The sequence below is a fragment of the Massilia sp. CCM 8734 genome (assembly GCF_011682155.1).
Classification (GTDB): domain Bacteria; phylum Pseudomonadota; class Gammaproteobacteria; order Burkholderiales; family Burkholderiaceae_D; genus Telluria_A; species Telluria_A rubra.
Map to the genome: position 1 here is coordinate 57211 of NZ_WHJI01000001.1, position 115343 is coordinate 172553.

Below are 115343 nucleotides of genomic sequence, written 5' to 3' on the forward strand. Positions count from 1 at the left end.
CGCGCCATGGACGCCGCGCCGGCCGGCGAGTCCAAGCCATCCAAGGCCGCCAGGGGCGCCAGGGGCGCGGCCAGGACGGCCGGGCGCTTCGACAGTGTCGTCAACGTCGAGCAAAAGCCGATCGGCCGCTCCACCCGCAGCACCATCGCGACCTATATCGGCATCAGCGACGATATCCGCGACCTGTTCGCCGCCCATCCGCAAGCGGCGGCAGCCGACCTCGGGCGCGCGCACTTCAGCACCAATGTCGCGGGCGGGCGCTGCGAAACCTGCAAAGGCCAGGGCGAGGTGGAAGTCGATATGCACTTCCTCAAGAGCGACTATGTGGAATGCCCGGAATGCAATGGCATGCAATTTCATGAGGACGTGCTGGCGATCCGTTGGGAAGGCAAGAATATCCATGAACTGCTGGCCCTGTCGGCCAACGAGGCGCTCGGCTTTTTCGCTGGGCACGACCAGCCCCAGTGCGAGCGCATCGGCAAGGCGCTCGGCCTGTTGAAGCAATTCGGCATCGCCTACCTGACGCTGGGGCAGTCGACCACGAGCTTGTCCGGCGGCGAGGCGCAGCGCATCAACCTGGTCGCCGAACTGGCCGCCAAGAAGGCCGGGCACACGCTGTACATCTTCGACGAACCGACGCGCGGCCTGCACATGGCCGACCTGGCGCACCTGACGCGCATGGTCGATAGCTTGCTGGCCCAGGGACATACGGTACTGATGATCGAACACAATATGGACATGATCTGGCTGGCCGATCACGTCATCGATGTCGGTCCCGAGGGCGGGGAGCAGGGCGGCAACGTGCTCTACAGCGGCAGCATCGATGGCTTGCTCGAATGCGCGGCCAGCTATACGGGACGCTACCTGGCCCAGTACCGGGACCAGCGCAGCGGCGCGGCGTCGGCGCCGACGGCGGCGTCTTCGGCAGCGCGCGACGGCTTGCCGGCCCGCACCAGCGCCACGCTGGCCCAGGCCGGTGCGCTGCATTTCCCCGCGCCGGACCAATTCCAGCACACCTGGGATGCGGTCACGAACCTGGCCGATTCGGTGCGCGACAGCGACAGCGCCGCGCTGCTGACCGAGTTCCTGGGCGAAGCTGCCGGCAGCGAGCAACTCAGCGGCCTGGACCAGGTACACCACGCGGCCATCTATCTCGGCGATTACGAGAACGACCAGGATGTGTTCGCCTGGTTCGCCTTCCTCGACCAGTTGGCCCGCGCCGGCCTGGTGCGCGGCGTCGAGCACGGCCCGTCCTATATCGCGCCCAAGCAATACGGCACCCCGGGCTGGTGGGCATCGCTGGAACGGGCGGACGGCTTCGTGATCGAGATGTTCTGCTGCCGTGCCTTCGGCCCATGGCTGGAACGCACCCCCGTCCAGCGCGCCCGCCTGATGTCGCACGCCGCGCTGGCCGTCAGCGAACGCGAGCAAGTGCTGCCGACCCTGCAAGCGCTGGCGCGCTCCCAGCCGCAGGTGGAACTGATCGCCTTCACCGAAGGCGATGAGCTCGGTCACTGCTATGGACACTTACGCAACAACCACAACAATTTTGTCATTGAGCTGGTCCATAGCCATGGGGCGGCACGGGAGAATATTCATGTCTGAAGTTAAGTTCAAGCCCTTCTCGGGCGTGCATTGCGAATCGACCATGCTGGTCAACCTGCTGGGGCAGCAAGGCATCGCCCTGTCCGAAGACATGGTGTTCGGGCTTGGCATGGGCCTGTCCTACATCCACTGGCAATCGAGCGGCATGCCCTATCCCTTCATCGGGGGGCGGGTCAAGCCCGACCTGCTGGCGGAAAACCTGTCCGCCGTGCTGGGCGTGAAGTTCGATGTGCGCGAGTCGTCCTCGGACTCGCGCGCCATGAACAATGCGCTCGGCGCACTCGAAGAAGGCAAGCTGGTCGGACTCAAGCTCGATCACTACTATCTGGAGTATTTCCAGGAAAAGGCGGTGCATTTCCACGCCCACTACGCCACCATGTACAAGGCCGACGAGCAGGGCGCCTGGCTGGTCGACACCGAGGATGCCAAAGGCGGCGGCTATACCAGTTTCGACAGCCTGACCGAAGCGCGCTCCGCCAAGGGACCGATGAGCTCGAAAAGCCTGTCGGTGACGGTGGCTGACGGCCCGTGGCTGCCCGAACTGCGCGAGCACCTGGCGGCCAGGCTGCCGACCGCCTTCTTCATCGCGCTGGCCGCCAACGCGCATACCTACCTCAATCCACCCATCAAGAACATGGGGTACAAGGGCATCCTGACGACCAGCGAAAAGATCACGAGCTGGCTCGACGAGATCGACAACCCGGGCGAATCGCTGCCGATCATCGCCATGCTGATGGAGCGCGCCGGTACCGGCGGGGGCATGTTCCGGAAAATCTACGCGCGCTTCCTCCAGCAGGGCTGCAAACTGACCGGCGTCAAGGCGCTGGCCCCCGCAGCCAAGGAGTTCGACGCCATCGCCGCCCTGTGGACCGAGGTGGCGCAATTGATCGAGCGCGCAGGCAAGAGCGGCAGCAAGGACGCCCTGGCCAGCGCCAGCAAGCTGCTGGCCGAGATTTCCGCGCGCGAGCAGGCCCAGTTCACGGTGCTCGAAGCGCTGGCGCGCGAGGCCATCGACAAGGCGCCGTCGACTGAAGGAGCGCGGCAATGAACAAGCCGGTCAACAGCACGCCGGCCGATGGCGCGGCCCGCATCCTGGACACGCTGCGCATGCGCGAGCGCATCGCGGCCCAGGTCGATGCGCTATTCACGATGCAGAGCGCGCCCTTTCGCCAGTGGCAGGGCGAGGCCCTGCATGCCGCCGTCGCCCACGCGGCCGACGCCTCGCCGTTCTACCGCAGCCATCTGGCGAGCGGCGCGCCCGCTTTCTTGCGCTCCGGCGAGGTCAAGGACTTCACCGCCTTGCCTTTCACGACCCGCCAGCATTTGCATGAAGCGTATCCCTTCGGCATGCTGGCAGTGAGCCAGGATGCGCTGGTGCGCTTCGGCGAAAGTTCGGGCACCAGCAGCGGCACCTCGATCGCGGCCTTCTTCACCGCCGAGGATTGGTTCACCAACAACTGCACGGTGGCGCACATGCTGCAGCAGGTATTGACGCCGCACGACGTGGTGGCGGTCGCCGTGCCCTATGAACTGGCCGGCGTCGGCCAGGACCTGGACCGCGCCCTGGAACTGATCGGCTGCACCGTGGTGGCGCTGGGCGCGTCGCCCCAGTTCTGCCCGCCCGAGCGCATGGTGCGCATCCTGCGCGACGCCGGCGTGACGGCGCTGATCTGTTCCGGCACGCGCGCGCTGCACCTGTCCGAAGTGGCGCAGCAACTGGGCATCGACCCGCGCCGGGACCTGAAAGTGAGCAAGCTCTTGTGCGCGGGCGAGGGCTCCTCGCCAGCCAAGCAAGTCATCCTGCGCGAAACCTGGGGAGCGGAAACCTTCGCCATGTTCGGCATGACCGAGACCAATACCCTCGGCATGTTTTGCAGCGCCAATCAACTGCACCTGATCGAAAACCGCTCCTACTTCGAACTGGTCGATCCCGCCAGCGGCGTGCCGTGCGCGCCCGGCGTGGCCGGCGAGCTGGTGGTGACGACACTCAGTTCGCGCGCCTTGCCCCTGATCCGCTACCGTACCGGCGACCTGGTGCATATCGAGCAGGCGCCGTGCACCTGCGGCTCGCCCTTCCACACCATGCGCCACATGGGCCGGGTGGCCGACCACATCGTGGTGCAGGGCCGCAGCATGAGCATGCTCGCGCTGGAACAGGATGTGCTGAGCGAGCTGGCCAGCGCCCCGTATCACTTCGGGGTCAAGGTGGTTGACGAGAAACTTCATATTGGCTTGACCGAGAACAATTACGGAGAAGAGGTGCGCGCGCGCGTCGCGGCCCGCTTCGTCGCCCAGCACGGCCTGGAAGTCAATTTCTTGCTGATGGACAAGGACAAAGTCGACAAGGCGGTGCGCAACGCCGTCAAGCCGACGATGCAGAGTATCTATCTCAACTGACGTGACACCCCGATGGAGAGAGCGACATGGCCACGATTGAACTACGTACCGCAATGAACGCCCCCGGCAAATTCTATGTCGACGATTCCTGTATCGACTGCATGGTTTGCAAGGACATGGCGCCGAACAACTTCGCTCTCGACACTGCCAGCGAGACGTATTACGTCTCGCGCCAGCCGGAAACGGAGCAGGAGCTCGACGATGTGACCGACGCCATGGATTCCTGTCCGTGCGCCGCGATCGGGGACGATGGCCCGGCGCCGGCCTGATGGCCGGCGCGGGCAGGGACACGGGTAGCGATGAAGTGGCGCCAGGCGGGCGCGATTGATGTGAAACCGGGAGAGTAGCGATGATGGAAACGAATACCAGCTTTGCCAACGGCGCCGCGCAGGCGAATGCACTCGGGGCGATCGCCGAGAGCTACGATGTGCTGCATAATCTTGCCACCCTGTCACAGGCGCGCCACGTCAGCGACGTCGTGGCCGGTACGCGCAACTCCGCGCTGCATGCGGTGTTCCAGGCGGCCGAGATCGCGCTGCTGAACCTGGTGCGCCTGACCCGGCGCGCCACCAGGGCCTTGCAGGAGGATGATTTACAGCGCGCTACCGAAGTGATGCGCTGGGTGCATGGCTTTCACCTGGTCATGCGCCGCCTGGGCGACGTGCCCAAGCAGATCCATCTGATGTGCCGCGATCCGGCGGCGACGCGCAAGATCGGTATCGCCGAGTCGCCCGCCATGGCCGAGTTCCTGGCGGCGTCCGAAGCGCTGGAGCTGGAAGTGAACCGCTTTTTCGACGAGCGCGGCGCCGCACCGGGCGCACGCGGCATGACGCAAACGGTGGGCCTCGGCCGCCATACCGATCTCGACTATGCTTTGCTGAACCTGGCGCGCTCCTCGGCCCACGAGATGGTGTACTGGGAAGCGAACCTGAACGAGGTCGTGGTCGAGCTCGACGATCGCGACTTCGACCAGTTCGTGGCGTCAGGCTTGCTGGGCAAGGCGGTCATGGAGTCGCAACTGCAGGCCGAAACCTGCTATACCGAGTTCGTCGCCCTGCACCAGGTGCCCGAAATCCTCAGTTGCGAGGCCAACGACCATATCGACCATGCGGTGCGCGACATCCGCGCCGGACGCTATTCGCAGGCGACCGAACGGCTGCAGGTGGCCAGCACGCTGTTGCCGGCCATGGTGCAGGCGCAGCAAGTGATGGGCGATTGCCTGTCGGCCAACGACTACCATATCTTCCGCGACAACCTGGGGCCGGCCAGCGGCATGCATTCGCTGTCGATCCGCTATCACATGCTGCGCGACCTGTTCACCTCGCTCTGGGGCGAGCTGGAAACCCACTTCAGCGGTTCCGGCTTCGCCTCGCTCGAGGCGGCCGTCGAGCATGTGGACCTGGGGCGCCACGAGAATGCCCACAATTGGCAGTTGCACAACCTGCTCAACGCGGCGTTTCGCCTGTACGACCTGATCGAGGCCTGGCGCCATGAGCACCTGCACATGCCGCGCAACTGTCTGGGCGGGGGCGGCACCAAGTCCATGATCGGGGTGCCGGACGGCCTGTTGACGGTCAAGCGCATGCGCGAGGGCGCCAATGCCCTGGCCTCGCTCAACCGCCTGCACCGCGCGCGCGGCGTGGTGGCCGGACCCGGTGCGGGCGGCGTGCTGTCCAGGCATGTCGGCCGCGCCGATTCGCTCGACCAGCGCCTGCTGCGCGCGACCGGGGCCTTTACGCGCGACCAGTTTCCTCATGTACAAGAAAAGGAAACCTGCCCGTTCAGCCGCAAGGACCCCGCGCGCCGTCCTTAGGCCAGGCCAGGCCAGGCCAGGCCAGGAGTCCAAGGCCGCAGTTTCGATGTCAAACAACGCGATCAGCAAAGACAACATGACAGCCAACTTATCGGATTACCGCGTCGGTTACCGCGCCGGCGGCAGCAATATGGAGTACCGGCACAATCTGCACATGCACAAGGCTGCGGGCGTGCACAGCGGCGCGTCCTTCCTTGCCAGCCTGGGCGACGAGCGCGAGGTCTGGTACGACGGCAAACGGGTCGATGTGCGCACCCACCCGGCCTTTGCCGGCGTGTTGCGCGAGCTGGGGCGCCTGTACGACCTGCAGCACAGCGACGCCCATCACAAGGATATGACCTGGACTTCACCCCAGACTGGTCATCCGGTCAGCCTGTCCTACCTGGCGCCGAGCACAGCTGCCCAGTTTGCGGCGAAAACCCGCAACAGCCATCTGTGGATGGAGCACAGCCACGGCCAGTTGCCGCGCATTCCAGACTTCGTCGCCAATGTCGTGGTCGGCTTGTACGATTACCGCCACGAGCTGGGCAAGGTCGATCCGCAATTCGCGCGCAACGCCGAAAACTACTATCTGTACTGCCGCGAGCACGATATCGCGCTCACCCATGCCATTGGCGATCCGCAGATCGACCGTTCGGCCTCGCTGGCCGACCATCCGGACAATGCCTTGCGCATCGTCGAACGGCGCGCCGACGGGGTGGTGGTGCGCGGCGCCAAGCAGCTGGCCACGCTGGCGCCGTACTGCCATGAAGTGATGGTCTACCTGTCGCCCGCCTTCTTCATGCGCAGCGCGCCCGAGTATGTGATCTGGTTCGCGCTGCCGATCGCCACGCCGAACCTGCGCCTGATGTGCCGCGAATCGCAAACCGAGCACCGCAACAGCTTCCGCCACGACCTGTCGTCGCGCTACGACGAGCAGGACGCCATGCTGTTCTTCGACGATGTGTTCATCCCCAACCACCGCATCTTCCTGCTCGACGATTGCCAGGCGGCGGCGGCCGGCTTTGCGCGCATCAGCGCCTGGGCCTTGTACGTGGGGCAGATCCGCTTCTACCATCGGCTGCGCACCTTCCTCGGCGTGGCCGCGCTGGCTGCCAAAGCCATCGGGGTCAAGGATTTCCGCGAGATCGGCGACCAGCTGGGCGAACTGACTTCGTACGTGGAAATGGTCCGGCTGGCCATCGTCGGCCTGCAAAACGAGCTCAGGCCGACCAGTGGCGGCCACCTGGCGCCCGGCGTCACCCTGGCGCTGGACGCCTTTGCCGCCCAGGTGTCGGCGCGCGTGGCCCAGATCGTGCGCGTGGTATGCGGTTCCGGCCTGGTGATGCAGCCGAGCGAGGCCGACCTCGCCAATCCGGTGCTGCGCCCGCTGCTCGAACGCTATATGGGCGGCAAGGATGTCGACGTCGTCTTCAAGTCGCGCCTGTTCCGCCTGGCCACCGAACTGGTGAGCGACCGCTATGGAATGCGCCAGGAATTGTACGAGATGTGGAACCGCGGCGACATCGTGCGCAACCGGATTGCCCTGTTCGAGAGCTATCCCGGGCGCGCCGGCATCGAAGCGAACATCGTCGCGCTGCTCGACGGCGCCAGCGCCGCCCTGCAAGCGGCCAACCCTGTCCCGGAGTCCCCATGACTATTCTCAACGTGCGCGATGTCAGCAAGTGCTACCGTCTCGGCCGGGTGCCGGTGCCAGCGGTGCGCAACGTCAGCTTCAGTATTGCCGACGCCAGCTTCAGCGTGCTGACCGGACCTTCCGGCTCCGGCAAGACCAGCTTGCTCAACCTGATCGGCTGCCTGGACCGGCCCGACAGCGGCAGCATCGAGATTGCCGGCACGCAGGTCGGCAAGCTGGCCGAAAAGGCGCTGACCACTTTCCGGCGCCAGCATCTTGGCTTCGTGTTCCAGAACTTCAACCTGCTGGCGGCCCTGACGGTGGCGGAGAACATCGCCTATCCGCTGCAACTGGCGAAACAGGACGCCGCCGCGCGCAAGGAGCGGGTCGCCTTCCTGCTCGACGCGGTGGGCCTGGCCGGCAAGGAGGGGCGCCGGCCGCACGAACTGTCGGGCGGCGAACGCCAGCGCGTGGCGATCGCGCGCGCCCTGGCGGCGCGCCCGCGCCTGGTGCTGGCGGACGAACCCACCGCCAGCCTGGACCGCGCTACCGGCGCCCAGATCGTCGCGCTCATGCGCAGGCTGCAGCGCGAGCAAGGCGTGTCGTTCCTGTTCGCCTCGCACGACACCTCGCTCATCGCCGGGGCCGATACGGTGATCCATCTGCGCGACGGCGTCTTGCAGACGCGCGCCAGCGGCATCGACCAACTGGTGGAAGCATGAGCGCGCTGGCTTTGGCGGCGCGCAATGTCTGGCGCAACGGGCGGCGCTCGCTGTCGACCTTCCTCACCATGACGGTCGGGGTCTGTGCGCTGCTGTTGCTGGGCGCCTATGTGCAAACGGTGGACCAGGGTTTGCAGACGAACTTCGTGCGCCACGGCGGCCACCTGGAAATCCAGCACCGCGACTTCCTGCTGTACGGCGACGGCAACCCGGCCGCCTATGGACTGGCCGATTACCAGCGCATCATCGATGCGGTGCGGCGCGACCCCCAGTTGCGCGCCCAGGTGCTCGTGATTACGCCATCGCTCAAGCTGGGCGGCATTGCCGGCAATGCCAGCGCCAACGTGTCGCGCACGGTGTTCGGGCGCGGCACCCTGGTGGACGACCAGAACCGCATGCGCGCCTGGAATGCCTACGGCTTGCCGATCAAGCCGGGCAACCTGGCCCTGCAAGGATCGCCGCCGAACGCCGCCGTGATCGGCACCGGCGTGGCGCGCGTGCTGCGCCTGTGCGGACCACTGGCGGTGCCGGACTGTCCGCCCCCGGTCGAGGCGGGCGCGGCCGGCGGCGCGGCGCAGCCGGCCGGGCTGGCCGCACTGAGCGAACTGAGCCAGCCGGCCAAGCGCGCGGCGCTTGATTCCGCAGCTCCCGTCATCCAGTTGCTGACGGCGGGCGAGACGGGCGCGCCGAATGTGGCCGACCTGAACGTGGTCAAGGCGCAGAGCCAGGGCGTCAAGGAGCTCGACGACGGCTGGATCGAACTGCACCTGGCGCGCGCCCAGCGCCTGGTGTACGGCGAGGCCGCGCCACGGGCCACCTCGCTGGTGGTGCAGCTCGACACGACCGCCAACCTGGCAGCGGCGCGCGAACGGATCGCCGCCATCCTCGCACGCGACTTCAAGGGCGAGCAGCTCACCGTGCTTGGCTTCGACACGATCAACCCCTCGTACGGGCAAATACTGGGCATGTTCGGGGCGCTGTTCGGTTTCGTCGCCTTGCTGTTCAGTTGCGTCGTGCTGTTCTCGGTCGCCAATTCGGTCAACATGGCGGTGGCCGAACGCACGGTCGAAATCGGCACCTTGCGCGCCATCGGCATGCAGCGCGGCGCGATTGCCGCCGTCTTCGTGTGGGAGGCACTGCTGTTGGGCCTGGCCTGCGCGGTGGCCGGGCTGCTGCTCGCGCTGGGGATCGCCTATGCGGTCAATCATGCGGGCATGAGCTGGCTGCCGCCGGGCACGGTCGAGCCGCAAGTGATCTCGGTCGGCTTGTGGGGCCAGTACAAGATCATCGCCAACGCGGTACTGACCTTGCTGATCGTGTCGCTGCTGGCCGCGTGGTGGCCCGCGCGCCGTGCCGGGCGCCTGCCCATCGTCGATTCGCTGCGCCATGTGTGAACGACGCACGGTGCTGGCCTGGGCGTTGCTGGCCGCGTGCGCACCGGCGCGGGCGGGCGCGCCGGACGCCAACCTCCTGCTGGCCCAGAGCGACGCGATCCGCAATCCGGTCCAGCCGTTTGCCGTCGATGTGCGCCTGACCGAGTACCGCGCGGGCAAGCAGACCGATGAAAGCAGCCTGAACATCTACGCCAAGATCGATGGCGCAAGCGGCCAGTACCGCAACCTGGTGCGCTTCGCGCGCCCGCTGCGCGACGCCAACAAGCTGATGCTGGTCAATGGCAGCGACATGTGGTTTTTCGACCCGTCGAGCCGGGCCGCGGTGCGCATCTCGCCGCAGCAACGCTTGCTTGGCAGGGCGTCCAGCGGCGATGTGGTCACGGCCAACCTGGCGCGCGACTACCGTGCGGAGCTCGTTGGCGACGAGCAGATCCAGGACGGCGATGTGCAGGCGCGCCAGTGCACCTTGCTGAACCTGGCCGCGCATACCAAACAGGCCAACTATCACCGGGTGCGGCTATGGCTCGACAGTGCCAGCCGCCATCCGGTCAAGGCCGAGTACTACAGCGGCAGCGGGCATTTGCTCAAGACCGTGTTCTACCGGCGTGCGCAGCGCGTGCTCGGCGAGCTGCGCCCGACCGAAGCGGTGATCATCGATGGAACGGATGCCAGCTGGATCACGGTGATGGATTTTTCCGGGTATGTGGGGCGCGAGATTCCCGATTCCTGGTTCCAGCGCGACTACCTGCCGCGTTTCAGGCTGGAGCGCGACACGTGATGCGCCGCGCTTGCGCCCTGGCGAGCGCCATGCTGGCGTGCTGCGCCGCATCGCACGCGGGCCAGGCCGGTGCGCCATGGGCCGCGTCGCTCGAACTCGAAGCGGGCTTGCGCGCGCCGCAGCCCGGCGCCCGGCGCCCTACGCGCCTGTCGGTCGACGTGGGCTGGGAGCACCAGGCCAGCGCCGACTGGCGCTTCAAGCTGGCCGACCGCTTCGAGCACTTTGGGGGCACGCAGCGCCGCACGATCAATACGCTCAAGGATGCCTACCTGAGCTGGAACGCGAGCGCCGAAAGCGCCATCGATCTCGGACGCGTCAACCTGCGCCAGGGTGTCGCCGCCGGCTACAACCCGAGCGACTACTTTCGCGCGCGGGCGGTGCGCTCGGTGGTCTCGGTCGACCCGGAGACGCTGCGCCGCAGCCGCAGCGGCACCTATCTGGTGCAGGGGCAGCGCGTGTGGGATGGCGGCTCGGTGAGCGCGGTGCTGGCGCCGCGCATCGGCGGCGACGACGGCGGCAACACCAACGCCCGTGCGCGCGCGATGCTCGTTGGCAGCGTGCGGCTGGCGCCCGATTTCCAGCCGCAGGCGCTGCTGTTGCTGGAAGAGGGCGAAGCGCCGCAGCTTGGCCTGAATCTGTCGACCCTGCTCGGTGACGCCCTGAGCGCGCACGCGGAGTGGTCGGGCGGGCGGCAGCGCGACTTGTTGTCGCGCGCGCTGGGCTGGCAGGATGGGCGGGGTGGGCGGGCCTGGCGCAACCGCCTGGCGGCGGGCGCTACCTATACCGCCGGCAACCGGATGTCGTTCACGGCCGAGGTCCACTGGTGCGGGGCCGCGCTCGACAAGGAGCAGTGGGCCGGCCTGGCGCGCCAGAGCGCACAGTATTGGGCGTATCGCGATTTCGTGCGGCGCGAGCAGGAGCCGCCGACCCGCAAGGGCCTGTTCGCCATGCTGGTCTGGCCCGATGCCCTGCGCCCGAGGCTGGACCTGAGCGCGGTGGCGAAACACGACTTGCAGGATCGCAGTTCGCTGCTGTGGTCGGAAGCACGCTGGCGGCTCGATGAAGTCGACGTCGCCTTGCAATGGACGCATGTGCGCGGCGGCGCCTGGGACCAGTTTGCGGCCCACGGCGAACGCAATAGCTGGCGCCTGCTGGCGCAATGGTATTTATAGCTGACAAGGGGAAGGTGATGAGCGTAAAACAGTGCCTGGAATACCGGTTGACCGAGGAGCAGCTACCTGCGCAGTGGTACAACTTTCTGTTGGACTTGCCCAAGGCCTTGCCGCCGGTCGAGGATGTGCACGTGCCGCCCTCGGCCGAGATCATGGCCAGGATCCGGCCGGCGGAACTGTTGCGCCAGAATGCGCCAAGCGAGCAGTGGGTGGATATTCCGGCGCCGGTGCGCCAGCGCCTGCTGCAAGTGGGCCGTCCCACGCCGCTGCGGCGCGCCCTGGCCCTGGAAGCGGCCCTGCAGACGCGCGCGCGCATCTACATCAAGCGTGAAGACACCCTGGTGACGGGCAGCTTCAAGGTCGGCACGGCGCTGGCCCAGGCTTACTATGCCAGGGAAGAAGGGCGCGATTGCCTGATCTCGGAGACCGGGGCCGGACAGTGGGGCATGAGCCTGGCCCTGGCAAGCCAGATGTTCGGCCTGAAGTGCAAGATCTTCATGGCGCGTTGTTCGATGGAGCAAAAGCGCTATCGCGAACACTATATGCGCCTGCTGGGAACGGAAGTGGCGCCGTCGCCGTCGCGCGCCACGGCCATCGGCCGGCGCTTGCTGGAACAGCGCGCCGACCACCCGGGCACGATGGGTACCGCGATCAGCGAAGCGATCGAAGCGGCCCTGGCCACCCCCGGTTCGGCCTATCTGTCGGGCAGCAATGTCAATCATGTGCACCTGCACCAGACACTGCTGGGACAGGAAACGCGGGCCCAGCTCGCGCTGGCGGGCGAGCAGGGACCCGATCAAATGATCGCATGCGTCAGCGGCGGCAGCAATCTGTGCGGCTTCATGCTGCCCTTCCTGCGCGACAAGAAAGCGGGGCGCACGATTTCCTTCCTCGGCGCCGAATCCACGGCCGCCCCGCGCCTGACCCAGGGCACCTACGAATACTGTTCGTCCGACCCGGCCGGCTACACGCCACGGGTGCTGGCCTATTCGATGGGGCCGGACTTCATCCCGCTGCCGGTGCATGCGGGTGGTTTGCGTCAGCACAACAGTTCGCCACTGGTCAGCCTGCTGAAAAAGGAAGGCGTTCTCGATGCCGTCGCGATCGAAGAGCATGAAGCGTTCGAAGCGGGGCGCTTGCTGCTGCGCACCGAGGGCTTCCTGGTGGCGCCGGAGTCGGCCCATGCGATGGCGGCGGCGATCCGCGCCGCCGGGCGCGCGCGCGAGGAGGACCGCGAGCCGTGCATTGTGGTGCTGGGCAGCGGCAGCGGCATGCTGGACCTGGAAGGCTATCGCCAGGTGCTGCTATGAGCGCGCTGGCGAACGCGGGCGCCAGCGTGGCCCACGACTTGCTGGTCTTGCAGGATTTTCAAGCCCGGCCGGGCGTGCACTGCGAGTCGGGCACCTTGCGCATGATGCTGGCGCACGCGGGCATCCTGCACAGCGAAGCGATGGTGTTCGGGCTCGGGCAGGGCCTCGACTTCGTGGCCTGGCCGGTGGCCGATGCGCGCCACGAGATGCCGATGCTGTCGGGGCGCGGGGACTCGGGTGAACTGCTGCGCCACTATGCGGCCAACACCGGGGTTGCTTTGCGCATCGAGCAGTCGGCCGACGGGGCGCAGGCGCTCGAGCAGGCGCGCGCCATCCTGGAAGCGGGGCGGGTGGCGGGCTTGAAGCTCGACATCTTCTATTTGCCGTATTTCTCGGCCAAGCGCCATTTCTGCGCCCATTTCGTGGCGCTGCACGCCATCGATGGCCAGCATGCGTGGGTGGTCGACACCGCCCAGCAAGGCGGCAGCCACCGGATCGCGTTGGCCGACCTGGCGCAAGCGCGCGCTTCCCGGCAAGGCCAGCAATCGTCCGACAGCCTGTCGGTGAGCGTCGTCTCGACCGAGGGGATGCGCGATCTGCGGACCGCGCTGGCCGCCGCTATTGGCCGCTGCGCCTGCAATTACCTGGAACCGGCCGACCCTGCGCGCGGCCACCTGGGTTTGCGCACCCTGGCGCGCGAGATGCCGGAGTGGTGGTCGCGCTTCGCCGATCCGGCGGCCATCATGACGGGCATTGCCAACTTCTGGGAATTTGCCGGTACCGGTGGCGCCAATTTCCGCGCGCTGTACCGCCAGTTCCTGCGCGAAAGCCAGGAGCTGCTCGGCCTGGACGGCCTGGCGCCCTTGCTGCCCGATGCGCACGCGGTGGAGCTGGGCTGGGCCGATTGCATCGAAGGCTTGCGCGCGAGCGCCGACACGGGTTCGCAAACGCACTTGCGCGAGGTGGCCGCGCGCTTTGCCGCCACGGTCGAACGCGAGCATGCGCTGATGGCGGCGCTGGCGCGGCTGTTCAAGGACGAGCGCGCATGATCATCGAGCATCCCGATGGCGTGGGCGGCCAGTGCACCGAGCAGCGCAGCGTATGCCGCATGTGCCATGGCGGCTGTGGGGTCATCGTGCAGATGCGCGATGGCATGGTCAGCGAACTTAAAGGCGATCCGGCCAGTCCCGCCAGCGAAGGCTTCTTTTGTACCAAGGGTAAGGCATCGCTCGAACTGTTGACCCATCCGGCGCGCCTGACCGAGCCGCTGCTGCGCCGGGGCGACAAGCACATCGCCATGCCCTGGGACGAGGCGCTGGACATGGCGGCGCACAGGATCGGCGAGCAGATCGCCCGCCATGGCGCCGAATCGGTGGTGCTCAGCCAGGGCACGGACCGCAACTACCAGGAGTGGGTGTTCCGCTTTGCCAATACCCTGGGAACGCCGAACGTGCTGGGACCGGCCCATGTGTGTTTCTATCCGCGCGTGATGGCCTCCATCCTCACCTGCGGCGGCTTCACCTTTTGCGACTACGAGGGCGAGCCGGAGGTGATCATCCTGTGGGGCAGCAACAAGCTGCACACGCATTCCGACGGCTTGATCGGCGTCAAGCTGGCCAAGGCATTGCAGCGCGGTGCGCGCCTGGTGGTGATCGATCCACGCGCCAACGACCAGACCCGGCGCGCCGATCTGTGGCTGCAGATCCGGCCCGGCAGCGATGGCGCCCTGGCGCTCGGCATGCTGCACGTGATGATCAAGGAGGGTTGGTACGACGCGGATTTCGTGGCCGGGCATACCGACGGCTTCGCCGAACTTGCCGAACACGTGCGCGGCTACGATCCGCAACGCGTTGCCGGACTGACCGGCCTGGACGCCGGGCAAGTGGTGGCCCTGGCCAGCGCATACGGGCAGGCCGGGCGCGCCTGCATCGAGGCTGGCACGGGCTTGTCGCAGAACGAGAACGCGTTTTCCACGCTGCGCAGCATCTGCATACTCAGCGCCCTGAGCGGCAACCTGGATGCGCCGGGCGGCGACGTGCTGTGGGATCTGCTGCCGGTTGACGGGCGCCGCAGCTTCCCGCTGGCGGAGCAGCTGGCCCCGGAACAGCAAGCCAAGCGCCTGGGCGGGGGCGCCTATCCGGTGCTGTCGATGGCGGGCTGGGCGCATCCGGACGCGGTCTGGGATGCGATGCTCGACGCCCAGCCGTACGCGGTCAAGACCCTGCTCAATTTCGGCAGCAACTTGCCGATGGTGTATGCCGACGCACAGCGCGTGCACCGCGCCCTGCGCGGGCTCGAGTTCCACATGACGTGCGACCTGTTCATGACGCCGACCGCGCAATTGGCCGACCTGGTGCTGCCGGTGGGGAGCTGGCTGGAACGCGACCAGATCGTCGAGTTCAATGCTTACCTGGCGCCGCGCCGCAAGCTGGCCCAGGTAGGCCAATGCCGCAGCGATGAAGAAATCATCCTGGGGCTGGCCCAGCGCCTCGGACTGGGACAGCACTTCTGGCCCAACCTGGAGGCGGCGCTCGATCACAAACTGGCCGGAATTGGACATACCTGGACCAGTTTCAAGCAGCACGGACCGATCGCCAACACGCCGCACTATCGTAAATATGCTACCGAAGGCTTCCGCACCCGCAGCGGGCGGGTCAACCTGTTGCATCCCGGCCTGCCCAGGATGGGCGGAGATGCCTTGCCGCAGTACCGGCCGGGGGAGGCGTTGCCGGACGGTCACTTCCGCATGTCCAGCGCGCATTCCAAAAATTTCTACAACTCGGAATACCGGCAACTGGACAGCCTGCGCAAGCGCGAGCCGCTGCCGTGCGTGCAAATCCACCCGCAAGCGGCGGCGGCGCTGGGCATCGCCGCTGGCGATTGGGTGCTGGTGCGCAGCGCTAGCGGCAGCGCCCGTTTTTGCGCGGAGCTGTGCGACGGCGTCGCGCCCGACGTGGTGTATGTCGCGCCCTCGTGGTGGTATCCGGAAGAGGGGGGCGCCGACAACTGGCAGCGCTCGAACGCGAACATGCTCACCGGCCGCGCCGCGCGCGCCAGCGAGATGGGGACGTCGAATTTTCGCAATGTCGCTGTTCAACTTGAAAAAATTGAAAAGGATGATTCCCATGCTCAATGAACGTGTTCCAGAAACCGAAGATGGCTTGCAGGGCGCCTATATCGCGACCGTGTACGACGAGATGCAGCGCCATATCCGCGACAGCGGCTGGCTGAGCGAGAAGATCGAGCTCTTGCTCGAATGCGAGGTGCGCAGCGGCAGCGCGCTCGAGATCGGGCCGGGGCCGGGTTACTTCGGCCTGGAGTGGCTCAAGGCGGTGGCGGTGGCCGACCCCGGCGCGCGCCTGACCGCGCTGGATATTTCGCCCGACATGCTGGAGATGGCGCGCAGCAACGCGGCCGCCTACGGTTTGTCGGAGCGCAGCGAGTACCTGCTCGGCGATTGCCAGCGCATGCCCTTTCCCGACAATCACTTCGATGTCTTGATTACCCACAGTTCCCTGCACGAATGGGTCGACCCGGTCGCCGTCCTGCGCGAAACGCACCGCGTGCTCAAGCCGGGCGGGCGCTTCTGCATCATCGACTTGCGGCGCGACCTGAGCAAGGAAGCCATCGCTTTCATGCGCGGCAATATCAACGTCAACATGCGCAAGGGCTTTGCCAATTCGGTGAAGGCAGCCTACACCTCGGCCGAATTGCGGCGCCTGCTGGAGGCCACGCCGCTGGCCGGCGCGAAAGTCGAGGATATCGAGTTGGGCCTGTTCCTGACCGGCGTCAAAGCCGCCCCTGTGCAGTCAATTAACTGATGCCATCCCATGCGCGATCTCTATAACGGGGCAACTAGCCCACAGCAGTTGCTCGCGGCCTTGCTGGAGCCGCAAGCGCCGGGCGAGCGCCTGGCGCGGCTGAACGCGTCCGTGGCCCACGCGGCGGGGGCCAGTCCCTTCTACCGGCGCTGGCCAACCCTGCACGCGCTCGATTCGCTCGAAGACCTGGCCTCGCTTGGCTTCACCCGCAAGGAAGACTTGCGGGCCGAATATCCCTACGGCCTGCTGGCGGTCGCCCCCGAAACCCTGACCCGCTATGCCGAAAGCACGGGCACCACGGGCGGCGTGAATGCCGGCTTCGTGACGGCGCGCGACTGGAAGACCAACAATTTTTGCGTCGCCCTGGCCTGGGCCGGGCTGCTCGGCGAGCACGACATCGTGGCCGTGGCCGTGCCTTACGAACTGTCGTACGTGGGGGCGGACATCGACCGGGTGGCCGAACTGCTCGGCGTGAGCGTGCTGGCGGTGGGCACCAACAACAAGCTGTGCCCGTGGACCCGGCTGCTGGCCTTGCTGCGCTCGCACAAGGTCACGACCCTGGTGTGCGCGCCGATCCGCGCCTTGCGCCTGGCCGCGATGGCGGCCGAGCAGGGCATCGATTTGCAGCGCGACCTGGCGGTGCGGCGCATCGTGTGCATGGGCGAAGCGCTCTCGCCCGCCCGCAAGGCCCGCATCGAGCGCTTGTGGGGGGCCAGCGTGTACAACCACTACGGCATGACCGAAGCCATGTCGGTCGCCCTGCCGTGCCCCCAGGGACAGCTGCACCTGGCCGAACAGCGCTTCGTGTTCGAGGTGATCGACCCCGACAGCGCAGCCGTCCTGGCGCCCGGCTCGACCGGTGAACTGGTGCTGACCACGCTGGCGCAGGAAGCGATGCCGCTGGTGCGCTACCGCAGCGGCGACCTGGTCAAGACCGACACCAGCCCCTGCGCCTGCGGCAACCCACATACCCGTATCGTCCATCTGGGCCGGGTGCAAGACCTGATCGGCGCGCCGGCGCGGCGTTTTCACATCAGCGAACTGGACGACATCCTGCTGGCTGAACCGGGCATCGAGCCCATCTATTCGGTGCAGGGCGACGCCAGCCACGTCGCCATCCACCTGATCCCGGCCGAGGGCGGGCACTGGCACGACACCCGCGCCCGCCTGACCGCCGCGCTGGAGCGCTACTGCGGGATACCGGTGGAACTGGTGCCGATCGACCGCCAGGAGTGGTACCAGCGCATCGACAACCGTTCCAAGCCGGGCACCGTGCCCGCGCCGGCATCACCGCTTTCAACCAAGGAGACTATGCAATGAAGATCGCCCTCGTCCAAAGCGTCTGGCAGCCCGATCCGCGCGACAACCTGCAACACGTGTTGGGCATGATCGACCAGGCTTGCCAGCAGCGCAGCCTCGATTTCGTGTGCCTGGCCGAATTTTTCCTGGGGCCGGCCTGGTACATGCCGGGCCAGGCGCATTTGCGCGGCGTCACAGACACCACCTTGACCAGCGCCGTGTTCGAGCAACTGTCGGCCATGGCCAGGAAGCACCGGGTGCACCTGGTGTGCGGTTCGGTGGTCGAGCAGATGCCGGACGGACGCTATTGCAATACCTCGGTCTTGCTGGACCGCGACGGCAACAACATCGGGCAGGCCAACAAGATCCATCCCTTCGCCAACGAAGCGGTGTCATGCGTGGCGGGCGATACCCTGGCCGTGCACGACACCGAATTCGGCCCGATCGGCATCGCCGTGTGTTCCGATTTCTGGATCCCGGAAACCATCCGCATCCTCGCGCTGAAAGGCGCCACCACCATCTTCCTGCCGGGCGGCTCGCTGCGCCAGAACCTGCCGGCCATGATCAACGCCTTCCGCGCCACCGCCTACCTGAGCGCCGTCAACATGGTGTATTGCGGACCGGTTGGCAAGATCACTGGCGTGCGTGGCAACACCTCGATCACGGTGGAGTTCGCAGGCACCAGCCTGATCGCCACGCCGCAAGGCTTGCTGGCGCAAGCGCCGCCGGATGCCGCCGCCGTGCTCGAAGCGACCCTGTCGGGCGAAGCGATCCTGGCGCTGCGCCAAGCGAACGCGGTGGACGATACCTGGATGGGACTGGGCTTGCGCCAGCCGCAAGCCTATGGCGCCCTGGAACAGGACTACGTTGGCCTGAACCGCGACCTGGGGGCGGAAATCAGCCTGCGCATGCGCCAGATCACCCCCGGCGCCAGCGCGCCCTGAACCGTCAAGGAGAACGAGCATGAAGATTTCCATCATCGCCGGCATCATCGCGTCCAGCCCCGACAGCGCGTGGGCGCACATGCGGCAAGCCGTGGCCGACAGCCCCGCCGCCGATTTCCTGGTATTGCCGGCCCGCTTCCTGGGCGAGGCCGGCGCGCCCGGCGCTGCGCTGCGCGCCGACGTGCAACAGGGCCTGGCGCAACTGGCGCGCGAAAAGCACTGCTACATCGTGGGCGGATCGCTGCTCTCCGAGGATGGCGGGCACGAAGTCACCTGGCTGTTCGACCGCAACGGCGCGCTGGTCCATACCCACTGCACGCCGCTGGACCAGGGGCAGGAGCGCGACGATGCGCTATTCCCCGTCATCGAGACCGACGCCGGCCGCATCGGCATGTTGAACGGCGACGATATCTGGGTGCTCGAATCGACCCGCATCCTGAGCCTGCAGGGGGCCGAGGTGGTGTTCGTGCCGGCCCGCCTGTCGAGCCGGAACGCCGACGCCAAGATCGCCTCGCTGTGGGGCCTGGCGACACTGAACTGCGTCGCGATCGCGTTTGCCAGCGGGCCGCATGCGGGCGGACTGGCCCATGCCTCGGTGATCCTGCCAAGCGGCGTGCTGGCGGCATCAAGCCAGGCGGACGGCGCGCCCCTGCTGGCCGAGATCGCACCCGGGCAGATGGGCAAGCTGCGCGACGCCGACCTGACCTTCGCCAACACGCTGTGGTTCGGCCTGTGGTCGCGCCGCAAGCAGCTGTACGGCCCGCTCCTGGAAACCAGGACGCCGGCGGCGGAGCGTGCGCATGCGTAAGCAGGGGCGTGCGCAATCCGAGGTGCTGGCCGAGCTCGACAATCTGCGCACGCGCGACGTGCCGTGGAACCGGGTGCTCAATTCCATCTGCACCGTGCCGCACGAAGCCGCATTGCGGGCGGGGCAGGCGGCCCTGGACAGCAATCTGGGCGATCTGCGCATCTTCCGCGGCTGCCGCGAGGTAGAGCAGAAAGCGCTGGCGCTGATGGGCGAATTGCTCGGCAAGGCCGACTGCGCGGGCAGCCTGGTGTCGGGCGGAACGGAAGCGAATCTGCTGGCGATGTATGTTGCGCGCAAGCGCAGGCCGGACATCGCGCAGCCCGAGATCGTGGCGGGCGAAACGGTGCACTACTCGTTCGGCAAAGTGTGCGACATGCTCGGCATCACGCTGCGCGTGGTGGCGCTGGACGAGCGCTTCCGGATGCGCCCGGACGCCGCGCTCGAGGCGATCAATGGCAACACGATCGCCCTGGTCGGCACGGCCGGCAGCAGCGAGTTCGGGGCGGTCGACCCGATCGAGGAACTGGCGGCCATCGCGCACAGTCGCGAACTGTACTTCCACGTCGACGCCGCCACCGGCGGCTTCATCATCCCGTTTGCGCGCGCACTCGGGCGCGACTTGCCGCAGTTCGACTTCAGCCTGGCGGGGGTCAGTTCGATCGCGATGGATCCGCATAAATACGGGATGTCGATCATTCCGGCCGGCGCGGTCTTCTTTCGCGACCAGGCCCTGCGCGACAGCATCAAGCTGGAATCGTTCTTCAACGCCACCCCGACCCACCACAGCCTGATCGGCACCCGCAGCGGGGCGGCGGCGGCGGCCACCTACGCGGTGCTGGAAACGCTGGGCTTCGATGGCTATCTCGACGTCACCAGAAAAAACTATCGCGTGATGGATTACCTGATCGGGCAGCTCGTGCAACACGGTTACCGGCTGGTCGCGCGCCCTCAGCTCAATATTGTCAACGTCGACTTGCCGGACGCGGTCGAGGTCATGCGCGCGCTGGAGGAATGCGGCTGGATCATCTCGGTGTCGAAGCGCTTTCGGCATTGTCTGCGGCTGGTTGTCACGCACCACGTCGACGAAGTCATGGTCGACGAATTTGTCGAGCGACTGCGATCCATCGCCACGCCACCGGCACTCTAGGACCAGGGAGACGCAAACCTCCCGGACACCATTTGAAGCGAACTGAAGGAGCATCATGGAAAAGATTCTTGGCTTGCTGTTTCCGCTGACGTACATCGTTTTTCTGATCCTGGAACGCATTTTTCCCGCGCGCGCACTGGTTCCCGTGCCGCACTGGCGCTTGAAGGGCTTCGCCTTCTTCCTCGTGGGCGGGGCCATCGTCAATACCTTGCCGCTGCTGTGGCGCGACTGGGTGAGCGCGCACCGCTTGATCGACCTGGACAGCTGGGGCACGGCGGGCGGCGCCGTGGCCGCCATCGTGTTCAGCAACCTGCTCGACTGGTGCCGCCACCGCTTGCAGCATGCGCTGCCCGTGCTGTGGCGCTTCCACCAGATGCACCACAGTTCCGAGCGCCTGGAGGTGGCAACCGCGTTCTACTTTCATCCGATCGACACGATCGGCTATACGGTGGTGTCGACTTTCCTCGCCGCCTTCGTGGTCGGGGTCAACATGGAGGCGGCGATTTTGAGCGGCTACTTCCTGTTTGCCTCGACCATCTTCACCCATGCGAACATCCGTTCGCCGCACTGGCTCGGCTACATCATCTCGCGCCCCGAAGCGCATGCCGTGCACCACCAGGCCGGCGTGCACCGTTACAACTACGGCAGTTTGCCGCTGTGGGACATGCTGTTCGGTACCTTCCGCAATCCGCGCGAGTGGAATGCGCAGTCCGGGTTCTGGCACGGCGCGTCCAGCCGGCTCGGTGACCTCCTGCTGGGCAAGAATGTCGTGACCCGGTCCGCGCCACAGGCCGGACACGCCAGCGGCGCGCCGCACCAGCCCGAGCACGCGGCCGGCCCGCTTCAGCAGGCCGAGTGACGCGGGCGCCAGCGCACTTTGATGCAGTCCAATGCAGTCCGATTCTTCACTTACGAAAGATGCTATGGCACACGACTATCTCTTTACTTCCGAATCCGTGTCGGAAGGGCACCCCGACAAAGTGGCCGACCAGATTTCCGACGCCATCCTCGATGCCATCCTGGCGCAGGACCCCAAGGCACGGGTCGCGGCGGAAACGCTGTGCAACACCGGCCTGGTGGTGCTGGCCGGCGAAATCACCACGCACGCCAACGTGGACTATATCCAGGTGGCGCGCCAGACGCTCAAGCAGATCGGCTATGACAATACCGACTTCGGCATCGATTATCGGGGCTGCGCGGTCATGGTTTGCTACGACAAGCAGTCGCCCGACATCGCCCAGGGCGTGGACGAGGGCGCCGGGCTCGATCTCGACCAGGGCGCCGGCGACCAGGGGTTGATGTTCGGCTATGCCTGCGACGAAACGCCGGAGCTGATGCCGGCGGCGATCCACTATGCGCACCGGCTGGTGGAATGCCAGTCGCGGCTGCGCAGGGATGGCACCTTGCCCTGGCTGCGTCCCGACGCCAAGTCCCAGGTCACCTTGCGCTACGAGAACGGGCAGCCGGTCGGTGTCGATACGGTGGTCCTGTCGACCCAGCACGCGCCGGACGTGTCGCACCGGCATATCCAGGAAGCGGTCATCGAAGAGATTATCAAGCGCGTGCTGCCGCGCGCCTGGCTGGCCGGGACGCGCTACCTGGTCAACCCGACCGGGCGCTTCGTGATCGGCGGGCCGCAGGGCGACTGCGGCTTAACGGGTCGCAAGATTATCGTGGACACCTATGGGGGCGCGAGCCCGCACGGCGGCGGGGCGTTCTCGGGCAAGGACCCGTCCAAGGTGGATCGTTCGGCAGCCTACGCGGCGCGCTATGTCGCCAAGAATATCGTCGCGGCCGGCATTGCGCGCCAGTGCCAGATCCAGATCAGTTACGCCATCGGCGTCGCCAAACCGATCAATATCACCGTGTACACCGAAGGCACGGGTCTGATTTCGGACCACAAGATCGTCGAACTGGTACGCGAAAATTTCGACCTGCGGCCCAAGGGCATCGTCAAGATGCTCGATCTGTTGCGCCCGATCTACACCAAGACCGCCGCCTACGGTCACTTCGGGCGCACCGAGCCGGACTTTACCTGGGAGCGCACGGACAAGGCGGCGACACTGCACGATCAGGCGGGCCTGGACCGTCGTTGATCAGATGCGATGGGCAATGGCCGGCTGCCAGGGAGCGGGAGCTTTCCGGCATGGACTTGGCCGGCGTACCGGCAGCCATGCCGGTACGCCGGCCAGCGTGCGCCTTCAACCCTATCTGATCCTGCTTGCGAGCCATGTTTTATAGGCATCGACCCTGGTTTCGACCCCGGTTGTGCAATCGGACGATCCGGACGAGGTGATCGCTACCTGGATGATTTTTCCGTTTTCGATCAGGAACGCCGGTCCGCCCGAGTCCCCCTTGCAGGTATTCTTGCCCGGTACGCCGAAGCGCACCCGCCGGTTTTCTACGTGGTTGACATACCATGAACCCTCGCGCTTGACCCCGGAGCCCACCGGCTGGCTGTCGACGACGTCGTAGCCGTAGCCCACAAACGTGAGGCTGGTCTGCTTGTCGACCAAGTCCTTCCAGTTCGGATTGCCGTCGTGCAGCGGCAAAGCGGCGATATCGGCGGGCTGCGCAAGATACACAAGCCCGATGTCGTCCTCCAGGGTTTTGGCGTTGTACTCGAACCCGGAGGCGCTGTCTTTCGGGAAAGCAAGTTCCGAAACGGCTACCGGGCCGAACGTGGGCTGTTGGAGGTTTGCACCGATCAGGAAGGTCATTGCGGCGAGTTGCTTTTCGTATCCATGCAGGCAATGCGCGGCGGTGAGCACGGTACTCTTGCCGATGAGCGTACCGGTGCAATGAAGCTCTCCCTTGAGCAGGAGCGCGCCGACACTCTTGTACGAACTGGTCTGCTTGCCGCCGCCGATGTAGGGTTCCAGTTCCCTTTGAGAGGCCAGTAGTGGCGCCTTCCTCAGGTTCACGTCCAGCCGCGCGGAATTGCCTGACTGGTCGCTGCAGCATGCCCCGGTGTTGGCGGCGTTGCTCGCGAGCGCAGCGGACAGATAAAAAATGGCGCCCGGGCGCGCCTGGATCTTGAACGAGCTGGCGTCCGCCGCCGTGGGGGCAAGCGCTTTCCCGGCCTGGTCCGTCATTTTGACGGCCGGCGCGGCTCCCTGCGCGGCGACGCCCACGTCGACGATATAGAAAGCGTCGGCCGCGTCGGCTGGGAAGGTGATCTCAATGTCGGCCGTCGATTGGGCCACCGAATTGGCGCGCGTGTCGTGGCCGAACACGACGACGCATTTATCGCTGGCGCACATGCCGCAGGTGCGGTAGTGGCCGCCGATCGCGGTGGCGCTGGCCGCCATCTGGATGCTCATGCCGTCCTCGCGCTGGCCGAGCAGCACCACATCGGCGGCGCCGGACGCCGTACTGCGCCGACCATAGACCTCGCACTGGCTTTCTTCTTTGCCCAGCAGCAGTGCGGCGAGCTTCGCGCTGCCGTGGCTGATTTCCGGCTTGGCGCCGAAGGCGGTCAGGGTCAGTTCATTGCGCTGGCTCAAACTGAGCGAATATGGCTCGGCCGCCACGGCATGATGGACCAAGCTGAACAGGAACAGCAGGCCGATGCAGCCATCGATGGCGCAGGTGTGCACGGCCTGGAAGCGGGGAGCGCTGATCATGTCACTTCTCGCTTTCTTTGGCCGCCGCAATCGCTTCCTTGATCGCAGTGGCTTGGGTCAAAAGCGCTTCGGCAATGTCGAGCCCCGACTTGGTGCCCGGGTCCTTGTCCGTGGTCACCGATACGCCGCATTCCGAATGCGCGTTGATCTTGCCTTTGACGGGGAAGTTTACCAGCTGGAAATAGCGAGGATCCGATATCTTGACCGTTTTCGTAAAGTGACCGGCGTCGCCCAGCGACACGTGCACCGTTGCGCTGCGGCAGGCCGCATACACGAAGGCGCTCACCTTGCCCGACAGTGGCAGTGCCGAGATCGCTTGTGCATCCCTGGGCAGTGCGCCGAAGTCGATCGTGGCCCCGGGCACCGCCACGCCTGACCTGGCGTCGCGTTCGATCCGCTCGGCGACCATGATGGGCAGCGGCCTGACGATCATGGGCAAGTTCGACAGCCCGAGCCCTTTTGCATCGAAGCCGGCCGCTTTGACCGGGATGCCACCGACCTTGGTGATCAGCTCGACCCGGTTGTCGACAACTTCCGTTCCCGCTTCCTGCACCATGTCGGTGTTGTCGAACTTCTTCAGGTTCAGGTTGGTACGCACGCCCCACGCGTCGGCATGCTCGACGCCGAGCTTGAATTCTTCGTACTCGACGGGGATCGATGTCATTGTCAGGCTGGCGGGATCGAGCTTGCCCGATTTGCCTTTCTGGCCGCCGTCGATCCTGATATGCGATTGCTGCAGGGCGAACGAATCGAACATCGTCGCGTGCACATCGCCCGGCGAGGCAATTTTTCGGTACTGGACGCTGGGCGCGACCGCGCATCCGCCCAGCATGAGCGCGCACGCCGCCACGGCTGTTCGGCGCACGGTGTTCAATTGCAGACGGGAAATGGGACGTTGGGACATGATCTTCTCCATGATGAGCTTGGCTGATTGAGGCGAATTCCCTTTGGTGCCTAGCAAGCATAGGAGGCCGCGCCCGTGCTTTCCATCCGGCTGATGGCCTAGCCGAAGTCGGGAACGGTCGCTATGTGTTGTGCTAACATGGACACAAGGCTAAGCCATCTGGACTTGGCGCGGAAATATCAGGTCGGGGGAACGCCGTGCGTGTTTTGCTTATCGATGATCATCATCTTTTCCGCCAAGGGTTGAAATTCCTGCTCGCCGACCTGGAAGCGGGTATCGCGTTTGCCGAAGCGGCCACCTTGCCGTGCGCGCTCGCGCATGCCGGGGAGCATGCGCCCGAATTGGTGCTGGTCGACCTGCATATGCCAGGCGAAGATTCGATGGGCGTGCTCACCGCCATCCGCGCCGCCTTCGATGCGTCGATGGTCGTGGTGCTGTCGAGCGAGGACGATCCCGACGTTATCCTGCGCGCCATCGAGGCCGGTGCTTCCGGCTATGTGCCGAAATCGTCAACGCCCCAGATCCTGATCGCGGCCTTGCGCCTGGTCATGGCTGGCGGCATCTATATACCGCCGCCCGCCTTGCGCGCGTTTGCCGCCCCGGCTGCCCCGCGCCCGCCAAGCTCGCGCGAATGCGAGAGCTTGTCCGGACGGCAGATGGAAGTATTGCTCAAGGCCGTGCAGGGCAAGGCCAACAAGGTCATTGCCCGCGAAATGCAGCTCTCGGAAGGAACGGTGAAGGCCCATCTGTCGGCGGCGTTCAGGACGCTTGGGGTGCAGAACCGGACGGAGGCGGTGTTTGCCGCCGCGCGTATGGGCTTGCAGGCGGACGTGCGCCCGTCTTAGGTGGCGCCCGGTCGAAGTTCAGGTCGAGTTGCCCGTCCGGTCCCACGGTTACCAGCGTAAATCCGGCGTCTTCCTTGTACTCGGTGTAGGCCACGCAGTGGATCAGCCGACAACTGCCCGTCACGTCGTCCACATGCTCGAAGCAGGAGTAGTCGGGGCTTGCGGCAAATTCGTCCTCGCGCGCGTTGGCGAACGGGTAGGGCGCATACAGCGGCGAGGCATGCACCGAGCGCACCTGCACCAGGCGTTCCCCGCACCAGAGCGTGAGCCTGGTGTCGCACGACAGGTGTTCGTCGCCTGACAAGAACACCACATGATCGATCTTGTTCATGACGATATGCGCCAGCAGCTCCGCCATGGAAGCGGGATAGCCTTCCCAGCCGTCGCAGCGCAGGCGGGCCACCTCGCCCGCCCCCAGCAGGGCACGCCGGCGCAGTCCCAGCATGGAGGAGGTGACCACGAATCTGGGACCCTCGTGCGCTTCGAGCAGCCACAGTTTCAGCGCGTCCATCTGCGCCTTGCCCATGATCCGCGCCGCTCGCAGGTTGCGCAGCGAGCGCGCCTCGCGTTCGCTGCGCGTGTCGGCCATGAAGAAGCGCTGGCCCGCGTTCTCGAAGGGGTACCACATCGCGTTGTCCTGCACGTCGTAGGCGCGCTGGTATTTGCGGTAGCCCTCGCAGCCGGCGATTTTCGCGGCGCGCGCCGCGCCGTCGGCGTGCGGAGCCCAGTTGTCGCCGATCTCATGGTCATCGAGCATCATGTAGGCGGGCCGCTGGCGCATCACCTCGCGCACGTGACGATTCGAGAACAGTTTTTCGTAGGGCCGCTTGTAACGGTCGTCGAGCGCGGTAGGGTCGAACAGCCCGGCGCTGGCGTCGCTGTAGATCTGGTCGCCCGCCAGGACCAGGAATGCGGGCGCGTCCGCGGCCTCGGCGCGCAAGCGCGCCGCCAGGCGCGCGTAGGATTGGTAGGCCGGTTCGCTGTCGAGCAGGCCGGCCGGATACTGGCAACTGCCCACGGCGAACGTGATGCGCGGGCCGCTATCGGTTTGCGGCGGGGCCAGCACGCCCGCCTCGAGCTGGGCGGCAGGCGTGTTCTCAAGCAGGCGCTGCAGCTCCTGGCGCAGCGCGTCGGGCAGCTCGCTCCATTCCGAGGGTTCCGCCTGGGCCGGACGCGGCCACCTGCGCCGCTTTTGCAGCCGGCTGCGCGGATCGAGCGAACCGGAGAACCTGGACATCGCGGCGCCGGGCGGGCCGGCCACGACCAGCGCTTCGTCGTACACGATCAGCACCAGCGTTCCATCCGGGCCGGCCAGGCCGGGATCGCGCGCGATGCGCAGCCAGCCGTCATCGTCGGCGTGCGGATCCCATGCGCGGCAGGCGGGCACGAAACCGTCGGCATTGACGAAGTGTTCGTCCATGCGCATCACAGGCACGCACAGCACCTTGGTGGGATTGGGCAGCACCGGGCTGCACATCAGGCTGAACTGGTCGCTCCCCGCAGCGCCGACCGGGTTGCCCTGGCTGGCCGATCCTATCCATACCGGCCCGGCAGCCGGCACCAGCAGCAGGGGAAGCCGCGGGGCCGCCTGCGCCGGCGCCTGGCCGATGCTGTCGTCGCCGGCCAGGAAGGCCGCCACCGGCGCAAACACCTTCACCGCGCGCCTGCCGAGCCAGCTGTCCTGGTGGCCGAAGCCGGGGATTGGCAGCGTCCGGACGGTGCAGTGCGCGTCGCCCAGCACCGCCGCCATGCGCGCCAGGGTCGCCACGCTCGACAAGCCGTTGTGCGTCCCGTGGATGCACAGGGTGGGGAAGCGCCAGCGCGCCAGGCGCGCGCGCGCGACGTACACGTTGCGGCCGGCGCGGTTGGTGATGGTCTTGCGCCGCGCAAAGTGGATCGACTGCGACACCGTCACCAGATTGAGCGGGCCAAAGAAGTCGTCCAGGTTGTCGAGGATGTTGCGGCCGACATTGGCCAATTCGAAATCGCGCCCGTACAGCGCATCCATGCGGTGGCGGGTCCCGGTAAAGCTGGTGTCGGCGAAAGGCCACCACGGGTTCTCGATCGCCAGTTCGTGGCGCGGGTAGGGCATGGACGAGAGCAGGCGGTCCAGCAGTTCGTCGCCCAGCGTGGGCTCGCCCTCGACCCGGAAGGTGTAGGCGATGCGCGGCAGGATACTGCTCACGTAGTGCATCAGGTAAGCCCGGAACACATTGGCCTGGGTAAACACCACCAGCGGCCCGACCTGCGACAGCACCAGGCGCCGGATACGCGAGGGCAGCAATGCGCGCTCACGGTAAAAACGCTCTCCCGTTTTCAGCTCGGCCAGGACGGCCATGCCGGTCATCGCGCCGCCCATGCAGTGGGCCATCAAGTCGACCTGCGCCTGGCCGCTGGCGCGGCACACCAGGTCGATGGCGGCCGGGATGTCGGCCAGCGCCACCTGTTCGAAGCTCCACGGCAGGCGTGCGAACGGCAGGCCGCTGCTGGTGCGCAAGTCCAGCACCCACACATCGCGCCCCGCGTTCCACAGATAGCCGGCCAGGTTGGGATTGACCTTCGGGTGCGAAAAGGCCGTGCCGCTGGTGCTGTAGCCGTGCACCAGCACCACCGGCGGCTGGACCGTATCGGCGCGCTGGTAGCGCGTCAGGCGCGCGCACACCCGGGCGCCGTCGGGCAACTGGTCGACCGGCACGTCCGAGACCTGCGGCGCGGGCAGGCCGGACACGATGCCCGGCATGCGCTGCGGCGTACGGGCGCGCGGCGCGTCCGGCTTGCGGAAGGTCCACATGTGCACATTGAGCACCACGCGCGCCAGCAGTCCCGCCAGGCCGATGAGATCGAGCAGGGCCGAGGGCTGGTCCTGCTGCGTGATGATGCGCAGCAGCGGCGCGTTTTCCTCCACCAGGAAATCGGTATCGAGCGTGAGCCGGGCGCTGCCGGCGAGCCCGGGGAACTCGGTCAGCTCCAGTTCGGTCAGCTGGGTCCAGGGGTTGGACAGGCAGGCGTAGGTCAGGCGCTTGTGCCCGGCGATGCGACCGTGCAGCCGCGGCCCTTGCGCCGCGCCGCCCAAGGACGGCGCGGCAATGTCGAGCTGGTAGTCGAAGCGGCGCACTTCGCCTGCGCGCGAGGCGAGCATGGCCAGGCTGCGCAGCCATTGCCCGAGCCCGTTGCGTGGCGGTTCGCCGGCTTGGCGGCGCCGCAGCAGCGCCCGTGTGCGCCAATCGTTGCGCAGCAGTTGCCAGGTGTCGCGCGCGCCGCGGTTGCGCAGCCAGGCGGCGGCCCCGCGCAGGATGCGGCGCCATGGGCCGCTTGGCTCGCGCTGCATGAAGTCGAGCTTGCCGGCCAGCGGCGCCAAGGCCAGCGCGCCGGGCCGCCTGGCGGCGCCGCCCTCGCGCTGGGTGACCCATTGCTCCCAATCGTTCAAGTCGAATACCGCCACCTCGCTGTGTGCCTGATCCACCAGCAGCGTGCGGCGCAACTGCACCCCGGCGCCGTCTTGCGGCAGGGAGAGCTTGGCCACGTCGCAGCGCGCATAGCGCAGGGTCAGCTGGACCATGTACTGGCGGCGACTGCCATCTTGCGCGCGCAGCCAGGCCGGGCCGCTGAGGCGTTCGACCACGTCCACCTCGGTCGGCGCCGGGCTGGCCGCCGCGCAAGCGGCGCGCATGCGCGGACTGGGCGAGAGCGCCGGCGGCGCGCGGTCGCGCCCGGTCCCGGCTGCTTCATAGTCCCACTCTGTCAGCAGCGCCCGCGTGGCGCGCAAGGCGAGCGCGGCGATGGTCAATGCGGGATTGACGCCGAGCGCGCCCGGCACGATGGCGCCGTCAAGCACCACCAGGGTGCCCGCCCCGGCGTGGGTCGGCCCCAGGTGGACCTGCCCGATCTGGTTGACCACATAGCCCTGGTGCTCGGGACCGATCGCGCACCCGCCCAGCGGATGGGCGGTAGTCAGGGGGCCGCGTTTGGCCACGATCATGTTTTCCATCTCGGCGGGGAGCAGCCGCCATACTGGATTGGGCAGCACGGTCTCGCGCACGGACGGGGCCGACTTGCCGCGCGGCTGGGCGGCGACCGGGATGGCCTCGACCTGTTCGGCGAACAGCGCATGGTCGCGCAGGGCCGGCCAGCGCACCCGGATCGCGCCGTCGCCGCATGCCTGGCCACCCTGGTCCGTCAGTTCCAGTTCGCCGTCGGCGCCGTCGTCGCCCATGATGGCCAGGATGGTGCTGTGAGCAATGGCCTGCGCATTGACGGCGCAGGGATCGACGCCGTCCGCCGCATGCACCGACCAGTCGATGCGCCCGAGGTGGTGCAGGGCGGCGGCGGTGGTACTCATTTCTTCGAAGACGCGGCGTAGCGCGGCCGGCACGGCCAGTTCCTCGAAGCACAGGCGCGAACCCTGCGCGCCGGTGGTCTCGATGCGGGCGGTGATGGTGGGGCCGATCCGGCGCTGGTCCGGCGCGATGCGGCCGTCGGCCACGGCGTTGGCCGGCGCCGGGTAGTCGTAGGCAACGGCGATCATGTCGCCGTTGCTGGAAAAGCCCTGGCCCAGGCGCGGCGGCAAGGGCAGCTCGCCGCTGCGCGAGCGCAACAGGATCTCGGTCGAGCCGAACGTGCCGGCCGCCAGGATGACTTTGCGGGCGCGCACCTTGAATGCTGAAGGATGGCGTCGCCGCAGCGTGGCGTCGGTGTAGACCACGTGCAGGCACCAGGCGCCATCGACCGCTTCGATGTTGAGCACCGTGGCGCCGGTGTAGATGCTGGCGCCGTTGGCCCTGGCCCTGACCAGCAGGTTGGTGTCGAGCGAGAGCTTGGCGTTGTGGTTGCAGCCCGTGGCGCAGTCGCCGCACTGGATGCACGCGTCCATGTGCACCCCTGCCGAGTTCGCGCCGCTGACCATGGCCACCGAAATCGGCACCGCTTCGAAGCGGCTGTCCTTGCCCATCCGCTCGTGCAGGACCTTGAGCGCCTCGAACTTGAGCGGCCGGCTGGCGCCGCCCGCATAGTCCGCATGGCGCAAGATGGTATTGCCGGCCGGGGTGTCGAGCAGGGCGCGGGCCTCGGCGAAGCATTCGGCAAGGCCCGGCAGGGCGATGCCGAGCGCCTCCAGCGTGCGCTCGTCCGGTTCCAGCATGACGCCGGCGTTGATCAGCGAGCCGCCGCCCAAGCCGTTGGCCACGAGCGCATTGAGGTCGGGGCCGAGGCGCATGTCGAACAGGCCTTCCGGCTTGCCTTGCGGCCCGGGCGTGGCGGGCGTGGACCAGCGCAGGTGGCCCGGGATGTCGGCGGCGCCGGCCGGGAATGCGCCGGGAAGGTATTCGCGCCCGCGTTCAAGCACGCACACTGTCACCGGCTGGCCGTCGGCACGCCGGGTTCCGGCCAGCGTGGCGGCGGCGATCGACCCGCCGTAGCCGCTGCCGACGACGACCACATCGAAAGCCGGCGCGGGCGCACTGCCCGAGGGCGGGTGCAGGGAGGCGAGCAGCTCTTCCACGCCGCGCGAGAGCCACTGCGTGCCTTGTTCATTGCCGGTCTCAGTCATGTGAAGGTCCTGGTTCGGGGGAGGTGGCCGGTATCGCGGAGAGCGCGTGGCGCAGCTGGTCCAGGACGACGGGCTTGTGCAGCAGGGGGATATTGGCGGCCTGCGCTTCGCGCAGGCGCTCGGGCGAGGTGTCGCCACTGATGAGCAGGGCGGCGATGTCGGGGGCGAAGGCGCGCACCTTGGCGATGAGGGCGATGCCGGACTGCGCGCCGCGCAGGCGCAGGTCCGACAGGATGAAGTCTGGCCTGCCGGCGTGCACCGCCGCCAGCGCGTCGGCTTCGCCTTCGGCCAGCGTCACGCGCGCGCCCAGGCCTTCGAGCAGCAGGCGCATGCCCTGGCGTACCCCTTCCTCGTCGTCCACCACCAATACATGTCGTCCGGCAAGGTCGGCATGCGCGTGCGCGTGCGCCGGCGCGGCAAGGGCTGCCGGTTCCTCCGGCGCGAGCGCCAGCACCAGGTAAAAGGCGGTGCCGATGCCCGGGCGCGACACCATTTCCATGCGCACCCCCAGCAGCTCGGCCGTGCGGCCCACGATCGACAGGCCCAGTCCCAGGCCCTTGCCGCGGTCGCGCTCGGGGTTGCCGACCTGGTAGAACTCTTCGAACACGCGCGCCTGTTCGTCGTCGGCGATGCCGACCCCGCTGTCCTCGATCGCCAGCACCGCCACGCCGCCCTGGGCACTGACCGACAGCGCGATATCGCCCTGCAGCGTGTACTTGATGGCGTTGTCGACCAGGTTGCCCACCACCCGCGCCAGCAACACCGGGTCGGTGGTGACTGCCGCCTGGCTGGCCTGGCAGCTCACGCGCAAGCCCTTCGCCAGCGCGATGGGCTCGTATTGCTGGCAAATGCGTTCGATCAGCCCGGCCAGCTCCACCCGGCACGGCTGGACCGCCACCACGCCGGCGTCGAGCTTGGAAATGTCGAGCAGGGCGTCGAGCTGGGTGCCCAGGCTCTCCAGGGCCAGGTCGATATGGCGCGAGATGTCGCGGCTGACCGGGTCAAGCGGGCGCATGGCCAGCGACGCGGCAAACAGCGACAGTGTATGGATCGGCTGGCGCAGGTCGTGGCTGGCGGACGCCAGGAAACGTGTCTTGGCCCGGCTGGCTGCCTCCGCGCGCTCGAGAGCGGCGCGTAGTTCGCGGTTCAGGCTGGCCTGCTGCAGCCGGATGGCGAAGGACTCGCAAAACAGGCGGTAGGCGTCGTCGGCCAGCGACAGAAGCACGGCGCCGAACAGGGCCAGGATGAGGGCGATGGCCAGCGCGAACGGCTGCGGCCCCGGCGCTTGCGCCGTCGCCAGCCAGCGCGCGACCAGCGCCCCCATGACCGGCAGCGCATACGCGAGGAACAGCGCCCGGTTGCCGGCCGTGGTCGCCACCGCGCCGGCGCACAGGCCCACCAGCAGCAGGCTGGCAATGGCCAGTGGTAGCATCGCCTCTTGCGGGAAGAACAGCAGGCCGGCGCCATGGGACAGGCCATTCATGGCATTGAGCGCGACGGCGACCCGCATGCGCAGGCGCAGCGGCACGGCGTGCATCGCGGGCAGCCGTCCCAGCAGCGAACGCCGCGCCATGAGCATCGTGCCCAACACGGCGACCCAGGACAGCAGTAAGGGCGACGGCCATCCGGGATACGAGGCCAGCCATGCCATGAGCGCCGCCGCGAGGAAAATCGGCAGCGGCAAACGCCGGCTCTGCTTGGCCAGCAGGCGCAGCAGTTCTTCGTCAAGCAGGTCTTCCGCGCCTTCGGGCTGGGCAGGTCTTGGCATCGAACATCCTCCTGGCGGTGGGCGACGGTAGGGTCAGGTGACGAAAATACACCATTTACACGCCAAAACCAATTGGCCGGATGGCTATCCCGTCCGGATGGCCTACCCATGCGGACGGCGCCGCACTGGGCGCGGGACTAGCCAGTGGGCGAATGGCGCCGTGCGGCCTTCCTTCCTATACTTTCCGTGTCGATTGGAGCGGCGAACGAGGGGACGTCAATGACATACCACATGAACAGGAAACGCATCGGGCGCAGCGCCGTCGTGGCCGTTGCGCTGATGGGCGCGAGCAGCGTGGCGCCGGCTGCGCAGGCCAAGGGCACATGGGGCCGGACGATCGGCACGCTGTGCTTCGAGGGCATACCCGACACGGCCCGCAGGAGCACCGCGACATCCAACGACAATGGCGTGGAGGTGGCCCATTTCAAGGTCGACTATGTCCACAAGGACAACGAGCCGTGGCCGCTCGTGCGGGTGTTCAGGGATCTTCCCGGCGTTCCCCACCCGCTTGCGAGCTGCCGCGAATTGACCGGGCAAGTCGTTTTTGAAGGCAGCGTCAAGCGCATGGCGGTCGACGCGGGGCGCGAAACGGCGGCGGGCGAAGCGAAGGCGGTCTTCTACTTGCCCGAAGGCAGCCTGCGTATCGAACTGGTGCGGGCCAAGGCTGTCATGACATTGTACGGCGGCAGCATGCAGTTGGGGCGGAGCGCGGACAAGGTTACCAGCGGCAGGGCCTGGATCAGCAATGCCGGGCCGATCGTTGCGCAAGCCGGCCAGCCGGCGCAGGGTGGCATTGCGCTCGCATCCTGGGGGCGCGAACTGGCAGGCGCCAGGATCGTCATGCCCGGTACGGAGACGGCGCAAACGCTCGACCTCACGGCGGGAAACAGCAACACCACGGTCTTGCTACCGCTCGCGGGCGGCGCCGCCAGTTTCCTTGACGGCGTATTCAGCGCGAGCAATGTACCGTTCACGGCGGCCAACGTCGCGTTTCCGGGAGTACAGTTCGGCACATTCAAGGGAGCGGCAAACGCGGTGGCGTTGTCGGCAAGCAAGGGCAAGGTCCGGTTCGAGGCAAGGAAACTGGCCTACAGCGCGGCAAGCGCGCGCTTTGCGGCCCCCCATTCGAGCGTGGCGACCGGCGCTGCCAAAGGCGCTATCGCCAGCCTGACGGCCAGCGCCGGCAATGGCGGCGACCACATCGCGCTGGACGATGTCGCCATCGCCGGGCTGCACACCGATGCCGGCGACTGCGATTACCGCTACGATGGCGCGCCCTTGGCCGCCGCCGCCGCGTGCAAGCTGGCCGTGGCGAGCGCCGCAGCCGGCGCGCAGGGCTGGCGCTTCGAGGCGGGCAAGCCGTCCGCGGCGTTCGCGCCCGCCGTCGTACGCTCGGCGGGCGCTGTGGTGTTGACCAGCATGGTCGATGGCGGCGCCGAAACCTTCGACGGTGTGGTCAAGGATGCCTCGGTGCGCCTGGGCGCGCTGGAACTTGACAAGCAACAGGTTTCGCTCGGCAACCCGGCGCAACACGACAAGCGGCTGCGTATGCCGTTCTCGTTCTCCGCCGCGCCCGCGACGGGGGCATGGTCGCTGGTGCTTGCCGACGGCAAGCTATCGGTCGAAGGTACTTTGGAGCAAGCCAGCGCGCGCGGCGCGCTCACGCTCGATCCGGCCGATGCCGGGGCGTGGGCGGTCGATGTCGACAAGGACGGGCTGGCCTTCAGCGGCAAGGCCAGCGTGACGCACCAGCCCTGGCTGTACGGCGCCAGGCCCGCCTTCGGCGCGCTCGGCCTGGCGTTCCGGGCCGCGAGCGGCTTGCATGTGAGCAAGGATGGCGCAAGGGGAACCCTGTACGCCCGCGCCGGCGCGCTGGTGCTGGCCGATCCCGTCCTCACCCTGGGCGAACAGCAGGGCGGCATGGTGCTCACCGGGCCGCACAAGTTCGACGGCGCTGTGGGCCTGCATGTCGACCTGGCCAGCGGCAAGGGCAGTATCCACGACGGCTTGCTGCATGTGAGCCAAGTCAGCCTGGCCACCAGGCCGGGCCTGGCGGGCGACCTCGGCGCCATCCGGATCCATCAAGGGGAAGCGTCGGTCGGCGAACTGAGGGCCAATTTCGACGGCGGCAAAGGCGCCTTGTCGATCAAGGACGTCGCGCTCAAGGCCGAGCGGCTCGAATCGAAACCACTGGCGCCGGACGCCGGCGCCGGCAACCAGCTGGCCTGGTCGGGGGTGCTGCAAGACGGGACCGGCATCGAATCGATCACCGGCGACATTGCCCGGCGCGGCGACGATGGCGCGCTTACGGTCGAGAACGTGGTCATTTCCAACGCCAGGCTCGCGCTGGCCGACATCCGCATGGGGCAGGGCGGCGCGCTGCGGTTTACCGGCGGCAAACTGGCGCTCACGCTCGAGCGCCTGGCCGACAAGGAGCTGCGCGCCAGCTTGCTGCTGACCGACAGTCGCCTGTCGAGCAGTACGCCCAGCGAGCATGGCAAATTTGACGCCAACGTCGGCATCAAGTCGTTCTCCGCGCAGGTGACTGGCGGTACGCCGGCCGCGCCCACCGGCCAGGGCCGGCTCCTGACGACGGCATTGCAGCTGCAAACCGATACCAGCATCGAGATCAGGGAAAGCTGCGACGGCAAGCCCGATTTCCAGGGGGTGCCGGCGCGCGCCGCGATTGCCACCGGTCCTATCGCGCTCGACCTTGTCATCGACGGCGGCGCGCTCAAGGGCCAGGGCGCGGCGCTGGTAACGCTCGCCTCGCTGCGCAGTACCGCAAGTTACGAATGCCGGGCCAAGCTGGTCAACTGGGTCATTTCGAAGGAACGCCGCGCGTATTACGACTACCCCTGCCCCACATGGCGCAAGCCCTTGCGCATGTGCGATGGCTGGACCATGATCGCGCCGGAGATCAGCGTCGGTTTTTCGCGGGTGATCAAGATCCGCTCGCTCGATGTGGCGGGCATGTTCAGCGTGATGTCGCTCAAACTCGACGGAACGGGCCAGATCAAGGCCTGCGGCAAGGCCGGTGCGATCGTCCCCCTGGCCGACATTTCCTACTATATCAAGCCCGACAGCAGCCTGCCCCTCGCGGACAAGGTTATCGACGCCGTGACCGATTTCACCGCGCGTCCGTTTTCGTCGGCGCTGGTGTCCGGGATCGGCGTGTTGGCCGGCGCTATCCTGCCCAACACATCTGATGGCTTGTGCCTGTAGGAGACCTGATGAACACAGTAACGATGATCGCCGGTTTCACGCTCATTGCCAGCCTGGCATGCGGCGTCGGTGACGCCCACGCCGGCGCCGAGCTGGCGGCGGCCAAGGGGACGTTTCCGCAAGTGAAGCTCGCATGCCTTCCTTTCCTGTTGCCGCCCGATGCATCGGATGCCGCCCGCGTGGTCGACCTGGCGCAGGAAAAGTGGTATCGCACGGCCCGCGCCGGCAAGCTCGAGCGTGTGGGCGCGCTCTTTGTCAGCGCCCCCATTTCCCCGCCCGGGCCTGGCGCGGCGGCCCCCGACGGCGCGCCTCTCAATGCCGCCATGTGCGGCGTGATCGACCAGGCGGTCATGTCGGCCCCCGGCTTGACGGTCCAGGTATTGGACGCGGCCGACGGCTTTGCCGGCACCTGCATCAACCGCAAGGTGGACGCCTGCCTGCAAAAGGCGTTTACCGATTCCGGCTTCAGCGACGCCAAACCATGGCCGCGCCTGCCCATCTATGCGCGCCTGCCGGACGCGGCCCCGGTACCGTCCGACGTTGCCGGCGTGCTTGTCCACTTGTCGGCCGCGTCGAGGAGCATTGCTCCCGATATGCGCGGCGAAGGCAGCACGTTCGAGCGCAGCACGGACGGCCTCAAGCCGCTCGTTCCCTGCGCCCCGGAGGGTTGCCCTCGGCAAACCGCCAGTCCGCTGGAACAGCCGCAAGGCATTGCATGGTTCATCCAGGCTTTGCCTCAGCCCCCCAGCGCCAGGCCGGCCGGCGGCGGCAAGCCCGGTCAGTGAACCGTGCCGGCTTTCGGCGCGCGCGGCGAGCGCGTCGGGCGCATGCCGATGCACGTGCTACTTCACCTGCGCTACACGGCGCGCGAAGCGGGCAACCTGGCCGCACCTGCGGCTGCGCATGTCAAGGAAGTGCTGCAAGCGCCCGACGCGCTGTTCCAGCTGTTCTCGCTGAACTCGGACTTCGGCAATGCCTGGTTCATGTTCCGCAATGCCGCAACGGACGCGACCCGCCGGATCGATATCGCCGTCAACAGCGACCAGTTCCCCTACTGGGTGAAGCGGCTCGGCATGGACGATACGATACGCGCCAGGTTCGCGGTGATCGACTGGTCGAAGGACAAGCTCACCCTGGCGCCGACCCCCGTCGACTTCGCCGGCGACGCCGCTGGCGGGTGGACGCTGTCGATCGACCAGGCTTCGCCGGTGTTCGCGTTCGTGAAGACGAACCAGGCGAGGAAGGTGTACATGGCGGTGTCGTATGCGGCGCCGGCATAGGGCAATGCTGCCGTTTCAGCGGCGGGTCGCCGAAGACCCCCGTGCCCGGCGACGCCACCGCACAGGTGCGCGAGATGAAGGCCGGCGCGCGTTAAGGCGCATCCCGCGCCGCACGCAGCTTGCGCCCCAGCCTGCGCCAGCCGATCACCACGCCGGTCACGCTCAGGACGGCCCCGCCCAGGCTGAACGCCAGCATGAGCACGTCCCACAAGGGCCGGCGCTCCAGCAGCGGCAGCCAATCCCAGCTGTGCAGCATGGCGAACAGCCAGCGGCTCTGGCGTTTGTGGCGGTCGCTGCGGCCGACCAGCGCGCCCGTGTGCGGATCGACATACACCCAGCTCTGGTGCGCATCGGCGAAGGCGATGCGCCACACCGGCAGCGGCTTGCCGGCGCCGCCGGTCATGCTGTGGACGTCGCGGCTGTAATAGTACAGATCGTACGAGTCCAGGCGTTCGACCTTGGCCACCGGATGGGGCAGCAGCGCGCGCGCGGCGTCGAGCAGCGCGCCGCCGTCGACCGCCGCCGGGCGGCCGGACTGGCTGTCGAGCACCAGCGGCGCACCGGCGGCGCTCTGGGCCAGCACCACGGTGTCGCCCAGCACCCGTGTCCACTTGAGCTCGCGTATTCCCGGACCTGCGGCGGCCAGCAGCGCCGCCGGCGCGGCATCGCGCGCGGACGGCAGCAGCGCCGTGCCTTCGAGCGCCTGCATGCGCAGCGGCGCCGCGCCGCCGTCGAAGATGCGCCACGGGTTCATCGACATCAGGCCGCTGAAGATCCAGCTTGCCGTCACCACCCCGAACAGCAGGCCGCCGATATGGTGCCAGCGCATCAGCGCGCCCGGATAGGGCGAGCGCGAACCGCTGCGGTACGGCGCCCGCAAGCGCCAGCGCAGGATGCCGACGCTCGCCCCGCCCAGTACCATGAGGGTGCCGGCGATCGCGAGCCAGTTGACGATATCGGCCCAGTAAGGTTCGAACACGGTGCCGCGCAAAGGGTACAGCCAGTGGATCCACGCGCCGGCGTAGTTCCACAGCCGTTCGCTGCGCGGCGCATCGCGCACCACTTCGCCGGTCCGGCCCGACACGTACAGCAGCGTGTGCTCCGGGTCGGCCAATTGCACGCGGTGTAAGGGGCGGTGGCCATCGAGCCCGCGCGAGTGGGTGAACGCATCTTCGTCCACCGGGCCAAGGTAGTGCGCGCCGACACCCGGGCCGGCGAAGGCGGCGGCGCTGGCCATGGCGCGCGCCTGGTCGGTGAGCGCTAACCGGGCGCCGCTGCGCGCATCGACAGCGATGGCCGCCGTGCCCCTGGCGCCGGCGGGCTGGGCCAGATACACCGGCTCGCCGCCGCTGGCGGCCGCCAGCCTGAGCTCCTTGAGCGGCCCTTCGATGCCGGCCATGGCCAGCGCCTGTTGCGGCCCAAGCAGCGGCGCGTCGGGCTGCAAGGCCGGCGAATGCCCCAGGCGCTCGGCCTCGGTCAGTTTCGGATAGCCGACGTACATCATCACCACGCCGGAGACGAACCACATCGCAAAAAAGGCGCACAGGACGATGCCCAGCCAGCGGTGCCCCAGGAACAGCAGGCGTTTGAACGAGATCCCCATCGCCGCCCTCAAAACGCCACGCGCAGCGCAAGGTCGGCCGTGCGCGGCGCGCCCAGATACGCCATGCTGGCCCCCAGATTGACGGCGTGCACCCGGTCCCCCGCGTTGCGCACCCGTCCGACCACGGTCACATCGCGGCTGATCTGGTAACTGAGGCCCAGGTCGAGCAGGGTGTAGGCCGGCCAGTCGATGGTATTGGCTGCGTCCGCATACACGCCGCCCACGTGGCGCAGCCCCATGCTGGCCTTGATGCCAGGGGTGAGGGCGTAGCCCAGCCACAGGTTGGCGACGGTGCGCGGCGTGTTCGTCGGCGTCTTGCCGGCGAGCGAGACGCCACCCTGGCGATATTGCTCGTATTGCGCATCGACCCGGGTCAGATTGCCCTGGATCGACCACTGGCGCGTAGGCTGCAGGCCCAGCGACAGCTCGACGCCCCTGGCCGACTGCTCCCCGACCAGGACGGTCAGGGTGCTGTTGTCCGGGTCCTGGGTGGCGATGTTCTTGCGTTCGATGCGGTACGCCGCCACTGCGGCCGTGCCTTTGCCTTGCCAGAAGTCCAGCTTGGCGCCGACCTCGCGCTGGCGGCCGGTGGTCAGCTCGCTGTTATTGCGCACGTCGGCAAACGAGGCGGTGGACAAGACGCCCGACGGCGGGTCGGCGGCGGTCGCGTACTGGACGTAGGCGGAGGCGCCCGGCGCCAGGTTCCACACCAGGCCGGCGCGGCCGGTAGTCGGGCGGTAGCTGCGCGTAAAGCTGGCCGGGTTGGCGGCGCTGATCTCGCGCCGGTTCACCAGGCCGAGCGCGATGCGCTCGTGGCGCAGCGCGCTGACCACGTTGAGCGACGGCGCGATGGCGGTCCGGTTTTCGAGGTAGATGGCGCGCGTGGTGACCTTGTTGTCGCGGTCCGGCCGCAGCGCCGGGCTCATGCCGGCAATGTCGAAGAAGCGCTCGGTCGTAAAATCGTAGGGATCGACCTCGCCGAGCGAAGCCGGCAGGCTGTTCGGAAAGCGGGTCTGCTTGTTGACGCTGACATCGATGCCGAGCGCCCAGTCGCTGCGCCGGCCCGCGAGCTCGCCCTTGTACGTGGCGTCGAGGCGGTCGCCGAGCATGCGCTGTTCGTGGTGCTGCAACAGGATGCCGGAGCGCGCCACTGCCGTGTTGGACTGGTTGAAGCGGTAGCTCTCGACGTTGCGGTAGTCGCGCAGCGCATCGTAAAGGTAGACCGTATTGGTGAGCGCGACCTGTTGCGTGGGGCGCCATTCGGCGAGCGAACGCAGCCAGTGGACGCGCTGGGCGTAGATGCCGTCGGCGCTGTTGTAGTTCTTCGAGCGCGTGGCCGGGTCGATGCGCGCGCGCCCGGCCACGGGATTGATCAGCGGCGTGCCCCAGTAGGGCCGCGCCACGTCTTCTTGCTGGAACTCGTAGGCCAGGGTATGGCGCAAGCGTTCGCCGAGGTCGGAACGCAGCGACGCGGCCAGCTGGGTCGAGCGGGCTCCGCTGGCGTCGATCCAGCTGCCAGCATCGCGATGGTTGAGGTCGATGCGCAGGTAATGCCCGTCGCCGGCCGCGCCACCGATGCGCCGGTTCAGGCCGATGGACGCTTCTTTCAAGCCGTTCGTGCCCAGGCGCACTTGCGCCGCGCCGGCGTCGCCCGGTTCCGCCACCCTGGTGATGTAATTGATGGAACCGCCGACCGCTCCCGAGCCGAACAGGAAGCTCGACGGGCCGCCGATGGCCTCGACCCGGTCGATGATCCAGCTGTCGACCGGGCGCGCCGCGATCGCGTACTGGACGTTGATGCCGTTAAAGAGCTGGCTGATCGAACCGCTGCCGAAGCCGCGGTAGCTCACGCCGATATTGCCCGGCGCATTGTGGGCGGTGACGCCGGCGATGGCGCGCAGGATCTCCTGAGTGTCCTGGGCGCCCCGTGCGTCGATCATGGCGCGGTCGACCAGGGTGACGGTGGCCGGCGTTTCGCGTGGCGTGAGGCCGAGCCGGCTGCCGGTGGCGGAGGGCGTGTCGAGGTTCAGTTTGCCGTTGGCGCGCGGCGCCGTGCCTGTGATCTCCACCGTGGGCAGAGGCTCGTCGGCCCGCGCCTGGGTGGCCATGGCGCCGCAGGCCAGGGCGATGGCGAAGGGGAGGGCGGCGCGGGAATGCGCCAGCGGCAGCGTAGCCGCGTGGAATGGGTGTGCAGTCATGTTGTGCTCTTGTTCGGTTGCCTGGTGCAGGCGATTGGAAATTGGCGCGGCACGGATCGGATGCGGCAAAGCCGCAGGCGCTGCCGCCTGTTCCTCTGCACTGAGCGATGCGTGCGCGATGTTCTACCGGATCAAGACCACGGCGGGCCGCGCGCGTGCGCCGCCGTCCATGCGAAGCGGGGTTTCGGCGCGTCGGGGAGCGGCGCCGTGGGTGGCGCGTCGGCGATGGCCAGCGCCAGCGGGTGGGGCGCGGGCGGCAACAGCAGCACGCCGTTGCCGTGGTGGCAGTACGGGCAGTGCTGGCGTTTTTCTTCGTGCGACGGCGGCGCAGGCGCGCCGCCGGCTAGCGCTTCGCCGGCGGCCGCCACGCTGCCGGCCCGGCAGATGTCGCCCGGCAGAAAACGCGCCGCGGGGTCGCCGCCGAAGGCGTGCGAGAGCGCCGGCGCGAGGACGGCCATGAGCACGGCCAGCATGGCCATCCAGGCTGCCAGGGCAAACGCCCTGCGGCTCATGCGCATCGCCGGCGCGCCGCGTGTTGCATGGTCGCGCTCAGAAGCGCCACGCCAGGCCGGCGCGCAGGGTGCGCATTTCGCCTGGATGGGTATGGATGTCGGCCACCGGCGCCGCTTCGCCCGGCAACTGCGATTCGTAGTAGTAATCGATGTCGCTGGCGCGGCGGTCCAGCAGGTTGAGCACTTCGAGGGTGAGCTTGAGGCGCGGCGCGATCCGGTAGCCGAGCTTCATGTTGAGCAAGGTGGACGACGGCGAACGCACGGAGTCGTCTTCCAGCAATGCACGCGGGCCGAAATAGCGCAGGCGCACGCCGCCCGACCACGCGCCGGCCACGCCCGAGACACCGAGCGAGGCGGTGCGGCTGATCGAACCGGGAATGAAGGCGCCGGCCGGATCGTGGTCGCGAAAGCGCGCGTGCGACCACGCCAGGTTGGCGTCGATGATCCAGTCCCTGGCGGGCGTGTAGAAATTGGCCAGTTCGATGCCGTGCCGCCGGCTCGGGCGGCCCGCTTCGGTGGTGCCAGCGTCGCCGATGAAGATCAGTTCGGAATCGAGGTCGAGCCGCCAGGCGGCGATGGTGGTCTGCATGCCCGGCACCAGCCCGGCCAGCCGCAAGCCGGCCTCTTTGCCGGTGCCGCGCACCAGCGGCGTGGCGCGCTCGATCGCGGCGCCGTCGGCGTCGACCGCCAGTCCGGTCTTGGGATCGACGGCGCCGGTGACGCCGCGCGCGTCGTTGCTGTGGAAGCCACGTCCCCAGTTCAGGTAGATCTCCGCATGTTTGCCCGCCGTGAAAATGGCGGTGAATTTTGGACTGGTGATACGCGCATCGACCTTGCCGGAGTTGGCGGGCGTGTCGCTGTCCACATCGAACGCGTAACGGTCGGCGCGCAAGCCGGCCACAGTACGCAGCCAGGGCGCCCAGACGGTGCTGTTGGAGAGATACAGCGCGCCGCTGCGCTCCTTGACGTCGTCTTCGCGCACCGTCGACATGCGCTGGCGCGCCTGGCTCAGATACAGGCCGACCGGCGCAAGGTGATCGGCGCGCAGCTGAACGCCGAGCGCGGTCTCGGAAGCGAAAGGCCCCAGCGCATGGCGCCATGTGCGCGCCGCGTTCAAGCCGAGAATGCGGCGCCTTTCGGACTGGTGGAACTGGTCGCCGTGCTCGGGGTCGCCGAGCATATAGGTAAAATCGCTGAACAGGTCGAGCCGCGATGCGATGACGTAGGCATTGACCTTGCTGGCGCCGTCGCCGTACTGGCGGCTCCACTCGCCGGACACGCTGTAGCGCGCGGTCTCGCCGCCGTCGGTCGGGGCCAGGGTGCCGTAGCGGCCGATCAAACCGGCCGCGAGCGCGCGCTGCGGCACCTGGTCGGTCGAGGTCCAGGACGAACGCATCGCCATCGCCGTCACCCGGATCTCGTCATCGCCGGTCGCGCGGTGGTACGACAGCACGCCGTTGATGCGCTTGTAGTGTTCCGGCGTTTCCCAGGGACCATCCTGGCCCGCGCGTTCGAGGGCGTACAGCAGCGTGCCGCCGGCCAGCGCGCTCGAGTTGGCCACCAGCGCGCGCTGGAAGCGATGCTGGCCCGCCTCCACGCTCAGCAAGCCTTGTTCCATCTGCCGCACGTAGTCGAACGCGGCTGCGCCGGCGGCCGAAAAGTCGCCTTCCTCGGCATAGTAAGTGCCTTTTTTGTACTGAATGGTGCTGACCAGCTCCGGAATCAGGAAATTCAGGTCCGAATAGCCCTGGCCGTGCGCGTTGGTCGGCAGGTTGACCGGCATCCCCATCACGCTGGTGCGGAAATCGGTGCCGTGATCGAGATTGAATCCGCGCGCAAAATATTGGTTGGCCTTGCCGTCGCCGGCGTGCTGGGTCACGATCAGGCCGGGCACCGCTTCGAGCAGCTCGCCGGTGCGCAGCAAGGGACGGTTTTCGAGCTGCCTGGCGGTCACCGTGCCCTGGTTGGCCGAATCGGCGACACCGAGCGGGATCAGGCTGGCGGACACGCGCACTTGCTGGACGGGAGCAGGCGCATCGTCATCGACGGCGGCGTTGGCGAAGGCGGGCAAGGCCGCCAGCAGCAGCGGCGACAGCAGGCGCAGCCCGCGTTGCGACGGGGCAGGGGTGGTGTTTTTCACGGGTACTCTCTGTAAAGACCGGACCGGCCGGCCTGTTTTTTGTACGGCGCACATCCCCGTGCACCGAGAAAAAAGAAGCGGCGGCCGACGCAGGCGTGAGAGTCGATGGCGAGGCGGGAGCGACGCCACTGCGCGCGCTCCCGGGCGATCCACAAACACGGCAATTCCCGGCCGCTTGCTTCCATGCGTCCTGGCCGGTATCCGGGCTGACAGGTCAGATTGCCTCGCCTTCCCATGCCGGCGGCACAGTGGACCATGGAGACAACCGGCCGCGCATCGTTGGACGACATGCGGCGCCTGCTTTACCGTTGCGGGGACAGCACACGTTTGCCGCTGATATCAGCGCGTGTTTCCCGTTTAACTGCCGCCTTCAGAGCAAGGCCGCGAGCACCAAAACGTGGCAATCATACGGACTGCTGAGACGTTTGGCAATATTTCCATGTGCTACGGTCCGGGTCGCCAAATGGCATGGCGCGCTCCCTTACGGCTGAATCTGACGAACAAGCAGATAGACGACCTGTGGCTGGCGATGCATTGGCGAGGGTAAGCGCACGCGCAAGGACTTGCGCCGCCGGGCGGGGGTTCAAAAGTAGCATATCGGCAAAATTTCATTGTTTCCGGCGCGCATAATCATTTATCATTCCACTATTGAGAATACGTCTCATTCACGAGGTGGTAAATGATCTGGATGTCCATCGGCGCGGCCTTGTTGGCCGCGCTTGCATTTTACCTGGCCTCGCCGCATCAGTCCCTGTGGGCGGCGGCCCCGCGGCGTCCGCTGCGCTGGCTGGCGCTGCCCTTGTGCGCGGCGTCGGTGCTGGCCGCCAGCCATGGCTACGGCTTCTGGTGCGGCGTCTTTATTGCGCTGTCCGCCCTGATGCTGGCGCTGGTGGCGCTGCCTTACGTGAATGCCTGGAGCCGGGGGCGCCATGTGGGGTAAATCGTTGGCCGCCGTATTCCTCGCGCCACCGCTCGGCGTGGCGCTGGTGGGCTTGCTGGCCCTGCTGAGTGGCAACCAGCAGCGCGACACCTTGCCGATCCTGCTGATGTTCTTCCCGACGTGGGTGGGGGCGATGGCGCTGGCCTATCATTTCAAGACCGCCCTGCGCGCCTGGCTGTGGATGGGTGGCGCCACCCTGGCCGGGTTCGGCTTGATCCATGGACTGAAGGCTGCCGGCCTGCTGAGGATTGCGGCATGAAGTCGTCCACGCTGAAAACCTACATCGCGCTGCATACCTGGGTTGGCCTGGTGGCCGGCTTTGCCCTGTTCATTGCCTTTTACGCCGGTGCGATCACCGTCTTCACCAAGCAATTGCATACCTGGGAGACGCCGTCGTCGGCGCGCGCGCCGATCGCCTCCGAGGCCGGCGCGCAAGCGCTGATCGACGCCGTGCTGCACCGGCACCCGTCGGCAGAAGCATCGTTCACGCTGCTTCTGCCCAGCGTGAATGAACCGCATTTGACGCTCGACTGGGACGAGCGCGACGCGAATGGCGGCCAGACCGAGCACCAGTTCCGCCTGGCGCCCGACGGCGCGCTGCTGGACGTCAAGCCGCAATCGGAATTGTCGCATTTCCTGTATCGCCTGCACTACACGGCCGGGCTGCCGGCAAGCTGGGGCATTTATGTGCTGGGCCTGGTCTGCATCCTGTACGGCCTGGCGCTGGCCAGCGGCGTGGTGGCGTACGCGCCGCTGTTCCTCAAGGATTTGTTCGCACTGCGCATCGGCAAAAACCTCAAGCGCATGTGGCAGGATGCGCATAATGTGATCGGCATCCTGTCGCTGCCGTTCCATATCGTGTTCGCCTGGAGCGGCGCGGTGCTGGCGCTGGGCGTGCTGCTGCTGGCCCCATTCCAGTTCCTGGTTTTCGACGGCAAGCTGCTGCAATTGATCGAGCCCGATATTGCGGCCACGGCGCCGCTAAAGGCGGCCGGCGTGGCGGGTCCGCTGCTGCCCGCGGACCAGTTGCTGGCACGCGTACGCCAGGCGGCGCCGGGCATGCTGGTGACGCACGTGTACTATCAGCACGCGGGCGACGCCAATGCCCATGTCATCGCGTACGGCGATATCGGACAGCGCACGCTGACCAGTTCCGCCGCCGTGGTGCTCAAGGCGGGCAGCGGCGCCGTGGTGCGCGTGATGACGCCGCAGCAATATAGCCCTGGGACGACCTTCCTGCGCGGCCTGCAAACGCTGCATTATGGGAATTTTGGTCATGTGGCGGTGCAGTGGATGTATTTCGTGCTTGGACTGGCGGGCGCCTTCCTGTTCTACAGCGGAAACTTGCTGTGGATCGAAGCGCGCCGCAAGCGCCAGGCGCAGCGCCAGCCGCTAAGCGGGCGGCTGATGGCCCAGGCCACCTTGGGCGTGTGCCTGGGCTGCGTGGCGGGGGTGTCGGCGGTCTTCCTGGTCAATAAATTGTTCCCCGCCGCGCCGGGCGAGCTGCCGCTGTGGGAAGAGCGCGGCTATTACGCGGTGTTCCTGGCGTCCCTCGCATGGGCCTTCATCCGGCCGCCGGCGCGCGCCGCATGGGAACTGCTGGCCTTGTGCGCCACGCTGACCCTGGCCATTCCGCTGGCACAGTGGGCGGCGAGCGGCGTCCATCCGCTGTTGTCGTTGTGGCGCGGGCAATGGGTGGTGGCGGGCGTGAACGCGGTGGCGCTGGTCGCCGGCTGCGCATTCTGGAAAATGGGGCGCGCGGCCCTCAGGCGCGGCCGCGATGGCGACCTGCACAGCGTGTGGTCGCTGCGCGCCGTCGATGCGCCTGGCGCCGCCTGACGGTGTTTCTATCATGTCGGACGTGTCCCGCATCGTTAACGAGACCGGCGCGCGCGGCGTGGTCGGCGGGGTCGGCAACGGGCCGGCGGCATTGCTGGGGGTTTAGCTGGCCGACGGCAAGGCGCTGCTGGCGGGGCGCCGCATGGCCGCTTTCACCAACGAAGAAGAGCTCTTCCTGGTGAAGGATGCGCGCACGCGCTTTGGCTTCCTGCTCGAAGAGCGCGCCACGGCTGAAGGGGCGCGCTTTGTGGCCGGCTCCAAGTACCTCGACAACACCATCGTCGACGGCCGCCTGGTCATGGGGCAGAACGCCTGGCCGCTGTCGAACTGAATAAGTTCGGTGGCCAGGTCCAGCGCGAAGTCGCCGATGAATTGGGTGTATCGGCCACCTTGGTGAACTGCATGATGCGCGATGCCACGCTGCCCTGCGGCGCAGCGGGAATCGAACCCTTCACTTTTTGCATGTTTTCATAGCAGAGAGTGTTGATTAAGAATCCCCGCGTGTCGTCCGCGTATCGTTCGTTTTCGGCGTGTCGTTCCAGTCGTACACGGGTTTGTACTGGCCCGGCTCCTTGTTCGGCATCCATTTCCCGTAATGGCGGAACACCATCTCAACGTCGACGTGGCCCACCCGCTTTGTAGCCCATCACGGATTCTCGCCAGCGAACAGCATGCGTGAGGCATAGGTGTGCCGGTTCTGGTGTTCGTGCAGCATTGAAACGGAATTGCCTACGTTCGGCGGGGGGCGACATGATCGAGACCGCAGACTCCACAGCAAGCGGAACGGACGAGGAGTTTTGACTGTGGCGATTCAGGCACCGTGCGATCGCCCAGCTGCAGGAAGTCACAGCCGGCCGGCGCTTCGACGTGGCGCTGGCTAATGTCGCCGGCGCGTGCGCAACGACCTGCGACGAGGCCATGCCGACCGTGAACGTTATCCTGGAGTCGATCCGATGAGATACCTGCTGCCGATCCTGCTGACCCTGGTGCTGCTCACCGCCTGCGCCGCCGCGCCGCCGGCCGTGCAAGAGGTCAAGGTGCCAGTCTGCTGTCCATGCGTCACGTCGGCGCCGGCCCGGCCCGCCTTCGCCAGGCGCACCCTGGCGTCGGATATCAGTGACGGCGAGAAGGTGCTGGCCCTGGCGCGCGACCTGCCGGTGCATATCAAGTACGAGGCGCTGCTGGAAGCCGTGATCGCGGGGTGTTTGTGAGCGATGCCGGGATTCCGGCATCGCCAGTTCGATATCGCGATAACGATAACGATGTCGGGCCGCTGATCCTGGAGATGCACCGGATCGATAGCCCGGACAAGTCGCCCATGCAGATGATCAGTGCGGGCCTCCTGGCGCACTACCGGCGCCAAGTAGCCGGCCGGGTAAGAGTGATCTGGAACTGGTCGGTGCGGTTAATCGTTTGCGACAAGGCAATGTTCGAATTATTGAAATGGATATTCTTGATTTTCCTGATGGCAATTGCCGCCGGCATTTTCTCGTAGAGGACAGGAAAACCATGATCATGCCGAGTGCACGCCTGTTTCCATCGCTTACTCATCTTGCACGTTCCGCGTTGATATTGCTACCGCTGGTTCACGGAACTGCCCGTGCAGAGAGTGCCCTGCCAGAGGGAACGCTGGGTTGGACGTATTACGTCAGTCTCTATAAGGAAGCTGTTGCTGCGGACCCGGTTACTGCGTGCCAAAAGACAGCGATAAATCACATGGGACACCCCTTGGTTGCCGTGCGGCCCTATGAAGGCCGTCGCGACTTTTTTAAATGCTACTATCCACATTTTTTGCAGGTCGGCGGAGTCAAGTGGTTTGGAGATTCTCTCCTGCAGTGTAAGCCGGGATACGACGCTTACCCGTCCGGCGTTTGTCGCAAAACCAAGCCGGAAATTCCGGTACCCACAAAATGCGGGGAGGCAGCGGGAAACCCGGTTCAATTCGCCAGCGGCGCCAAAGTCCAGCACGAAGTCGACCTAACGGGAGGCATTAATGACGCATTGTCCGTTCGGCGAGTCTACCGAAGTGTTCGCGAAAACGGGCTTGCGCAATCAGCGGGCATGGGCTGGTCGTTTTCGTTCGAGCGCGCATTGTTTGCGCCATTTTTATGGGGCACTAGAGCCAAAATCGTTGGCACCCTCAGCGACGGCAGCCATTTCCAGTTCCTGCAACAGGCCGACCGCACATACAAGTCTACTTACGACAAGGGCTTGACCTTGGAAGTGCAAGGCCCCAATGAAAGTGTCTGGCTTCTGACAACGCCAGACGGCACGGTCGACCGTTTTCTCCGGGATGGCGACAGCTTCAAACTTAGCAGTGTTCATACGCGCACCGGCATAGCCACGCATTACACGTACGATGCAAAAAAGCAGCTCAGCAAAATTGTCGGCACCAGCGGTCGCAGCCTAGCGATCGCATGGGAGGGCGATGTCATCGCGTCGATCTCCAATGCTACCGGCAGCGTGCGCTACGAGTATGAACATGCTGCGATACCCGGTGGTGGGCCCATTGAAGGCATGGACCGCCTGATTGGTGTGCACTACCTCGACCGTTCCGGTGCCGAGCTGTCATCGCGCGCGTACCACTACGAAGACCCCTACGATCGCTTCCTTCTCACCGGAATTACCGATGAACACGGGAAACGCTTTGCCACGTATGCATATAACGGCGACGGGCAAGCCGTGCTGTCGGAGCACGCCGGCGGTGCGCAGCGCTTCACATTTGCTTATCCCAGTCGGACCAGCCGGATCGTCACAGATCCGCTCGGCAGCAGCCGCACCATCGCCATTGCGTACAGCTCCAATAATCTGAGCCAGATTACTGCCGAAAGCCAGCCTGCCGGCGCTGGCTGCGCCGCCAGTGCCAAGGCAACCACCTACACTAAAAAAGGCGACGTGGAGAGTCGCACCGACTTCAACGGAAACAAGACCTGCTTCATCAGTGACCCCATCCGTGGAACCGAACTGGCGCGCACGACCGGATTGGCCAAAGATGCTACCTGCCCTGCGAGCATCAATGGCGCAATTCCGGCCGGCGCACGCAAGACCAGCACGCGCTGGCATCCGGACTGGCCTTTAGCCATGATGATCGCCACGCCAGGGCGCATGGACACGAAGATCTATAACGGCCAGCGCGATGCTGCGGGCAAGTTGGTGGAGTGCGCTGGCGGCGCAGTGCTGCCCAATGGAAAACCTATAGCCGTCGTTTGTCGTGCGAGCGTCCAGGCGACCAATGACAACAATGGCGCACTTGGATTCGCGGCGGTGGGAACTGGCCCGGTTCAGGAATGGCGCTACACCTACAATCCCAACGGGCAGCTGCTGACGAGTACCGGACCGGCCGGTGCGAATGGCAAGGCCGAATCGACCAGCATGACTTACTACGCGGACACCACCGCAAGTCACTCCCCTGGGGACCTTGCTAGTGTGCGCAACAGCGTCGGCGAGGTCACCAGTTACCTCGAATACAGCGAGGACGGCTTACCGACCAAAATTCAGCGTCCCAATGGACAGGTGGTCGGATTCGAATATGATTCACGCCAGCGCTTGATGTCCAGCACCGTCCGCGCGACAAGTGGGCAAGCTGAAACCACGCGTTATGAATACGATATTGCGGGACAACTGATCCGTACGACAGCACCCGACGGCTCCTCGCTGAGCTACACGTACGACGACGCGCACCGCATGACCGGCATACGCGACCGTGCCGGCAACAGCATCAGCTTCACCCTCGATGCGATGGGCAATACTGTACGCCAGGAGGTGAAAGACCCGAACGGCAAACTGGTGGCGCAAACCACGCGCGCCTTCGACGCACTCAGCCGCCTGCAGCGGGAGCAGCGCAGTGCCAAAGAGCCGGGCGCGCGTTTTGAATACGATGCGGCCGGCAACCTGACGTCGAGCACCGATCCCCTGGCGCGCGTCAGCAAGGGAACTTACGACACGTTTAATCGTCTGATCCAACAGACGCTTCCTGCTGCCGATGCCACCGGCAAGCCGGCGACGATTGACTACGCCTACACGCCGCAGGATCAGCTTGCGTCCGTGCTCGATCCGCGCCGCTTGCAGACGCGCTACGTCTTCAACGGACTGGGGCAGCAAACGGCGTTGATCAGCCCCGATACCGGCACCACGAGTACCCAGTCCGACGGGGCAGGGAACACGATATCGAGCCTGGACGCGGCTGGACGAAAAACTGCCTATCGATACGACGCGGCGGGTCGCGTGACCGGTATCGGCGCCAGCACGTTTGAGTACGGCGCGATTGGCACGCCCGCAGCAGGCCGTGTCACGGCGATGACGGATGAGGCTGGAAAAACAGTGTATGTCTACGACAGTATGGGAAGGCTGTTGAGGAAGGAACAAACGAACGGAGCAGCTTCCCGGCGCTTTGCGACTGCCTACACCTATGGCAGCACGGGCAGCGCCGTGGGCCACGTGACCTCGATGACCTACCCCAGCGGCAATCGGATCGATATCACCTACGACAGCAATGGGAAACCGTCGGCCCTGCGCCTGACGCGCCCAAATGCTGCGCGCACGACGATTCTGAGCGACATCACGTACCAGCCCTTCGGCGCTGCGCGCTCCTGGTTGTGGGGTAATCACAGCGCGGGCAGTCCCAACAAATACGAGCGCCAGTTCGACATTGAGAACCGGCTGGTCAGTTATCCGCTGGGACACCCGGCTGCTGGCGGTGCGCTACGCACGCTTAATTACGATGCCGCCGGGCGCATCGTTTCCAGCACACACAAAGGTGGCGCCACGCCGGGCAAGCTGGACCAGCGCTATTACTACGATGGACGTGATCGCCTGGTCGGTTTTGATAGCGCCATCGGGGGCCAGAGTTTCGAATACGATGCCAGTGGTAACCGCACCAGATTGAAAGTCGGTCCCAACAGCTACCTCAACACGATCTATCCGGGCAGCAACCGGCTGGCCGCGACCTCCGGACCGTTGCCAGCGAAACGCAATACATACGACGCAACGGGCAACCTCATCAGTGATGGGACGATACGCTATGTCTACGGCAACAACGGGCGCCTGAGCAGCACTACAGGCATCAATGGCGCGTCCACGCAATACCGCTACAACGGGCTTGGACAGCGGGCTATCAAGTCTGATGCGACCGGTGCATCGACTTACTTTGTCTACAACCAGGCGGGACAGGTGGTGGGCGAGTACGACAGTGCCGGGACGCCGATACAGGAAACCATCTACCTGGAGGGGATGCCGGTCACCGTAGTCAAACTGCGCACAAGTGGGGCGCAAGAAAATACATACTACGTCTATGCCGACCATCTGGCGACACCACGGGTCATTTCGCGCGCCAGCGACAACAAGATGGTGTGGCGCTGGGATGGGGCAAATCCGTTCGGCGAGGACCAGCCCGACGAAAATCCGAACCGCATGGGAAACTTCGCCTACAACCTGCGCTTCCCAGGACAATATTATGATCGGGAGACGAATCTCTACTACAACTACTATCGCGATTACGATCCGCAGACCGGAAGGTATGTGCAGAGCGATCCAATTGGGCTCGACGGCGGCATCAACACTTACGGATACGTAAGCGGAAATCCGTTGCTGTACAGCGATCCTTTTGGACTTTTCGAATGGCCATCACTTTCTCAGGGTGTCGTAGATTTCTCGGCCGGGATGGGGGATGTCATTCTTTTTGGACAGGGGCAGCACTTGCGTGATTTCTTTGATGTCAGCGGAGCGATCAATATGTGTTCGCCAGCATATAGTAATGGTGAATGGGCCGGAATGGCCGTCAGTGCGTCGACTGGCCTCGCTGGCGGCGTTAAAGCGGCCGGAACTGCGGGAGTCGGCAAGGAGTTTTCGCACTGGATAGCTGCTCGTATGGGCGGCCCAAGAACAATTTTCAACGGAAATTACGTTTCTATTGCAACGCATGCGCGGTCTGATCCTTACCGACGTCAGTTTATGCCTGCGGCATGGAAGATGGCAAATGACCCGATGGGAACGGTTATGGCGCAATGGACTCGTTTTCCAAATGTATATAAAGGCGCGGCAGCAGGCGCAGGAGTTGGCGCAATGGGAGCGGGACTGGCGGGGTGCGAATGTCCTCGCTAATTGGATTGCTGAAAGAGCTATTTCGTACCAAGGCAGTTTTTTCACAAGTGGAGACTGCAATTTTCGATGCGATACGATTGCAGCTTTCCCCCAACGATACCGAACGCTGGACGAAGCAGCTCCAAGCAGTTAATAAGATTTACCGCAGCCCTGACGGTCGGGAAGTGAACTTGTTTGTAAAGCGTAACGGCAAAGTAGATTGGCCGCGCGAATTATGCTTTGCAAAAAACGGTGAGTTTAAGATTGCGGTGGTTGATCTAATACCAAGGCAAGGTGCAAAAAAATTGCGAGCCCGTGTGTGGTGTGTAGGTGGTCACGTGTTCTTAATCGCATATACGATGTCGCCGAAAATGTTCGAGAACGCTGCGCAAGGCAAATGGCGAACGGAATGCAAAATTCTGAATTCGCCATCGTGATCAAGAGTGGATAATAGCACCACGGCTTCGGGCGTACTATAGGTAAGCGGAAATCCGTTGCTGTAAAAGGATAAGAAGTGTAAAGCGGACTGGGAGGAGGAGTATCGTGCTTGCGATTAATATTGGCACTTGGGGGCGATGCCGTACGTGCGTGCAGAGCGCGCGCTAACGACAGACTTACTGTTTGCATGAAGAGCCAAGCAGGTGGCACGCCGGTTTGGGCGCCAAACAAAAAGGTGATTAGCGCTGATCTTCAGCTAACCGAGACCACGCTTCGGTTCGGTTGCCCGTGGCGACAGCAGCGTACAAGAGGCGCGTCAAGATGGTCGACAAATCGAAGCGCCGGTTAAATCGATACTGAGCCTCGGCCAAATAGAGAAAACCTTATTTATCGAAATCGAAAGCATGGTAGGTTCCGCCGGTGGCGGTTTTCAGGTTACTCAGAACGGTATTTATCCATCTGAAACACGGCATTGCGCTGCTCTTGCGGGCCGTGCCCACGACCGATGGCTCATGCTTTGCACCGGCCGCCTGCACTGCGGTGAAGCAGTTCAAACCATCGGAGACGACGATACTCGCTGCTGCCAGATGTTTCAATGCCCATTGCGCCACATCGGCTTTTCCGAACGTTTTCACCCTGGAGAATATGGCATATACCGGATGGCCTTCCGGCGAGATTTGCACCGCCGCGATGAATGGCACCTTGTTCTCCGACCCGCGCCCCCGTTTTCCACCGGGGTGTGCACCGCCAAAGCAGGCGTCATCGGCCTCTACATGGCCTACCAGCTGGCGTTCGGACTCGCGCTCGGCCATCACCTCCAGTATCTTGTGAGCCTCTTGCAAAACGTCGTGAGGCGACGCTAACGAGCCGAAACGGGCGCCTTGATGAGCACTTTTTTCAAAGATTCGGGCCAGCCTGACGGCCTCGGCAAAGGCTATTCCTTCATTTAAAATCAGCGTCTTGCGTTGTCTTTTGCCGTCTATCTATCAACTACTAAATGTGTAGTAGATGCGGCGGGAATCGAACCCGCCGACGTGCTTCGATCCGATGACTGCCTCCCAGGGGCTGTTTCACGCTGTGGCGACGGCCGACTGTGGCGCCCATGTGGTTGGCCGATACCTCGACGGGGCCAAGGATGCGCGCGCTGCTGGAGAGCTATCGCCAGCGTCCGGGCCAGACCTATGCGGCAGTGAGCGCTTCTGGCTGCGCCGGGTCCCGGGCGGCGGACTTGTCTCCTGATAAGTTGTGGCTGAGCCGCTTGTGGACGGATGGCGGTCAGCTTGAGGTTCGAAGTAGCAAATGGGGCCGGCGGCCCTCGGGCGCGGCCGTCATGGCGATCCGCGCGGCGTGTGCTCGCTGCGTGCCGTCGATGCACCTGCCGCCGCTTGACGGGTTTCTGTCTTGTTGAGGCAGCCTCACAAGGGCGCCCGGGCTGCTGGCGGCGCAGGCGCTGGCTCGGTCTCAGCTGGTCGCCGCATGCGTACCGGGCAAGCCATTCACATCCGGTTCACATGGCGCGCGCTATCGTGCAAGCCATTCGATAACGGAGCTGGCAATGATCAAGACAATCTTACGCGGCGGGGCATGGCTGGCCGCCACCCTGGTGTTACTCGCCGCTGCCGGTTATGTTTACTACCGCAGCCTGGCGCTGGACGAGCTGCCCAAGGCCAATCCGCAGGCCAGCGCGGCCGACCTGGCTTACCTGAAGCAGGCGGTGGCGCAGAAACGCGGGCGCATCCTGGCCGTGGTCAGCAGCGCCGAGCGCGGCGGCCCCGCCATGAAGCGGGCCGGCTACGAGCTGACCGAACTGGCGCGCGCCTACTATGTGTTCCAGGTCAATGGCTACGAGGTCGATATCGCTTCGCCCCAAGGCGGCAAGCCGCCCGAAAGAATCGACCCCGACGACATGGGCGAGACCGACTACGCCTTTCTCAACGACCCAGTCGCGCAGGCCAAAGTCGTCAATTCGATGGCGCTGGCGGACGTCGATGCGCGCCGCTATGCGGCCGTGTACTTCGTCGGCGGCAAGGGCGCGATGCACGACTTGCCCGACAATCCGGACGTGGCCCGCATCGTCAACGAAGTCGCCGCGCGCGGGGTGGTCGGCGCGGTCTGCCACGGGCCGGCGGCATTGTTGGGCGTTAAGCTGACCGACGGCAAGGCGCTGCTGGCGGGGCGCCGCATGACCGCTTTCAGCAACGAGGAAGAACTGTTCCTGATGAAGGATGCGCGTACGCGCTTTGGCTTCCTGCTCGAAGAGCGCGCCACGGCGGAAGGGGCGCGCTTCGTGGCCGGCCCCAAGTACCTCGACAACACCATCGTGGACGGCCGCCTGGTCACGGGGCAGAACGCCTGGTCCACCTGGTCGGTGGCCGAAGCGATGGTCGCCGCGCTGGGGTATCGCCCGGTGCCGCGCGCACGCACCGCCGAGGAGATCAGCGTGCGCCTGCTGGCCACGTACTACCGCGCCGGCCTGGACGCGGCGCGCGCCGAACAGGCCGCGCTGCCGCGCTTTGATAAGATGCTGGTGCTGATGCATTCGGTGGTCGCCGCCATGCAGTGGCGCGCGGCCGATGCCGTCAACCTGCAACGCCTCGCCAACGGATAAGGACCCGCATGCCCCTGCATATTCTCGTCGTCGAAGACCATGCGATGCTCGCGCAAAACCTGGCGGACGGGCTGGCGCTGCACGGCCACAGCGCCGATTTCGCGCACAACGGCGAACTGGGCTTGCAGCTGGCGCTGGAGAACCACTACGACCTGATGATCCTCGACCTCGGCTTGCCCGGCATTGACGGCCTGGAAGTATGCAGGCGCCTGCGCGCCCGCCTGACGCGCCGCATGCCGGTGCTGATGCTGACCGCGCGCGACGCCCTGCACGACAAGCTCAGTGGCTTCGACAGCGGCGCCGACGATTACCTGGTCAAGCCGTTCGCGCTGGAAGAACTGCTGGCGCGCTGCAACGTGCTGGCGCGCAGGCATACCCTGCACCAGGAGCACACGCTGGCCATCGGCAGCTTGCGCATCGACCGCCAGGCGCAGGCGGTGAGCCGGGAAGGGCGCTCGCTCAAGGTCAATCCGGTCGGCTACCAGATCTTGCTGGCGCTGGCCGAGGCGCATCCGCGCGTGCTGACCCGCTCGGAACTGACCCGGACCTTGTGGCGCGACGCGCCGCCCGACTCCGACGCCCTGCGCACGCATCTGTACCAGCTGCGCCAAAGCCTGGACAAACCTTTCGGCAGCGCCATGTTGCTGACCGTGCACGGGGTCGGGTTCAAGCTCGACGCGCTGGCGTGAAGACCGGGCACTCGCTGCGCAGCAGGATGATGCTGGCGTTCGCGCTGTTCGCGCTGGCCACGGCCGTGTGTTTCAGCGTGTTCAGCGTGCTGTTCGTGTATTCGGTCGAGGACAGCTTTTTCGACAAGCTGCTGCGCCAGGAGGCCGCGCACCAGCAGCGGCACTGGCAAGCGTCGGGCAAGCTGGCCGCGCCGCTGCGCGAGAACGTCAGCGTGTACCGCCGCCCGGACACGTTTCCGGCCGACCTGGCGCGCCAACTGGCGGGGCCGGCCCGCAGCGGCGAATTTTTCGGCGAGCAGGGCCGGCATTATCATGTACGCAAGGTCGACCTCGGCGCCGACCCGGCCTACCTGGTGGCCGAAGTGAGCCGCGACCTGGTGGTGCGCCCGCGCCTGCCGTTCCTTCTCGGCTTCCTGGGCGTGTCGACCCTCGCCATCCTGGTCGTGACGCTGGCGGTCGGCTACTGGCTGGCGCGGCGCGCCACGGCGCCCTTGACGCGCCTGGCGCTGCTGGTCGCCGCCGCGCAGCCGGGCCGGCTGCCGCAGCGCTTCGCGCAGGATTTTCCGGATAACGAAATCGGCGCGCTGGCGCGCAAGCTGGACGAGGCGATGGCGCGTATCGCCGCGTTCATCGAGCGCGAGCAGCAGTTCACGCGCGACGCCAGCCACGAATTGCGCACGCCGCTGGCGGTGATCGAAGGCGCGGCGCAGTTGCTGGCGCAGCAGCCGATGCCGGCGCAGGCGGCCGACCAGTTGCAACGCGTGCGCGGCGCGGCGGCGCACATGGCCCAGACGGTGGCGACCTTGCTGTCGCTGGCGCGCGAGGAACTCGGCGCCTCGGTGGCCGAACCGGTGGCCTTGCTGCCGCTGGTCGAAAGCGCGGTCGTGCAGTTTGCCCATCTGCTCGACGGCAAGGCGGTCGAGGTCAGCGTCGAGGTGGCGCCCGGCACGGTCGTCGAGAGCCACCGCGCGGCGCTGGCGATCCTGCTCTCGAACCTAGTCAGCAACGCGTTCGGCCATACCGGCCAGGGCGAGATCCGGATTTACATGGACGGCGCCAGCCTGGTGGTGGCCGATAGCGGGCCCGGCATCGCGCCCGCCCTGCGCGAGCGCCTGTTCGAGGTGGGCGCCAAAGGCGAGGCCAGCGCCGGTGTGGGGCTGGGCCTGTCGATCGCACGCCGGCTCGGCGCGCGCGTCGGCATCGACGTGGCGATCGACAGCGCCGCCGGCGGCGGCACCCGCGCCCGCCTTTCGTGGCCGGGCCCGGCCGGCAGCGGGGATCCGATGGGCTGACGGCCATGCTGATCGCGCCGGGGCTCCCGCTAAGGTCGCGCTCGCTTGCATGCGTCCGAGCAAGGCGACAGGCGCGCGTATCGCATGTTTCCAACAGCAAGACACATTTCGCACGCACCCAGTTCGCATTTTCTTGTGTGTTTCCCCCAGCCGCCGTACACTGGTTTTTCAGTTGGTGCATGGAAACTATTCCAGCTGACCTTGCCGTTCCATGTGATCGACCCACATAAAGGATACACAATGAAAGCGCCTGCCTTCGTACTGCTCTCCCTCATCATCGCCAGCCTGGCCGGCGGCGCCGGCGCTGCGGAGGTGCTGGAAATTTCCGGTGGCACCACCCCGCAGAAAGATGTGCTCGAGCCGCGCGCGGCGGAAATCCTCAAGGCCACCGGCGTTGAGATCAAGGTCAACGGCGTGGGCACCGGCAACGGCATGGTCGCCCTGGTCGACGGCAAGGTGAGCGTGGCGGCGGTCGGCGACACCCTGGCCGACTCGATCGAGGCGGGCAAAAAGGCCGCCAAGGCCGCCAGCAAGGAGATCAAGGTTCCGGACAACCTGGTGTTCACGCAAATCGGAACGGACGAGCTGGTCGTCATCGTGCATAAATCGAATGGCGTCACGGCGCTCACCAAGGCCCAGCTCAAGGATATGGCGACCGGCAAAATCACCAACTGGAAAGAAGTCGGCGGCGCCGACCTGCCGGTCAAGGTGGTGGTGACCAAGGCGGGCATGATCCCGAGCCTGGTGTTCCAGAAAACCATCATGGATGGCGCCGAGTACGTCAAGGGGGCGCTGGAAGCGCAGTCGCCACGCGAAGTGATCACCTGGGTCTCGCGCACGCCGGGCGGCTTCGGGCCGGCGGCCGACGTGCACGTCAAGGCCGGGGCGGGCGACAGCAAGACCATCGGCGCGCCTGCCATGTCGCGTCCGCTCGGGCTGGTCACCATCGGCGCGCCCACGGGCGCGGCCAAGAAGCTGGCCGACTACCTCAAAGTGAAGTAATTCCCCAACCTTGCCGAGCCTCCGCCCATGTTACATAACGTCAATATCAGCACCCGCCTGATGATCCTGACCGGCACCTTGCTCACCGCGCTGGCCGTGGTGGGCCTGGTCGCCCTGCGCGGATTATCCGCCAGCAACGAGAGCATGCGCACCATTTATGAAGACAGCACCGTGCCCCTGGTCAGCCTGGGCGAGGTGCTGGGCGATATGTATCGCTCGCGCACGCTGGTGATCGGCGGCATGGGGGCGGAAAATTCGGAGGCGGCCGAACTGTCCTACCGCGAGGTGGTGACCGTCAACGCCAAGTTGAAGGCGAGCCTGAACAGCTACAAGCGCTCGCTGCAGTCGAGCGACGCGAAAGCCCAGGCCGACGTCTTCGAAACGGCCTGGGAACAGTATGCCGCCGCCGGCGACAAGGTCATCGCCCTGGCCAAGAGCGGCGACTACGAGGCGGCCAGCGCCCAGCTCAAGGTCGATTCCGAAAAGAAGTTCGAAGCGGCCCGTTCAGCCCTGCTGACCCGCATGGTGCGGCAAAAAGGCGAAGCACAGGCCGCCTTTGCGGCCGCCGACAAGTCGAGCGCGACCACGCGTACGCTGATGCTGGCGACCCTGGGCCTGGGCCTGGTGCTCGGTGCGTTTCTGTCGTACATCGTGATCGATTCCATCAAGAAACCTTTGCGGCGCGCGGTCGAAGTGGCCAACCGGGTCGCCACGGGCGACCTGAGCGAACATATCGAAGTGACCTCCACCGATGAAACCGGCCAGTTGCTGGCAGCCCTGCGCGACATGGACGCCAGCCTGGAAAAAACCATCGGCAAGGTGCGCGAGGGCTCGGACCGGATCGTCACCGCCTCGCTCGAGATCGCCAGGGGCAATATGGACCTGTCCGGCCGCACCGAACAGCAGGCCAGTTCGATTGAAGAGACCAGCGCTTCGATCATGGAATTGACCGACACCGTCAGGCGCAACGGCGACAATGCGCGCCAAGCCAACCAGCTGGCGCTGAGCGCCTCCGAGGTGGCGGAAAAAGGCGGCGCCGTGGTGTCGGAAGTGGTCTCGACCATGCGTTCGATCAACACGTCCTCGCGCCGCATCGTCGACATCATCAGCGTCATCGACGGCATTGCCTTCCAGACCAATATCCTGGCCCTGAACGCGGCGGTCGAAGCGGCGCGCGCCGGCGAACAGGGGCGCGGTTTCGCGGTGGTGGCCTCCGAGGTGCGCAACCTGGCGCAGCGCTCGGCGGCGGCGGCCAAGGAAATCAAGACCCTGATCGAAGATTCGGTCGACATGGTCGAAGCCGGCACCCGCCTGGTCGACCAGGCCGGCACCACCATGAACAATGTGGTGGCCAGTGTGCAGAAAGTGACCGATATCATGAAAGACATCGTGTCGGCCAGCCAGGAGCAGACCGCCGGGATCGAGCAGATCAACCAGGCCATCATCGAGATGGACCAGGTGACCCAGCAAAATGCCGCGCTGGTCGAGCAGGCCGCCGCCGCCGCCCAGTCCATGCAGGAAGACGCGGCCGCGCTGGCCCAGGTGGCGCAAGCGTTCAAGCTCAGCGCGATCGCGGCGCCGCCGGTGGCGGGGCGGGGCGTGCTGACGTTGGCGCGCTAAGAGCCTGCCGAGGCAGGCTCTTGCGAGGGCGCTCTGGCGCGCGCCGACAGCACGATGGCGCTGACGATCAGCGCCGCGCCGGCCAGCATGCGCGCTGACGGCTGTTGCGCGAACAGCCACCAGGCGCAGGCGATCGCGTACACCGGTTCGAGCGCGATGATCATGCCCGCGCTACGGGCATGCAAGCGTTCCAGGCTCTTGACGAACAGGTAGTGCGCCAGGCCCGTGCAAAATACCCCCAGTAAGCCCAGGTAAAGCCAGTCCAGCCGGGTCGGCGCGCCCAGGCTGGCGGCCGCGAAGGGCGCCACGGCCAGCGCGACCACGAGGTTTTGCCAGAACGCGAGCCCGAGCGCGTCCATCCCGCGCGCGGCGCGCCGGTTGGCTACCGCCAGCAGCGCGAACATCAAGCCCGACAGCACGCCCCACAACAGGCCGGCGGTGCCGGCCTCGCCCACATCGAACGAGGGCGTGACCAGTACCAGCCCCAGGGTGACCAGGGTCAGCAGGATTGCTTCGGCGCTGCCGATGCGCTCGCGGAACACCAGCATGTCGAGCAGCGCGATGAATGCCGGAAAGCTGGCGAAACCCAGGGTGGCCATCGCCACGCCGCCGACTTTCACGGCGACGAAAAAGCTCACCCAATGGGCGGCCAGCAGCATGCCGCTGGCGACCAGCATGCACAACTTGTAGCGGTCCAGGCCGCGCAGCAGCGGGCGCTGTCGGGCCAGTGCGAACAGGGCCAGTGCGACCAGCGCGAACGCCGCCCGTCCGAACGTGATGACGGTGGCGTCGGCGCGGATCAGCGCGCCGAAGACGCCGGTCAGGCCGAACAGGAGCGCGGCGCTATGCGCCATCGCCAGCGCGCTGCGATGGGCGCTCAAGAACGCGGGCCGGCTCTGAGCAGCGTCCACGCGAAAGGCGTGTCGGCCACGGTGGGAATGGCGCTGCGCACGTTCAGCTGCGGCAGGTCGCCATCGAGGCGTTCGGCGCACAGGGCGAGCAGGTAGCCGGGCGCCGGCCGGAACTGCCAGAAATGCCAGCGTGCGGCATCGTCGCCCAGATCGGCTTCGATGGACAGGCGCACCTGGCGCTCGTCGGGAAAGTGGAAGCTGAAGCGGTCGAGCGGAATCGACAGGCCCATGCCGCGCGCCTTGATGTACGCCTCCTTGAAGGTCCAGTACTCGAAGAAACGGTCCTGGCGGCGTTCGGGCGGCACCGTGGCCAGTTCCGCCACTTCCACCGGCGAGAAAAAATGCTCGGCAATGCCGTCCGAGACCTGGCGCGTGGTCAGGTTCTCGACATCGACCCCCAGCACCCGCTCGCGCGTGACGGCCATGGCGATCAGGCCGCGCGTGTGCGAGAGGTTGAAGCTGAGCGTGCCCGCCTGCGCGTGCGCGTTGGTGATGGCGGGCCGGCCGTAGGCATTTGGCGTGAAGATCCAGTCGGCCGGCGCCAGCGGGGCGTAGCGCGAGAGCACGGTGCGCACCAGGGCGCGCGTGGCGAGGTAGCGCAGGCGGTCGTCCGCGAAGTGAAAGCGCAACTGCTGCGCGCGCTCCTGCTCGTTCAGCAGGGCCAGCAAGGCCGCCAGCAGGGCAGGGTCGGCAATATGCTGGTAGAAGACCAGCCAGATATCGATCTGCCCGGCGTCGAGCGGCAGGGCGGCGTCAGGCGCGCCACCGGGAGGGCTTAAGCTGTCTTGTGTCATCAGTTGCGCATGCGTTATGGGGCTGGGAGAACTGGCGCGAGCCCGGCCATTGGAGAGGCCCCAAGTCTAGCAGAAGCGGGTTGGGTGCAAGCAGCCGGCAGCGCGCAAGCGCATCCATCGCGCGCGCCAGGAAGTCCGCCTCGTTGTGCGATCTTGCCACCCGCGACCTCCATTCCTACTGGAAAGTTGGCGCAATGAAACGAGTCAATGTAGATGTAATGAATCAACAGAATGGGCTTTATCTGTACGATGGAACGACTTTCTGGAGAAACGTTTGCTAAAACCGCTGGTGAGCACGAAATGTCGTAAAATTATTACAACATGCCAACGTAAAAAGAAATTTACATTTGCAATATTGACACGACTCTATAATTGCCAGTAGCCGAAACGGGTTCCGACGTGTAAGCCGCGCCGTTCTCGCCGCCGCACCCGACGCCAGCCTGAGGAAGAGACAATATGAAGCCGATGCTCAGAGTGAGCACCTTGCGCCGTTCTGTCGCGTTGATGATCGGAAAGCGAAATTTTCCCGAAATAGCACGACGCCCCTCAAGACGGTCGCTAATGCGACAGAACCGACAGAAACACTCCGCGATTCCCTGTCCGCCCAGTTCCGCGCTGGAAGAGCAGTTCAAGAAAATCAGTTCTGGCGACATTTCAATGGAATTGAGCGCTGAATAACGCGTGCAGTCGTGTTTTTCATTAATTACGAACAGTTTATCAACGGGGCAGCGCCGTTCCGCTGCATTGAGCACGCATCTCCATGCGCAGGCTGGCCATTGGCCGTTAGTCATTCAATGCGTAGATTCCGTGCTTTTCAGATAGTCTGGAGGCAGTCATGTCAAAAACCAGCAAGTCGGTCAATAATCTTCACCATGTCCAAAATCAATGGGGTGGCCAGGGCGCCGCGTGGAACGAAGGCGGCATGTGGGTGGTCGGCTCCCGTAGCGGCCAAAATGTCGTGGCGTTGAACATCAACTCGGCCGACGGCGGCAAAACCTTCACTGGCAGCGTGAAGTACGCCGGCGAGGGATCGATCGGTTTTAAGGCGACGTTGACCCAGAATAATACCTACGTGGTCGAAAACCAATGGGGTGGCGATGCCGCTCCGTGGCAACCGGGCGGCACGTGGGTCATCGGCTGCCGCGTCGGCCAAAGCGTGGTGGCTGTCAACGCGGAGTCCAGCGATGGCGGCAATACACTTGCAGGCAGCATGACCTACAGCGGCGAGGGCGCGATAGCATTCAAGAGTGAACTGGCGGACGGCGGCGTGTTCGCCGTCGAAAATCAATGGGGCGGGCCATCCGCTGCGTGGCAGCAGGGCGGCGTATGGGTCATTGGCTCGCGCGACCAGGGCGTGGCAGCGGTCACGATCAGCTCGGCCGACAACGGGCAGACGTTCACCGGCAGCATGACCTATGTCGGCGAAGGGCCGATCGCCTTCCGCGCCACTGCAGTGGTTGGCAATAACTATGTGGTAGAGAACCAATGGGGCGGCGCTTCAGCGCCATGGACTGCGGGTGGCGTGTGGCTTATCGGCTCCCGCGGGGGCCAGAACGTTTCGGCGCTCAATATCACTTCCGGCGACGGCGGCAACTCCTTCAATGGCAGCATGACGTATAGCGGCGAAGGGGAGATCGGATTCCGTTCGCTTATCCAGCCACAATAGATAGAGACTATGTAAATCAAGCGTCCGCCGGGGGCTAATGCCGTCCAGTGAAGACTGGACGGTATTTCATGAGATGGGAACCCGCCAATCTACAGCTTATTGAGCTTGAAGCCGGCTTGATAACTCCAGAGCAACGCGCGTCATGGGAGACAAGAAAGATCATGAAGACCACGTCGTTTGATTTCGAGATGGGATCGCACACCATGCCGACGGATCCTGTCGAATTGCGGGGCAGGGAGAGGACGGACGGCCGAATGATCGTGCTCGATCGCGGCAAGAACGCCATCGAGCACCGGATATTTTCCGACATCTATGACTATTTCCGGGCCGGGGACTTGCTGGTATTGAATGACAGCTATATGTTGTCCAACACCCTGCAATTCACCTGCGGCGGCCAAGCGGCCACCGTCATTGTCTATGGCCACGAATCGGATCACAGCTGCATGGTCGAGGTTCGCCCACGGGAGTTGGCAAAAGCCGGCTTGGAATTACGATCGGTCGATGACGAACAACTCAGCTGCACCTTGCTGGCGTCTTATCCGGATCATATCTGGAAGGCGAAGTTCGAACCGACCGCGCGGCTCATTCGCACGCTTGAAGGCCACGGTACGCGCTCCGACGAGACCGTGCCGCTCAACCCCAGCCACTGGCAGGAAAATCCCGCCGCCTATCGATCGGTGTACGCTAAATCGCCGGGCTCATTGGAGATACCTTCCGCAGGCCTGCATTTCTCCACCGGCTTACTCGACCGGATTGCCGCCAAGGGGGTGGAGTTCGCCTACGTTACCTTGCACGTCGGCAGCACCGAGGTGCTGGCCGTGCGCCACATCGACGCGGAACATGTCGAGGACCACCGGGTCAGGGAAGAGTTTTTCGACGTCCAGGGCGAGTCGGCCGCCAAGATCAGCCGCGCCCTGGCCGAGGGGCGGCGCATCGTTGCCGTTGGGACGACCGTCGTGCGGACACTCGAATCGCTGGCGGCGAGCGGCCCGACCAATCAGGTGATCATGCCTCAATCGGGCTGGACCGGTCTGTACATCTACCCCGGCTATCACTTCAAGATCGTCGACGCCCTGCTGACCAATCTGCACCGGCCGCGCTCGAGCCACATCGTGCTCACCGCCGCATTCGCAGGCCAGGAACTGCTCATGCGCGGCTACGATGAACTGTTGAGCGTCGGCGGCTATGAATTCGACATGTTCGGCGACTCCATGCTGATCGTTTAGTCGCGCAATCAACGCTGCCGGGAGGATGGGATTTGAATAAGGAGATTCATCATATCGATACTGTCGTGATCGGCGCGGGCCAGGCCGGCCTGTGCATGAGCTACGTCCTGCAACGCGCGGGGCGTGAGCACGTCGTCCTGGAACAGGCGCAAGCGCTGGAGCAATGGCGTTCCGCGCGCTGGGACAGCTTCAAAATCAATTCGCCGTTGGCCTTTTCGCGCCTGATGGGCCAGCGCGACGGCCTTCCGGACCGCCAGCGCGGCCTGGCCTTGCGCACTATCCTGGGCCTGTGGGACGACTGTATCGCACAACGTGCTTTCCCGATTCATGAGAAGAGCAAGGTGATCGCCGTCGAACAGGCGCCCGATGGGGGCTTCCGGGTGCACGTCGAGAGGGAGGCGGGGTCGCACGTCTATCTTGCCAGGAATGTGATCGCGGCGCCCGGGAACTATCAACTTCCCAGGATCCCCGCCTGCGCCGCCCGGATCGGCCCTCAGATCGAGCAGTATCGGGTCGGGACCTATACCAATCCTTCCACGCTGCGGGCCGGTTCGGTCCTGGTCGTCGGCGCAGGGCAGACAGGGGTGCAGCTCAGCGAGGAGCTGGCGCAGGCCGGCAGGCGCGTGTATCTGGCCACCTCCATGGTGAAGGGAACACCGCGCAGCCATCGCGGCGAGGACATCATGTTCTGGCTGGAGAGAACCGGCTTGCTCGCTACGCCCAAGGAGGAGCTCATCGATCCCGGCGAGCGCTTTGACCGCCTCCCCATCGTCGGGAGCGACCACCCGATTTCCCACCATTCTCTTGCGCGCATGGGCGTGACGCTGCTGGGCACGCTACGCGGCATGTCGGCCGACGGTGAGCTGGCCCTGTTCGACAATAATCTGGATGAGCATATTCTCTTTGCCCAAAAAGGCTACGATGAGCTGATCGGCCACATCGAGGATTGGATTGCGCGGCAAGATGACGTCGTGCGCCTGGGCTTTGCCGCGCCCGTTGCCGAACCCGAATGGCGGGCGCATCAGCCATTGTCGGCATTGTCGCCGCCAACAGAGTTGAATCTGCGGCAAGCAGGCATCCACACCGTTATCTGGGCGACCGGCTGGCGCGCCGATTTGAGCTGGTTATTGATTGACGATGTGGTTCGGGCCTTGGACACGCATGGCTTGCCCCAGGCTTGCGATACCCCGGTCGACGGCTTCTTCTGGTTGGGCTTTCATTGGTTGCGCACGCGAGCCTCCGGCAGCGGCGCCGGTTTCCATCTCGATGCGCCCTACATCGCATCACGCCTGCGCTAGGGAGGCCGCATGACAGAGACGTTCGAGCATCTGGTGGTGGGCAAGGGCATGATCGGCGCCGCCGCCTTGCGCTATCTGAGCTGCGGTTCGCAGCGCGTTGCCGCCATCGGCCCCGATGAACCGGTGGACTCGGAGGCGCACGACGGTGTGTTCTCCAGCCACTACGATCAGGGCCGCATCTGCACGCAGCTGAGCCGCGACCGGCTGTGGGGAGAGCTCACCCGGCAATCGATGTCGCGCTTTGGCGCCCTGGAAGCGGCCAGCGCCACGCATTTCTACCGTCCTGCAGGGATGCTCTATATCGCGCCTGCCGCCGACGTGCGGGCCATCGCGGCACTGGCGCACGCGACGGCGGTTGAACACGTCTGGCCCGCGCGCCCGGACATGGCGGCGCTGTGCCCATCCGTCGCCGTTCCGGCTGGCCACGAGGCGCTGCTGGAGATGGCGCCGGCCGGCATCATCGACCCTCGCGCCCTGATCCGGAGCCAGCTGTCCATCGCCATGCGGCAGGGGGCCAGCGTCATCCGCGAAACGGTCGTCGCCGCTGAAAAGACCCCGGCGCACTGGACATTGACGACCGACCAGGGGCGGCAATTCACAGCGAAGAACATCTTGATCTGCGCAGGAGCGTATTCCAATTGCTTTGGGTTCTTCCGGCGGCAAATAGCCATCCGGGTCAAATCGGAAACCACCATACTCGTCAAGGTCTCCGGCGCCGATGCGCAACGCTTGAGCGGCATGCCGGCAATCGCTTACCAGATCGATGCGCCACGGATCTCCGATGTCTATCTCACCCCGCCGCTGGTGTATCCCGATGGGAATATCTACATCAAACTTGGCGCCAATACCGATGAAGACGTGATTTTACAAACCTTGGACCAGATGCAGCATTGGATGAAGCATGGATGCCAGCATCCAAGACAGGATATGGTGCAGGCCCTGTGCGCATTGATTCCCGGCCTTGACGTGAGCGCGGTTCAGGTCAAGCGCTGCCTGGTCACGTACAGCGATCACGGCAAGCCATATATCGATGCCCTGGGCAATGGCCTGTTTGTCGCAACGGCTGGCAATGGTTCCAGCGCCGCCTGTTCCGATACGCTCGGCTCCCTGGCTGCCGACCTCATGCTGGAGCGGCCTTGGCCCGCCGCATTCAAGCCCGCCGATTTTGGCGTCCGCCTGATGCCGGACTCCCCCGGCTAACCCACGACGCTAGCCAGGGCCGCGGCTCACTGGCGCACGGTATTCTCAAGTCGGTTTCCTAAGCGCGGAAGATGGTCAGCAGCAGCCACGCCGGCAGGCCGAGAAACAGCGCAAGGTGGCCGCCGCGTTCGAGCCGCTGGCGGATATCGACCGCGCGTGCGGGCCGCAGCCATGCCGCCAGCAGGGTCGCGCTTTCAATTGCCGAGCGCAGTAGCGCGCCGCTCAGCACCACGCCGATCGCCCAGGCCGCCCACCACAGCGCAAAGGCGGTCAGGTAAGCCTTCAGTCCAAAACTGTAGTATTCCCCGAACGGGCCGCCGTACGAAATTTGCTGGTGCAGGTGGAAAGCCGGAATCGCCAGCGCCAGCGGCAGCAGCACGAACTTGGCGACCGGATGATCGAGCCGCGAGCGCCGCATCGCCAGCGCCGCTTGCGCGTAGGCTTGCATCACCGTGCGCGAATGCGTGCGCTGCTGGATGGCCGGGCCGCCGGCGCCAGCCAGGTGCGCGGCCAGCGCGCCCGGATCGGTCAGCGCCAGCGCGTAACGCTGCCCGCCGGCGAGCCGCACCGAGATCCCGGGACAGGGCAGCGGCAGGCGCCAGCACCGCACCGTGGCGATGTCGGCCAGCGCGATCTGAAGGCGGCGCGCGTCGCGTGCCAGCACCAGGCTGCCATCGGCGAGCGACAGCTTTGCGGAAAACAGGAACAGCACGCACCACGCGGCCGCTTCCGGCGCCAGGAAGAACGCGGAAAACATGCGCATTTGCGCCAGCGTGTTGGTGCGCAAGGCCTCGTCAAGCAGCAGCGTCATGCACATCCAGAGCAGGCTGCCGCGCGCGAACACGCGCAACAGGCCCGCCGCCATGCGTGCGGCGGGCGACAGCACGGCCACATCGACCGGCCCCGGCATGCTCAGGTCCACAGGCGCCGGCGCGTGCGCGGCGCGCGGGCGCCACGCTGGCCACGCCGAGCATGCCGCCAGTACCAGCAGGAAGGCGCCGGCCGCCAGTCCGACCCAGTCGCCCCAGATCACCATCAAGGTGCGCGGCGGGACGCGCACCGGTACATCGGCGATGACCAGGATGCGTTCGCCCATGCGCGTGCCGGCCAGCACACCGCCGGTCGCGTCGATCGCCGCGCTGTAACCGTTGGTGGTGGCGCGGAACTGCGGCAGGCGCGTTTCGATGCTGCGAAACGCCGCCGCCACCTGGTGCATTTCCGCCCCCAGCGGACTGGCGCTGAACCAGGAGTCGTTCGACATCGTGAGAATGGCTTGCGCACCCAGGCGCGCGCCGTCGATGGCCAGGGCGGGATCGACATCGTCGAGGCAGATCAGGGGCAGCACCGGAATCTCGCGGCCGTCGGCCAGGCGCAATGGAAACACGCGTGCGCCGTTGCCGGGCCGCCAGTCGCCGGTCCAGGGCAGGGCGCGCCGCAAGCGCGGCCCGTCCAGCCAGGCCGGCACGTACTCGGTCAGTGGAAACAGGTGCGTCTTGCGATAAAAACCCGTCAGGCCGGCGCCTGGCTGCACGAACGCGGCGGCGTTGTATTCGCCGGCGCTGTCGCGATCGTAGGTGCCGAACACGAACGGCACGCCGGCGGCATTGACGATGGCCAGGATCTCACGATCGAAGTCGGCCCCCGCCTCGCTCTTCGGATGGCCGAAGGTGGTGGGGTAGGCCGTTTCCGGCCACAGCACCGCATCGGCGCGCTGGCGCACGACAGCGTCGTAGCTCATCGCGAAATGCGTATCGAGAATCTCGCGCACCACCGCGTGGGTTCCCTTTTCCTGGCGCTGGCGGTCGTAGGCGACGATGTTCGACTGGATCAATCCCACCCGCAGCGGCTTGCCGGCGGGAGCGGGGCTGGCCGACAGCGCCACCAGGCCGTAGCCGGCCAGCAGCAGCGGCGCCAGCGCGGCGGCCGCGAGCGGGCGGGCGGCGACGCGCCAGCCATCGGCACGGCGCGCCAGCGCCGCCGCCACGCCTTCGTTGGCCAGCAACAGCAGAACGGTCAGGCCGGCGGTGCCGCCCACGTCGGCGCCCTGGCGCAGCAGGCGCGATGGATACAGCCCGTGGCCGAGCGTGTCGCCAAGCAAGCCGGGCGCGGCGGCCTGGGTCGCCACCCAGGCCGCCGCACCGGCCAGTGCGCCCAGCACGGCGCCATGCCGGCGCAGCGTGATGTGGCGCACCAGGGCGAAGACGATGAATTGCGGCTGGAACAGCGGGGCGGCGAGCAGCAGCAGCGCCACGCCGGTGGCCGCGCCGACCTGCGCATAGATCCCGAGCGCGGAGCCGAACCAGGCGAACGCCGCCGCCGTGTAGGCAAGCGACATGAGCCAGGCGCGCAGCAAGGTCGCCGCCAAGGTGGGGCTGGCGTCCAGGATGCGCAGCCAGGGCGCCAGCAGTACGAACCCGAGCGGCCAGGCGACGCCGCCGCGCGCATACAGCGCCACCATGGCGCCGCTGGCGAGGATGCCCCCGGCAGTGCGCACTGTCGCGTGATTCAATAAGGCCATGGTGGTCAGCGCCCCGACCGTGCCGGTGGAATGACGATGCGCCGGATCGGCAAGCCGGGCGGCGCCAGTTCCGGCGGGACGACCAGGTTCTTGGGCATCTCGATGGGCTTGTTGCTGGCATCGACCAACTGAAAATCGGGTGCAAACATCAGCACCGCTTCGATGCGCTGGCCGTCATCGGTGGCCTGGTGATGGCGCACATAGCCCTTCGGCAAAACGAAATCCTCGGGCACCGCCAGCCCGACCAGCGGCGGACTCGTTCCCGGTGGCGAAAAGGCGCCCAGGCCGGAATGGATGCCGCGCTCGTGCAGGCGTTCGATGACTTGCGCCATGCTGGGATTTTCCCCGCGCGCGACGTAGCTCGACAGGTCGCGCGTGGGGTCGGCGTCACCTTCGGGCGGGCGCGCCGGCGCGGCCGGCCCCGGCACAGGCGCTGGCGCGCGTGCGACGCCCGCAGCCGGCCGATGCGTCGGCTGCGGCGGCGCTGCCGCCATCGGCGCGGCGGCGCCGGCCCCGCTGCGGGTCGGCTTCCATAAAAAGAACAGCGCGGCGCCGCAGGCAAGAGCCAGCAGCATGACGATGACGGCGCGGCCCCGGGAGGGCCGCCAGGCGCGGCTGGCAGCGGACTGCTCGCTGCCAGACTGCGCCGGCCCGGAACGCGGAGGCGTGTCCACGGATCGGCGCCCGCTGCTTACGGCGTGACCGGATTGTAGGTCGACACCGCCCAGCCCATGCGCTCATGGCCGTACTGGTTCCAGATCGGATTCTTGCCGCCGCTGAAGCTCGTGTAACGCGGCGCGCCGCTGCCGGTGGTGCTGCCGAACAGGCCGGAACTGAAGGTGCTGCCATTGTAGGTCGGGTGGGTGTCGTCCGACTGGATGTAGTCGTAGCTGCTGCCCGCCGACACAAAGTGCGTGTTGGCGTCGCGGATGGTCGAGCGCAGTGCCGTGGTCAGGCGGTTGACGTAGCTCGTTTCGCTCTCGCCGCTCACATAGCGCAAGCCCTCGGCGTCGATGCGGCCGTCACCGTTGCTGTCGTAGTCGGCGCCCATGTACTGGGCAAAATTATCCGCGCACTGGAAGCCCTTCTGGCGCGCCACGTCGCACATCATGAAGTTCATCCTGGCCAGCGCGGGCAGGAACTTGTCCTGCATTTTGACGGTGGCGCCGGTGCCCGCATCCTTGCAGGTGCTCTGCACATTGTCCACCGCGTAGCCCGGATAGTGCAGGTTGGAGACGACCTTCAGCTTGACCCCGGCGTAGGCGTTGGCGTTGATGTAGTCCATCGCGGCCGTCACATACTTCTTGCAGCTGGTTTCGGCGGCGGTCAGCACGCTGTAGTTGCAGGTGCCAGTCTGGCTCTTGAAGGCCGAACGCGCCTGCAAGCCATCGTTGCCGCACATTTCGAAGGTGACCACGCGCGTGTTACTTGCTTGCATATACGAGCGCTCGGCCACGATCTTGTTGTTGTACACGTCCTCGGCCACCGCGCCGGACTTGGTGCGGCGCACGCTTTCGACGTCGGCGCCCCACTGGCCCGAGAGATACTCCGCGTTGACCGTCGGCGCCGCGTATTTGGCCGCGCTGGTGACGGAGCCGTTAAAGCCGGCATAGATCGAGTCGCCATAGGCCACCGAGCGGTACTTGGTGCTGGTGCCGGCCCGGTCGATGGTCCACGAGGCGTTCTGGTTCAGGGTGCTGGCGGCTGCCTCGGAAGCCGGGGCGAGTAGTGCAAGGAAGGGTAACAAGGTGTGCAAAGAACGACGAAAGCGAATGCTCATGAAGCGTCTCCTTTTTAGTTGGACCCGTCCGCCAGGCCTGCCATGCCGGCCAACCTGAACGCGGGCATTTCAATGTATTGCAAATATGCACAAGCGTGCTAATTAACCATTCGTCTTGTACAGAAAACATTGAAAATCGGTAGATTTGTTGTAAATGCGCAGTACGGCCAGCGGGCGGTGGATCCCCACGCCATCCCGCTGGCTGGCGCAGGAAAGATGTGACAAAAACGATTTTGCGCACTAAAATGCGCCCAATGTGAATGGTGCCCTCCCGCTTGTCGGCTGGAGGGTGAAACGGGAAGCCGGTGACGCACGAGATTTTCATCTCGCGCCAGTCCGGCGCAGCCCCCGCTGCTGTAAGCCTGACGACTTTGATCGAACGCCACTGTGCAGTGCATGGGAAGGCAAGACCAGGGAAGGATGACGGCGAGCCAGAAGACCGGCCAGTCACGATGCACGCGCAACGCCCGGGGTGTGGGGTTGCCTGTTATTTGTCGTCCTTTTTCTGTTTTGCCAATGCAAGCGCACGCCGCCGTTGTACGTGTTTCCGTTCGCCCTGCGCGAGCGGCGCGTGCCATGGTGGCGGCGCATGCGTTTGCGAACGTAACCATCGGCCGATCCGGTCATTCACTACGTCAGGCGCTTCCATGATGTTTTCCAGCCACGCTTGTTCCACCCCCATCCGCCCCATCGTCGCCGCCATCGCACTGCTGTGCGCCCCGGCCGCCCGGGCCCAGCCACCGGCGCTGATGCCGGTGGTAACCATCCAGGCGGCGTCGGACGACGGCCTTGGCCTCAAGCGCGAGATCGGCGCCGCCAGCCGGAGCGGGCGGGCGGCGCAGGACTTGCCGGCGAGCGTAGAGTCGCTCGGTGCGGCCAGCATCGAAGCGCGCGGCGACGTGCAGCTCAAGGACGCCGTCACCCGCACCACCGGCCTGACCGACATCAGCTCGCCCGGCAACGGCATCGCCTATTCGGCGCGCGGTTTTAGCGGCAACAGCGCCATCGCCATCCTGGAAAACGGCCAGCGCCCGCAGGTCGGCTCGGGCACGGCAAGCTATCCCGCCGATCCGTGGGGCTACGAGTACATCGAAGTGCTGCGCGGCCCGGGCTCGGTGATCCATGGCAGCGGCACCACCGGCGCCACCATCAATGCCGTGCGCAAGGCGCCCACGCGCGCCGCCGCGTTCGAGGCGATGGCCGGCATCGGGGCCGGGCGTGCACTGCGCGCCGGCGTGGGCGCCAGCGGCGCGCTGGGGCAGGGCGGGGCGTTCCGGATCGACGCCTACGCCGACCGCAGCGACGGCTTGATCGAACGCGGCGATGCGCGCCACGGCAAAGTGCTGGCCAGCCTGGCGTATGCGCTGGCGCCCACGCTGGACCTCGAGCTCCAGCTCGATCATCTGGAGCAGAAGCCGCAGCGCTACTTCGGCACCCCGCTGGTCAACGGCGCCCTGGCGCGCGCGCTGCGCAGGCAGAACTACAACGTCGGCGACGCCGATATCGGCCTTGATGATGACAAGGCGCTGGCCCGCCTGACCTGGCGCGTCACGCCGGCCCTGAGCGTCAGCAACGAACTCGTTTACATGAAGGCGCGCCGCCACTGGCGCAATGTGGAGAGCTATTTCTACGACGCCCAGGCGAAGCTGGTCGAACGCAGCGACTACATCGCCATCGCGCACGACCAGGAGCAGGCCGGCAACCGGCTCGAGGCGCGCTGGGACGCCGGCGCCAACCGCCTGGCGGCCGGGTGGGAAGCGGCCACCATCAATTTCACCCACACCAATAACGCCCCCTACGGCGGCGCATCGAGCGTGGCGCCGACCGGTTTTGCGCCGGGTGTGTTCGACAGCCCCGATCCCTTGCGCCCGGACTTCACGACCGATACCGTCACGCATGCGCTGTATGTCGAAGACGCTTATCGATTCAGCGAGACTGTGCTGTTGCTGGCGGGCCTGCGCCACGACCGCTACCAGGTCGAGCGCACCAGCCTGCAGGGGGCGGCCGGCTTCGACGCTACCTTGCAATCGACCGCCGCGCGCCTGGGCCTGACCTGGAGGCTGGCGCCGGATACCTCGCTGTACGGCCAGGTCAGCAGCGGCAGCGATCCGGTGACCAGCCTGTTGTCGCTGAACCTGGCCAACAGCCGCTACAAGCTGACCCGCTCGCGCCAGCTGGAAACGGGCGTCAAGCAATCGCTGGCCGGCGGCAAGGCCGAGTGGACGGCCGCGTTGTACCGCATCCGCAAGGACGACATCATCACGCGCGACCCGGCCAAGCCGGCGCTGTCGATCCAGGGCGGCGCGCAATCGTCGCGCGGGGTGGAGGTGAGCGCCAGCGTGGCCTTGGCGCCGGCCTGGCGCCTGGAAGCGAACGCGGTCTATACCGACGCCCAGTTCGACCAGCTGGTCGAAAGCGGCAACGTCTCGCGCGCCGGCAACCGTCCGGCGGACGCGCCCACGTCCTCGGCCAATCTCTGGCTCGGCTACCGCAGCGGCGACTGGCGCGCCGGCGGCGGCGCGCGCTACGTCGGCGCGCGTTTTATCGACAACGCCAACACCCAGTCTCTGCCGGCCTACACGGTGCTCGATGCGAGCGTCGGCTGGCAGGCCAGCCGCCACGTGCTGGTGCAACTGAACCTGCGCAACCTGGCCGACAAGCTGTACGCCAGCACCTCGTACGGCGGCAGCCAGTACCTGCTGGGTGCGCGGCGCCATGCGGAACTGACGGTCCAGTGGCGTTATTGACGATCGCGGCGGGCCGGCTGATCGCAGTACTCGACCGGAGCCGAGGCATAGCCTGTGCCTTACGTGCGGACTTCGGCGATTCCCGGGAAAGGATGGTGCGCCGCTCTGCCACCACTTGGAGCATGAGGAAGTCTTGCTATTCGTAGAAGATTTTCCACAATGCAATTAATGACTTTGGCAGTGGGATGCGGATCGCAGCCGCCCCTCGGCTTTGCGCGTTGTTCTTCAGCCGGTTCCACAGCGGCCAGGCGCAAGCGCATCCGCACCGGCCGGCGGCCGGACCGGCGCGCAGCGGAATTGAGCCGCCACGCCAGCACGGTTAGATCAAAGCTTCCCCCTCGCCGCAGCCTACAATGAGAGAGCTGGCTGATACCGGCGTAAGACTGTCATCGAGCTCACTTCCGCGTTTCGATGACGGTAAAGCGGGTGACACGTTTCCCTTGCTTCATTGTTATCCTTAAGCATCTACGTGCCACCATTCCTAAAAGGTGGATAAAATGAGTACGATAAACATCAACGCGTTCTCGAAGAACGCGATCGCGGCAATCCTGCTGACCATCGCCTGTGCTGGCGTCGTGTCCGCAGCGAATGTGACGCATTTCCGTAGTTCCGGCGATTATGCATGCGCAAGTGGAATCACCGGTCCAGACCGGGTAGCGCATTTGTGCGTATATTCCAATAAGCAGGAGGGTACAACGACTGTTTTCCTCAATTACGTTTCGTTCAATCTGAGCGATGGAGGCGACTTCATGTTCGGAAACGGTGAGATCCCATCGTCGGCTTTCAGCGCCACGGCCAAGGGCGCTTCCCTCTCGGTGGTGCCATCGGCCGTCCCGGGTTTTGTCATGGAAGGCAGTGAACATACCGGCGCTATCATGGTGGAATGGAAAGCAAATGGGTTTTCCAGCTCACAATTTAGCGGACACAGCACGTACACGTACGCCAACGGCGCTTTCCGCCAGAAATGGAATGGCAGCTCGCGCGATCAGAGCGCGGATACCAGCGGCACCTTTTTTGGACGCAACTTCGCCGGATTCAACAGCAATTTCGGGAGGACGACAAATATGACGATTACCTTTGAACGCCCAGTACCCGCTCCAAAATAGATGTGATTTTTGTCTTCCCTGTCCGGCGCGCTGCTGCGTTGCACGCCGCCGGCAGCCGGTCGGACTTGGGATCGTCGGCTGCGAAAATAGCGGGACGGTCCATATTTCGCCGCTTTCTCGGCCAATAGCTCGCTACTGGCATTGCGACATCGTCCAAATCTGGCCTCGCCCGGCTATTTTTTGCTTCGACTCCCCAAGTCCGACAGGCTGCCAAGAAGAGGCTGTTATGAATGACCGGAACAGAAACCTTTTGGCAGATTCGTTGTCAGAGCGGTATGTGTAGCGACCGGCATTTGAAAGCGCGCCGACCTGCCTTCGGCGGCTTTTTTGACCGGGAGTAACTGCATCTATCGCCCCCTGTCAAACCAGCATTAGTTGCAAATGAACCTGCATTCAGCCGCGCCGACCTGCATTTGATCGAGGCCGACCAGCAATAGCTGCAAATGAAACTGGCGCGGGCAGGCGTCATCAAACGACGGTTGACCCTTGCTTGTGCTACTATGTGATTGCGCTGTAACACATTGGAGCAAGGCCATGAGCGAAACAACCTTTACCTTCCGGGTCGATGAGATCCTGAAAGACCAATTCACGACAGCCGCCAAGGGCCGCGACCGTACCGGCGCCCAGCTGCTGCGCGACTTCATGCGTGACTTCGTTCGGCAGCAGCAGGAAGCGGCACAACATGACGCTTGGTTCCAGCGCCAGGTGCAGATCGGCCTAGACTCAGCCAATGCCGGCAACCTGATCCCGGCCGCTGAGGTTGAAGCCAAGTTCGCCGCCAAGCGCGCCGCCACACGTCGCCGTCTGGAAGCCGCCGAGTGATGGAGTTGTGTTGGACATCAGAGGCGATTCAAGACCGCGACGACATCTACGAATACATTGAAGCCGACAACCCGGCCGCCGCGCTCGCCCTCGATGAGCTGTTTGCAGAAAAGGCAGACCGCTTGGTCGATCATCCCGGCCTGGGCAAGCCTGGCCGCACTGCCGGCACTCGTGAGCTGGTAGCGCACCAGAATTACATCCTCGTCTATGACACTGCCGGCGACTTGGTGCGCGTGCTGCGTGTACTGCACGCCGCCCGCCAGTGGCCACCGTCCCGCTTTGGCTCACAGAGCCATTGAATTGACGGTCAGTTGCAGTTATGGTCGGATCGGGCGTAGCTCGATCGCGAGCTGGGGGGCCTCCAAGACAAGCCCGCCTTCTGGCGGGTTTGTTGCATCTAGACCCATCGCGGCCATGGCCGCACTGCAACTGCCGACGGTGACGTCGGCGTAGCGCGTATTCAGTGCGCCGGCCGCTTGTCGTTTTCAGAAGGCGACTGCTCGTATGTCAGGAGTCGGCTGCATCGACTGAAGTGTGTCTTGCCCGTACTCGCATGATGGACTGGCGAGTCGTACCATAGTCACGAGCTGCCCTGGCCACTGACTCGCCAGCCACGAGGTGTACGATCGCCTCGGCTTGCTGCGCTGTCGTCAGTGCTGGTCGACGTCCCAACGTCTTTCCTTCAGCACGCGCACGTGTGAGTCCTGCCTGGGTCCGCTCTACCAGCAGATCACGCTCAAACTCGGCCACCGCACCTAGCACGCTCATGGTCATCTTGCCAGCAGAGCTGGTTAGATCGACGTCGCCGAGCGCTAAGCAATGCACACGGACAGAACCGGCTGCAAGCTGCTCGACCGGGCCCGAACGTCCATAGCGTTACGACCAAGACGGTCCAATTTGGTCGCGATGAGCACGTCGCCAGGCTCAAGGCGGTCAAGCAAGCGAGCAAACTGGGGACGCTTGCCCGCCGCGACGCTACCGCTAATGCTTTCGCGAACGATCCGACGCTTGTCTACGGCGAAACCAGCGGACTCGATTTCGTGGATCTGGTTGTCTGTGTTCTGATCAACGGTACTCACTCTTGCATAAATGAAAGTCCGGGACATTTGGATGTCCGATATTCGTACACGCTGTTTTTCGTACATCAAAAATCCATATGTTCGAAAACGATCGTTTTCGTACGTGAACAGCCATAAAGCACTTCTTCCGCAGCACAAATGTTACGGAAGATGAATGTCCTTCACGCCGCCGGGGAATGAGCTTGCAATCAACGGCGGTCGCTCGTAGATGCCGCTTGCAATCTTTCAGCGGCCTTGCCTTTCGTATACTGGCGGCGTTTGCGCCGTGCAGCGACCAGGCCCAGCAATCCCATGCCGAGCAGGGTGAGCGAGGCAGGTTCCGGGACATCAATCGTATCGATGACGTTTGTCAGCAAGAAGGCGTGTTGCTGGCCATTAATGATGCCGCTGCCGGCGAGTTGCCCCCTGTCATTTAGGAAGATTTCTCGGCTAAGCTTGGTGAATCCCGTGACCAGGTCGCTGACGTCGTACATCGTGCCGTTGTCATAGAAAAATGGGTTAATGCTTTTATTGTTCGCCGTGTAAGAAAAACCAACCACCTGCCCGATTGCATTGATGGCAGTGGGTTGGCTAATGGTGCCGCCGAGGGTGCCAAGGTTGGTCATCTGGCCGGCGGTGCCGTTGGAGAGAAACGCGCGAGCCGGGCCGCCTGCCATGAAGGCAATCCCAACCACCTGCCCGGCTGCATTAATGGATTTGGCTTGGCTATAGTCGCCGCCGAGGGTGCCGAGGTTGGTCATCTGGCCGGCGGCGCCATTGGAGAGGAACGCACGATAGGTTTGTTTTGCAACGGTGGCCCACCCAGCCACCTGCCCGGCTGCATTGATGCCATTGACCTGGAGAGTGGGACCGCCGAGAGCGCCCAGGTCTGTCATCTGACCGGCGCTGCCATTGGAGCGGAACGCGTGCTGCTGGCCTGGCAAGTCGGCGACCCCAGCCACCTGCCCGGCTGCATTGATGGCAGTGGCTCGGCTGGAATAGCCCCCACCGAGGGTGCCAAGGTTGGTCATCTGTCCCGAGCTGCCGTTGGAAAGGAACGCGCGGTCTTGGCCGTTTGCCAAGCGAGACCAGCCAACCACCTGCCCGGCTGCATTGATGGCAGTGGCTTGGCTCATGCCGCCGAGGGTGCCGAGGTCCGTGGTCACCCAAGCGGCGTGGGTGCTGGTGGCGGCGAAGGAGAGGGTAGCGAGCAGGAGGAAAAGGGAATGTTTTTTCGTTTTTACTGCCTTTCTAGAAAGTAGAGCTATGGTTCATCACAGTGGGGGAACTGGCAACTTTACTGGCTGAAAGGTTAATGCCCCGAAATCACCGCCGGGCGTTAGGAAGTACCGCAGACGTCAATGCACCTACGCATTTGGGCGTCAGGAGTGACGCTATTGTGCAGCCGCGCATGTTCTCAGCGTCACTTGCATACCGTGAGCATTTTCGACTTGGTGTCGCCTGCAGCCCCGCAGCGTCACCAAAGGGTCTCGCCACGTCTCTTCGTCCGCCGCGATGCTGTGTACCCCAGCGCCCACGGGGCAGCTCTCAGGAAGGCGGGGCTTCACCTTGCTCAGCAGCGCCTCGCGGCGCGTTTGGTTGACCAATCCCGTGTCAGAGGACTCATGTCGTGTGGAAGTAGTCGGTGGTTCGCACCACGACACCACGAAATGGGAGAAGCGATCCACATCTATAATTTAGCTCTAACAAACTTGTCGTATGGCTACGGTAATCCCGATCAGTTCGCTTATTGTTGACCTGTAAAAAGGCACGATCGTGTCACCGGTCAAAACCAGACTGGAAACCCAAGCAGGTATCGCGCGCGCGGGCCGAAGGAAAGACGCTGGGCGTCCGCTCACGCTGACAAGGATGCAGCAGGCCGATGCCGTCGGCCGTCTCGCATTGGACGAGTCGGTGGCCAAGCGACTACGGCACGACCCGTCAATCAATTATACGGGTGCGCAAAAGGCTCACCTCGGTCGATGCAGCCGGCTCCTGACATTCGTGCAGTCGCCTTCTGAAAACGACAACTCCTTCGCAAAATACTAGACGACCGGTCTAATCTCCGTTATAGTGGATGCATGAACACAAGAACCGCATCCGACAGCACCGATGTTCGCAGGAACATCCTTTCCACCGGCCAGCGCATCATGGCCGCGAAAGGGTTTTCGGCGGTCGGCCTGAACGAGATCCTGCTCGCCGCCGGGGTGCCGAAAGGCTCCTTCTACCATTACTTCGGTTCCAAGGATGCGTTCGGGGAAGCCTTGCTCGAAGCCTATTTTGAGGACTACCTGGCGCAAATCGACGCCACCTTCAGCGAGCCCGGCCTCGACATGGCGCAACGCCTGATGAATTACTGGAAAAGCTGGCAGGCGGCGCAATCGTCCTTCGAATGCCAGGGAAAATGCCTGGCCGTGAAGCTGGGCGCCGAAGTGGCCGACTTGTCCGAGGCGATGCGCCTGTCCCTCAAGCGCGGCACGGCTGGCATCGTCGCCAGGCTGGCCGGCGCAATCGAGGCCGGCGTGGCCGAAGGATCGCTGGCGATCGACAGCGATGTCGAGACCACCGCCAACAGCCTGTACCAGCTGTGGCTGGGCGCGAGCATCATGGTGAAAATTGGCCGCAACACCCAGCCGTTCGACTGGGCGCTGTCGAGCACGCGTCAACTATTACATCTCTCCCCGGAGTAAGGGGAGTTTGCCGGCGGTTCGCCCGCCGATTTTTTTGCCCTGCGAATAGACGACTGGTCTACTCGTTTACATTGATGATCTATTAGGAGAAATAGCATGAAAGTTCTGATCGTACTGACCTCGCACAGCGAACTTGGCAACACTGGCCGCAAGACCGGCTTCTGGCTGGAAGAATTGGCCGCCCCGTATTACATCTTCAAGGATGCCGGCGTCGGGATGGTGCTCGCTTCGCCAGAAGGCGGCCAGCCGCCGCTCGACCCGAAGAGCAAGGAACCGGCTTCCCAGACCGAAGCGACACACCGTTTCGAGGCCGACGTGGAAGCGACTGCCCAACTGGCCGCCACCGTGCGTCTCGACAGTGTGCAGCAAGCCAACTTCGACGCGGTGTTTTATCCAGGCGGCCACGGCCCGCTGTGGGACCTGGCGAACGACAAGCACTCGATCGCCCTGATCGAAGCCTTCATCGCGGCCAACAAGCCGGTCGCGCTGGTCTGCCATGCGCCTGGCGTGCTGCGCGACGTCAAAACCCCGGCCGGCCGTCCGCTGGTCGAAGGCAAGCAGGTCACCGGCTTCACCAATACGGAAGAAGACGGTGTGGGATTGACCGACGTGGTGCCGTTCCTGGTTGAAGACATGCTCAAGGCCAACGGCGGCGTGTATTCCAAGGGCGCCGACTGGGGCTCGTATGTGCTCACCGACGGCCTGCTGATCACCGGCCAGAATCCGGCCTCGTCGGCCGAAGCAGCCGCCGTCTTGCTCAAGCGACTCGCCTGAGCGACAGCGCTGCGGGCCTCGTCGGGACGTCTCGTCGTCTCTAGTCGCTACCGGCGCGCTCGATGACCAGGATGCGCGCCTGTCCCAGCGGGTGCGCGCTGTGGGCGTCGCCCTCGGCGGCGTAGAAGATGTCGCCGGCGCACAAATGCGCCACCAGCTCGCGCCCGTCGTGGCGGTAGTGCATCGCCACTTCGCCGTCGAGCACCGCGAATACCTCCTGGCCGTCGTTGACGTGCCAGGGGTAGGGCTGGTCGCTCCAGTGCAGGCGCACGGTGGCGTTGTTCATGGCCGCGATCAGCTGCGCGTCCCAGGCGCGCGCGCCGAGGTAGTCCTTGCTGCGCACGATTCTCATCGTTGCCCCCTCATCCCTCGTTCCACTCGTATTCCATCAGGTGCGCGGTGCGCAGCGCCAGTTCGCGCCCCGCCAGCCGTTCGACCAGATGCAGCGACATGTCAATGCCGGCCGAAATGCCGCCCGAGGTGACGATGGCGCCATTGTCGATCCAGCGCCGCTGTTCGCGCACGCGCACCAGCGGGAAGGACGCGCGCAACTCCTCCACGTCCGCCCAATGGGTGGTTGCCTCCTGGCCGTCGAGCAGCCCGGCCTGCGCCAGCAGGATGGCGCCGGTGCAGACCGACGCCGTCAGTTCCGACTTGCCGGCGGTGGCGGCGATCCAGGCGATGACGTCGGGCTTTGCCAGTTCTGCCGTGACCACGCCGCCCGGCACGATCAGCACATCGATGTCGCCGGCGCCGGCAAAATCGGCTTCCGGCAGCACGCTCAGGCCGGCCCGTGCGCGCAGCATCGCAGTCGTGGCGCCGATGGTGCGCACCCGGAACGGCGCCTCGCCGCCCCGCGCCAGCTTGGCGGCCATGCGCGTGGCGCAGGTGAACACTTCGTAAGGCCCGGCAAAATCGAGAACTTCAACGTCGTCAAAAACATAGATACCGATGGTACGTGTCATGCTCGCTCCTTGATGAGAAGACCCATCATGTCACGATGGCGATTGACACAAATGACATTGATAGTGGAATATCTGCCATATGAAAACGATCGATATCTGGCTGCTGGTGTTTCCCGGCTTTGCCCTCCTGGACGCGACCGGCCCCGCCCAGGTCTTCGGCAGCGCCAACGACGAGGCACGCGACGCTCTCTTGCCGCAGCCGTACCGGATCCACATGATCGCGCCCGGCGGCGGCCCGGTGGCGTCGAGTTGCGGGGTGACGGTCTTGAGCGCGCCGCTGCCGCCGGCGGGAAGTAAGCTGGCCGGGGCGACCCTGATCGTCTCCGGTGGGCACGGGATCGAAACGGCGGGCGGCGCGCACGACCCGGCCATGGCGCGCTGGGTGGCGCGGGCGGCGGGCCGCGTGGCGCGCTGCTGCGCGGTGTGTACCGGCGCCTTTGTGCTGGCGCGCGCCGGCCTGCTCGACGGCCGCCGCGCCGTCACGCACTGGCGCGATGCGGCCTTGTTGCAGTCGCAGTTTCCCGCCATCGACGTGCACGAGGACGCGATCTATATCAAGGATGGTCCGCTGTACACCTCGGCCGGCATCGCCGCCGGCATGGACCTGGCGCTGAGCCTGGTGGAGGAAGACCAGGGCCGCGCCGTCGGCCTGGCGGTGGCCAAGCGGATGGTGGTGTTCTTCAAGCGGCCGGGCGGCCAGCGCCAGTTCAGCTCCCAATTGCTGGCGCAGGCCGATCCGCAAGACGTGCATGCCCAGCTGACCGACTGGCTGCGCCCGCGCCTGCGCCAGCGGATCGACGTCGAACAGATGGCGGCGGCGTGTGCGCTGTCGGTGCGCACCTTGCACCGCCAGTTGCGCCAGGCGGCCGGCCTGTCGCCGGCCCAGCTGCTGCTGCGGCTGCGCATGGAGGCTGCCTGCGGCCTGCTCGAACGCCCCGGCATGACGGTCAAGCGCGCCGCCAGCCACAGCGGCTTCGGCAGCGAGTACAATCTGCGCCGGGCCTTCGCCGCGCAACTGGGCGTGGTGCCGAGCGACTACCAGGCGCGCTTCGGCTGATTCACGCCACAGCGCGCGCACATTTTTTGGGGACCTTGAAAAACCGTAGCGAGCGGCGCAAGTTTCGTTCGAGAAGCGCAACCGTACGAAGGTACGGTGAGCATCGCAGAGCGAAAATTGCGCTGCGCAGTAGGTTTTTCGAGGTCCCCTTTTGAAAAGGGACTGTTTTGGACTGGGACTATGCAAACCCGTTTGTGCGGGCGATCACGCCGCAGCCAGGCGATATCGACGGACTCGATCACACCAACAATGCCGTGTATGTGCAATGGTGCGAACAGATCGGCTGGGCGCACTCGGAGCAGCTTGGCCTGAACCTGGACGACTACCGCCGCCTCGACCGGGCCATGGCGATCCGGCGCGGCGAGTACGACTATCTGCTGCCGACCGTGGTGGGCGAGTCCCTGGTCCTGGCCACGTGGCTGACCGGTGGCGACGGCAAGATCGCGATGGAACGCCGTTTTCAACTGATCCGCGCGCGCGATGGCGTCACCGTGCTGCGCGGGCGCTGGGACCTGGTATGCATCGAAATTAGCAGCGGCAAGGTGCGCCGCATGCCGGCCGAGTTTTTGAGCGCCTACCTGCCCAGTGTGGCGCCAGCCGGTTCCACGGCGTCGACAGAAGTCCATGCCGGCCGCTAAAAAACATCCCACCACGCCCGACGGGCGCTATTTTGTCGTGTCAGGCCGCCTGTGGCGCACCAGTAATCCGGCTCTTGCGCCGGATGAACGGCAAGCACTGGTCGACCAGCTCATGACGGCGCGCAGGCAAGTCGGCGCCGCAAAAAAATCGGGCGATGCCGATGCCGACCGCAGCGCCCGCGCGGCGGTCGACACGGCCAAGCGCGCCCTGGGCGAACGGGGTCCGGTGTGGTGGACCGATGGCGCACCCGATTTGAACCGGCGCATGGCCGCCAACACGCCTTACGGCCAGTGGTACGCGGACCTGCCCTGAGCGGCCCGCGTTGCGTCACCGGCATCGCATCAGAAGCCGATGGTCAGTCCCAGCTCCACCGAGCGGCCGTAACCGGGCAAGGCTTGCAAGGCCCCGCGCTGCGCGGCCAGGCCCGACAGGTACACGCCGCCCAGCGGGTCGGCATACTGCTTGTCCATCAGGTTGCTCACGCCGGCCGACAGGCGCACGTTCTTGCGCAACTGGTAGCCGGCGCGCGCGTTGAACAGCGCGTAGCCCGCCGTGTGCGGCTCCAGCCGGCGAGCGTCGGCGTGGTCCTTGTGCGCCACCAGCTTGGTCTCGACCTGGCCGCTCCACGGACCGTGGCTGTAGTCGAGCGCCAGCAGGGCGTTGGGCGGCGAGATGTGATACAGGTCGCCGCCATCGGCGCGCTTGCCGCGCGTGTAGGCCGCATTGCCCGTCAATGCCAGCGAGGCTGGCAGCGGCATGCGCCACGACAGGTTGGCGCCGTACAGCCTGGCGTCATGATTGGCGAAGCGCAGCAGGGCGCCTTGCGCGCTCTTGCTCCTGTACGGGTTGAACCGGCCCAGCGTATCGACGTCGATATAGTCGCTGACCCGGTTGTAGTACGGGTTGAGCTTGACGAACCAGCCGTCCGCCCCGCCGCCATGCCAGTGCGCGGTCAAGGCCAGGGTGGTGGCGGTTTCCGGCTTGAGGTCGATGTTGCCAACATAGCCGTTGCCATCGCCGAACCAGTTGGTCATGGTCATCGCCATCGTGCCGCGTCCCCAGGAATAGCGCTCGTACAGGTTGGGCGAGCGCGTCTTGCGCGCCGCCGCCAGCTCGTAGGTGGTATTCGCGTCGGCCTCGAAGCGCGCCAGTGCGGTCAGGTCCAGGTTGCCGTCGCGCTGGCGGCGCGCGCGCGCGTTGAACGCTTGCGCCGCCGCCGCGTCGGCCGCATTCATCATGTTGCTCGAATACGGCTGGACCGCGCCGGCGTCCATGCGCACCGATTCCCAGCGCGCGCCGAAGAGCGAGGTCCAGCGCCCGCCATGGCGGGTTTCGGCTTCGCCGTACAGCGCGATGCGGTCGCGCCGGCCATCGTTGATGTTTACATAGGTTTGCGGTCCCATCATCATCGAACCAGGAACGGCGGGCCAGAAGTCGTCCAGCCTGAACGTGTGCAGTTCGTGCCCCAACCGCACGGTGCCCGCTTCGCCCGCCGGGAGCGTGATCTTGAGCGCATAGCCGGCATTGCGGCCATCGGTCAGCATCGGCATGGTGCCGGGACGCTCGGGCGTGAAGAAGCCCATCTCGTGCCTGGTCGATTGCCAGTAAGCGCTGGCGTCGAGCTCGCCCCAGCCGAAGGTCGACAGCCAGTTCAGGTTGGCGAAGGTGGCGTCGTTGCCGGTCATGTCCATGTACTGGTTGGGGAAACCCTGGTAGGGAATGCGCTGCACGCCGGCGCGCAGCGTCAGGCGCTGGCCGTCGCCGCGCAGGGCCAGCAGCGCCGATTGGTTGGTGCTGCGGTACATGCTGGCAAGGACGCGCCGGCCGTCGCCATCGTCGTAGCTGTGGCCGCGCGCCTGCGCAACGCTGTAGCCGAAGCTCAGGCGCTCGTTCGCCACGTTGGCCGAGACGCCGGCGTTGACGGCCTCGCCGTTGCTGCGCCCGCTCAGGGACAGTTTTCCGCTGGTGACGAGGCGCTCGCCGTCGACGCCGAATACCGGCGCGGCCGATTTGACGGTCAAGGTTCCGCCGATGCTGTCGCCGCCGGCGCTGACCGGCGTGACCCCGGCCAGCACGTCGATGTGACCGATCTGGGTGGGGTCGATGTACGACAGCGGCGCGTTCATGTGATTGGCGCAGGCGGAGGTGATTTCCATGCCGTCGATCCGGATCTTGAGGCGGTCGTCGCCCAGGCCGTTGATCGTTGGCAGGCTGGACACGCCGCCGCCCTGGGCCACCCTATAGCCGGGGGTGGCGCCCAGCAGCGAGGCGGCGTCGCCGGAGCCGTTCTGCGGCGCGCGCCAGCCTTCGCCGATGGCCGAGACGATCACCCGCATGCGCGCCTCGATCGGGCCGTCGGGTGCGGTTTGGGCGCCGGCGTTGAGGGCGGCGCCGGCCAGGGCGAGGAAGGCGGGAATGTGAAGGTGTTTCATGGTGCGTCCTTGCTGGCGGAAAGTGATGGTGTGTTCAATAACGTGGTGGCGGCGGCCGGCACGAGTTGCAGCGCGAAGAAGGGGGCCGCGGGCAGGCAATACGACGCGAAGTAGAAAAAGGCGAGCGCGCTGAAGGCGGCGGCGTTAAAGCAGCGCAGCGTTCGCATCGCGATGGCGAGCGTGGTCGCTGAAGCGACAGGGGTCGGTTTCAAGATAAATCCTCGTCAAACAGGTTCGGAGCCGCGCGGATGGCGGCACAAGGCCCCGGCAAGCCGGTGGCCAAACTGGTACGGACGGTCAGGCGAGGAGGGGAGGGGCGCGCGGGTTGGCCGACGACCAGGCGTGCAGCGCTTGCGGCGCGCGATAGAACAGCGATGGGTAGGAACTGCGGCCGATCTCGACGATCAGCATGCCGGTGGGCGGCGCCGGCGGCAGGGACGAGCCGGCGTGGGTGGTGCAAAACGCGCAGTGCTGCATGGCGTGATGCGCCGAGCCGGAAGCGTCGTCGCTGGCGGCCACGTCGATCAGCCGAACGCCCTCGCTGGTGCACACTTCCATCGTCGCGGACGCCATGGCGGCGCTGCCGATGGCGGGCGCGAAGGCACTGAACAGGATGGCCAGGAAGGCGATCCAGATGTGCAGTGTTTGTCGCTTTGCCAGGGTGCTCATGCGGGCATTATAGTCGCGTTGTTGCCGTTTGAACACACGGCGACGGCGGCCGATCCGCCGGCAGGCTTTTCGATTGCGCTATCATGGCAAGATTGCAATGAACTTTTCAGGAGAAGACAGATGCGCCAATTCGAGCGTGGTGAAGTAAAACTGGGCTGGCCAATGCTGATCGTGCTGTTCGTGGCGATGATCGCTTTCCGCATCTTTTGGATGGGCAACCGCGACATCCCTGCAGATTCGCCCGAGAAAATCGCTGCGGGGCGCAACGGGACGCTCGTGTCGGAATGCGAGAATGGCCACTTCAAGGATCGGCCGGACGCCCCATGCCCGGCCGGCGACGTGCCCGTACCGCCCGAAAAACTCAAGAGCGCCGAGTGGATCAAGATTCCGCGCCCTGGCGAGAGCGGGAAAAATGCGCCGGCGCAAGCGCCGGCGAAATAGAACACCTTAGCCGATGGGGGCAGCTTGCAAAAAAACGTCATTGGATCGACGTCGAAAGCCAAGAATCTTTTGTGATGTAAATCTTCTTTTCGTTGAATAAAATTTTGATAATTATGTATTGCTGCAATATATTATTCTGATCTAAGCTGTTTTACCTGCACCGCTGTGGGGCAGCACAAGAGAGAATGACAAGCATGGATGATTTCGATGAAAACGGCTTTGACGACGTCAATCGCGCCGATTTCGACCCCACGGATTACGAACCGTTTTCCGTGCGCGACTTGCGTGGCCGGCCTGAGAATGGCGGCGTTTATTGGATGCATGAGGACGGCAATGTCATGGAATGCCTCATTTGCGGCCAGCACACCCGGCGAAAATACGATATCGCCAACAAGTTTTGTGACCTCTGTCGCCGTCGGTTGGGGGGCGCTGATGTCGCTGAGTTTCCACGTTGGTCGACGGCGCACGCTTCAGCGCACGGCCATGCGAGGAAGGATGCCTCGATTGCGCAAGAACAGCGCTATGTGCTCGGCCGGTTCGATCTTGCCTGTCGTCGTCTGTTTGCCAGCCCAGCGGATACGGCTGCGCTCGCCTGGAGCCGATTGTGGCTACGTGCCTTAGATGGCGCAACGAAGCGACAGATCCATTAAGCGCAAAAGAGCGCCCGCCGCCTTCCTCAGAAAATCTGGTCGTACAACACACGCAGCAGGTATTTGCCGTACGCGTTATCCTTGATCGGCCGCGCCAGCGCTTCCAGTTCTTCCGCGCCGATGAAGCCCTTGCGGTACGCGACTTCTTCCGGCACCGCGATTTTCAGGCCCTGGCGCTTTTCGATGGTGGCGATGAATTGCGAGGCGTCGAGCAGCGATTCATGCGTCCCTGTATCGAGCCAGGCCATGCCGCGCCCCATCACTTCCACATGCAACTGGCCGGCGGCCAGATAAGCGCGATTGACGTCGGTGATTTCGAGCTCGCCGCGCGCCGACGGACGGATTTCGGCGGCGATGTCGCACACCTGGCGGTCGTAGAAATACAGCCCGGTCACCGCGTAATTCGACTTCGGCACCTTGGGCTTTTCTTCGATCGACAGCGCATTCTGCTCGTCGCCGAATTCGACCACGCCATAGCGTTCCGGGTCGAGCACGTGATAGGCGAACACGGTGGCGCCATCGTGGTGGTCGTTGGCCTTTTTCAGCTTGTTATCGAGTTCGTGGCCGTAATAGATATTGTCGCCCAAGATCAGCGCCGACGGCCGGTTGCCCACAAACTCGCGCCCGATAATGAAGGCCTGCGCCAGGCCATCCGGCGAAGGCTGCACCGCATATTCCAGGTTGATGCCCCAGGCGCTGCCGTCGCCCAGCAATTCGCGAAAACGCGGCGTGTCCTGCGGGGTCGAAATGATCAGGATATCGCGGATCCCGGCCAGCATCAGCGTGGTGAGCGGGTAGTAAATCATCGGCTTGTCGTACACCGGCAGCAATTGCTTGGAGATGCTGGTCGTGACCGGGTACAGGCGCGATCCGGAACCACCGGCCAGGATGATGCCCTTGCGTGCGGCGCTCATGGCGCCACTCCCGTCGTCCAGTGCACATCCCGATACGCGCCCGAGGCAATCGCCGCCGCCCAGTCGCGGTTGGCCAGGTACCAGCGCACCGTGCGCGCCAGCCCGCTGGCAAAATTCTCGGCCGGCGCCCAGCCCAGTTCGCGCTGCAGCTTGCCCGCATCGACCGCATAACGGCGGTCGTGGCCAGCGCGGTCGGTCACATGCGCGATCCGGCCACGGTACGACCCGGCCGCCGGCGCTTCGGCGTCGAGCAGGTCGCACAGCGTGTGCACCACGTCGATATTGCTCATTTCGTTTTGTCCCCCCACGTTATAGACTTCGCCCGGCCGGCCGGCGTCGAGAATGCGGCGCAGCGCCGCGCAATGGTCGCCCACGTACAGCCAGTCGCGGATCTGGCGACCGTCGCCGTACACGGGCAGCGCCTGGCCGGCCAGGGCATTGGCGATCATCAGCGGAATGAGCTTTTCCGGGAACTGGCGCGGCCCGTAATTGTTCGAGCAATTGCTGGTCAGGGTCGGCAAGCCGTAGGTGTGATAACAGGCCCGCACCAGATGGTCGGACGCCGCCTTGGACGCCGCATATGGGCTGTTCGGCGCGTACGCCGATTGCTCGGTAAATGCCGGATCAAGCGGCCCCAGGGTGCCGTACACTTCATCGGTCGAAACGTGCAGGAAGCGAAAGGCGCTTTTGTCACCGCCATCGAGCTCCTGCCAATACGCGCGCGCCGCCTCCAGCAGGGAAAACGTGCCGTTGATATTGGTGGCGATGAATTCGCCGGGCGCGTTGATCGAGCGGTCCACATGGCTTTCGGCGGCAAAATGGATGACTGCGCGCGGGCGGTGCCTGGCGAGCAGTCCCGATACCAGCGCGCGCTCGCCGATATCGCCCCGCACGAAAACATGGCGCGCATCGTTCCTGAGCGGGGCCAGGTTATCCAGGTTGCCCGCATAGGTCAGTTGGTCGAGATTGATCACCGGCTCGTCGCTGTGCGCCAGCCAGTCGAGGATGAAATTGGATCCGATAAAGCCGGCGCCACCGGTGACAAGTATCATGGAGTCTCCCTAAAAGGTCGGCAAGTCGACATGCCGATTTTATGTGAAATGCGGCGCGACTGGAATGGAATTGTTTAACATTCGTGCGATCACAGATGCTCCAGAAAACACAGCTCGCAACTGATCGAGGTGATCGACAGATCGGTCGGCGAGACTTGCTGGCGCGCGCGGATCGCGTCCATCAGCGGCGCCGCGTTGCGCAAATAGGGGTCGCTGCGCACGTTGAACTGCAGCACCAGCGCGCCCACGTCGCGCAGCGCCTGCAAAAAGTCCACCGCCGTCATGCGGTTCAGATTGCTGATATACGCGTGCCAGCGCTCCGGAAACTGCTCCTTGATCTCGTGCGGCGCCATCCACAGGTGCTCCCAGTTGCATTTGCCCAGATGGCCGCCGATGGCCGAAAACCACAGCCCGTCGGCGTAGAGCGCCATCCGCCCGCCGGGCCGCAGCAATGGGCGCAGCGCGTTCAACACGCCTTTCAGGTCCGTCACATGCTCGAACACGCCGTTCGAGACGACCAGGTCGTAGCGGCCCGGATGGTCGAGCGCCAGGTCATGCACATTGCATTCGTGCATGGCGTAACTGAAATCGCCGAAGCCTTCTTCCGCCATCAGCTCGTCGAGCGGCGCATGGGTCCTGATGCCGAGGTCGATGCCGAGCACGGAGCGCGCCCCGCGCCGCGCGCTCCACAGCACTTCGTTACCCAGGCCGCAACCAAACACCAGCACGTCCTTGCCGGCCGGGTCGCCCAGCGGCAGCAGCGCCTTGTCCAGGCCCTTGACGCGCTGGCGGATGTAATCTTTCTTGCTGGCGATGTCGTCGGCGGTCATCGGGGCGAGGCTTTCATGGCTGGTGATGGAATATGTGCACCGGCAGCACTACGCCGGTGCCGGGGTCGGCCGCTTCATGCACATGCAGGTCGACGCGCAGCTCGTCGCAGCGCAAATGCCGGGCCAGGTCGCGTCCGTACCAGCGCCGCACGCTGCCCGGCGGCCCCACCTGGATCGCGGTCCACGGCCGCGCGCGCGGATCGGCGAAGCAGACCTGCAGCACGCCGCGTGGCGATAGCAGGCGCAGCAAGCGGGCAAAGGCCTCGCGGTCCCGGTCCAGGTATTCGAACATGTGGATCATGCCGATGAAATCGATACTGCCGGCGCCGTAGCCGGCCAGCGCGTCCGGCAAGCTGCCGGCGCGAACCGATGGCGCCGCGTCGCAATGGGCGAACCAGCGCGGATCGGCGCCATGCTCGGTTCCCAGCAGCAGGGCGCGCCGCCACTCCAGGTCGCCCCCGTGCAGGTCTTGCAGCACGCGTGCGCCGACGCGCTGCCGTTCCAGCGAACCGCAGGCGAGGCAGTGCGGACCGAGCTGGTCTTTGCCGAGGCGTCCGCCAGGGCCGGGGCCGAACTCCTTGCCGCCGCACAGGTTGCACACGGGTGTGGCCGGGGCCTGCATGCGCTCAAGCGCCAATTGCGTGTCCATGCGCTCCCGTCGGAAAAAATTCGCACCGCGCGTCAGGAAAACCCGCCGCGCAGCCATGGTTTATGTGAATATATCGTCGCTCCAGTTCGCTCACCCCCTCTTGCCGAGTCCCGCCATGCCAACGCCTGCCGCCAGCATCACCCGCGCCGAACGCGCCGTCCAGAACCGCCACCGTGGCGCCGTGTTGTGGCTGACCGGCCTGTCCGGCGCCGGCAAGTCGACCGTGGCCCAGGCGCTGGCGCGGCGCCTGTTCGAGATGGACTGCCGCAGCTACGTGCTCGACGGCGACCAGCTGCGCACCGGCCTGTGCGCCGACCTTGGCTTTTCGGATGCCGCCCGCAGCGAAAACATCCGCCGCGCCGGCGAACTGGCGGCGCTGTTCGCCGACGCCGGCATGATCGTCATCTGCGCCTTCATTTCGCCCTTCGCCGATGACCGCGCACAGGCCCGGGCGCTGGTTCCCGACGGCGCTTTTCTCGAAGTCTTTTGCCAGTGCCCGCTCGCGGTGTGCGAAGAGCGCGACGTCAAGGGCCTGTACCGGCGCGCGCGCGACGGCCAGCTCGCCCAGTTCACCGGTATCTCCTCGCCCTACGAGGCGCCGGCCGCGCCCGACCTGGTGCTCGACACCGCCAGCGGCTCGGTCGACGACGCGCTGGCGTCGCTGCTGCTTCTGCTGCGCGAGCGGCGCGTTACCCACGTAACCCATCAGGCGTAGGCTGCGGCCGGATCGAGCTTGCGCGCATGCGCCACCGCATACACGAAGTCGCCGGCGTCGCTGTACAAATCGTCAATCGCCATTAACGCGGCCAGCAGGCCGTCGTCGCGCTCTTCATCCAGGTTGGCCAGGACATCGTTCAGTGCGAGCATGTAGACAATGCCGCCGGCCGGCACCACCGCCGCATTCGGAAACACCGCCCGCACGCTCGGCAGGATGTTGGCGCTGTCGACGCACTCGCTCGGATCGGCCGCGCGCATGCCGGCGACGGTCGGGCGGCTCCTGCGCGCCGATATCAGGCGCCCCGGCTGGTGCGGATCGTCCAGGTAGCGCGCCGGCAGCATCCGGCGCACGCGTTCAACCAGGTCGAGCTGGTGATCGCTCCATTGCATGTAGCTCGGCGCCACGCACTCGTGCATGTAGAACAGGCCGCCGGTCTGGAGCACACGCCGGCTCCACGCGACCGCATCGAGGGTCGGGTTCATGTGGTGCAGGGCGTCGCGCCAGTAAACCAGGTCGTACTGCCCGGGCGCCACGTTGGCAAAGGCATCCGTGCCGCTGACCGACACGCGCATGCTCAAGCCCAAGGCTTCGGCCCGCGCGTGGATCGCCGCGACCCGGCTGGGGGCGATTTCATACAGGTCGAAGTGCTCGACCACGCCGGCTCTCAGCAATTCGAGCTCATGGTAGGCGGTGCCGCAGCCAACCGAAATGGCGCGCCCGAACGCGGCGCCGCCATTCTGAGCGCGCAGCAGCGCCAGGTCGCCGCCAGCGGTGCCGTCGCTTTCCTCGCCGGCGATGCGGCGGTTGATGTGGCGCACGATGGCCTTCGATTGCCACCAGCGCGTGCGCCGCGGCAAAGGCGGCGGCGCGTTCCAGTGCGCGGCGGTTTGCACGGTGTCGCTCACTGCGTCATTCATTCGATGCTCCCTGGCGGGCCTGGTCGAGCGCCGCCAGCAGCGCGCCCACCAGCGGTGGCTGCGGCGCCATCACCACCGACAGGCTGCAGCCGGCGCCGAGCCGGGCCCGCACGCTGCCCGGCAAGGCCGGATGAAATTGCGGATCGCTGCCTGTGGTGAGCAGCAAGCTGGCGCCATCGACTTCGCAAAAACGCACGGCGCGCCAGTCCTGGCCGGCATGCCCATCGGCGTCCCAGCGCCACATCAGCGCGCCCTTGGGGCCGATCAGTTCGATCGACGCCAGGCGCAGCGCCACAATGCCGTCGGCCGGGTCGAAGCGCAGGCGCTCGATGCCGGCCACGCCAGGCGGAAAGGTAAAGTGCAGCACCTGCTCGCTGCCGTCGAGCACGATCGGCAGGCTGAGCGCCTGCTCTTCGCTGAAGTCTTGCTCCGGCCCGCGCCAGAACAGCTGGCTCGCCATGCGCGGCGCCTGCGCGGGCTGGGGCTGGAAACGCAGCGGCGCGGGCGCCGCCGGCGCGGCGAACAGGGTGGCGATGTCCCCCTCGGCCGTTTTGGCCAGGAATTCGTGGTAGCTGATCAAGCCGGCGTAGGAGACGCGCTGGGCCGCGAATTGCTGGTAGTTGAGATCGGCGAGCGGATAATCGAGTAGCAGGCCATTGTTCCAGATCAGGCCGACCCCGTAATCCTCGTCCACCGTCGCGGTTAGGCCCGGATTGTGGTGGCGCAGCAGGGCGAAGGCCTTGTAGGTTTCGCCGCACCAGGTGCCGGGGCTGCGTTGCGCGCTGGTCCAGGCTTCGTTTTCGGGATTGCAGTCGTGCACCACCAGCACGCCGCCCGGATTGAGCAGCGTCGGCAAGGCGCGCAGCGCCTCGTCCACCGCCGGACGCAGGTGCACCGGATCGTAGAAAATGATGTCGAAGCGCTGCCCGGCGTGCCGTTCCAGCAGTTGCGCGAGGTCCAGGATGTCGTGTGGCGGCACCGTGGCCGCCGTGCGCAGCAGGCGCTCGGTGTTGGCCCCGTCGAGGTAGTTATGTTCGGGAATATAGGCCCGGGTCTTGCTGTCGCAGGCGACTTGCTCGAAACAGCCGGAACCGTCGAACTTTTGGTATTCAAGATAGCGCTTGAAGCCGAATTGGCGGATCAGCCGGTTGACGACGTCCGCCTTGCCCAGACGCATGGGCGTCGCCGGCCCATGCTGGCCGGGCGTGGGCAGCGTGAGCGGCGGTAAATCGAAGAACTGGCGCCGTTCGCGCACCAGGCGCTCGAAATACACCCAGCTGTGCTCGGGGGTGATCAGCGGCGGATCGGCCAGGGTCCAGTCGTCGGCGTAGCCCAGGGCGCGCATCAGCGGGTCGAGCAGCGGCCGGTAATGCGCCACATCGTCCCGGGTGAACCAGTGGCGCCAGTCGCCGGCGCCCTTGGTGCGCGTCACGCGCTGGTAAGTCGGATCGACCTTGGGGTCGGCCCGCACGGCAAGGCCGAGGTAGGCCGACAGGGCGTCCAGCCGGCCCGCCACCAGGTCTTCGTAGCGCAGGATGAACCAGTCGCCGCCATGGGCGGCGGCGAACGCCGCCAGCGCCTGGTTGGCGGCGCAGGTATGTTCCAGCAGTACCGATGGCGGCCGCAGTTGCGGAAACGCTTGCAGCGCCACCGAGGCCGGGTCCTGCTGTTTGCATTGCAGCAGCGTGGCGATGGTGCGCAGCCAGGGGGCATCGTCCATCTGGACGCGGAACGACGCCACCATGTACAGCAGCCGGCTGATGAGGTTATCGCGCGGGTCGCGCACCAGCAGGATGCGGCGCTCGAAGCCGGCGCCGAAGGCGGCGATGTCGTCGGCGCGCTCCTGTTCGAACAGCAGCTTGGCCGCCGTGTGCGGCGCCAGCGGCGGCAGGGTGGCGATGCGTTCCTCGAAATGGATCACCGGCTCGCCGCCCATCGCTTGCGCCACCGCGTACAGCAGCGCCGTGGTGCCGGTCTTGGCGGCGCCGACGATCAGGCAGCGCATTGCGCTTCTTTTTGGATCATGGATGTCGTCTCGTCAAATACTTCGCGCGGGTGCAGCCAGCGCGTGCAGGAAAAATCGGCCGTGACGGCCAGCAGCCGCTCGAGGAAGCGCCAGGTGCCATCAAGCATGACGCGGTGGTGGCTGAGGATGCCGACCGGCTCGCTCAACTGGCCGGTGCGGCGCATTTGCAAAATCGCCACCAGGCGCTCGACCAGCGCCGCCGGCTCGCGCACGCCGGCGCCGCTGCGCCAGTCGACGATGTCGAGGTGGGTATCGACGCGCACCAGCCCATCGACCGGGGTAAACGGCTCGGACAGGTATTGCGACACGCCGTAGAGGCCGAGCGCCGGCAGGCGCGCCGCCAGCGCCGGCGCCAGCTTGTTCCAGGGCGGCACCATGACCGGCATGAAGCGTTCGCCGAACAGATCGCGCATGCGTTCGCTGCCGCGCGCCAGGTCCGCTTCGGCCTCCGCCGGTTCGCGCGCCGCCCCGAATTCGCCGTTGGGCTGGTCCGGCGCCGCATGGTTGGTGTGATTCCAGCCGTGCTGGCAAAAGGCCAGGGTCGGCATCCCGTCTTCGGTGGCGCGCGCCAGGGCGGCGTCGGCCTGGGCGGGAATGACCGCCACCAGCACCGGCGCGGCGTGGCGCTGCGAGAGCGCGGCCAGGCGGCGCAGGGCGGGGCTGTCGGCGACCAGGTCGTCGTCGCGCCACCACAAACTGCACTCCAGTTCTACAGCTTCCCAGCACGCCAGTTCGGCGCGCAGCGGTGCGAACGGGTCCTCGACCACGCGCGCCGCCACGGCGGCTTGTCCGTGCCGCGCCTGCAGATACGGCAGCCAGCGCGCCGCGTCGGCGCCATCGCGCAGCAGCAGGCTGGCGGCCAGGCGCGCCGGGCTGCCCGGGTCGGCCACGTCCATGGCGATCACCGAACAGGGTGCGCAGTGCAAGGCCAGCAACCCAGCCAGGGCGGCGCCATCGCCACTAACGTACACGACGCCGCGCGCCGAGACCCTGTCGAGCGCTTCGACCACGTCCGCCGGCTCGGCGAGCGCCAGGTCGGCCGCCGTGGCGCGCCCGGCGAACCAGCGTTCATCGAGGCCGTGCGGGCCGGGCGCGGGCGCCAGCGTGCGCCAGGCCAGCAAGCCATGCGGGAGCGCCTGGAAGACGCTGCGCATCACGCGCTGGCGCGCGCTGCTGGCGCACACCGGGCAAAGCGCGTCGTGCGCCTCGCGCATGCCGGCCCCGCACAGATTGCAGTGCGCGTCGGCGAGTTGGCAGGCCCGCGTCGGCTCGCGCATCATGGCAGCTGTTCGTCGACGATGACCAGGGCCGGGTCCCAGGCCAGCAGCCAGGCGCGCACGCGCGCGATATCGGCCGCATCCTTGGCGAACAGATGGGCCACGTCGGTCGCGCCGGTGACCGGGTCGATGCCTTGCACGGCCAGCATGCCCATGCCCTTGGCGGCGCAGCCGAAGCGCTGGTACACATCGCGCCCGTAGCGGTGCACATTGGCGTAGCGGTCGACCGGAACGTCGAAGTCTTCGGTCACGGCGCGCAGCTGGCTGCCGCCGAAACCGATGTGCAGCAGCCCGCGCGGCGACAGGACGCGGTGCAGCTCGTCGAAGGCGGCCAGGTCGCGCGGAATGCATTCGAGCACGTGGCTGACGGTGAGGTAGTCGTAGCTGCCGTCCGGCCGCGCGATGGCCTGGATATCGAGGCTGCCGGGGCCGTCGTACACCGACACTTCATGGCTGCGGAACCAGGCCGGGTTGTGCGCTTGGTCCGGGCTGAACTGAAGGCTGCGGCGCCAGTCGAGAAAGCCGACCGGCATGGCCTGGAACATGTGGCGCACCACGCGCTGGCGCTCCAGCGAGCCGCAGCTTTGGCAGCAGGGAGGCGCGCCGGTGCTGGCCAGGCGCCCGGACGGGCCGGGGCCGAAGGCGGCGCCGCCGCAGATGTTGCAGGCGGGCGCGGCCGGCGTAGGCGCGGCCGGCGTAGGCGCGGCCGGCGTAGGCGCAGGCGGCGCCAGCGCTTCCGTTTGTGCCGGCGGCTCCGGCTCCTGCGCTGGCGCGCCCTGGCGGCGCAGCACGAACCAGTCCTGGAACTCGCCGTCGTCGGGGTCGCCCAGCCAGCTGCCTGGGTGGTGCGCTGCGACGGTCCAGCCTTCCTCGGCGAACACCTGGCGCAGGAAGGATTCCTTGTAGGCGATTACATGCAGCGGCTCGGCCGGGTTGTGGATGAAGGCGTGCGGGGAAATCTGCTCGGTCAGCCGGTAGCGCATCGCCGGGTGCTGGGTAGTCAGCGAAAAATCGTCCGGCAGGCGGAAAAAGGTGGCAAGCCACTTGCCGTCCGGGCGCACCAGCGGGCCGATGCGGCGCAGGTAGTGGCGGATGTCGTCCTCGTACATGTGCGTGAACACCGAAAACGAGGTGACGCAGTCGAAGCTGGCCTCGGCATAAGGCAGCTTGATGTCTTCGAACGGCAGGCCGCCCGGATTGTAGCGGGCGTTATGCACGTTGGCGAAGTCGAAATCGTAGCGGGCGGCGTCGTGCGCTTGCGCAAAGTTGCGCTTGAGCCAGTCGACTTGCGTGGACAAAATGTCGAAGCCGCGGTAGCTGCCGCGAAATCCGGCGCGCCGCAATCCGTACGCCAGGCGGCCATAGCCGCAGCCGACGTCGAGCAGGTCGCAGTCCAGGTCGACATTGTGACTGAGCACGGTGCGGCACAGGTGGTCGCAGATCGGCAAGAATGACTCGTCGGTCTCGGCCATGAAGCGCAGCTTGGCCGGTGGCAGGGGCGGCTGGAGCGCCGTTTCGGCGTTCAGGACGGCGCTCATGCGGCCTCCACGGCGGTAACTGGCGCGCTGGCGGCGACGGTGTCGGGCGCCAGCCGTGCGACGACCTGCAAGATGTCGTCGACCCGGTGCTGGAAAGTATGATTGGCAATGATCAGTTCACGCAAGCGTTTGCCTCCCCTGTCAGTTTTTGCTTTGCCGCGCTGTAGCCTGGCGACCCCGGCCGCCAGATTTTCCGGCGTGTTGTAGTAATGTACAGCATCGCCGAACAGCGCGCGGCACGCTTGCATGTCGTCGCTGACGATGGTCGCGCCGCAGGCGCCGGCGTCGAACAGGCGGTTCGACACGAATCCCTGGTCGCGCATGTCGCTCCAGTGGTCGTTGAGCACCACCTTGGCGGCCGAATAGTAATGCCGCAGGCGTGCGTTGGGAATGTAGGTCTGGCGCACCATCTGCGGCGGCAGGATGCCTTCCCACAGGCCGCCGTACACGGCCAAGTCGACCCCGCCGGCCAGCGCGTACTGCACCACCTCGCGCAGCTGGCCGCGCGAATTGCCGACGAAAATCACCTCCGGCACATCGAGTTCCTCGTCAAGCTCCGGATAGAACAGCGCCGGGTCGGTGCATTGCAGCAGCGGGCTGACCTGGTCGCCCATGCGCTCGCCCAGCCAGGCCGCAAAGCTGTTCGAGGCCACGAACGCGTGGTCGTATTGCTGCAGTTCGGTCACGGTCACATCGTCCGGATGGCTGATCAGCCAGGCCAGGTTGATGGCGGTCGGCTGCGGCTGGTACTGGGACAGCCCGCGCAGCACGATCACCACGTCGTCGGCGGCGGTCAGGCCGCAGTACCAGTCGGGCAGGATGTCGATCCGGGCCACGTGCCCGCGTTTTTCCAGGGCGCGCTTGATGCCCAGCGCGAAGTGCCAGTCGCCCCATTGCTCGCGCTGGTCCATGGACGGCACCCCGATCTTGATCGCAAAGCGCAAGGTGTGCGCGAGCAGGCCGCGCAGGCCGTCGCGGAAGGTGGCGGCGCGCACGTCGTAGGTGTGCTTTTCCAGCACCTCCCGGTGCAGCCTGGCGGCGAGCGCCTCGCGCTCCTCGTCGTTGTCGAGGTAGTGGCGCAGCAGGGCCTGGAGTTGCTGCTCGTCGTCGAAGGCCGGCAGCAGGCCGGGGAACAGTTCCTCGGCGCCGCCACGGCAGTTGGTCAGCACCAGTTTGCCGGTAGCCAAGGCGTCGAACACGCGCGAATTGAGCGAGTTCCAGTTGCGCGTGACCGGGTGGCTGTCGTCGAGCACGATCTTGGCGGAGTTGTAGATTTCGGGCAGCGCCGCGTACGGCACCGCGCCGCGCCAGTGGGCCTTCCAGTCGGGCCGGTCTTGCCAGCCGTGGCCGTAGATGGCGAATTGGTAGCGCTCGCGCGCCAGGTCTTGCAGGCCGATCGCTTCGCGCTCGGCGCCCCAGTAGCTGCCGGTAAACGTGACGTCGCTGGCGTGTTCGGGCGCAGGCGGCAGCGGCTTGAAGCGGGCCGCGTTGGCCGCGATCGGCAGCAGGGTCGCTTCGATGCCGGTGGCCTCGCGCAGATGGGCGATCGCTTTCTGCGACGACGCAAACACCAGCTGGTAGGCTTGCAGGTGCGGGGCGTCGATCCACTGGTCGACCCGGTTGCGCACCCAGGCCACCGTGACCAGGCCCGGATTGGCTTCGCTGATTTTTTCGATGGCGTAATCGTGGCGCATCACCACCAGCACGTCGGTGCCGGGTAACTGGTGGGTTGGCATGGACGCGAACATGACTTCCCAGCCGTACAGGCGGTGCAGCGCCTCGCCCAGTTCCAGCGCCGTGAAAAAGTCGCCGGCCGGGGTGCTGATGGCGGTGGCGGTGACGGCGATGGTGACCCGCAGCGGGGCCGGGCGCCACATGGTTTCGCCCTCGACCAGCGAGCGCAGGATGGTGCGGGTCAGCCGGCGTCCATAGCGCCCGATGTACAGCTTGCGGTTATTCGCGTGCAGCTTGGCCGAGTACATTTTCTGGTGCGCGCCGGCGCGGATCTTGGAGTCGCGCGTGGCGCTGCGGTTGTGCAGCGCCACGGCGGCGGTATCGCACAGCACGGACTTGCCCAGGTTCAGGCGCAGCGCCAGGCACAGGTCCACGTCTTCCATGCCGTAGACATAGCCTTCGTAAAAGCCGCCGATGGCCTTGAATTCCTCGGCCCGGCACATCAGCAGGGCGGCGGTGGCCACCGGCAGGTCGTAGCAGCCGGCCAGGTCGGCGTGCGGCTGCTCGCCGATTTCCATCGGCGCGTAATAGCGCTGGCCCTTGCCGGCCAGGGTGTCGACCTTGAACTGCACGCCCTGGTGATGGGTAACGTAGCGCCAGGCGTCGGCCCCGCTGGCGAGCGGCTCGAGCAGCTTGAGGCCGACCGCGCCGACCTGCGGATCGTCGAGGTGTTCGCGCATGAGCGCCAGGCAGTCGTGCAGCATCACCAGGTCGTTGTTGGCGAATACCAGGTAGCGCCCGCGCGCCAGGGCGGCGCCGTAGTTGTTCGAGGCCGCGAACGAAAAATTGACGCCGCGCGCCAGGATGCGCAAGGGCAGCCGTTCGGCGTATTCGGCCGCCACGGCCAGGCTGGCGTCGACCGAGCCGTGGTCGATCAGCAGCAGTTCGTAGTCGTGCAGCCAGTCGATGCGCAGCATCGATTCGAGCAGGTCGCGCAGGATGGTGGCGCCGTTCCAGTTCAGGACGATGATCGAGATCAGCGGCGTGCCGGGTTCCGCCAGCGGCGCCGGCAGGCGCGCGCGCCGGCCCTGCCACAGTTGCGGCGGCGCGCGGTGGCTGTAGTGGCCGTCCGGCAGGGGCGCGATCTGGCGTCCGAAAAAGTCGACCAGCGGGAAGCGCAGGCTGTCGTTCTCGATCTTGAGGCCCAGGCCGCCTTCGACGATCACGGCCCGGATCTTGCGCTGGGCGCCGTTCATCAGGTGGGTCGGGAACCTGACCAGGAAGGCATGGTGGCCATGCCGGTGGTCGCTGCGCAGGCGCGCACTGAAGCGGTTGGCCTCGGCCACCGCCAGCAAGGTGTCGTCGACATAGATGGCGACATGGACCGGCACCGCCGGGTTCTTGCGGTCCCACGCCCAGCCCATGATCATGCCGGTATTGAGCTGTTCGACAAACCCCTGGTAGCGCTCGGCCGGGTCGATCTTGGCCAGTTGCTCGGGCGTGAGCAGCAGCGGCACGTCGTGTTCGAGCCGGAAATTGAGCGGCATGCCGTCCACCCGCACGCTGATGCGGCGCGCCTGGCCGTCGTACAGCGCGGCCGGGAACAGCAGTTCGAAGCCGTGATTGCCCTCGGTCTGGAGCGACTTGTTGACGTCGGGCCGGGCCAGCTGGGCCTGGCCCTGGCACAGCAACTGTTCGCCCTCGTACAGGCCGACCGTGAGCACCTGGTTGGTGTCGCGCGTGTCGAGCGCCCAGCCGTGCAGGCCGTTGGAATCGATCCGATCGACCCGACCCACCACCGGATGGCGCCACGCCAGCGAGAGCGCGCCGCCCTGGGTGCGCAGGCGGCAGCGGGTGCCGTGCAGGTTGATGGCGATGGCGTGCTGTGCGCCGTCGTACAGCTTGAACGGCAGCTCGAACTTGAAGTTGAAGGGCGCGCCGGGTTCGGCGCCGGCGTCCACCGGCATTTTGCCCAGGCTGCGCGGACCGTCGTCCACGCGCAGCTCGGCCGCGCCGCCGGGCGCCCCGCGCGGATCGATCCAGCCGTACAGGATGCCGTTGCGGACGTGGTAGTTGCCGGCCTCGATAGCGGCAAACACGCTCAGTTCGCGCGGCAGCGCCAGTTGGGCGCCAAGTTCCGGCACGCGCAGGGTCAGCTGGTGCAACTGGCCGTCGAACAGCGCGTCCGGCACCGGCAGCAGGAAAACCGGGCCGCTCTCCTGCGCCGCCAGCAGCACGCCGTCGGCATGCAGTTCGATGGTCAGCGCCTGGCCCGGCCCGGCGCCGTCGATGGCGCCGCCGATGCCGGCCGCTTCCACCTGTGCGAGCACGATGGCGCCGCTGGCGTGGCGCGCCGGCTGCGCGCCGCCGTCTTGCGCGGGCGCGCGTTCCAGCTTGATGGTGGTGTCGAAGACCCAGGCTTCGAGCGTGTCGAGCGCGACCTGGGGCATGTGGCGCGGCAGCGGCCAGTGGAAGCCGAAGCCGCCGGCATCGTCGCGCTCCACGCTGCAGGTGGTAAAGCCGATCGGCTTGCCGCCGGCGCGAAACTCCAGCGCCAGTTGCTCCTGCGGGCAATTGAGGTCCAGGCACCAGCCGCTGACGCCGTCAGGACCGATGCGCTCGATCAGGCCACGGATGGCGCGCCCGGCCAGTGCGCCGTTGCCGGCGTGCTCGTTCGATACCGCGTTGCTGCTGACATCCATGCTGTCTCCTGAATCGATAAAGGGAGTTGGAAAGACGGTTGCGGCTAGCTGGCCCCCAACCATTGGCGCTGGCGCGCCAGGCACTGCGCCAGGTCGGTGTCGGGCAGGTGGCGCAAGGCGCGCGGGCCTTGCGGTCCGGCCGCGCAGCGTTCGGCCAGGGCGTCGGCAAAGGCGGCGGCGTCGAAGAAGGGCACGGTAGGCACGTCCAGGCGCGCGGCGAATTCGAGCACGGGCGCGGTGGCCGAGGCGATCACCGGCAAGCCGGACAAGGCCGCTTCGAGGAAGGACCATGACAGCACGAACGGCACGCTCCAGTAGGCATGCACGCGGCTGATGCTGAGCAGGTCCAGGTACTGCGCCGGCGCCAGCTGGCCGGTGAAATGCACGCGCCCCAGGTCGATATGCTCGCCCACCTCGGCCAGCATGTGTTCTTTCCAGCTGGCGCCGCCGGGGGCCGCGTGGCCGTAGCCGCACGCCTCGCCGCCGGCCACGATCACGTGCGCCTGCGGGCGCCGTTGCAGCAGGTCCGGCAGGGCGCGCATGAACACCTGGAAGCCGCGCATCGGCTCCAGGTGGCGCGCCACGTAGCTGACCACCTCGTCGCCGGGCTGGAAGCTGCGCATGCCGCCCTGCGCGAGCGGCAGCGCCAGGCGCGCATCGGGCTTGAAGCGCAGCCGTTCGCAGTCGACGCCGTCGTGGATCACGCTGATCTTGTCGCGCGCCCAGGCCGGGTAGGTATTGCGCTGCCAGCGCGTCGGCGAGAGGGCGGCGTCGGCCAGTTCCATGCTGAGCAGGTTGGTGCTGTTACGCAGGCGCAGGCGCCAGCGTTCGGGCAGGCTCAGGGGAGGCAGCGACGGGTCGAAGCCGACATCCTGGCCTTCCAGCGCGTAATAGTATTCGCAGTAGATCAGCAGCCTGGCGTGCGGGAACACGTCCTTGATGAACAAGGCCTCGCCCCAGCCCGGATGGGCATAGATGACGTCCGGTGTAAAACCGTCGCGCTGGAGCTGCATGGCGCAAGCGGCGCAGGCTTCGGCGTAGCGCACATGGGTTTCCTGTTCGGCCAGCAGCGGATGGGTGTCGGCGCCGGCCGTGCGCAGCAGCTGGTAGCGGCGCAGGGTCACCCCGGGCGGCGCCACGCCGGGCGTCGCCACGCCGCCGTTCAGGCCGAGCGCCACCACCTGGTTGCCGGTTTCTTGCGCCAGGTCGGCCGCCAGGTGCTGGAACTGGGCTGGAAAATTCTGGTGGATGAACAGGATCTTCATTGCATCACCCCGGCCAGCTCGTCCCACACGGCGGCGCCGGTGGCGGGCATGCAGGCCAGCGCCCACAGGTCCCAGCGCGTTCCCTCGTGCACGCGCACTTCGGCAAAGCCGGCGCCGAGCAGCTTGCGGCCCAGGCTGGCGGTGGTAAAGCCGGTGCGGTGCGCCATGTGGCGGTGGCCGGCGGCCAGCGCGGCCTGGTGGCCGAACAGCATGTCGAGCGGGCTGATCGCGCCGGCGGCGGACTGGTACAGCGGCGCGTCGAGCTGGCCGGCGGCGATATGCAGGGCGATGGCGCGCAGGTCGGGCAGGGTGATGAGCGCGTAGCCGTCCGGGCGCAGCACGCGCCGGAACTCGGCCAGCGCGCGCGGCACCTCGAAGGCGTCGAGGTGCTCCAGGTTGTGGGCCGAGTAGACCGCGTCGACGCTGGCGTCGGCCAGCATCGACAGGTCGCAGATGCTGGCGACGATGTCGGGCGCGACGCCGGGGTCGATGTCGAGGCGGATTTCGTGCCATGCGGGGCCGTGCCAGCAGGCCGGCAACGCGCGCCCATTGCGCACGCCGCAGCCGACGTGCAGCAGGCGGCGCACGCGCGGGGCGGCGCACGCGTTTGGCGGGGGAGTCGGGCAGGCAGCCGCGCTAGTGCTCATCGGGCGCCGGCCTGGGCGAAGCGGAACGGCGCGGCGGCGGCCGGCGGCACGCCGAGCCAGGCGCTGAACCAGTAACGGGCGTCGAAGGCGGGACCGAGGCGCACCGTGTCGATCCCGGCCGGGACGTCGTCGCCTTCGCACACCAGCACCACGGCGCAGGCGCCGATGGTCAGCAGCTCGGTGTCGCCCAGCAGCGCCTCGCCGTGGCGGGTCGCCGCCGGCAGGGCGTCGACCACGCCGGTGCCCCACAGCAGTTCGCTGACCTCGCCGATGACCAGCAGGCGCACGCTGTCGTCCTTGCGCGCGGCGACCAGGCGCGCCAGGGCCAGCACCTGCGTCGCCTGCGGCGAGCCGATGCGATGGCGCCAGACCGCGATGCGGGTGCACGATGAGGCCACGCTCGTGCCTGGGGCGCAGGCGGGGGTGGCTGGCTGCGCGGCCGGCATGGGCGCCTCGGCGCCGCCCGCGCGCCGGGCCAGGGCGGCGCGCGCCGCAGCCAGCGGATCGGTGCGCAGGAAGCGCTGGTACTGGGGGTAGTAGTCGGGATAGCGCGCCACCAGCACGGCGCGGTTCTGCTGTACCCGCAAGTGTTTTTCGGCGCCGAACGAGACGCCGCCGGCGTGCGCGACGAACACGCCGGTGGCCACGTAATGGCGGTAGCCGGCGGCGCGCGCGCGCAGGCACCAGTCGACCTCCTCGCCGTAGCCGCGTTCGAGCGCGGCGCCGTCGAGCGTGCCGATGGCGGCCAGCGCGCCGGCGCGCATCAGCATGGCGAAGCCGCAGCAGGCCGGCACCTCGACATCGACCGTGGCGCCCTCGCGTTGCAGCGCGGCGGCGCCCTCGTCGAGCTCGCGCAAGCGGGCCGGGTCGGGCACGGGCGCGGCGCGGGCGATGTCGGGAAAACTGCTGATCTCGCCATTGTTCGACCAGGGCGTCACCGACGCGATGTCGGGCGCGCGGTAGAGCGCGGCGCGCAGGCGGTCGAGCCAGTCGCCGTGGACCAGGGTGTCGGCGTTGAGCAGCAGCACGTCGTGCCCGGCGCAATGGCGCAGGCCGCGATTGACGCTTTCGATGAAGCCGAGATTGTAGCGGTTGCGCAGCACGGTGATGCGCGGATCGGCTTGCAGGGTGTCGAGCCAGACCGACAGCGCGCTCTCGCCGCTGGCGTCGTCGATCAGCAACAGGCGCGCCTCGATGCGGTTGGCGGGCAGGTTGGCCAGCACGCTGGCCACGCAGGCCTGCGCCTGTTCCAGGCCGCGATACAGGGGTACCAGCACGGTCAGCGGCGCTGGCGGCGCCGGTGCAGCGCTGGCCGGGCGCGGCGCGGCGAACACCAGGGGCGAGCCGGGCAGGCAGCCGGCAGCGCCCGGCAAGGCCAGCGACCAGACCCCGTCCGGATGCGGCGGCGCGAAGCGGAAGCGCGCGCCCTCCAGGCGTACCTCGTAGTGCTGCCCGCTATGCTCGTCGTGCAGCAGCAGGCTGGCCGCCGGCGTGGCGTCGAACAGCATGCCTTCGATGTCGGCGCCGCTGCGCCAGCAGGCCCCGGCCGGGGCCAGGCCGGCCGACTGCGCGTGCGCCAGCAGGCTGGTTTGGCTGCCGGCCCGGCAGCGGCGCGGCAGCAGGGCCGGCGCCAGCGACGCCACCCGGGCCGGCTCGCCGGCGGCCAGCCAGGCGCCCAGCAGCTTGTCTTGCATATTGGGGTCTTGCGGATCGCGGCGCCAGGCGCGCAGCCACGCCGCCGCGCTCAGGCTTGAGCCAAGCGATTGCAGGATGACGGCGCGCAGCAATGCCGGCGCCACCAGTTCGGCATGGCGCCGGCACAGCGCTTCCGCGCCGAGCAGGGCGTCGGCCGGGAAGCCGGCCTGGAACGCCCCGACCGCGCGCGACAGCAAAAAGTCGTCGCGCAGGCGTGGCGAGCGCCAGGCCGAGGGCAGCGCCGTTGCCGACGCGCTCGCCACCACGTTCAGACGATATTGTGAACGACGGTCACCGATCCGACCACGACCGGTTCGACGTGGGCGGCGGTGCCTTCCAGGCTTTGTCCGGCGTCGGAGACGAAACCGGCCAGCACCGATGCGCGCGAAACGCCGCTGTCGAGCACTTTGGTCCACCATGCGAGGCCTTCGGCATCCGGCGCGCGGTCGAAGGTGTTGCGGTACAGCTTAGTGAGGAATTGCTGGTTGTCCTGCGCCGGCAGGGCCTGGTATTCGGTCGAGTTGAGGAAGCTCTGGGCAATGCTTTCCAGCGTCACCCCGGCGCGCACGGCGTCGAGCCAGAAATCGAGACCCTTGGCGTCCGGCGTGCGACCGAGCGCGGCTTCGTAGATGGTGGCCACCCCGGCCTCCTTGAAATCCTCGGCGAACACCAGCGCCTGGGTGCCGTCGAGCTGGACGAACTGGAGGTTGGTGATATCGGTGGTCTTGAGGTCCTTGAGGTTGGTGACAATGGCGTGGCCATCCTTGACCGTGACCTTGTAATCGGCGGCGTTGCCACTGAGCTGGACGATGGCGTTGCCGGTCCCGCCGACCACGGTGCTGTTGCCCAGTCCGGCAATGACGGTGTCGTTGCCGCCGCCGGTCTGCACCACGCTGTTACCGCTACCCAGGTTGAGCTGGTTGTCGCGCGTATCGGCGAGCACGAACTTGTCGGTGCTGTTGGTGCCGACGATGACGCGGTCGACCTTGTTGTCCGGCACGGAAGCGCTGCTGGTGTCCTCGAACCTGACGTTGACGCCGCCCTTGCCCTGGAACACGATCACCGGGGCATTGGTCGGCGGTGTCATGGCCGCGACGAAATTGTCGGACGAGTTGACCAGCACCACTTCGGCGCCGAACGGGGCCGTAATTTTGCCGTTGGTGTCGGGCGCGACGGTGTCGAAGCGCACGGAGTTGTCGACGGCGGCGGTCAGCTGCAAGATGCGGTCGATGGTGCCCTGGGTGAAGATGAGGGGATTGATGCCACGCAGGGTAGTGGTGGCACTCGCGCTCGGTAATTCATACATAAGTAGTTCTCCTCTTGTCGTTGAGACGCCTGCTCAAGCCGGGCCTGGCGACCGCACGCCGCTCAGGAAGCGAGTTGCTGTGCGGTACCGTTGGACTTGAACACCTTGGTGCTGGCCGATTCCTGCCAGGGATTGCGCTGGGCGCCGACCTGCTCGTCCAATGTTGCGCTCAGGGTGACTGCCGTCAGATGTTCGAGCCCGGATGGCCCGCTCAGCGGTACGGCAGATTGCAGCGGCACCTGATAGCCGCCGCTGAAGTACGCTGTACCATCGAGCCGCCATTGACTGGCGTGCGGGCCGATCAGGGCGAAGGTCACAGCGATGATGCGGCGCGCTTCGCCGCGGGTACCGCAAAATTTTCCGCTCTTGACCATCGGCAGTGCGCCGCCGCCTTCGACGACGATGTTGTAGGCCAGGTCGACGCCGTCGGGGCGGTCCGGCCACACCACCTGGAAGCCTTCCAGGCGCAGCAGGCTGCGCGGGTCGCCGAGCAACTCGCCGGGCGCGGCGATGACGTCGCCGTCGCGCTCCACATGGCCGATCAGGGTGATGCCCTGGGCGCCGATCTGGATGCCGCCGGCCGCTGGCGGCGCGGGCACGATCACCCGCGCGGACGGGGCCGGGGCGGTCGCGCCGGGGCGGTCGAGGCCGATCTGGTCGACGCGCAGCGCGGGGATCGGGTCACCCTTTTGTTCGAGAAATGCGGTCACGAGCAGGCTGACCGGCCCGCCGCTGACATGCACGACGATGCAGTCGCTGCCGTCGCGCAGCACCGCGTTGTGGGTGCCGGGCGTGCCGAGCGTTTCCAGCGTGCCGTCACCAGGCGCGCCGGGGGCGCGTGCAATGGAGAGCGGCGCCATGCCCTGCTTGGGATGGCGCAGGATATACATGCCAGGCTGAAGTAGAACTGTGGAACCAGTAATTTCCATACGGTACACCACCCAGAAGAAATAGTTGATTGGCTAAGTTTCTTATGCAAAAACTATAGCGCAAAGCAAGGGCGCGCACGTCCGGACCCCTATCTATTTTTTTTGGGTGTTGTAAAACGGGGGGACGCGGCGCGTACTGCTGAGCTACCGCGCCGCGTGCAAGCTAAGCTTGACTTTGTCCATTTGTGCGCGGTGGACGAGGGGGACGTAAGCCCGAATGCGTAGTCAATGATCCACTCGTTCAGCTCGTGGTAGGTTGTAGGCACTGACCCTGTGCCCCGGTAGTGACCCTGTGCCCCCGTAGGCCTGATCGCGTGCCCCTGCGAAACTATGCAGAACTGGCTTCTTTTCCCCAATTACTCAACAAAGTCGAAAATTGTTCTCTATCGGGTTGAGAAAATGGGCAGGCGGCCACAGCTTTAGGGCACCTCGAATTACCGGTAAATCCCGCGTAATCGCCGGTCGCAGTGCCGGCAATTGCGTTTTTTGATGCCGAATCGAGCCCTTTCCCGCCCATTTTAAGGGCGTTGAACCTCGTTTTGTGCAGTCCGGACGGACTGCGGGCGTCAGAACGCCTCGACCCGGGCCTCCTTCAAGTAGACCAGGCGCCGCAAGTTGTAAGCGGCCACCTTCCAATTGAGCTGCAACGTGGCGCGCGCCAGCCCGATCGTGCGCAGACCCTTGCCGCCCATCTCGGCCAGACTGGCAAACACATGCTCGATCCGAGCGCGAGTCTTGGCGATGCGCGTATTGCGCCGCTTTTGTGCCTGCGAAATTGGCTTGTCCTTGCTCCCTTTACGCTGGATGTGCATGCGCCAGCCCTGCTGCGTCAACCTGTCCTCGCGCTCGCCATCCACGTAGACTTTATCTGCGAGGACGTTGCGATTGGTATTCGAGGGGTCGAGCACCGCCTCGAAATGAAGGGTGTCATGCTCGCTGGCCGTGCTGACCTTGATCTTGCGTACCAGCTTGTAGCGTTTGTCTGCGTTGCCTGATACCTTATAACCGAAGTAGGACTTGCCATGTTTCTTGGTCCAGCTCGCGTCCATGTCTTTCTGCCGGCGCTTTGCGGGTTTCCACTCGATTGGCATGGCGCCTTCTACAACGAGCGCCTTTTCCTCTTTGTTCATTGACTGCTTCGGCGCCTGCACAATGCTCGCGTCAACCATCTGACCGCCACGCGCAATGTAGCCATGCCTGGAAAGCTGACGGTTGACGGCTTCAAAGATGCTCTCGCTGGCACCGGCCTTGAGCAAGCGCTCCTTGAACGTCCAGATCGTTGTCCGGTCCGGTATCTGACTACTGGAACGCAGTCCGACAAAGCGCTGGAAGCTCAGGCGGTCGAGCAACTGGAATTCCATTTGCTCGTCGCTCAGGTTGAACAACTGCTGGATCAGCAGGACGCGAACCATCAGTTCGGTCGGGAATGGCGGACGCCCGCCGCGTTCGCGGCTGGGACGGGGAGCCGCTTCGTCAACCGCATCGGCAAGCGCGACGAAGTCGACATGCTGCTCCATCACCTTGAGCGCATCACCAAGCTTGTTCAGCTTGGTTTCGCGCTCTTGGTCGGCAAACAGACTCGTCTTGATCATGAAATTAGGTTAGCAACAAGGAGCCGCTATGATGCCATGGCTGGGCGGGTTTTTCGAGGTGCCCATTAGTTATAGAGAGTTGGAAATATTAAATTCATTTTCAATATATACCGCTTTTATGTTGTTATTTGGTACAACCCAGGTAGCGCCCGAGCTTGTTGAAAATCGAGCGTCATTATTTTTAATTTCAACGCTTGTAAATGGATTTGATTCTGTTGAAATTAATATCCAATCTAAATAATCGTGAGTTTTCTTGTAGAAAAAGCCACACGAGCCATGAGATGCCCCTTCGCCGCCTGCATAGATTGATCCTGCAATATCGACGGAAAAATTATTGAATATATAAGTCAAATCGGACATGTCGATTACAATCTTATGATCAAATTCGATCCTATTCCCTTTTATTTCAAATCCAATCAATTCGCAAGAATTTATTGCTATGCAATCCGCATAAAAAAATTCTTCCTGATCTATCAGTTTTTTAACATCCACAGCGATTTATCCTATTTTCTGATATGCGTTTCTTGCCGTCTATTTTACCAATTGCTGGAGTTTCGGACGTACCATATTGTCCAAGGCCATTTTCTCTTAATCGCTTATCAAAGGCTTCACTCCATGTTTTGCCATTTGGTGATTTTGGATAGGGGTCAGAAGCATTGACTATCGTTATAGGAACACTCTTGAGACCAAGTTCCTGTGCCGCAACTAATCTTCGATTGTCAAAGCTAACCAAGGTCCCATTTCGATTTATTACTACGAGTGGATCTCCGATCCATCCTAATTCGCGCATCACAGCAGCATAATCGTTCGCGCTGACCCATGATTGACTAAAATTCAAGGAGTGTGGGTCAATCATTACCGGACTTAGTCCTAGTGGGTCGACCCAACCACTCGGATTGGCAGCATATTGATAGAGGTTGCTCCCCCCGTTCAAGCCAATCGGATCTTGGCTTATATATCGCCCACAATCTGCATCATAATAGCGGAAACGGTTGTAGTTCAAGCCAGTTTCAGTGTCATGATACTGGCCCAAAAAACGAATCGGCTGGAAATCTGCGACATCGTTCGCCGTCTCCGTTGCAACCCGAATGAGACTCTTGCGCTGCGGCGCAGCAGCTTGAACGACACGCAGCACATTCCCCCAAGCCTTGTACTCCGAAGCCCACACGATCTCGCCTTTCTGATCGGTCACCTCGTTCGGCGTGCCGAGGTGATCGGTGTGGATGTGATGGACTTCACTGCGGCGTTCGTTGTCGCCATCGCCTGCAACCGAATCGAGCTGCGCCAGCGGCACGAACGAGTCTGGCTCATACACATAGGTGCGCTCCCACTTCCCGCGCGCCTCGCACAGCAAGCGATTTCCTTCCCACACAAATCGAGTCATGCCAAACCTATCACGCTTGGCTATCCTGCGCCCGAACGGATCGTAAGCGTACTTGATGGTCTGCACCGTCGGATTCGGTTCCTGGGCGTTGCGCGTCACCACTGACTTGACCAGCTGATGCGCCGCATTCCATTCCAGCTTCAGGCGCGTGTGCTTGCCAGTCAGCTTTTCGGTCAGGTTGCCGTGCGCATCGTAGTCATAGCGCTTGTCCTCGAACACGCGCACCCGGTTGCCTTCGACCCGGCCGGCGCTGGCAACCGTCTCATCGAGCAAATTGTGGGCCGGGTCGAACGCAAAGCGCTCCGCCAGATTCGGCTGCACGGCGCTCATGATGCGGCCGATCACGTCATAGCTGTAAGTCTTGCGTCCGTTGCGTTTGTCATCGACCGCGAGCAGGTTGCCGCTCTCGTCGTACTCGTAATGGCGCGCGATCACCGGCTTGGTGCTTGCACCGACGCCCAGATGTCCTGCAACCTGCGCCAGCAGCCGGCCCACCGGGTCGTACTGGAACTGACTGGTCAGCGTGCCTTGGGTGCGGCTGGTGGCCCGGTGCAGCTTGTCGCGCTCGATGTCGGTGATGACATCGCCGTCGATGTTGATCTGGTGCAGGTGTCCCGAACCATAAAACAGGTTGTTGAGAACCCGTCCGTCGGGCAAGACCGTCTTGATCCGGTTGCCCAGTTCATCGTACTCATGGCGCAGCTCGGCGCTGAAGTCGCGGGCCTTCGTATGCTCGCCCACCAGCTGGCCCAGCACATCGTAGCGCAGGCTTACTTCGGCGTCGGCATTGATGGCCTGGGTCATCCGTCCGAGCGAATCGTAGGCATAGCGCAGGCGCACTTGTTCAGCCTGGGTGTCGCCCGTCGCGCGAGAGATGAGCGTTTCGACGAGCTGGCCGGCGCTGTCGCGACTGTAGTGCGTGTCGATGCGCGTGTACGCGTTGCGCGCGCCGCTGCCAAGTTCTTCCTTGGCGGTGATCAGGCCGCTGTCGTCGTAACGGTAGCGCGTCAGGCGCGCATCGAAACCGGTTTCTTCGATCAGGCGGTCGAGCGCGTCGTAGACGAAACGGTGCGCGTCGCCATTTTCGTTGATCAGCTCGGCCACACGGCGGGCGTCGTCGTAGCGATATTCCATCACTCCACCGCGCGCGTCAATGCGTTTGAGCGGCTGTCCATCGGTGTCGAGGACATAGCTGGTGCGATTGCCAAGCGGGTCGATGTGCGCGATCAGGCGTCCCAGCGGATCGTACTCGTAGCTTTCACCGCCATCCGGCTTTTCAGTTGTCAGAGGTCTGCCAACCGCATCATAGGTGTAGATGGTGTTGTTGCCGTTGGCGTCGGTGGTGCGCAGCAGCTGGCCCTTGTCGTTATAGCTGAAGTGGGTCGTGTTGTTCGAGCAATCGGTATAACTGATCAACTGGGCTGCGCTGTTGTAAGCTAGTTTCTTGACGCCACCGGCGGCATCCGTCACCTTGACCGGCAAGCCATTTGCATCATACTGATATGACGTGCGCTGGCCCAGCGCATCGGTCACGCTGGCCAGGTTGCCGAACTCGTCGTAGCGCAGGGCGGTGGTGGCGCCGAGCGCGTCGGTGATCAGCGCCGGCTTGTCGAACCGGTTGTCGTAGACGATGCCGGTTCCCTTGCCGTCGCTTTCAATGCGCGTTACTCGGCCACGCTGGTCGTAACGGTAGCTGACGCTGCGCCCACCGACATCAACGATGGCGAGGATATTGCCGTTGCTGTCGAGACGGCGCCTTGTCACGCCTCCGGCCGCGTCCACCTTGCCGATGAAACGCTTTCTGGCGTCGAAGCGGTAACGCTCTTCGCGTCCCAGATTGTCGGTGACGACGGTCTCCTGTTCCAGGTAGCGTAAGCTCCACGACAAGCCGTTGTTGGTCCAGTTGCGCGTGACCTTGCCGCCGGCGGCGTACTCATCGTATTCATAGCGCGATACCAGTCCGCCAGGCTGGCTGTGTTCGACCATGAGGTGATTGCGATAGGCAAACTGGCGTGTTACGTCGCCTTTGCCGTTGCTGACCTTTGCCAGGTTACCGCTTGCATCGTATTCGTACTCGACCAGCAGCTCGGTATCGGTCTCGGGCTCGGCCGGCTGCATGGCAATGCTGCGCAAGCGTGGGAAACCCCGATGGTCTTCAAACGCCAGCAGGTAGCTGCGCCCGGCGCTGTCCTCGACACGCTCGGGCAGTTGACGCTGATTGTACGTGATGCTGATCCGGTTGCCGTTGGCATCGACCTGGCCGACCAGGCGTGCAATGTTGTTCCCCGTGTCGGACAGGGCGAAAAGATCGCGCTCGCCTTTTTCATCGATTAGCTCGAAATTGCGGTCGTGCGTGCGCACCAGCGTGATTTTTTCGGACGGTGAGTACAGCGATTCACCGATGTCCGATAACGAGAAGGTGATCTCGCGTGCAAAAACGTCGAGCACGACAACACTGTCGACATTGATTTCCAGCGCAATCGATAGTGGTGTGCTCCAGCCGGAGCCCAGCCACCCGACTTGCCGTTGGCCCGAGCTGTAAGTGCGTTGCCAGGCTAGCGGCAGCGCCGCTGGCAACGCAAAGTCCAGGTCGATGAAGTCGGCAAGGATCTTGTTACCAGAAATAGGATTAACGGGACGGGCGACCCACACGCATTTCTCGCATGGTATCTTCGCTTGCCCTTCGCTTTGCTGTTCGTTCTGCTTGGGCTTGGCAGCCTCCGGCTTTGCTGGCGCCGGTTTTCCCACGCTTGGCCCCGTGCCCGGTCCCTCGGCCGCTGCCGAGGTTTTGATCCTTAGTTTTGGGTGGTTCATAACGATCTGCTCGTTCTTTGCTAACCATGCGGCAAATCCCTGTCCTAATTTACCTGAGGAAATTTTTTTAAGCACTGCTGACGTGAGTTTATTGGCGTACACCGCCGCAACCGCCCCAAGCAGTCCGATAATGAGGAAGAATTTGCCTTGTGCAAAGGACTGCGCCGCCTGATTGGTCATTTCGAGGCGTTTTGCACGCTGGCTTTCCGGCAGCATGCCGGCACGGACAGCTAAAGCAAAGCCCTCGATGATGGGCGAGAATAGCTTGCACACCATGGGAACGAAGACGGTTGCCAGGTCGCGCAGCCCGACTAACGTCATGATAGCCATGGCAATATCTATGCCTACCTGCGCGCCGACGACTGCGCCAGGTATCGCGCCGACGCCGCCGGCCAAGGCACCAAGGGAACCACCCACGGCTCCACCCAATACAGCGCCACCGCCAAGGTACATCGCAATTTCTTTGGCTACGTCAATGAGTATCGGTCGGACTACGCTGAAGTCGAGACCCTCGACGGTGGCCGATAACCGCGCTAAGACAAGGTAATTCGAGGTTTCCAGCGCATGGTTTACCGCAGCAACGATACGTCCTACCGGAAATTGGTCCGCCACGTCCCGCATGCTGGGTAGGGGATATGATTTAGACAATTGTTTCAGGTGTCTATGAAAATCGTCGACTGCCTTCGCGCTACCCGGCAGATAAATTCGCTCCAAGTTGCTCAAGGCTTTGCTGATCTGTGGGAACTCATTAGAGATGTCAACAGTGAACATGGAGCGGATCTTTCTTGGCGGGTAAGGTAAATCAGTTTGCTTGATATTTCGAATGCAATCTTGTGCATACACCAGTTTATACGATATTGAACTGCCAACTCAAAAACCGGGCTGATGTGGACGAATTACCAGCTCGCACGAGCCCGCAACGCCAGGCTCAGCGCCGCTGTCCCGACGTGCCTGCGGCTGGTCCGTTCGGCAGCGCGGCAGGCCTGTCAGAGCG

91 protein-coding genes, 3 pseudogenes and 2 riboswitches (2 of these 96 only partly in view) are annotated in these 115343 nt (G+C 65.5%); of the genes and pseudogenes, 53 read left to right on the top strand and 41 right to left on the bottom strand.

What is annotated here, in order from left to right; translation table 11 throughout:
* The 20 genes from F2P46_RS00250 to metK all read left to right on the top strand — a co-directional run.
* Positions 1 to 1605: the 3' portion of an excinuclease ABC subunit UvrA gene (locus F2P46_RS00250; protein ID WP_166884163.1), read on the top strand. 1596 nt of this gene lie to the left of the window's left edge; 1605 of the gene's 3201 nt are visible here — the last part of the coding sequence; its start codon lies off the left edge, out of view; its stop codon occupies positions 1603 to 1605.
* Positions 1598 to 2653: a BtrH N-terminal domain-containing protein gene (locus tag F2P46_RS00255; protein WP_166884165.1), complete on the top strand. Its 1056-nt coding sequence runs from the start codon at positions 1598 to 1600 to the stop codon at positions 2651 to 2653. Before F2P46_RS00250 ends, F2P46_RS00255 begins: the two co-directional genes overlap by 8 nt.
* Positions 2650 to 4002, top strand: a complete 1353-nt coding sequence (locus tag F2P46_RS00260) for a phenylacetate--CoA ligase (RefSeq protein ID WP_166884169.1) — start codon at positions 2650 to 2652, stop codon at positions 4000 to 4002. Before F2P46_RS00255 ends, F2P46_RS00260 begins: the two co-directional genes overlap by 4 nt.
* Positions 4003 to 4028: 26 nt before the next feature.
* Complete coding sequence (locus F2P46_RS00265) at positions 4029 to 4271, top strand: ferredoxin (RefSeq protein WP_166884171.1); 243 nt, start codon at positions 4029 to 4031, stop codon at positions 4269 to 4271.
* A gap of 80 nt (positions 4272 to 4351) precedes the next feature.
* Positions 4352 to 5815 (top strand): hypothetical protein, encoded by a 1464-nt coding sequence (locus F2P46_RS00270; protein WP_166884173.1) that lies wholly within the window; start codon positions 4352 to 4354, stop codon positions 5813 to 5815.
* Between the two features lie 76 nt (positions 5816 to 5891).
* Entirely contained in the window at positions 5892 to 7451 is a 1560-nt protein-coding gene (locus F2P46_RS00275; RefSeq protein WP_208296466.1) for a 4-hydroxyphenylacetate 3-hydroxylase N-terminal domain-containing protein, read from the top strand.
* A complete protein-coding gene (locus F2P46_RS00280; protein ID WP_166884175.1) occupies positions 7448 to 8152 on the top strand; it encodes an ABC transporter ATP-binding protein in 705 nt (234 codons plus the stop codon). The genes F2P46_RS00275 and F2P46_RS00280 overlap by 4 nt, the downstream gene beginning before the upstream one ends.
* Positions 8149 to 9546: an FtsX-like permease family protein gene (locus F2P46_RS00285; RefSeq protein ID WP_166884177.1), complete on the top strand. Its 1398-nt coding sequence runs from the start codon at positions 8149 to 8151 to the stop codon at positions 9544 to 9546. Before F2P46_RS00280 ends, F2P46_RS00285 begins: the two co-directional genes overlap by 4 nt.
* Entirely contained in the window at positions 9539 to 10324 is a 786-nt protein-coding gene (locus F2P46_RS00290; RefSeq protein WP_166884179.1) for an outer membrane lipoprotein-sorting protein, read from the top strand. The genes F2P46_RS00285 and F2P46_RS00290 overlap by 8 nt, the downstream gene beginning before the upstream one ends.
* Positions 10321 to 11496 carry a hypothetical protein gene (locus tag F2P46_RS00295; RefSeq protein WP_166884181.1) on the top strand — a complete coding sequence of 392 codons (1176 nt, stop codon included), beginning with the start codon at positions 10321 to 10323 and terminating at the stop codon, positions 11494 to 11496. The genes F2P46_RS00290 and F2P46_RS00295 overlap by 4 nt, the downstream gene beginning before the upstream one ends.
* 17 nt (positions 11497 to 11513) lie before the next feature.
* Positions 11514 to 12806, top strand: a complete 1293-nt coding sequence (locus F2P46_RS00300; RefSeq protein ID WP_208296467.1) for a TrpB-like pyridoxal phosphate-dependent enzyme — start codon at positions 11514 to 11516, stop codon at positions 12804 to 12806.
* Positions 12803 to 13855, top strand: a complete 1053-nt coding sequence (locus F2P46_RS00305; protein WP_166884185.1) for a BtrH N-terminal domain-containing protein — start codon at positions 12803 to 12805, stop codon at positions 13853 to 13855. Before F2P46_RS00300 ends, F2P46_RS00305 begins: the two co-directional genes overlap by 4 nt.
* Entirely contained in the window at positions 13852 to 15942 is a 2091-nt protein-coding gene (locus F2P46_RS00310) for a molybdopterin-dependent oxidoreductase (RefSeq protein ID WP_166884187.1), read from the top strand. Before F2P46_RS00305 ends, F2P46_RS00310 begins: the two co-directional genes overlap by 4 nt.
* Positions 15932 to 16627, top strand: coding sequence for a class I SAM-dependent methyltransferase (locus F2P46_RS00315; protein ID WP_208296468.1), 696 nt, complete (start codon positions 15932 to 15934; stop codon positions 16625 to 16627). Before F2P46_RS00310 ends, F2P46_RS00315 begins: the two co-directional genes overlap by 11 nt.
* A gap of 9 nt (positions 16628 to 16636) precedes the next feature.
* Positions 16637 to 17947, top strand: coding sequence for an AMP-binding protein (locus tag F2P46_RS00320; RefSeq protein WP_166884189.1), 1311 nt, complete (start codon positions 16637 to 16639; stop codon positions 17945 to 17947).
* Positions 17944 to 18870, top strand: a complete 927-nt coding sequence (locus F2P46_RS00325) for a carbon-nitrogen hydrolase family protein (protein WP_166884190.1) — start codon at positions 17944 to 17946, stop codon at positions 18868 to 18870. The genes F2P46_RS00320 and F2P46_RS00325 overlap by 4 nt, the downstream gene beginning before the upstream one ends.
* A gap of 19 nt (positions 18871 to 18889) precedes the next feature.
* A complete protein-coding gene (locus F2P46_RS00330; protein WP_166884192.1) occupies positions 18890 to 19678 on the top strand; it encodes a carbon-nitrogen hydrolase family protein in 789 nt (262 codons plus the stop codon).
* Positions 19671 to 20825 (top strand): tyrosine decarboxylase MfnA, encoded by a 1155-nt coding sequence (gene mfnA / locus F2P46_RS00335; RefSeq protein WP_166884194.1) that lies wholly within the window; start codon positions 19671 to 19673, stop codon positions 20823 to 20825. The genes F2P46_RS00330 and mfnA overlap by 8 nt, the downstream gene beginning before the upstream one ends.
* A 55-nt stretch (positions 20826 to 20880) precedes the next feature.
* Positions 20881 to 21684, top strand: a complete 804-nt coding sequence (locus F2P46_RS00340; RefSeq protein ID WP_166884196.1) for a sterol desaturase family protein — start codon at positions 20881 to 20883, stop codon at positions 21682 to 21684.
* 64 nt (positions 21685 to 21748) lie between these two features.
* Positions 21749 to 22921, top strand: coding sequence for a methionine adenosyltransferase (gene metK / locus F2P46_RS00345; RefSeq protein ID WP_166884198.1), 1173 nt, complete (start codon positions 21749 to 21751; stop codon positions 22919 to 22921).
* Between the two features lie 111 nt (positions 22922 to 23032).
* On the opposite strand, the gene F2P46_RS00350 is transcribed toward metK, so the two are convergent.
* Together F2P46_RS00350 and F2P46_RS00355 are read right to left on the bottom strand one after the other, a co-directional pair.
* Positions 23033 to 24451, bottom strand: a complete 1419-nt coding sequence (locus F2P46_RS00350; RefSeq protein WP_166884200.1) for a trypsin-like serine protease — start codon at positions 24449 to 24451, stop codon at positions 23033 to 23035.
* A gap of 1 nt (position 24452) precedes the next feature.
* Positions 24453 to 25355 carry a hypothetical protein gene (locus tag F2P46_RS00355; RefSeq protein WP_166884202.1) on the bottom strand — a complete coding sequence of 301 codons (903 nt, stop codon included), beginning with the start codon at positions 25353 to 25355 and terminating at the stop codon, positions 24453 to 24455.
* Between the two features lie 197 nt (positions 25356 to 25552).
* Between F2P46_RS00355 and F2P46_RS00360 the strand changes: the two genes are divergently transcribed.
* Positions 25553 to 26200: a response regulator gene (locus F2P46_RS00360; protein WP_368737860.1), complete on the top strand. Its 648-nt coding sequence runs from the start codon at positions 25553 to 25555 to the stop codon at positions 26198 to 26200.
* On the opposite strand, the gene F2P46_RS00365 is transcribed toward F2P46_RS00360, so the two are convergent.
* Complete coding sequence (locus F2P46_RS00365) at positions 26115 to 31745, bottom strand: alpha/beta fold hydrolase (protein WP_166884206.1); 5631 nt, start codon at positions 31743 to 31745, stop codon at positions 26115 to 26117. The two genes, F2P46_RS00360 and F2P46_RS00365, sit on opposite strands and share 86 nt — an antisense overlap.
* Positions 31738 to 33513, bottom strand: a complete 1776-nt coding sequence (locus tag F2P46_RS00370) for a hybrid sensor histidine kinase/response regulator (protein WP_166884208.1) — start codon at positions 33511 to 33513, stop codon at positions 31738 to 31740. Before F2P46_RS00370 ends, F2P46_RS00365 begins: the two co-directional genes overlap by 8 nt.
* A gap of 231 nt (positions 33514 to 33744) precedes the next feature.
* Here F2P46_RS00370 and F2P46_RS00375 point away from each other — a divergent pair, with 231 nt between their 5' ends.
* From F2P46_RS00375 to F2P46_RS00385, 3 genes are read left to right on the top strand one after another with little or no spacing between them, the layout of a single operon-like run.
* Positions 33745 to 36738: a hypothetical protein gene (locus F2P46_RS00375; RefSeq protein ID WP_166884210.1), complete on the top strand. Its 2994-nt coding sequence runs from the start codon at positions 33745 to 33747 to the stop codon at positions 36736 to 36738.
* An 8-nt stretch (positions 36739 to 36746) separates the two neighbouring features.
* Positions 36747 to 37523 (top strand): hypothetical protein, encoded by a 777-nt coding sequence (locus tag F2P46_RS00380; protein ID WP_166884212.1) that lies wholly within the window; start codon positions 36747 to 36749, stop codon positions 37521 to 37523.
* Positions 37524 to 37526: 3 nt separating this feature from the next.
* A complete protein-coding gene (locus F2P46_RS00385) occupies positions 37527 to 38018 on the top strand; it encodes a hypothetical protein (RefSeq protein WP_166884213.1) in 492 nt (163 codons plus the stop codon).
* A gap of 91 nt (positions 38019 to 38109) precedes the next feature.
* On the opposite strand, the gene F2P46_RS00390 is transcribed toward F2P46_RS00385, so the two are convergent.
* The 4 genes from F2P46_RS00390 to F2P46_RS00405 all read right to left on the bottom strand — a co-directional run bounded on the left by F2P46_RS00390 (position 38110) and on the right by F2P46_RS00405 (position 44471).
* Positions 38110 to 39621 (bottom strand): PepSY domain-containing protein, encoded by a 1512-nt coding sequence (locus tag F2P46_RS00390; RefSeq protein ID WP_166884215.1) that lies wholly within the window; start codon positions 39619 to 39621, stop codon positions 38110 to 38112.
* Between the two features lie 8 nt (positions 39622 to 39629).
* Complete coding sequence (locus F2P46_RS00395; protein ID WP_166884217.1) at positions 39630 to 41819, bottom strand: TonB-dependent siderophore receptor; 2190 nt, start codon at positions 41817 to 41819, stop codon at positions 39630 to 39632.
* A 131-nt stretch (positions 41820 to 41950) separates the two neighbouring features.
* Positions 41951 to 42331, bottom strand: a complete 381-nt coding sequence (locus F2P46_RS00400) for a DUF2946 domain-containing protein (protein ID WP_166884219.1) — start codon at positions 42329 to 42331, stop codon at positions 41951 to 41953.
* Between the two features lie 37 nt (positions 42332 to 42368).
* Positions 42369 to 44471, bottom strand: coding sequence for a TonB-dependent receptor (locus F2P46_RS00405; protein ID WP_368737861.1), 2103 nt, complete (start codon positions 44469 to 44471; stop codon positions 42369 to 42371).
* A gap of 174 nt (positions 44472 to 44645) precedes the next feature.
* Positions 44646 to 44881, bottom strand: a riboswitch (cobalamin riboswitch).
* 269 nt (positions 44882 to 45150) lie between these two features.
* Here F2P46_RS00405 and F2P46_RS00410 point away from each other — a divergent pair.
* The 8 genes from F2P46_RS00410 (at position 45151) to F2P46_RS00445 (ending at position 53765) form a co-directional block, all read left to right on the top strand.
* Positions 45151 to 45411 carry a hypothetical protein gene (locus F2P46_RS00410; protein WP_166884223.1) on the top strand — a complete coding sequence of 87 codons (261 nt, stop codon included), beginning with the start codon at positions 45151 to 45153 and terminating at the stop codon, positions 45409 to 45411.
* Positions 45401 to 45670: a hypothetical protein gene (locus F2P46_RS00415; RefSeq protein WP_166884225.1), complete on the top strand. Its 270-nt coding sequence runs from the start codon at positions 45401 to 45403 to the stop codon at positions 45668 to 45670. Before F2P46_RS00410 ends, F2P46_RS00415 begins: the two co-directional genes overlap by 11 nt.
* Entirely contained in the window at positions 45667 to 47250 is a 1584-nt protein-coding gene (locus F2P46_RS00420) for a PepSY-associated TM helix domain-containing protein (RefSeq protein ID WP_166884227.1), read from the top strand. The genes F2P46_RS00415 and F2P46_RS00420 overlap by 4 nt, the downstream gene beginning before the upstream one ends.
* A gap of 142 nt (positions 47251 to 47392) precedes the next feature.
* Entirely contained in the window at positions 47393 to 47581 is a 189-nt protein-coding gene (locus F2P46_RS00425; protein WP_166884229.1) for a hypothetical protein, read from the top strand.
* Between the two features lie 622 nt (positions 47582 to 48203).
* Positions 48204 to 48461: a hypothetical protein gene (locus F2P46_RS00430; RefSeq protein WP_166884230.1), complete on the top strand. Its 258-nt coding sequence runs from the start codon at positions 48204 to 48206 to the stop codon at positions 48459 to 48461.
* Complete coding sequence (locus F2P46_RS00435; RefSeq protein ID WP_166884232.1) at positions 48458 to 48745, top strand: hypothetical protein; 288 nt, start codon at positions 48458 to 48460, stop codon at positions 48743 to 48745. The genes F2P46_RS00430 and F2P46_RS00435 overlap by 4 nt, the downstream gene beginning before the upstream one ends.
* Complete coding sequence (locus F2P46_RS00440) at positions 48694 to 53349, top strand: RHS repeat-associated core domain-containing protein (protein ID WP_166884234.1); 4656 nt, start codon at positions 48694 to 48696, stop codon at positions 53347 to 53349. The genes F2P46_RS00435 and F2P46_RS00440 overlap by 52 nt, the downstream gene beginning before the upstream one ends.
* On the top strand, positions 53337 to 53765 hold the full coding sequence (locus F2P46_RS00445; protein WP_166884236.1) for a hypothetical protein: 429 nt from the start codon (positions 53337 to 53339) through the stop codon (positions 53763 to 53765). The genes F2P46_RS00440 and F2P46_RS00445 overlap by 13 nt, the downstream gene beginning before the upstream one ends.
* A 240-nt stretch (positions 53766 to 54005) precedes the next feature.
* Here F2P46_RS00445 and F2P46_RS00450 read toward each other — a convergent pair.
* Positions 54006 to 54596: pseudogene (locus tag F2P46_RS00450) on the bottom strand (IS1595 family transposase); the annotation flags it as partial.
* Positions 54597 to 55321: 725 nt separating this feature from the next.
* Here F2P46_RS00450 and F2P46_RS00455 point away from each other — a divergent pair.
* From F2P46_RS00455 to F2P46_RS38480, 5 genes are all read left to right on the top strand, one after another.
* Positions 55322 to 56374, top strand: coding sequence for a type 1 glutamine amidotransferase domain-containing protein (locus F2P46_RS00455; protein WP_166884239.1), 1053 nt, complete (start codon positions 55322 to 55324; stop codon positions 56372 to 56374).
* Positions 56375 to 56388: 14 nt separating this feature from the next.
* A complete protein-coding gene (locus tag F2P46_RS00460) occupies positions 56389 to 57063 on the top strand; it encodes a response regulator transcription factor (protein ID WP_208296473.1) in 675 nt (224 codons plus the stop codon).
* On the top strand, positions 57060 to 58355 hold the full coding sequence (locus F2P46_RS00465; RefSeq protein WP_166884242.1) for a HAMP domain-containing sensor histidine kinase: 1296 nt from the start codon (positions 57060 to 57062) through the stop codon (positions 58353 to 58355). The genes F2P46_RS00460 and F2P46_RS00465 overlap by 4 nt, the downstream gene beginning before the upstream one ends.
* Before the next feature lie 240 nt (positions 58356 to 58595).
* A complete protein-coding gene (locus F2P46_RS00470) occupies positions 58596 to 59357 on the top strand; it encodes a substrate-binding domain-containing protein (RefSeq protein WP_166884243.1) in 762 nt (253 codons plus the stop codon).
* Positions 59358 to 59384: 27 nt separating this feature from the next.
* Positions 59385 to 60977, top strand: a complete 1593-nt coding sequence (locus tag F2P46_RS38480; protein WP_166884245.1) for a methyl-accepting chemotaxis protein — start codon at positions 59385 to 59387, stop codon at positions 60975 to 60977.
* Here the strand turns inward: F2P46_RS38480 and F2P46_RS00480 are convergent.
* The 3 genes from F2P46_RS00480 to F2P46_RS00490 form a co-directional block, all read right to left on the bottom strand.
* Positions 60974 to 61831: a DMT family transporter gene (locus tag F2P46_RS00480; RefSeq protein WP_166884683.1), complete on the bottom strand. Its 858-nt coding sequence runs from the start codon at positions 61829 to 61831 to the stop codon at positions 60974 to 60976. The two genes, F2P46_RS38480 and F2P46_RS00480, sit on opposite strands and share 4 nt — an antisense overlap.
* Positions 61832 to 61854: 23 nt before the next feature.
* Positions 61855 to 62682, bottom strand: a complete 828-nt coding sequence (locus tag F2P46_RS00485; RefSeq protein WP_166884246.1) for a 4'-phosphopantetheinyl transferase superfamily protein — start codon at positions 62680 to 62682, stop codon at positions 61855 to 61857.
* A 341-nt stretch (positions 62683 to 63023) separates the two neighbouring features.
* The gene (locus F2P46_RS00490) at positions 63024 to 63434 is read right to left on the bottom strand and encodes a hypothetical protein (protein WP_166884247.1); all 411 of its coding nucleotides are present in this window, start codon (positions 63432 to 63434) and stop codon (positions 63024 to 63026) included.
* 83 nt (positions 63435 to 63517) lie between these two features.
* Here F2P46_RS00490 and F2P46_RS00495 point away from each other — a divergent pair, with 83 nt between their 5' ends.
* The 4 genes from F2P46_RS00495 to F2P46_RS00510 all read left to right on the top strand — a co-directional run bounded on the left by F2P46_RS00495 (position 63518) and on the right by F2P46_RS00510 (position 68072).
* A complete protein-coding gene (locus tag F2P46_RS00495) occupies positions 63518 to 64348 on the top strand; it encodes a lectin ESA-2 (RefSeq protein WP_166884249.1) in 831 nt (276 codons plus the stop codon).
* A gap of 161 nt (positions 64349 to 64509) precedes the next feature.
* The gene (locus tag F2P46_RS00500; protein ID WP_166884251.1) at positions 64510 to 65574 is read left to right on the top strand and encodes an S-adenosylmethionine:tRNA ribosyltransferase-isomerase; all 1065 of its coding nucleotides are present in this window, start codon (positions 64510 to 64512) and stop codon (positions 65572 to 65574) included.
* 32 nt (positions 65575 to 65606) lie between these two features.
* Positions 65607 to 66872: an NAD(P)/FAD-dependent oxidoreductase gene (locus tag F2P46_RS00505; protein WP_229508912.1), complete on the top strand. Its 1266-nt coding sequence runs from the start codon at positions 65607 to 65609 to the stop codon at positions 66870 to 66872.
* A gap of 9 nt (positions 66873 to 66881) precedes the next feature.
* Positions 66882 to 68072 (top strand): FAD-binding oxidoreductase, encoded by a 1191-nt coding sequence (locus tag F2P46_RS00510; RefSeq protein WP_166884253.1) that lies wholly within the window; start codon positions 66882 to 66884, stop codon positions 68070 to 68072.
* 58 nt (positions 68073 to 68130) lie between these two features.
* Here the strand turns inward: F2P46_RS00510 and lnt are convergent, their stop codons facing one another.
* The 4 genes from lnt to F2P46_RS00530 all read right to left on the bottom strand — a co-directional run bounded on the left by lnt (position 68131) and on the right by F2P46_RS00530 (position 73019).
* Entirely contained in the window at positions 68131 to 70590 is a 2460-nt protein-coding gene (gene lnt / locus F2P46_RS00515) for an apolipoprotein N-acyltransferase (RefSeq protein ID WP_166884255.1), read from the bottom strand.
* Positions 70591 to 70595: 5 nt separating this feature from the next.
* Positions 70596 to 71264, bottom strand: a complete 669-nt coding sequence (locus F2P46_RS00520; RefSeq protein WP_368737862.1) for a hypothetical protein — start codon at positions 71262 to 71264, stop codon at positions 70596 to 70598.
* 17 nt (positions 71265 to 71281) lie between these two features.
* Positions 71282 to 72370 carry an SGNH/GDSL hydrolase family protein gene (locus F2P46_RS00525; protein WP_166884256.1) on the bottom strand — a complete coding sequence of 363 codons (1089 nt, stop codon included), beginning with the start codon at positions 72368 to 72370 and terminating at the stop codon, positions 71282 to 71284.
* Positions 72371 to 72614: 244 nt separating this feature from the next.
* Positions 72615 to 72833: riboswitch (cobalamin riboswitch) on the top strand.
* A 24-nt stretch (positions 72834 to 72857) separates the two neighbouring features.
* On the bottom strand, positions 72858 to 73019 hold the full coding sequence (locus F2P46_RS00530) for a hypothetical protein (protein WP_166884258.1): 162 nt from the start codon (positions 73017 to 73019) through the stop codon (positions 72858 to 72860).
* On the opposite strand from F2P46_RS00530, the gene F2P46_RS00535 reads away from it, so the two are divergent.
* The 4 genes from F2P46_RS00535 (at position 73018) to F2P46_RS00550 (ending at position 77344) form a co-directional block, all read left to right on the top strand.
* Positions 73018 to 75117, top strand: a complete 2100-nt coding sequence (locus tag F2P46_RS00535) for a TonB-dependent siderophore receptor (RefSeq protein ID WP_166884260.1) — start codon at positions 73018 to 73020, stop codon at positions 75115 to 75117. The two genes, F2P46_RS00530 and F2P46_RS00535, sit on opposite strands and share 2 nt — an antisense overlap.
* Before the next feature lie 497 nt (positions 75118 to 75614).
* The gene (locus F2P46_RS00540) at positions 75615 to 76223 is read left to right on the top strand and encodes a hypothetical protein (RefSeq protein ID WP_166884262.1); all 609 of its coding nucleotides are present in this window, start codon (positions 75615 to 75617) and stop codon (positions 76221 to 76223) included.
* Positions 76224 to 76757: 534 nt separating this feature from the next.
* Positions 76758 to 77045 (top strand): hypothetical protein, encoded by a 288-nt coding sequence (locus F2P46_RS00545; RefSeq protein WP_166884263.1) that lies wholly within the window; start codon positions 76758 to 76760, stop codon positions 77043 to 77045.
* On the top strand, positions 77045 to 77344 hold the full coding sequence (locus F2P46_RS00550) for a type II toxin-antitoxin system RelE/ParE family toxin (protein WP_166884686.1): 300 nt from the start codon (positions 77045 to 77047) through the stop codon (positions 77342 to 77344). The genes F2P46_RS00545 and F2P46_RS00550 overlap by 1 nt, the downstream gene beginning before the upstream one ends.
* Before the next feature lie 208 nt (positions 77345 to 77552).
* Here the strand turns inward: F2P46_RS00550 and F2P46_RS00555 are convergent.
* Both F2P46_RS00555 and F2P46_RS00560 read right to left on the bottom strand, forming a co-directional pair.
* Positions 77553 to 78151: pseudogene (locus F2P46_RS00555) on the bottom strand (recombinase family protein).
* A 161-nt stretch (positions 78152 to 78312) separates the two neighbouring features.
* On the bottom strand, positions 78313 to 79269 hold the full coding sequence (locus F2P46_RS00560) for an HAF repeat-containing PEP-CTERM protein (protein ID WP_166884265.1): 957 nt from the start codon (positions 79267 to 79269) through the stop codon (positions 78313 to 78315).
* Positions 79270 to 80184: 915 nt separating this feature from the next.
* Here F2P46_RS00560 and F2P46_RS00565 point away from each other — a divergent pair.
* Complete coding sequence (locus tag F2P46_RS00565) at positions 80185 to 80793, top strand: TetR/AcrR family transcriptional regulator (protein ID WP_166884267.1); 609 nt, start codon at positions 80185 to 80187, stop codon at positions 80791 to 80793.
* A 96-nt stretch (positions 80794 to 80889) separates the two neighbouring features.
* A complete protein-coding gene (locus F2P46_RS00570) occupies positions 80890 to 81567 on the top strand; it encodes a type 1 glutamine amidotransferase domain-containing protein (RefSeq protein ID WP_166884268.1) in 678 nt (225 codons plus the stop codon).
* Positions 81568 to 81607: 40 nt separating this feature from the next.
* Here the strand turns inward: F2P46_RS00570 and F2P46_RS00575 are convergent, their stop codons facing one another.
* Positions 81608 to 81919: a cupin gene (locus tag F2P46_RS00575; protein WP_166884270.1), complete on the bottom strand. Its 312-nt coding sequence runs from the start codon at positions 81917 to 81919 to the stop codon at positions 81608 to 81610.
* A 10-nt stretch (positions 81920 to 81929) separates the two neighbouring features.
* Positions 81930 to 82532 (bottom strand): DJ-1/PfpI family protein, encoded by a 603-nt coding sequence (locus F2P46_RS00580; RefSeq protein ID WP_166884272.1) that lies wholly within the window; start codon positions 82530 to 82532, stop codon positions 81930 to 81932.
* A 79-nt stretch (positions 82533 to 82611) separates the two neighbouring features.
* Here F2P46_RS00580 and F2P46_RS00585 point away from each other — a divergent pair, with 79 nt between their 5' ends.
* The 3 genes from F2P46_RS00585 to F2P46_RS00595 all read left to right on the top strand — a co-directional run bounded on the left by F2P46_RS00585 (position 82612) and on the right by F2P46_RS00595 (position 84540).
* Entirely contained in the window at positions 82612 to 83589 is a 978-nt protein-coding gene (locus F2P46_RS00585) for a GlxA family transcriptional regulator (protein ID WP_166884274.1), read from the top strand.
* Between the two features lie 167 nt (positions 83590 to 83756).
* On the top strand, positions 83757 to 84227 hold the full coding sequence (locus tag F2P46_RS00590; protein WP_166884275.1) for a thioesterase family protein: 471 nt from the start codon (positions 83757 to 83759) through the stop codon (positions 84225 to 84227).
* Positions 84214 to 84540, top strand: a complete 327-nt coding sequence (locus tag F2P46_RS00595) for a hypothetical protein (protein ID WP_166884277.1) — start codon at positions 84214 to 84216, stop codon at positions 84538 to 84540. Before F2P46_RS00590 ends, F2P46_RS00595 begins: the two co-directional genes overlap by 14 nt.
* A gap of 29 nt (positions 84541 to 84569) precedes the next feature.
* Here F2P46_RS00595 and F2P46_RS00600 read toward each other — a convergent pair whose 3' ends face one another.
* From F2P46_RS00600 to F2P46_RS00610, 3 genes are all read right to left on the bottom strand, one after another.
* Positions 84570 to 86660 (bottom strand): TonB-dependent receptor, encoded by a 2091-nt coding sequence (locus tag F2P46_RS00600; protein ID WP_166884279.1) that lies wholly within the window; start codon positions 86658 to 86660, stop codon positions 84570 to 84572.
* Positions 86657 to 86872, bottom strand: a complete 216-nt coding sequence (locus F2P46_RS00605; RefSeq protein ID WP_166884281.1) for a hypothetical protein — start codon at positions 86870 to 86872, stop codon at positions 86657 to 86659. Before F2P46_RS00605 ends, F2P46_RS00600 begins: the two co-directional genes overlap by 4 nt.
* An 85-nt stretch (positions 86873 to 86957) precedes the next feature.
* Positions 86958 to 87329 (bottom strand): DUF2946 domain-containing protein, encoded by a 372-nt coding sequence (locus F2P46_RS00610; RefSeq protein WP_166884283.1) that lies wholly within the window; start codon positions 87327 to 87329, stop codon positions 86958 to 86960.
* 120 nt (positions 87330 to 87449) lie between these two features.
* Between F2P46_RS00610 and F2P46_RS00615 the strand changes: the two genes are divergently transcribed.
* On the top strand, positions 87450 to 87770 hold the full coding sequence (locus tag F2P46_RS00615) for a hypothetical protein (RefSeq protein ID WP_166884285.1): 321 nt from the start codon (positions 87450 to 87452) through the stop codon (positions 87768 to 87770).
* Between the two features lie 194 nt (positions 87771 to 87964).
* Positions 87965 to 88420, top strand: coding sequence for a hypothetical protein (locus F2P46_RS00620; RefSeq protein ID WP_166884287.1), 456 nt, complete (start codon positions 87965 to 87967; stop codon positions 88418 to 88420).
* Positions 88421 to 88446: 26 nt separating this feature from the next.
* Here the strand turns inward: F2P46_RS00620 and rfbA are convergent, their stop codons facing one another.
* The 4 genes from rfbA to F2P46_RS00640 form a co-directional block, all read right to left on the bottom strand.
* Positions 88447 to 89334: a glucose-1-phosphate thymidylyltransferase RfbA gene (gene rfbA, locus F2P46_RS00625; protein WP_166884289.1), complete on the bottom strand. Its 888-nt coding sequence runs from the start codon at positions 89332 to 89334 to the stop codon at positions 88447 to 88449.
* Entirely contained in the window at positions 89331 to 90386 is a 1056-nt protein-coding gene (rfbB, locus tag F2P46_RS00630) for a dTDP-glucose 4,6-dehydratase (RefSeq protein WP_166884291.1), read from the bottom strand. The genes rfbA and rfbB overlap by 4 nt, the downstream gene beginning before the upstream one ends.
* An 89-nt stretch (positions 90387 to 90475) precedes the next feature.
* Positions 90476 to 91216: a methyltransferase domain-containing protein gene (locus tag F2P46_RS00635; protein ID WP_166884293.1), complete on the bottom strand. Its 741-nt coding sequence runs from the start codon at positions 91214 to 91216 to the stop codon at positions 90476 to 90478.
* Between the two features lie 13 nt (positions 91217 to 91229).
* Positions 91230 to 91865, bottom strand: a complete 636-nt coding sequence (locus F2P46_RS00640) for a class I SAM-dependent methyltransferase (RefSeq protein WP_166884295.1) — start codon at positions 91863 to 91865, stop codon at positions 91230 to 91232.
* 115 nt (positions 91866 to 91980) lie between these two features.
* On the opposite strand from F2P46_RS00640, the gene cysC reads away from it, so the two are divergent.
* Complete coding sequence (gene cysC / locus F2P46_RS00645; RefSeq protein ID WP_166884297.1) at positions 91981 to 92580, top strand: adenylyl-sulfate kinase; 600 nt, start codon at positions 91981 to 91983, stop codon at positions 92578 to 92580.
* On the opposite strand, the gene F2P46_RS00650 is transcribed toward cysC, so the two are convergent.
* From F2P46_RS00650 to F2P46_RS00715, 14 genes and pseudogenes are all read right to left on the bottom strand, one after another.
* Complete coding sequence (locus tag F2P46_RS00650) at positions 92571 to 93500, bottom strand: class I SAM-dependent methyltransferase (RefSeq protein ID WP_166884299.1); 930 nt, start codon at positions 93498 to 93500, stop codon at positions 92571 to 92573. The genes cysC and F2P46_RS00650 overlap by 10 nt on opposite strands.
* Positions 93493 to 95505 carry a hypothetical protein gene (locus tag F2P46_RS00655; protein ID WP_166884301.1) on the bottom strand — a complete coding sequence of 671 codons (2013 nt, stop codon included), beginning with the start codon at positions 95503 to 95505 and terminating at the stop codon, positions 93493 to 93495. Before F2P46_RS00655 ends, F2P46_RS00650 begins: the two co-directional genes overlap by 8 nt.
* Entirely contained in the window at positions 95493 to 96806 is a 1314-nt protein-coding gene (locus F2P46_RS00660; RefSeq protein ID WP_166884302.1) for a hypothetical protein, read from the bottom strand. The genes F2P46_RS00655 and F2P46_RS00660 overlap by 13 nt, the downstream gene beginning before the upstream one ends.
* The gene (locus F2P46_RS00665; protein WP_166884304.1) at positions 96803 to 98341 is read right to left on the bottom strand and encodes a class I SAM-dependent methyltransferase; all 1539 of its coding nucleotides are present in this window, start codon (positions 98339 to 98341) and stop codon (positions 96803 to 96805) included. The genes F2P46_RS00660 and F2P46_RS00665 overlap by 4 nt, the downstream gene beginning before the upstream one ends.
* Positions 98338 to 102717, bottom strand: a complete 4380-nt coding sequence (locus F2P46_RS00670; RefSeq protein ID WP_166884306.1) for a glycosyltransferase — start codon at positions 102715 to 102717, stop codon at positions 98338 to 98340. The genes F2P46_RS00665 and F2P46_RS00670 overlap by 4 nt, the downstream gene beginning before the upstream one ends.
* 44 nt (positions 102718 to 102761) lie before the next feature.
* Entirely contained in the window at positions 102762 to 103982 is a 1221-nt protein-coding gene (locus tag F2P46_RS00675) for a glycosyltransferase (RefSeq protein ID WP_166884308.1), read from the bottom strand.
* Entirely contained in the window at positions 103979 to 104629 is a 651-nt protein-coding gene (locus tag F2P46_RS00680; RefSeq protein ID WP_166884310.1) for a class I SAM-dependent methyltransferase, read from the bottom strand. Before F2P46_RS00680 ends, F2P46_RS00675 begins: the two co-directional genes overlap by 4 nt.
* Entirely contained in the window at positions 104626 to 106587 is a 1962-nt protein-coding gene (locus F2P46_RS00685) for a glycosyltransferase family 2 protein (protein WP_166884311.1), read from the bottom strand. Before F2P46_RS00685 ends, F2P46_RS00680 begins: the two co-directional genes overlap by 4 nt.
* Before the next feature lie 5 nt (positions 106588 to 106592).
* Positions 106593 to 107630, bottom strand: a complete 1038-nt coding sequence (locus F2P46_RS00690) for a DUF4214 domain-containing protein (protein WP_166884313.1) — start codon at positions 107628 to 107630, stop codon at positions 106593 to 106595.
* A gap of 62 nt (positions 107631 to 107692) precedes the next feature.
* On the bottom strand, positions 107693 to 108520 hold the full coding sequence (locus tag F2P46_RS00695; protein ID WP_166884315.1) for a hypothetical protein: 828 nt from the start codon (positions 108518 to 108520) through the stop codon (positions 107693 to 107695).
* 605 nt (positions 108521 to 109125) lie between these two features.
* On the bottom strand, positions 109126 to 110151 hold the full coding sequence (locus tag F2P46_RS00700; protein ID WP_166884317.1) for an IS5 family transposase: 1026 nt from the start codon (positions 110149 to 110151) through the stop codon (positions 109126 to 109128).
* Positions 110152 to 110220: 69 nt separating this feature from the next.
* Positions 110221 to 110643: a hypothetical protein gene (locus F2P46_RS00705; RefSeq protein WP_166884319.1), complete on the bottom strand. Its 423-nt coding sequence runs from the start codon at positions 110641 to 110643 to the stop codon at positions 110221 to 110223.
* Positions 110633 to 115120, bottom strand: coding sequence for a DUF6861 domain-containing protein (locus F2P46_RS00710; protein WP_166884321.1), 4488 nt, complete (start codon positions 115118 to 115120; stop codon positions 110633 to 110635). Before F2P46_RS00710 ends, F2P46_RS00705 begins: the two co-directional genes overlap by 11 nt.
* Before the next feature lie 157 nt (positions 115121 to 115277).
* Positions 115278 to 115343, bottom strand: a pseudogene (locus F2P46_RS00715) (flagellar biosynthetic protein FliR); its annotated part runs 210 nt beyond the window's last position; the annotation flags it as partial.

Excerpts from the sequence above, each read along its gene's own strand:
- F2P46_RS00255 (WP_166884165.1), top strand. The coding sequence starts at position 1,598 with ATGTCTGAAGTTAAGTTCAAGCCCTTCTCGGGCGTGCATTGCGAATCG.
- F2P46_RS00260 (WP_166884169.1), top strand. The coding sequence starts at position 2,650 with ATGAACAAGCCGGTCAACAGCACGCCGGCCGATGGCGCGGCCCGCATC.
- F2P46_RS00265 (WP_166884171.1), top strand. The coding sequence starts at position 4,029 with ATGGCCACGATTGAACTACGTACCGCAATGAACGCCCCCGGCAAATTC.
- F2P46_RS00270 (WP_166884173.1), top strand. The coding sequence starts at position 4,352 with ATGATGGAAACGAATACCAGCTTTGCCAACGGCGCCGCGCAGGCGAAT.
- F2P46_RS00275 (WP_208296466.1), top strand. The coding sequence starts at position 5,892 with ATGACAGCCAACTTATCGGATTACCGCGTCGGTTACCGCGCCGGCGGC.
- F2P46_RS00280 (WP_166884175.1), top strand. The coding sequence starts at position 7,448 with ATGACTATTCTCAACGTGCGCGATGTCAGCAAGTGCTACCGTCTCGGC.
- F2P46_RS00285 (WP_166884177.1), top strand. The coding sequence starts at position 8,149 with ATGAGCGCGCTGGCTTTGGCGGCGCGCAATGTCTGGCGCAACGGGCGG.
- F2P46_RS00290 (WP_166884179.1), top strand. The coding sequence starts at position 9,539 with ATGTGTGAACGACGCACGGTGCTGGCCTGGGCGTTGCTGGCCGCGTGC.
- F2P46_RS00300 (WP_208296467.1), top strand. The coding sequence starts at position 11,514 with ATGAGCGTAAAACAGTGCCTGGAATACCGGTTGACCGAGGAGCAGCTA.
- F2P46_RS00305 (WP_166884185.1), top strand. The coding sequence starts at position 12,803 with ATGAGCGCGCTGGCGAACGCGGGCGCCAGCGTGGCCCACGACTTGCTG.
- F2P46_RS00310 (WP_166884187.1), top strand. The coding sequence starts at position 13,852 with ATGATCATCGAGCATCCCGATGGCGTGGGCGGCCAGTGCACCGAGCAG.
- F2P46_RS00315 (WP_208296468.1), top strand. The coding sequence starts at position 15,932 with ATGCTCAATGAACGTGTTCCAGAAACCGAAGATGGCTTGCAGGGCGCC.
- F2P46_RS00320 (WP_166884189.1), top strand. The coding sequence starts at position 16,637 with ATGCGCGATCTCTATAACGGGGCAACTAGCCCACAGCAGTTGCTCGCG.
- F2P46_RS00325 (WP_166884190.1), top strand. The coding sequence starts at position 17,944 with ATGAAGATCGCCCTCGTCCAAAGCGTCTGGCAGCCCGATCCGCGCGAC.
- F2P46_RS00330 (WP_166884192.1), top strand. The coding sequence starts at position 18,890 with ATGAAGATTTCCATCATCGCCGGCATCATCGCGTCCAGCCCCGACAGC.
- mfnA (WP_166884194.1), top strand. The coding sequence starts at position 19,671 with ATGCGTAAGCAGGGGCGTGCGCAATCCGAGGTGCTGGCCGAGCTCGAC.
- F2P46_RS00340 (WP_166884196.1), top strand. The coding sequence starts at position 20,881 with ATGGAAAAGATTCTTGGCTTGCTGTTTCCGCTGACGTACATCGTTTTT.
- metK (WP_166884198.1), top strand. The coding sequence starts at position 21,749 with ATGGCACACGACTATCTCTTTACTTCCGAATCCGTGTCGGAAGGGCAC.
- F2P46_RS00350 (WP_166884200.1), bottom strand. The coding sequence starts at position 24,451 with ATGATCAGCGCTCCCCGCTTCCAGGCCGTGCACACCTGCGCCATCGAT.
- F2P46_RS00355 (WP_166884202.1), bottom strand. The coding sequence starts at position 25,355 with ATGTCCCAACGTCCCATTTCCCGTCTGCAATTGAACACCGTGCGCCGA.
- F2P46_RS00365 (WP_166884206.1), bottom strand. The coding sequence starts at position 31,745 with ATGACTGAGACCGGCAATGAACAAGGCACGCAGTGGCTCTCGCGCGGC.
- F2P46_RS00370 (WP_166884208.1), bottom strand. The coding sequence starts at position 33,513 with ATGCCAAGACCTGCCCAGCCCGAAGGCGCGGAAGACCTGCTTGACGAA.
- F2P46_RS00375 (WP_166884210.1), top strand. The coding sequence starts at position 33,745 with ATGAACAGGAAACGCATCGGGCGCAGCGCCGTCGTGGCCGTTGCGCTG.
- F2P46_RS00380 (WP_166884212.1), top strand. The coding sequence starts at position 36,747 with ATGAACACAGTAACGATGATCGCCGGTTTCACGCTCATTGCCAGCCTG.
- F2P46_RS00390 (WP_166884215.1), bottom strand. The coding sequence starts at position 39,621 with ATGGGGATCTCGTTCAAACGCCTGCTGTTCCTGGGGCACCGCTGGCTG.
- F2P46_RS00395 (WP_166884217.1), bottom strand. The coding sequence starts at position 41,819 with ATGACTGCACACCCATTCCACGCGGCTACGCTGCCGCTGGCGCATTCC.
- F2P46_RS00400 (WP_166884219.1), bottom strand. The coding sequence starts at position 42,331 with ATGAGCCGCAGGGCGTTTGCCCTGGCAGCCTGGATGGCCATGCTGGCC.
- F2P46_RS00410 (WP_166884223.1), top strand. The coding sequence starts at position 45,151 with ATGATCTGGATGTCCATCGGCGCGGCCTTGTTGGCCGCGCTTGCATTT.
- F2P46_RS00415 (WP_166884225.1), top strand. The coding sequence starts at position 45,401 with ATGTGGGGTAAATCGTTGGCCGCCGTATTCCTCGCGCCACCGCTCGGC.
- F2P46_RS00420 (WP_166884227.1), top strand. The coding sequence starts at position 45,667 with ATGAAGTCGTCCACGCTGAAAACCTACATCGCGCTGCATACCTGGGTT.
- F2P46_RS00425 (WP_166884229.1), top strand. The coding sequence starts at position 47,393 with ATGGCCGCTTTCACCAACGAAGAAGAGCTCTTCCTGGTGAAGGATGCG.
- F2P46_RS00430 (WP_166884230.1), top strand. The coding sequence starts at position 48,204 with ATGAGATACCTGCTGCCGATCCTGCTGACCCTGGTGCTGCTCACCGCC.
- F2P46_RS00440 (WP_166884234.1), top strand. The coding sequence starts at position 48,694 with ATGGATATTCTTGATTTTCCTGATGGCAATTGCCGCCGGCATTTTCTC.
- F2P46_RS00445 (WP_166884236.1), top strand. The coding sequence starts at position 53,337 with ATGTCCTCGCTAATTGGATTGCTGAAAGAGCTATTTCGTACCAAGGCA.
- F2P46_RS00455 (WP_166884239.1), top strand. The coding sequence starts at position 55,322 with ATGATCAAGACAATCTTACGCGGCGGGGCATGGCTGGCCGCCACCCTG.
- F2P46_RS00470 (WP_166884243.1), top strand. The coding sequence starts at position 58,596 with ATGAAAGCGCCTGCCTTCGTACTGCTCTCCCTCATCATCGCCAGCCTG.
- F2P46_RS38480 (WP_166884245.1), top strand. The coding sequence starts at position 59,385 with ATGTTACATAACGTCAATATCAGCACCCGCCTGATGATCCTGACCGGC.
- F2P46_RS00480 (WP_166884683.1), bottom strand. The coding sequence starts at position 61,831 with ATGGCGCATAGCGCCGCGCTCCTGTTCGGCCTGACCGGCGTCTTCGGC.
- F2P46_RS00485 (WP_166884246.1), bottom strand. The coding sequence starts at position 62,682 with ATGACACAAGACAGCTTAAGCCCTCCCGGTGGCGCGCCTGACGCCGCC.
- F2P46_RS00495 (WP_166884249.1), top strand. The coding sequence starts at position 63,518 with ATGTCAAAAACCAGCAAGTCGGTCAATAATCTTCACCATGTCCAAAAT.
- F2P46_RS00500 (WP_166884251.1), top strand. The coding sequence starts at position 64,510 with ATGAAGACCACGTCGTTTGATTTCGAGATGGGATCGCACACCATGCCG.
- F2P46_RS00510 (WP_166884253.1), top strand. The coding sequence starts at position 66,882 with ATGACAGAGACGTTCGAGCATCTGGTGGTGGGCAAGGGCATGATCGGC.
- lnt (WP_166884255.1), bottom strand. The coding sequence starts at position 70,590 with ATGGCCTTATTGAATCACGCGACAGTGCGCACTGCCGGGGGCATCCTC.
- F2P46_RS00525 (WP_166884256.1), bottom strand. The coding sequence starts at position 72,370 with ATGAGCATTCGCTTTCGTCGTTCTTTGCACACCTTGTTACCCTTCCTT.
- F2P46_RS00535 (WP_166884260.1), top strand. The coding sequence starts at position 73,018 with ATGATGTTTTCCAGCCACGCTTGTTCCACCCCCATCCGCCCCATCGTC.
- F2P46_RS00530 (WP_166884258.1), bottom strand. The coding sequence starts at position 73,019 with ATGGAAGCGCCTGACGTAGTGAATGACCGGATCGGCCGATGGTTACGT.
- F2P46_RS00540 (WP_166884262.1), top strand. The coding sequence starts at position 75,615 with ATGAGTACGATAAACATCAACGCGTTCTCGAAGAACGCGATCGCGGCA.
- F2P46_RS00545 (WP_166884263.1), top strand. The coding sequence starts at position 76,758 with ATGAGCGAAACAACCTTTACCTTCCGGGTCGATGAGATCCTGAAAGAC.
- F2P46_RS00550 (WP_166884686.1), top strand. The coding sequence starts at position 77,045 with ATGGAGTTGTGTTGGACATCAGAGGCGATTCAAGACCGCGACGACATC.
- F2P46_RS00565 (WP_166884267.1), top strand. The coding sequence starts at position 80,185 with ATGAACACAAGAACCGCATCCGACAGCACCGATGTTCGCAGGAACATC.
- F2P46_RS00570 (WP_166884268.1), top strand. The coding sequence starts at position 80,890 with ATGAAAGTTCTGATCGTACTGACCTCGCACAGCGAACTTGGCAACACT.
- F2P46_RS00575 (WP_166884270.1), bottom strand. The coding sequence starts at position 81,919 with ATGAGAATCGTGCGCAGCAAGGACTACCTCGGCGCGCGCGCCTGGGAC.
- F2P46_RS00580 (WP_166884272.1), bottom strand. The coding sequence starts at position 82,532 with ATGACACGTACCATCGGTATCTATGTTTTTGACGACGTTGAAGTTCTC.
- F2P46_RS00585 (WP_166884274.1), top strand. The coding sequence starts at position 82,612 with ATGAAAACGATCGATATCTGGCTGCTGGTGTTTCCCGGCTTTGCCCTC.
- F2P46_RS00595 (WP_166884277.1), top strand. The coding sequence starts at position 84,214 with ATGCCGGCCGCTAAAAAACATCCCACCACGCCCGACGGGCGCTATTTT.
- F2P46_RS00600 (WP_166884279.1), bottom strand. The coding sequence starts at position 86,660 with ATGAAACACCTTCACATTCCCGCCTTCCTCGCCCTGGCCGGCGCCGCC.
- F2P46_RS00610 (WP_166884283.1), bottom strand. The coding sequence starts at position 87,329 with ATGAGCACCCTGGCAAAGCGACAAACACTGCACATCTGGATCGCCTTC.
- F2P46_RS00615 (WP_166884285.1), top strand. The coding sequence starts at position 87,450 with ATGCGCCAATTCGAGCGTGGTGAAGTAAAACTGGGCTGGCCAATGCTG.
- F2P46_RS00620 (WP_166884287.1), top strand. The coding sequence starts at position 87,965 with ATGGATGATTTCGATGAAAACGGCTTTGACGACGTCAATCGCGCCGAT.
- rfbA (WP_166884289.1), bottom strand. The coding sequence starts at position 89,334 with ATGAGCGCCGCACGCAAGGGCATCATCCTGGCCGGTGGTTCCGGATCG.
- rfbB (WP_166884291.1), bottom strand. The coding sequence starts at position 90,386 with ATGATACTTGTCACCGGTGGCGCCGGCTTTATCGGATCCAATTTCATC.
- F2P46_RS00635 (WP_166884293.1), bottom strand. The coding sequence starts at position 91,216 with ATGACCGCCGACGACATCGCCAGCAAGAAAGATTACATCCGCCAGCGC.
- F2P46_RS00640 (WP_166884295.1), bottom strand. The coding sequence starts at position 91,865 with ATGGACACGCAATTGGCGCTTGAGCGCATGCAGGCCCCGGCCACACCC.
- cysC (WP_166884297.1), top strand. The coding sequence starts at position 91,981 with ATGCCAACGCCTGCCGCCAGCATCACCCGCGCCGAACGCGCCGTCCAG.
- F2P46_RS00650 (WP_166884299.1), bottom strand. The coding sequence starts at position 93,500 with ATGAATGACGCAGTGAGCGACACCGTGCAAACCGCCGCGCACTGGAAC.
- F2P46_RS00655 (WP_166884301.1), bottom strand. The coding sequence starts at position 95,505 with ATGCGCTGCCTGATCGTCGGCGCCGCCAAGACCGGCACCACGGCGCTG.
- F2P46_RS00660 (WP_166884302.1), bottom strand. The coding sequence starts at position 96,806 with ATGATGCGCGAGCCGACGCGGGCCTGCCAACTCGCCGACGCGCACTGC.
- F2P46_RS00665 (WP_166884304.1), bottom strand. The coding sequence starts at position 98,341 with ATGAGCGCCGTCCTGAACGCCGAAACGGCGCTCCAGCCGCCCCTGCCA.
- F2P46_RS00670 (WP_166884306.1), bottom strand. The coding sequence starts at position 102,717 with ATGGATGTCAGCAGCAACGCGGTATCGAACGAGCACGCCGGCAACGGC.
- F2P46_RS00675 (WP_166884308.1), bottom strand. The coding sequence starts at position 103,982 with ATGAAGATCCTGTTCATCCACCAGAATTTTCCAGCCCAGTTCCAGCAC.
- F2P46_RS00680 (WP_166884310.1), bottom strand. The coding sequence starts at position 104,629 with ATGAGCACTAGCGCGGCTGCCTGCCCGACTCCCCCGCCAAACGCGTGC.
- F2P46_RS00690 (WP_166884313.1), bottom strand. The coding sequence starts at position 107,630 with ATGTATGAATTACCGAGCGCGAGTGCCACCACTACCCTGCGTGGCATC.
- F2P46_RS00695 (WP_166884315.1), bottom strand. The coding sequence starts at position 108,520 with ATGTATATCCTGCGCCATCCCAAGCAGGGCATGGCGCCGCTCTCCATT.
- F2P46_RS00700 (WP_166884317.1), bottom strand. The coding sequence starts at position 110,151 with ATGATCAAGACGAGTCTGTTTGCCGACCAAGAGCGCGAAACCAAGCTG.
- F2P46_RS00710 (WP_166884321.1), bottom strand. The coding sequence starts at position 115,120 with ATGTTCACTGTTGACATCTCTAATGAGTTCCCACAGATCAGCAAAGCC.